The organism is Thioalkalivibrio sp. ALJ2, assembly GCF_000378325.1.
GTDB lineage: Bacteria > Pseudomonadota > Gammaproteobacteria > Ectothiorhodospirales > Ectothiorhodospiraceae > Thioalkalivibrio.
Genome location: NZ_KB899557.1, coordinates 1 through 112,396, shown reverse-complemented (window position 1 = coordinate 112,396; position 112,396 = coordinate 1). Strand labels below are relative to the sequence as shown.

The 112,396-nt window shown below is 65.7% G+C and carries 115 protein-coding genes, 2 tRNA genes and 1 riboswitch (1 of these 118 cut by a window edge); of the genes, 58 read left to right on the top strand and 59 right to left on the bottom strand.

What is annotated here, in order from left to right; all coding sequences use genetic code 11:
- From F468_RS0109615 to F468_RS0109580, 8 genes are all read right to left on the bottom strand, one after another.
- On the bottom strand, positions 1-63 hold the 5' portion of the coding sequence (locus tag F468_RS0109615) for a phosphoglycolate phosphatase (RefSeq protein WP_018137888.1). Its footprint begins 621 nt before the window's first position; only the first 63 of its 684 coding nucleotides appear in the window; it begins with the start codon at positions 61-63; its stop codon lies beyond the left edge, outside the window.
- Between the two features lie 17 nt (positions 64-80).
- Positions 81-770 (bottom strand): ribulose-phosphate 3-epimerase, encoded by a 690-nt coding sequence (gene rpe / locus F468_RS0109610; protein WP_018137887.1) that lies wholly within the window; start codon positions 768-770, stop codon positions 81-83.
- Positions 771-950: 180 nt separating this feature from the next.
- Positions 951-1,274 (bottom strand): c-type cytochrome, encoded by a 324-nt coding sequence (locus tag F468_RS0109605; protein WP_018137886.1) that lies wholly within the window; start codon positions 1,272-1,274, stop codon positions 951-953.
- Positions 1,275-1,410: 136 nt separating this feature from the next.
- Positions 1,411-2,076, bottom strand: a complete 666-nt coding sequence (locus tag F468_RS0109600) for an energy-coupling factor ABC transporter permease (protein ID WP_018137885.1) — start codon at positions 2,074-2,076, stop codon at positions 1,411-1,413.
- Positions 2,077-2,078: 2 nt separating this feature from the next.
- Positions 2,079-2,696, bottom strand: a complete 618-nt coding sequence (locus tag F468_RS0109595) for a class I SAM-dependent methyltransferase (protein WP_018995043.1) — start codon at positions 2,694-2,696, stop codon at positions 2,079-2,081.
- Positions 2,693-3,856: a 5-(carboxyamino)imidazole ribonucleotide synthase gene (locus F468_RS0109590; RefSeq protein ID WP_018995042.1), complete on the bottom strand. Its 1,164-nt coding sequence runs from the start codon at positions 3,854-3,856 to the stop codon at positions 2,693-2,695. The genes F468_RS0109595 and F468_RS0109590 overlap by 4 nt, the downstream gene beginning before the upstream one ends.
- On the bottom strand, positions 3,853-4,368 hold the full coding sequence (gene purE, locus F468_RS0109585) for a 5-(carboxyamino)imidazole ribonucleotide mutase (protein WP_018137882.1): 516 nt from the start codon (positions 4,366-4,368) through the stop codon (positions 3,853-3,855). The genes F468_RS0109590 and purE overlap by 4 nt, the downstream gene beginning before the upstream one ends.
- 103 nt (positions 4,369-4,471) lie before the next feature.
- A complete protein-coding gene (locus tag F468_RS0109580; RefSeq protein WP_018995041.1) occupies positions 4,472-5,383 on the bottom strand; it encodes a fructosamine kinase family protein in 912 nt (303 codons plus the stop codon).
- Between the two features lie 70 nt (positions 5,384-5,453).
- Between F468_RS0109580 and F468_RS0109575 the strand changes: the two genes are divergently transcribed.
- Positions 5,454-5,834, top strand: a complete 381-nt coding sequence (locus F468_RS0109575; RefSeq protein WP_018137880.1) for a group III truncated hemoglobin — start codon at positions 5,454-5,456, stop codon at positions 5,832-5,834.
- A gap of 842 nt (positions 5,835-6,676) precedes the next feature.
- Here F468_RS0109575 and F468_RS0109570 read toward each other — a convergent pair.
- From F468_RS0109570 to rpmE, 9 genes are all read right to left on the bottom strand, one after another.
- Positions 6,677-8,737: a transglycosylase SLT domain-containing protein gene (locus F468_RS0109570; protein ID WP_018995040.1), complete on the bottom strand. Its 2,061-nt coding sequence runs from the start codon at positions 8,735-8,737 to the stop codon at positions 6,677-6,679.
- Between the two features lie 142 nt (positions 8,738-8,879).
- Complete coding sequence (locus tag F468_RS0109565; protein ID WP_038038511.1) at positions 8,880-9,422, bottom strand: pseudouridine synthase; 543 nt, start codon at positions 9,420-9,422, stop codon at positions 8,880-8,882.
- Positions 9,422-10,087 carry a DUF1007 family protein gene (locus F468_RS0109560; protein WP_018138112.1) on the bottom strand — a complete coding sequence of 222 codons (666 nt, stop codon included), beginning with the start codon at positions 10,085-10,087 and terminating at the stop codon, positions 9,422-9,424. The genes F468_RS0109565 and F468_RS0109560 overlap by 1 nt, the downstream gene beginning before the upstream one ends.
- Entirely contained in the window at positions 10,084-11,031 is a 948-nt protein-coding gene (locus tag F468_RS0109555) for a 5'-3' exonuclease H3TH domain-containing protein (protein ID WP_018995039.1), read from the bottom strand. Before F468_RS0109555 ends, F468_RS0109560 begins: the two co-directional genes overlap by 4 nt.
- Positions 11,015-11,938 (bottom strand): malate dehydrogenase, encoded by a 924-nt coding sequence (gene mdh / locus F468_RS0109550; protein WP_018138114.1) that lies wholly within the window; start codon positions 11,936-11,938, stop codon positions 11,015-11,017. The genes F468_RS0109555 and mdh overlap by 17 nt, the downstream gene beginning before the upstream one ends.
- A 57-nt stretch (positions 11,939-11,995) precedes the next feature.
- Positions 11,996-13,216 carry a malic enzyme-like NAD(P)-binding protein gene (locus F468_RS0109545; protein WP_018138115.1) on the bottom strand — a complete coding sequence of 407 codons (1,221 nt, stop codon included), beginning with the start codon at positions 13,214-13,216 and terminating at the stop codon, positions 11,996-11,998.
- A 75-nt stretch (positions 13,217-13,291) separates the two neighbouring features.
- Positions 13,292-14,149, bottom strand: coding sequence for a M48 family metallopeptidase (locus tag F468_RS0109540; RefSeq protein WP_018993239.1), 858 nt, complete (start codon positions 14,147-14,149; stop codon positions 13,292-13,294).
- Positions 14,146-14,922: a thermonuclease family protein gene (locus F468_RS0109535; protein ID WP_018995038.1), complete on the bottom strand. Its 777-nt coding sequence runs from the start codon at positions 14,920-14,922 to the stop codon at positions 14,146-14,148. The genes F468_RS0109540 and F468_RS0109535 overlap by 4 nt, the downstream gene beginning before the upstream one ends.
- A gap of 370 nt (positions 14,923-15,292) precedes the next feature.
- Complete coding sequence (gene rpmE, locus F468_RS0109530) at positions 15,293-15,496, bottom strand: 50S ribosomal protein L31 (RefSeq protein WP_018174932.1); 204 nt, start codon at positions 15,494-15,496, stop codon at positions 15,293-15,295.
- Between the two features lie 337 nt (positions 15,497-15,833).
- On the opposite strand from rpmE, the gene rimO reads away from it, so the two are divergent.
- Genes rimO through bioD form a run of 3 tightly spaced genes read left to right on the top strand, consistent with a single transcriptional unit; the run spans position 15,834 to position 18,835 of the window.
- Positions 15,834-17,195 carry a 30S ribosomal protein S12 methylthiotransferase RimO gene (rimO, locus tag F468_RS0109525; protein WP_026296524.1) on the top strand — a complete coding sequence of 454 codons (1,362 nt, stop codon included), beginning with the start codon at positions 15,834-15,836 and terminating at the stop codon, positions 17,193-17,195.
- 27 nt (positions 17,196-17,222) lie between these two features.
- Complete coding sequence (locus tag F468_RS0109520) at positions 17,223-18,119, top strand: phosphoribosylaminoimidazolesuccinocarboxamide synthase (protein WP_018995036.1); 897 nt, start codon at positions 17,223-17,225, stop codon at positions 18,117-18,119.
- The gene (gene bioD, locus F468_RS0109515; RefSeq protein WP_018138121.1) at positions 18,116-18,835 is read left to right on the top strand and encodes a dethiobiotin synthase; all 720 of its coding nucleotides are present in this window, start codon (positions 18,116-18,118) and stop codon (positions 18,833-18,835) included. Before F468_RS0109520 ends, bioD begins: the two co-directional genes overlap by 4 nt.
- On the opposite strand, the gene F468_RS0109510 is transcribed toward bioD, so the two are convergent.
- The 6 genes from F468_RS0109510 to tkt all read right to left on the bottom strand — a co-directional run bounded on the left by F468_RS0109510 (position 18,763) and on the right by tkt (position 26,626).
- A complete protein-coding gene (locus F468_RS0109510) occupies positions 18,763-19,566 on the bottom strand; it encodes a lipid-binding SYLF domain-containing protein (RefSeq protein WP_018138122.1) in 804 nt (267 codons plus the stop codon). The two genes, bioD and F468_RS0109510, sit on opposite strands and share 73 nt — an antisense overlap.
- Before the next feature lie 91 nt (positions 19,567-19,657).
- Positions 19,658-20,722, bottom strand: a complete 1,065-nt coding sequence (fba, locus tag F468_RS0109505; RefSeq protein WP_018138123.1) for a class II fructose-bisphosphate aldolase — start codon at positions 20,720-20,722, stop codon at positions 19,658-19,660.
- Between the two features lie 69 nt (positions 20,723-20,791).
- Complete coding sequence (gene pyk, locus F468_RS0109500; protein ID WP_018138124.1) at positions 20,792-22,222, bottom strand: pyruvate kinase; 1,431 nt, start codon at positions 22,220-22,222, stop codon at positions 20,792-20,794.
- Between the two features lie 37 nt (positions 22,223-22,259).
- The gene (locus F468_RS0109495) at positions 22,260-23,438 is read right to left on the bottom strand and encodes a phosphoglycerate kinase (RefSeq protein ID WP_018174936.1); all 1,179 of its coding nucleotides are present in this window, start codon (positions 23,436-23,438) and stop codon (positions 22,260-22,262) included.
- Positions 23,439-23,576: 138 nt separating this feature from the next.
- A complete protein-coding gene (gene gap / locus F468_RS0109490) occupies positions 23,577-24,575 on the bottom strand; it encodes a type I glyceraldehyde-3-phosphate dehydrogenase (protein WP_018138126.1) in 999 nt (332 codons plus the stop codon).
- 50 nt (positions 24,576-24,625) lie between these two features.
- On the bottom strand, positions 24,626-26,626 hold the full coding sequence (gene tkt, locus F468_RS0109485; protein WP_018138127.1) for a transketolase: 2,001 nt from the start codon (positions 26,624-26,626) through the stop codon (positions 24,626-24,628).
- A 359-nt stretch (positions 26,627-26,985) separates the two neighbouring features.
- Between tkt and metK the strand changes: the two genes are divergently transcribed.
- From metK to F468_RS0109465, 4 genes are all read left to right on the top strand, one after another.
- Positions 26,986-28,158, top strand: coding sequence for a methionine adenosyltransferase (gene metK / locus F468_RS0109480; protein ID WP_018138128.1), 1,173 nt, complete (start codon positions 26,986-26,988; stop codon positions 28,156-28,158).
- Positions 28,159-28,191: 33 nt separating this feature from the next.
- A riboswitch (S-adenosyl-L-homocysteine riboswitch) is annotated at positions 28,192-28,274 on the top strand.
- 19 nt (positions 28,275-28,293) lie between these two features.
- A complete protein-coding gene (gene ahcY / locus F468_RS0109475) occupies positions 28,294-29,706 on the top strand; it encodes an adenosylhomocysteinase (RefSeq protein ID WP_018138129.1) in 1,413 nt (470 codons plus the stop codon).
- Positions 29,707-29,801: 95 nt separating this feature from the next.
- Complete coding sequence (gene metF / locus F468_RS0109470; protein ID WP_018138130.1) at positions 29,802-30,656, top strand: methylenetetrahydrofolate reductase [NAD(P)H]; 855 nt, start codon at positions 29,802-29,804, stop codon at positions 30,654-30,656.
- 6 nt (positions 30,657-30,662) lie between these two features.
- A complete protein-coding gene (locus F468_RS0109465) occupies positions 30,663-31,430 on the top strand; it encodes a 16S rRNA (uracil(1498)-N(3))-methyltransferase (protein ID WP_018138131.1) in 768 nt (255 codons plus the stop codon).
- Positions 31,431-31,447: 17 nt separating this feature from the next.
- Here the strand turns inward: F468_RS0109465 and F468_RS0109460 are convergent, their stop codons facing one another.
- Genes F468_RS0109460 through F468_RS0109435 form a run of 6 tightly spaced genes read right to left on the bottom strand, consistent with a single transcriptional unit; the run spans position 31,448 to position 40,977 of the window.
- Positions 31,448-31,939, bottom strand: coding sequence for a hypothetical protein (locus F468_RS0109460; protein WP_018138132.1), 492 nt, complete (start codon positions 31,937-31,939; stop codon positions 31,448-31,450).
- Entirely contained in the window at positions 31,936-37,449 is a 5,514-nt protein-coding gene (locus F468_RS0109455; protein WP_018995035.1) for an Hpt domain-containing protein, read from the bottom strand. The genes F468_RS0109460 and F468_RS0109455 overlap by 4 nt, the downstream gene beginning before the upstream one ends.
- Before the next feature lie 15 nt (positions 37,450-37,464).
- Positions 37,465-39,543, bottom strand: a complete 2,079-nt coding sequence (locus F468_RS0109450; RefSeq protein WP_038038509.1) for a methyl-accepting chemotaxis protein — start codon at positions 39,541-39,543, stop codon at positions 37,465-37,467.
- A 35-nt stretch (positions 39,544-39,578) separates the two neighbouring features.
- Entirely contained in the window at positions 39,579-40,157 is a 579-nt protein-coding gene (locus F468_RS0109445) for a chemotaxis protein CheW (protein ID WP_018138135.1), read from the bottom strand.
- Entirely contained in the window at positions 40,154-40,519 is a 366-nt protein-coding gene (locus tag F468_RS0109440) for a PleD family two-component system response regulator (RefSeq protein WP_018138136.1), read from the bottom strand. Before F468_RS0109440 ends, F468_RS0109445 begins: the two co-directional genes overlap by 4 nt.
- A 38-nt stretch (positions 40,520-40,557) precedes the next feature.
- A complete protein-coding gene (locus F468_RS0109435; protein ID WP_018138137.1) occupies positions 40,558-40,977 on the bottom strand; it encodes a PleD family two-component system response regulator in 420 nt (139 codons plus the stop codon).
- A 206-nt stretch (positions 40,978-41,183) separates the two neighbouring features.
- Between F468_RS0109435 and gshB the strand changes: the two genes are divergently transcribed.
- The 11 genes from gshB (at position 41,184) to F468_RS0109380 (ending at position 50,099) form a co-directional block, all read left to right on the top strand.
- Positions 41,184-42,125 carry a glutathione synthase gene (gshB, locus tag F468_RS0109430; protein ID WP_018995034.1) on the top strand — a complete coding sequence of 314 codons (942 nt, stop codon included), beginning with the start codon at positions 41,184-41,186 and terminating at the stop codon, positions 42,123-42,125.
- 18 nt (positions 42,126-42,143) lie between these two features.
- The gene (locus F468_RS0109425; protein ID WP_018138139.1) at positions 42,144-43,196 is read left to right on the top strand and encodes an FAD:protein FMN transferase; all 1,053 of its coding nucleotides are present in this window, start codon (positions 42,144-42,146) and stop codon (positions 43,194-43,196) included.
- Positions 43,193-43,567, top strand: coding sequence for a NusG domain II-containing protein (locus F468_RS0109420; RefSeq protein ID WP_018138140.1), 375 nt, complete (start codon positions 43,193-43,195; stop codon positions 43,565-43,567). Before F468_RS0109425 ends, F468_RS0109420 begins: the two co-directional genes overlap by 4 nt.
- 7 nt (positions 43,568-43,574) lie before the next feature.
- Complete coding sequence (locus F468_RS0109415) at positions 43,575-44,120, top strand: Gx transporter family protein (RefSeq protein ID WP_018993247.1); 546 nt, start codon at positions 43,575-43,577, stop codon at positions 44,118-44,120.
- Positions 44,095-45,027, top strand: a complete 933-nt coding sequence (locus tag F468_RS0109410; RefSeq protein ID WP_018993248.1) for an energy transducer TonB — start codon at positions 44,095-44,097, stop codon at positions 45,025-45,027. Before F468_RS0109415 ends, F468_RS0109410 begins: the two co-directional genes overlap by 26 nt.
- A 67-nt stretch (positions 45,028-45,094) precedes the next feature.
- A complete protein-coding gene (locus F468_RS0109405; protein WP_018138143.1) occupies positions 45,095-45,673 on the top strand; it encodes a YqgE/AlgH family protein in 579 nt (192 codons plus the stop codon).
- Positions 45,674-45,691: 18 nt separating this feature from the next.
- Complete coding sequence (gene ruvX, locus F468_RS0109400) at positions 45,692-46,084, top strand: Holliday junction resolvase RuvX (protein WP_018993249.1); 393 nt, start codon at positions 45,692-45,694, stop codon at positions 46,082-46,084.
- On the top strand, positions 46,081-46,605 hold the full coding sequence (gene pyrR, locus F468_RS0109395; protein ID WP_018138145.1) for a bifunctional pyr operon transcriptional regulator/uracil phosphoribosyltransferase PyrR: 525 nt from the start codon (positions 46,081-46,083) through the stop codon (positions 46,603-46,605). The genes ruvX and pyrR overlap by 4 nt, the downstream gene beginning before the upstream one ends.
- Entirely contained in the window at positions 46,602-47,624 is a 1,023-nt protein-coding gene (locus F468_RS0109390; protein ID WP_018138146.1) for an aspartate carbamoyltransferase catalytic subunit, read from the top strand. The genes pyrR and F468_RS0109390 overlap by 4 nt, the downstream gene beginning before the upstream one ends.
- Positions 47,621-48,916, top strand: coding sequence for a dihydroorotase (locus tag F468_RS0109385; protein WP_018995033.1), 1,296 nt, complete (start codon positions 47,621-47,623; stop codon positions 48,914-48,916). Before F468_RS0109390 ends, F468_RS0109385 begins: the two co-directional genes overlap by 4 nt.
- 277 nt (positions 48,917-49,193) lie before the next feature.
- Entirely contained in the window at positions 49,194-50,099 is a 906-nt protein-coding gene (locus F468_RS0109380) for a dihydroorotate dehydrogenase electron transfer subunit (RefSeq protein WP_018174944.1), read from the top strand.
- Positions 50,100-50,210: 111 nt separating this feature from the next.
- On the opposite strand, the gene F468_RS0109375 is transcribed toward F468_RS0109380, so the two are convergent.
- The 3 genes from F468_RS0109375 to F468_RS0109365 are packed head-to-tail and all read right to left on the bottom strand — an operon-like array spanning position 50,211 to position 53,607.
- Complete coding sequence (locus F468_RS0109375) at positions 50,211-51,329, bottom strand: PilT/PilU family type 4a pilus ATPase (protein ID WP_012983774.1); 1,119 nt, start codon at positions 51,327-51,329, stop codon at positions 50,211-50,213.
- Positions 51,330-51,356: 27 nt separating this feature from the next.
- On the bottom strand, positions 51,357-52,529 hold the full coding sequence (locus F468_RS0109370) for a PilT/PilU family type 4a pilus ATPase (RefSeq protein WP_018174945.1): 1,173 nt from the start codon (positions 52,527-52,529) through the stop codon (positions 51,357-51,359).
- A gap of 43 nt (positions 52,530-52,572) precedes the next feature.
- A complete protein-coding gene (locus F468_RS0109365; RefSeq protein ID WP_012983776.1) occupies positions 52,573-53,607 on the bottom strand; it encodes a type IV pilus twitching motility protein PilT in 1,035 nt (344 codons plus the stop codon).
- A 143-nt stretch (positions 53,608-53,750) separates the two neighbouring features.
- On the opposite strand from F468_RS0109365, the gene F468_RS0109360 reads away from it, so the two are divergent.
- Entirely contained in the window at positions 53,751-54,464 is a 714-nt protein-coding gene (locus tag F468_RS0109360) for a YggS family pyridoxal phosphate-dependent enzyme (RefSeq protein WP_018995032.1), read from the top strand.
- Positions 54,465-54,477: 13 nt separating this feature from the next.
- Positions 54,478-55,296 carry a pyrroline-5-carboxylate reductase gene (proC, locus tag F468_RS0109355; RefSeq protein WP_018995031.1) on the top strand — a complete coding sequence of 273 codons (819 nt, stop codon included), beginning with the start codon at positions 54,478-54,480 and terminating at the stop codon, positions 55,294-55,296.
- An 899-nt stretch (positions 55,297-56,195) separates the two neighbouring features.
- On the opposite strand, the gene cysQ is transcribed toward proC, so the two are convergent.
- From cysQ to F468_RS0109340, 3 genes are read right to left on the bottom strand one after another with little or no spacing between them, the layout of a single operon-like run.
- Positions 56,196-57,029 (bottom strand): 3'(2'),5'-bisphosphate nucleotidase CysQ, encoded by an 834-nt coding sequence (gene cysQ / locus F468_RS0109350; protein ID WP_018139432.1) that lies wholly within the window; start codon positions 57,027-57,029, stop codon positions 56,196-56,198.
- 58 nt (positions 57,030-57,087) lie between these two features.
- Positions 57,088-57,633, bottom strand: coding sequence for an ADP compounds hydrolase NudE (gene nudE / locus F468_RS0109345; RefSeq protein WP_012983780.1), 546 nt, complete (start codon positions 57,631-57,633; stop codon positions 57,088-57,090).
- Between the two features lie 7 nt (positions 57,634-57,640).
- A complete protein-coding gene (locus F468_RS0109340; protein ID WP_018139433.1) occupies positions 57,641-58,354 on the bottom strand; it encodes a hypothetical protein in 714 nt (237 codons plus the stop codon).
- On the opposite strand from F468_RS0109340, the gene F468_RS0109335 reads away from it, so the two are divergent.
- The gene (locus F468_RS0109335) at positions 58,353-59,126 is read left to right on the top strand and encodes an HAD family hydrolase (RefSeq protein WP_018139434.1); all 774 of its coding nucleotides are present in this window, start codon (positions 58,353-58,355) and stop codon (positions 59,124-59,126) included. The two genes, F468_RS0109340 and F468_RS0109335, sit on opposite strands and share 2 nt — an antisense overlap.
- Here F468_RS0109335 and F468_RS0109330 read toward each other — a convergent pair.
- Together F468_RS0109330 and F468_RS0109325 are read right to left on the bottom strand one after the other, a co-directional pair.
- On the bottom strand, positions 59,119-59,358 hold the full coding sequence (locus F468_RS0109330) for a hypothetical protein (RefSeq protein ID WP_012983783.1): 240 nt from the start codon (positions 59,356-59,358) through the stop codon (positions 59,119-59,121). The two genes, F468_RS0109335 and F468_RS0109330, sit on opposite strands and share 8 nt — an antisense overlap.
- Complete coding sequence (locus F468_RS0109325; protein WP_012983784.1) at positions 59,355-60,008, bottom strand: 7-cyano-7-deazaguanine synthase; 654 nt, start codon at positions 60,006-60,008, stop codon at positions 59,355-59,357. The genes F468_RS0109330 and F468_RS0109325 overlap by 4 nt, the downstream gene beginning before the upstream one ends.
- 44 nt (positions 60,009-60,052) lie before the next feature.
- On the opposite strand from F468_RS0109325, the gene F468_RS0109320 reads away from it, so the two are divergent.
- Both F468_RS0109320 and F468_RS0109315 read left to right on the top strand, forming a co-directional pair.
- Positions 60,053-60,526, top strand: coding sequence for a TerB family tellurite resistance protein (locus F468_RS0109320; RefSeq protein WP_018993257.1), 474 nt, complete (start codon positions 60,053-60,055; stop codon positions 60,524-60,526).
- Positions 60,527-60,541: 15 nt separating this feature from the next.
- Positions 60,542-61,204 (top strand): sulfite exporter TauE/SafE family protein, encoded by a 663-nt coding sequence (locus F468_RS0109315; protein WP_012983786.1) that lies wholly within the window; start codon positions 60,542-60,544, stop codon positions 61,202-61,204.
- A 30-nt stretch (positions 61,205-61,234) separates the two neighbouring features.
- On the opposite strand, the gene F468_RS0109310 is transcribed toward F468_RS0109315, so the two are convergent.
- The 4 genes from F468_RS0109310 to ppsA form a co-directional block, all read right to left on the bottom strand.
- On the bottom strand, positions 61,235-61,687 hold the full coding sequence (locus tag F468_RS0109310) for a DUF4426 domain-containing protein (RefSeq protein WP_018139438.1): 453 nt from the start codon (positions 61,685-61,687) through the stop codon (positions 61,235-61,237).
- A 141-nt stretch (positions 61,688-61,828) separates the two neighbouring features.
- The gene (locus F468_RS0109305; RefSeq protein WP_018139439.1) at positions 61,829-62,392 is read right to left on the bottom strand and encodes a YggT family protein; all 564 of its coding nucleotides are present in this window, start codon (positions 62,390-62,392) and stop codon (positions 61,829-61,831) included.
- Between the two features lie 102 nt (positions 62,393-62,494).
- Positions 62,495-63,310 carry a pyruvate, water dikinase regulatory protein gene (locus F468_RS0109300; protein WP_018139440.1) on the bottom strand — a complete coding sequence of 272 codons (816 nt, stop codon included), beginning with the start codon at positions 63,308-63,310 and terminating at the stop codon, positions 62,495-62,497.
- Positions 63,311-63,313: 3 nt separating this feature from the next.
- Complete coding sequence (ppsA, locus tag F468_RS0109295) at positions 63,314-65,674, bottom strand: phosphoenolpyruvate synthase (protein WP_018993259.1); 2,361 nt, start codon at positions 65,672-65,674, stop codon at positions 63,314-63,316.
- 152 nt (positions 65,675-65,826) lie between these two features.
- Between ppsA and F468_RS0109290 the strand changes: the two genes are divergently transcribed.
- The 10 genes from F468_RS0109290 to F468_RS0109245 all read left to right on the top strand — a co-directional run bounded on the left by F468_RS0109290 (position 65,827) and on the right by F468_RS0109245 (position 74,795).
- Complete coding sequence (locus F468_RS0109290; protein WP_018139442.1) at positions 65,827-66,321, top strand: ATP-dependent zinc protease; 495 nt, start codon at positions 65,827-65,829, stop codon at positions 66,319-66,321.
- Positions 66,318-67,868, top strand: coding sequence for an inactive transglutaminase family protein (locus F468_RS0109285; RefSeq protein WP_018995030.1), 1,551 nt, complete (start codon positions 66,318-66,320; stop codon positions 67,866-67,868). The genes F468_RS0109290 and F468_RS0109285 overlap by 4 nt, the downstream gene beginning before the upstream one ends.
- A 1-nt stretch (position 67,869) precedes the next feature.
- The gene (locus tag F468_RS0109280) at positions 67,870-68,925 is read left to right on the top strand and encodes an alpha-L-glutamate ligase-like protein (protein ID WP_018139443.1); all 1,056 of its coding nucleotides are present in this window, start codon (positions 67,870-67,872) and stop codon (positions 68,923-68,925) included.
- 62 nt (positions 68,926-68,987) lie between these two features.
- Positions 68,988-69,458 (top strand): transcriptional repressor, encoded by a 471-nt coding sequence (locus F468_RS0109275; protein WP_012983794.1) that lies wholly within the window; start codon positions 68,988-68,990, stop codon positions 69,456-69,458.
- Between the two features lie 5 nt (positions 69,459-69,463).
- Positions 69,464-69,970 carry a DNA-deoxyinosine glycosylase gene (locus tag F468_RS0109270; protein ID WP_012983795.1) on the top strand — a complete coding sequence of 169 codons (507 nt, stop codon included), beginning with the start codon at positions 69,464-69,466 and terminating at the stop codon, positions 69,968-69,970.
- 127 nt (positions 69,971-70,097) lie between these two features.
- Complete coding sequence (locus F468_RS0109265; protein WP_012983796.1) at positions 70,098-71,426, top strand: hypothetical protein; 1,329 nt, start codon at positions 70,098-70,100, stop codon at positions 71,424-71,426.
- An 83-nt stretch (positions 71,427-71,509) separates the two neighbouring features.
- Entirely contained in the window at positions 71,510-72,436 is a 927-nt protein-coding gene (locus F468_RS0109260) for a metal ABC transporter substrate-binding protein (RefSeq protein WP_018995029.1), read from the top strand.
- An 89-nt stretch (positions 72,437-72,525) separates the two neighbouring features.
- Positions 72,526-73,134: an ATP-binding cassette domain-containing protein gene (locus tag F468_RS0109255; RefSeq protein WP_012983798.1), complete on the top strand. Its 609-nt coding sequence runs from the start codon at positions 72,526-72,528 to the stop codon at positions 73,132-73,134.
- The gene (locus tag F468_RS0109250) at positions 73,124-73,894 is read left to right on the top strand and encodes a metal ABC transporter permease (RefSeq protein ID WP_018139448.1); all 771 of its coding nucleotides are present in this window, start codon (positions 73,124-73,126) and stop codon (positions 73,892-73,894) included. The genes F468_RS0109255 and F468_RS0109250 overlap by 11 nt, the downstream gene beginning before the upstream one ends.
- Positions 73,895-73,934: 40 nt before the next feature.
- Positions 73,935-74,795 carry a class I SAM-dependent methyltransferase gene (locus F468_RS0109245; protein ID WP_018139449.1) on the top strand — a complete coding sequence of 287 codons (861 nt, stop codon included), beginning with the start codon at positions 73,935-73,937 and terminating at the stop codon, positions 74,793-74,795.
- 253 nt (positions 74,796-75,048) lie between these two features.
- On the opposite strand, the gene folE2 is transcribed toward F468_RS0109245, so the two are convergent.
- Positions 75,049-75,993 carry a GTP cyclohydrolase FolE2 gene (gene folE2, locus F468_RS0109240; protein WP_081601221.1) on the bottom strand — a complete coding sequence of 315 codons (945 nt, stop codon included), beginning with the start codon at positions 75,991-75,993 and terminating at the stop codon, positions 75,049-75,051.
- Positions 75,994-76,108: 115 nt separating this feature from the next.
- Between folE2 and dksA the strand changes: the two genes are divergently transcribed.
- The 7 genes from dksA to F468_RS0109210 all read left to right on the top strand — a co-directional run bounded on the left by dksA (position 76,109) and on the right by F468_RS0109210 (position 81,104).
- Positions 76,109-76,510 (top strand): RNA polymerase-binding protein DksA, encoded by a 402-nt coding sequence (dksA, locus tag F468_RS0109235; protein WP_018139451.1) that lies wholly within the window; start codon positions 76,109-76,111, stop codon positions 76,508-76,510.
- A gap of 63 nt (positions 76,511-76,573) precedes the next feature.
- Entirely contained in the window at positions 76,574-77,824 is a 1,251-nt protein-coding gene (zigA, locus tag F468_RS0109230) for a zinc metallochaperone GTPase ZigA (RefSeq protein ID WP_018995028.1), read from the top strand.
- Positions 77,821-78,468 (top strand): DUF1826 domain-containing protein, encoded by a 648-nt coding sequence (locus tag F468_RS0109225; RefSeq protein ID WP_026296523.1) that lies wholly within the window; start codon positions 77,821-77,823, stop codon positions 78,466-78,468. The genes zigA and F468_RS0109225 overlap by 4 nt, the downstream gene beginning before the upstream one ends.
- Before the next feature lie 204 nt (positions 78,469-78,672).
- Entirely contained in the window at positions 78,673-79,098 is a 426-nt protein-coding gene (locus tag F468_RS14515; RefSeq protein ID WP_155987372.1) for a hypothetical protein, read from the top strand.
- Between the two features lie 19 nt (positions 79,099-79,117).
- Positions 79,118-80,086, top strand: coding sequence for a YafY family protein (locus tag F468_RS0109220; protein ID WP_018993270.1), 969 nt, complete (start codon positions 79,118-79,120; stop codon positions 80,084-80,086).
- Positions 80,086-80,616, top strand: coding sequence for an MOSC domain-containing protein (locus F468_RS0109215; RefSeq protein ID WP_018993271.1), 531 nt, complete (start codon positions 80,086-80,088; stop codon positions 80,614-80,616). Before F468_RS0109220 ends, F468_RS0109215 begins: the two co-directional genes overlap by 1 nt.
- Before the next feature lie 74 nt (positions 80,617-80,690).
- A complete protein-coding gene (locus F468_RS0109210) occupies positions 80,691-81,104 on the top strand; it encodes an HIRAN domain-containing protein (RefSeq protein WP_018139456.1) in 414 nt (137 codons plus the stop codon).
- A gap of 24 nt (positions 81,105-81,128) precedes the next feature.
- Here the strand turns inward: F468_RS0109210 and F468_RS0109205 are convergent, their stop codons facing one another.
- The gene (locus tag F468_RS0109205; protein ID WP_018995025.1) at positions 81,129-82,496 is read right to left on the bottom strand and encodes an NAD-dependent succinate-semialdehyde dehydrogenase; all 1,368 of its coding nucleotides are present in this window, start codon (positions 82,494-82,496) and stop codon (positions 81,129-81,131) included.
- Positions 82,497-82,895: 399 nt separating this feature from the next.
- Between F468_RS0109205 and F468_RS0109200 the strand changes: the two genes are divergently transcribed.
- From F468_RS0109200 to F468_RS0109160, 9 genes are all read left to right on the top strand, one after another.
- Positions 82,896-83,858, top strand: a complete 963-nt coding sequence (locus F468_RS0109200; protein ID WP_018995024.1) for a complex I NDUFA9 subunit family protein — start codon at positions 82,896-82,898, stop codon at positions 83,856-83,858.
- A 16-nt stretch (positions 83,859-83,874) separates the two neighbouring features.
- Positions 83,875-85,107, top strand: a complete 1,233-nt coding sequence (locus tag F468_RS0109195; RefSeq protein ID WP_018995023.1) for a multifunctional CCA addition/repair protein — start codon at positions 83,875-83,877, stop codon at positions 85,105-85,107.
- Between the two features lie 133 nt (positions 85,108-85,240).
- Positions 85,241-85,897, top strand: a complete 657-nt coding sequence (locus tag F468_RS0109190) for a protein-L-isoaspartate O-methyltransferase (protein ID WP_018139460.1) — start codon at positions 85,241-85,243, stop codon at positions 85,895-85,897.
- A gap of 120 nt (positions 85,898-86,017) precedes the next feature.
- Positions 86,018-87,370, top strand: coding sequence for a TolC family outer membrane protein (locus tag F468_RS0109185; RefSeq protein WP_018995022.1), 1,353 nt, complete (start codon positions 86,018-86,020; stop codon positions 87,368-87,370).
- Complete coding sequence (locus F468_RS0109180; protein WP_018993274.1) at positions 87,367-87,930, top strand: isochorismatase family protein; 564 nt, start codon at positions 87,367-87,369, stop codon at positions 87,928-87,930. Before F468_RS0109185 ends, F468_RS0109180 begins: the two co-directional genes overlap by 4 nt.
- A 30-nt stretch (positions 87,931-87,960) precedes the next feature.
- Positions 87,961-88,101: a hypothetical protein gene (locus tag F468_RS14595; RefSeq protein WP_196799362.1), complete on the top strand. Its 141-nt coding sequence runs from the start codon at positions 87,961-87,963 to the stop codon at positions 88,099-88,101.
- A 13-nt stretch (positions 88,102-88,114) separates the two neighbouring features.
- Positions 88,115-88,966, top strand: a complete 852-nt coding sequence (locus tag F468_RS0109170) for a hypothetical protein (RefSeq protein WP_018139464.1) — start codon at positions 88,115-88,117, stop codon at positions 88,964-88,966.
- On the top strand, positions 88,966-90,036 hold the full coding sequence (locus F468_RS0109165) for a homoserine O-succinyltransferase (RefSeq protein WP_018174970.1): 1,071 nt from the start codon (positions 88,966-88,968) through the stop codon (positions 90,034-90,036). The genes F468_RS0109170 and F468_RS0109165 overlap by 1 nt, the downstream gene beginning before the upstream one ends.
- Positions 90,037-90,189: 153 nt before the next feature.
- Positions 90,190-91,530 carry an MFS transporter gene (locus F468_RS0109160; protein ID WP_018139466.1) on the top strand — a complete coding sequence of 447 codons (1,341 nt, stop codon included), beginning with the start codon at positions 90,190-90,192 and terminating at the stop codon, positions 91,528-91,530.
- A 6-nt stretch (positions 91,531-91,536) separates the two neighbouring features.
- On the opposite strand, the gene trmB is transcribed toward F468_RS0109160, so the two are convergent.
- The 3 genes from trmB to thiS are packed head-to-tail and all read right to left on the bottom strand — an operon-like array spanning position 91,537 to position 93,324.
- Positions 91,537-92,265, bottom strand: a complete 729-nt coding sequence (trmB, locus tag F468_RS0109155) for a tRNA (guanosine(46)-N7)-methyltransferase TrmB (protein ID WP_018995021.1) — start codon at positions 92,263-92,265, stop codon at positions 91,537-91,539.
- A 2-nt stretch (positions 92,266-92,267) separates the two neighbouring features.
- Positions 92,268-93,074 carry a thiazole synthase gene (locus F468_RS0109150; RefSeq protein ID WP_018995020.1) on the bottom strand — a complete coding sequence of 269 codons (807 nt, stop codon included), beginning with the start codon at positions 93,072-93,074 and terminating at the stop codon, positions 92,268-92,270.
- Between the two features lie 43 nt (positions 93,075-93,117).
- Positions 93,118-93,324, bottom strand: a complete 207-nt coding sequence (gene thiS / locus F468_RS0109145) for a sulfur carrier protein ThiS (RefSeq protein WP_012983827.1) — start codon at positions 93,322-93,324, stop codon at positions 93,118-93,120.
- Positions 93,325-93,389: 65 nt separating this feature from the next.
- Here thiS and F468_RS0109140 point away from each other — a divergent pair.
- From F468_RS0109140 to F468_RS0109130, 3 genes are all read left to right on the top strand, one after another.
- A tRNA-Gly gene (locus F468_RS0109140) sits at positions 93,390-93,463 on the top strand.
- Positions 93,464-93,548: 85 nt separating this feature from the next.
- Complete coding sequence (locus F468_RS0109135) at positions 93,549-93,986, top strand: Fur family transcriptional regulator (RefSeq protein ID WP_012983828.1); 438 nt, start codon at positions 93,549-93,551, stop codon at positions 93,984-93,986.
- Positions 93,987-94,055: 69 nt separating this feature from the next.
- Positions 94,056-94,131: transfer RNA gene (locus tag F468_RS0109130), tRNA-Thr, on the top strand.
- A 260-nt stretch (positions 94,132-94,391) separates the two neighbouring features.
- Here the strand turns inward: F468_RS0109130 and F468_RS0109125 are convergent.
- The 3 genes from F468_RS0109125 to mobH form a co-directional block, all read right to left on the bottom strand.
- A complete protein-coding gene (locus F468_RS0109125) occupies positions 94,392-95,330 on the bottom strand; it encodes a site-specific integrase (protein WP_018995019.1) in 939 nt (312 codons plus the stop codon).
- A gap of 104 nt (positions 95,331-95,434) precedes the next feature.
- Positions 95,435-95,746 (bottom strand): carbon storage regulator, encoded by a 312-nt coding sequence (locus F468_RS0109120; RefSeq protein ID WP_018995018.1) that lies wholly within the window; start codon positions 95,744-95,746, stop codon positions 95,435-95,437.
- Between the two features lie 155 nt (positions 95,747-95,901).
- On the bottom strand, positions 95,902-97,734 hold the full coding sequence (gene mobH / locus F468_RS0109115; protein WP_018995017.1) for a MobH family relaxase: 1,833 nt from the start codon (positions 97,732-97,734) through the stop codon (positions 95,902-95,904).
- Between the two features lie 958 nt (positions 97,735-98,692).
- On the opposite strand from mobH, the gene F468_RS0109105 reads away from it, so the two are divergent.
- The 3 genes from F468_RS0109105 to F468_RS14230 are packed head-to-tail and all read left to right on the top strand — an operon-like array spanning position 98,693 to position 102,616.
- The gene (locus tag F468_RS0109105; RefSeq protein WP_018995015.1) at positions 98,693-99,526 is read left to right on the top strand and encodes a BglII/BstYI family type II restriction endonuclease; all 834 of its coding nucleotides are present in this window, start codon (positions 98,693-98,695) and stop codon (positions 99,524-99,526) included.
- Positions 99,513-100,205, top strand: a complete 693-nt coding sequence (locus F468_RS14235) for an MT-A70 family methyltransferase (RefSeq protein WP_081616974.1) — start codon at positions 99,513-99,515, stop codon at positions 100,203-100,205. The genes F468_RS0109105 and F468_RS14235 overlap by 14 nt, the downstream gene beginning before the upstream one ends.
- Before the next feature lie 44 nt (positions 100,206-100,249).
- Positions 100,250-102,616 carry an AAA family ATPase gene (locus F468_RS14230; RefSeq protein WP_081616973.1) on the top strand — a complete coding sequence of 789 codons (2,367 nt, stop codon included), beginning with the start codon at positions 100,250-100,252 and terminating at the stop codon, positions 102,614-102,616.
- Positions 102,617-102,782: 166 nt separating this feature from the next.
- Here F468_RS14230 and F468_RS0109090 read toward each other — a convergent pair whose 3' ends face one another.
- Both F468_RS0109090 and F468_RS0109085 read right to left on the bottom strand, forming a co-directional pair.
- Positions 102,783-103,025 (bottom strand): WGR domain-containing protein, encoded by a 243-nt coding sequence (locus F468_RS0109090; RefSeq protein ID WP_018995012.1) that lies wholly within the window; start codon positions 103,023-103,025, stop codon positions 102,783-102,785.
- Complete coding sequence (locus tag F468_RS0109085; RefSeq protein ID WP_018995011.1) at positions 103,018-103,599, bottom strand: recombinase family protein; 582 nt, start codon at positions 103,597-103,599, stop codon at positions 103,018-103,020. Before F468_RS0109085 ends, F468_RS0109090 begins: the two co-directional genes overlap by 8 nt.
- Positions 103,600-103,812: 213 nt before the next feature.
- On the opposite strand from F468_RS0109085, the gene F468_RS0109080 reads away from it, so the two are divergent.
- Both F468_RS0109080 and F468_RS0109075 read left to right on the top strand, forming a co-directional pair.
- Complete coding sequence (locus tag F468_RS0109080) at positions 103,813-104,481, top strand: DUF433 domain-containing protein (protein WP_018995010.1); 669 nt, start codon at positions 103,813-103,815, stop codon at positions 104,479-104,481.
- On the top strand, positions 104,478-104,894 hold the full coding sequence (locus F468_RS0109075; protein ID WP_018995009.1) for a hypothetical protein: 417 nt from the start codon (positions 104,478-104,480) through the stop codon (positions 104,892-104,894). Before F468_RS0109080 ends, F468_RS0109075 begins: the two co-directional genes overlap by 4 nt.
- 661 nt (positions 104,895-105,555) lie before the next feature.
- Here F468_RS0109075 and F468_RS13755 read toward each other — a convergent pair.
- The 8 genes from F468_RS13755 to F468_RS0109030 all read right to left on the bottom strand — a co-directional run.
- Positions 105,556-106,071, bottom strand: coding sequence for a zinc ribbon domain-containing protein (locus F468_RS13755; RefSeq protein WP_018995007.1), 516 nt, complete (start codon positions 106,069-106,071; stop codon positions 105,556-105,558).
- A 226-nt stretch (positions 106,072-106,297) separates the two neighbouring features.
- Positions 106,298-107,827: a conjugal transfer protein TraG N-terminal domain-containing protein gene (locus F468_RS0109060; protein ID WP_018995006.1), complete on the bottom strand. Its 1,530-nt coding sequence runs from the start codon at positions 107,825-107,827 to the stop codon at positions 106,298-106,300.
- A complete protein-coding gene (locus F468_RS0109055) occupies positions 107,824-108,162 on the bottom strand; it encodes a hypothetical protein (protein WP_018995005.1) in 339 nt (112 codons plus the stop codon). Before F468_RS0109055 ends, F468_RS0109060 begins: the two co-directional genes overlap by 4 nt.
- Positions 108,159-109,427, bottom strand: a complete 1,269-nt coding sequence (locus tag F468_RS0109050) for an integrating conjugative element protein (RefSeq protein WP_026296522.1) — start codon at positions 109,425-109,427, stop codon at positions 108,159-108,161. The genes F468_RS0109055 and F468_RS0109050 overlap by 4 nt, the downstream gene beginning before the upstream one ends.
- 85 nt (positions 109,428-109,512) lie before the next feature.
- Complete coding sequence (locus tag F468_RS0109045; RefSeq protein WP_018995003.1) at positions 109,513-110,550, bottom strand: TIGR03756 family integrating conjugative element protein; 1,038 nt, start codon at positions 110,548-110,550, stop codon at positions 109,513-109,515.
- On the bottom strand, positions 110,547-110,942 hold the full coding sequence (locus tag F468_RS0109040) for a TIGR03757 family integrating conjugative element protein (protein WP_026296520.1): 396 nt from the start codon (positions 110,940-110,942) through the stop codon (positions 110,547-110,549). The genes F468_RS0109045 and F468_RS0109040 overlap by 4 nt, the downstream gene beginning before the upstream one ends.
- Entirely contained in the window at positions 110,939-111,364 is a 426-nt protein-coding gene (locus F468_RS0109035; protein ID WP_018995001.1) for a hypothetical protein, read from the bottom strand. Before F468_RS0109035 ends, F468_RS0109040 begins: the two co-directional genes overlap by 4 nt.
- Positions 111,364-112,396: conjugative transfer ATPase (locus F468_RS0109030; RefSeq protein WP_018995000.1), on the bottom strand; the 1,033-nt coding region annotated here is incomplete at its 5' end. The genes F468_RS0109035 and F468_RS0109030, both read right to left, overlap by 1 nt.

Genomic DNA, 112,396 nt, shown 5'->3' with positions numbered 1-112,396 from the left:
CACGCTGTCGATCAGCGTGCCGTCCAGGTCGATCAGGATCATGCGGGGGCGCTTCAGGGACATCCTGGTCTCCGGGCGAATCAGGCCTTGGCCATCTCGTCGCGCATCTGCTGGATGATGCTGTTGTAGCGGTTCGCGTCGGAGTCGCTGGACGCGCCGAAGATCGCGGAGCCGGCGACGAAGGTATCCGCACCCGCAGCCTTGATCTCGCGAATGTTGTCGGCCTTCACACCACCGTCGATCTCGAGGCGGATATCACGCCCGGATTCGTCGATCATCTTGCGCGCGGCGCGCAGCTTGTCGAGGGTGGCCGGGATGAACTTCTGGCCGCCAAAGCCCGGGTTCACCGACATCAGCAGGATCATGTCGACCTTGTCCATCACGTATTCCAGGTAGGACAGCGGGGTCGCCGGGTTGAACACCAGACCCGCCTTGCAGCCCTCGGCGTGGATCAACTGCAGGGTGCGGTCGATGTGGTCGGAGGCCTCCGGGTGGAAGGTGATGTAGCTGGCGCCGGCCTGGGCGAAGTCCGGGATGATGCGGTCCACCGGCTTGACCATCAGGTGCACGTCGATCGGCGCAGTCACGCCGTGCTTGCGCAGGGCATCGCAGACCAGCGGGCCGATGGTCAGGTTCGGCACGTAGTGGTTGTCCATCACGTCGAAGTGGACGATGTCCGCGCCGGAGGCCAGGACGTTGTCGACTTCCTCGCCCAGACGGGCAAAGTCGGCGGAGAGGATGGACGGGGCAATGAAATCGGGTTGTGCCATGGGAAGCCTCGCAGAAATCTCTGGGATAGCGGGACCGACCATCGGCCACGCTCTCGGAACCGCGGAACTTTACCGGATGCCGCCATGGCAGGCAAAAGGCGGCGCATGCGACAGGCCCTCCAACGCAAACGGGCCGGGGAAACCCCGGCCCGTCGGCTTGCCACTTCGCGGTTGTCTGAATCAGTTGAATTCGGACTCGATGAAGGCGGCCACGTTGGCGATGTCGTCATCGCTCAGCGCCTGGGCATGCGGGCGCATCAGACCGGTATGGGAACCGACCTCTTCACCGGCGCGGTAGCGCTCGAGCTTGTCGGTCACGTATTCGGCGTCACGACCGGCCAGCGCGGGGAAGATCGCCTGCCCCTTGCCCTGTGCACCATGGCAGCTCAGGCAGGTGGACTGGTACTTGGACTGGCCAGCCTGGATGTCGGCCGCCTGCGCGGCGGAGGACAGCATCAGCACACTCCCTGCGATCCCGGCCAGAACGAACAGCTTGGTTTTCATTGTTGTGGTCTCCTCGTTTGCAGCTCACCAACGGGGTTGCGCCCCATCGTGAAGTGAACGTTAGCAGGGCTTCCCTGAACGGTTCATTAACATAAAAACCGGTAGGGAAATGCGGCCACAAGAAGGTTTGAACGGATCAGCGCCCGTGCACATAGCGTTCGTCAGACCAGGTCGCCAGCCACTCCGGGCGCACCATCACCAGACCGGTGACGACCATGCCGTTGAGGACAGCCTCGGGCAGCACGAGCAGGGCCAGATAGCGCACGTAATCGCGGTAGATATCGCCCCAGGCCAGGTCGGTGAACAGCCCGTAGATCACCGCCGAGGTCAGCACCGTGGCCGCCACCGTCAGGGCCCCGCCGAGGAACGCGACCCCGTACAGGTAGATGAACATGTGGCGGGGCAGCCAGGCCTCAGTCGCCCGCAGCAGCCCCCAGGTCACAGCTACCGGAAGCACGCCCGCCAGCAGGACTGTCAGCGGAAAGGCCGCAAGCGGCAGCGCCCCCAGCAGGGCCAGTCCCGCGACCACCAGAAATACCATCAAGATCGCCAGCTGCCAGCCGAACATCAGCGTAATCGTGGCCATGCCAAGAAAGTGCAGCGCCAGGCCCTCCAAGGTCTGTGCACGCAGACCCCAGATCAGAAACAGACACAGCGTGGCGATCACAAAGAGCTGCGTGCGCCCGGGGACAAAGAAGGCCTCCCAGGGCATGCGTCGCAGCATGATCAGCAGCCCCGCCCCCAGCAGGAGGGCGGACAGCACGCGGAGCGCAACCGGGAGTTCGCCCGCCCCCTCGACCATGGTCAGTCGGGCTCGCGTTCGGCGGCCGCGACGGTGTACTCGCGGCCCTGCTTGACCTTGTCGTAGTTGCCGAACACTTCCTTGAACCCCTTCTCGATAAACCGCCGCAACCCGGTAATGGTTACGACATAGATGCGACCACCGGGGTTCATCTGCTCGTGGGCATCCAGCAGATAGGTGTAGAGCATCTCCCGGCCCACCTTGGCCGGCAGGTTCGAGGCCACGAGATCGAAACGGCGGTCACAGATCTGGGCAAAACCGTTGCTGTTTACGCACTCGACGTTGGTAATGCCGTTGAGCTCGGCGTTGCGCCGGCTGTACTCGACCGCCAGGAAATTGGTGTCCACCAGCGTCGTCATGCCCTGCGGGGCCTTGCGCGCCAGGGTCAGGCCGATCGGGCCATAGCCGCAGCCCAGGTCCAGGCAGTCATCACTCGGACGCACATCGATGCGATCCAGCAGCATGCGCGTGCCATCATCGATCCGGCGCGGCGAAAAAAGCCCCCAGGTCGTGCGAAAGCGCAGGGACTCGCCCGCCAGGGTATCGGCGAATTCGAGGTCGCGCTTGAGCTCCGCCTGACGCGCCCGGCGCGAACGGGAATCCGGGAACGCCTCGGTCACTCGGACACCCCCGCCGCCCGCGCCAGGTCCTGCCACAGCCCCTCGGCGGTGGACGCCGGGGCCATCGCATCGTCCTCGCCAGGCAGGCCCAGCACGCTCAGGTGCCCCATCTTGCGCCCCGCCCGCGCCTCGCTCTTGCCATACAGATGCAGGCGCGCACGCCCGGCCTCCAGCACGTCGGACCAGTCCGGACTTCCGTCCGCGGGCCACAGCCCCCCCAGCAGATTGACCATCGCCACCGGGGTGGTCAGGCGCGCCGGGGCGAGCCCCAGACCGCAGATCGCGCGCACCTGCTGCTCGAACTGGGAGACGGTGCAGGCGTCCAGCGTGTAATGACCGGTGTTGTGCGGGCGCGGGGCGATCTCGTTGACCAGCAGGTCTCCACTCATCGTCAGAAAGAACTCGACCGCCAGCACCCCGCAATAGTCCAGGCGGTCGGCGATCAACTGCGCGATCGCCACCGCGCGCCCGGACAGTTCCTCGTCGACACGCGCCGGCACCCGGCTCAGGTGCAGGATGCCGCCTCGATGCATATTTTCGGATACCGGGAAGGCCTCGCTGCGACCGTCCGCCGTGCGCGCCACCACGACCGACAGTTCGCGCTCCAGCTGCACCCGCTCCTCGAGCACGCAGTCCACGCCACCGAGCTCCGCGTGCGCGGCCGCGAGATCGCCCATGTGCTCCATCGGGCGCTGCCCCTTGCCGTCGTACCCCAGGCGGGCCGTCTTCAGGATCGCCGGGAAGGATGGCGCGCCGGTGGTGTCCTCGCCACCATCGCCACCGGCCGTGACCGGGCGCCAAGGCGCGACCGCCACCCCGATCTCGGCGAGAAAGCGCTTCTCCTCCAGCCGGTCCTGGGCCACGCCCAGCGCGCAAAGGCCGGGCCGCAGACAGGCATTGGCCTCCAGCCACTCCAGTGCCGGGCGCGGGATATTCTCGAATTCGCAGGTAATCACCGCGCACTGGTCGGCCAGTGCCGATAGCGTCTCCGCATCCTCGTAGGGCTGGCAAAGGTGTCGCGTGGCGACCTGTCCGGCGGGGCTGTGCGGGTCGGGATCCAGCACCCACACGGCATAACCCATCTCGCGCGCGGCCCGCACAAAGTAGCGGCCGAGCTGCCCGCCGCCGAGCAGCCCCAGTGTGGCGGGAGGCAGGATCATGATGCGGCCGGCGGCAGGATCTGGTTCAGCACCGTATCGCGCTGCGCACGCCGGAAAGCGTCCAGACGTTCGCACAGGGCGGGGTCGGAGTTGGCGAGCATCGCGGTGGCAAACAAGGCGGCATTGGCCGCACCGGCCTCGCCAATGGCGAAGGTCGCGACCGGGATCCCCTTCGGCATCTGCACGATCGACAGTAGCGAGTCCTGCCCCTTCAGATGGCGCGAAGCCACCGGTACGCCAAGTACCGGCACCGAGGTCTTGGCGGCCAGCATCCCGGGCAGGTGCGCAGCCCCCCCGGCCCCGGCAATGATCGCGGCCAGGCCTCGTTCGCGGGCCTGCTCGGCATATTCGAACAGGAGATCCGGGGTACGGTGGGCGGAGACCACACGCGCCTCGTAGGGCACGCCCAGTTCCTCCAGCACATCTACCGCGCGTTCCATCGTCGCCCAGTCGGAGGTACTGCCCATCACCACGCCCACGCGCGCAGCGGTTGTGTCGTTGTTGGCCGTCATGGACGGAACCTTAGCCGCCCCGCCTCGGGGCGACAAGCCCGCAACGGGGCCGAATCCTTACGGCGCCGGGCGGACACCGCTCGATCGACCTCTCGCGCGCTGCTCATCTCAGTTCCGCCAGCAGCTGACGGATCATGCGCTCGGCCTGGGAACCATAGCCCCCGCCAAACAGGTGGTCGTGGTTCAGGATGTGGTAGAGGTTGTAGAGCGTCTTGCGCACCGGGTAGCCGGCATCGACCGGACGGATCTCCTCGTAGGCGTTGAAGAAGTCCTGCCCGGGATGACCGAACAGCTCCATCATGGCCAGGTCCGCCTCCGGATCCCCGTAGTAAACGGCCGGATCGAACAGCACGGCCGTACCATCGGACTGGAAGCCCCAGTTGCCGCTCCACAGGTCCCCGTGCAACAGCGACGGCTCGGGGCGGTAGTCGCTGAAGAACCCGCCCAGACTCGCTTCCAGAGACTCCAGCGCCTGGATCAGCGAATGCGCGGCCCCGCGCTCGCGCGCCAGGCCGCGCTGAAAACCCAGGCGCTCGTCGCGATAGAACGACACCCAGTCATCGTGCTGGCGGTTCGACTGCGACGTCGAGCCAATGTAATTGTCGTGATCCAGCCCGAAGCGCGCCGCCATCTTCATGTGCATGTCGGCCACCCCGTGCCCCAGCGCGACCCCGTCGCGCCGGCCACCCAGGTCCAGCTCCTCCAGCACGATGAAGCAGGCACCCCCCGCCTTGCCCGTACCGATCACCGCGGGGATCTTCACCCGCTCGCAGCGGGCCAGCTCCTCCAGTCCGCGCGCCTCGGCGGCAAACATCGCCTCGGCCATCGCGCCCCGGTTGAGCTTCACGAAAAACCTCCGGCCATCGGTCCCGGTCACGCGCTGGGCCTGGTTGATCGAGCCCCCGGAACAGGCCTGGCTTCCTGTCGGCTCGAACGCGCTTGCGGTATGGTCCGTGATGCACTGGGCCACCGCCGCCGTGATGGCGTCAGGGCCCGCAGAATCCAATTGGTTCATCCTCGGTATCCAGCTTGCTGATCAACATGCAGGTTAACGGTTGCCGCGGGATTCGTCAGGAGACTCACCCATGGCCTTTCGCAAACTCGAGCCACTGTGCGACAAGATCGGCGCCGACCGCATCCGCGCGGTCATCGACGACTTCTATCGCCGCCTGTCCAGCGACCCGGAGATCGGGCACCACTTCGAACGCATTCAGGACTTCGAGTCCCATGTCCGGCGCATCTCGGATTTCTGGTACATGAACCTGGGCGGACGTCTGGAACAGCCGCCCACGATCGACATGGTCGGCAAGCATGCGCCGATGAACCTGACCGAGGCCGATCTGGCGATCTGGATGCGGCACTTCAAGGCGACCACCGAGGAGCATCTGGAGGCGCCACTAGCGGCCGAGTGGCAGCAGCTGGCCGAGGGCATCGCCAGCCGAATGCGCGAGGACATCATTCGCTAGCGTCGCCCTACCCTCCTGCCCTGTTGAGGCTGGCCCTGGTTCGGCATCCGGTGTTTACGGTGCCTTCGGCCGGCCGCCTGCCATGCGCTCACTCGCGAGCGCGCCCCGAGTTACTTCTTTGCTCGTGCAAAGAAGCAACCAAGGAACACGCCCGGGATTCGCCCAGGAACCTTGCTCCGGACGCGCCAGGCCGGCGGCGCTGAAACTCGCTGCGCTCAGACAGTCAGCGCCTTTTCCCGGCCTGTCACGCCCTCCACAAGGGGCTCATATCGGGAGGGTAGGTCAAAACCAGTCGTGTTCCAGCGCTTCTGGCTATCCCTTACGCCGTAGGGTGCGTTGAGCGCAGCGAAACGCACCATCCCAGCGTCGGCGCAACCCTGATGCGATTCGCTGCGCTCATCCGCATCCTACATGGGGGTTGGCGCCCGCTCGCGGGCGCGGCACGCCAGGGCCACAGGCCGCGCGTGCCTAGATGTGGGAACACCTAGCCTTCAACCATTGCCACGAACGTCTGGATCGCCGTTGTCTTGACCTTCTCCCCCCGTATGAAGCCCCTTGCGGAAGGGTCCTCGGGACGGACGATTCAAAATAGAAACGGGGGCGCTGACTGTCTGAGCGAAGCCAAAGGCGCAGCGAGTTTCAGCGCCGCCGGCCCGAGGGCCCTGGAGCAAGGTCCCCGGGCGGAATCCGGGTGCCCTTCTTTGGGTACTTTCTTGGGCAAGCAAGAAAGTACCTCGCGGCGCGCTCGCGAGTGAGCGCACGGCAGGCGGCCGGACGAAGGCACCGTAAACACCAGAGGCCCAAACAGGCCCAGCCTCAGCGCGTGAAGCAGCCCCGGCCCGTCAGCAGGCGTTTTCGGTGTAGCCCGGCGCGTCGCAGAAGGCGCGACCGAGCGCGAGGTCCTCGCGCATGTTGCGCAGCGCCTGGAGGTGATCCTCGCGGCTCGCCGCGAGTTTGGACTCCGGCGCCACCGGGAACAGCAGCTGCGACAGCGACGGCGGGTCCTGCCCCAGACGCACCGCATAGACGATCTGGTAGGCATACACCCGGCGCACGTAATCGCGCGTCTCCGAGAACGGGATCAGCTCGGCCCAGATATCGGCGTCCATCTCGCCATCGTCCGGCAGCCAGGAGCGCACGCGATGCGCCCCGGCGTTGTAGGCCGCCGTGGACAGCAGGCTGTGCCCGCCAAAGCGGTCCAGGTTGCGCCGCAGGTAGTAGGTGCCCAGCGTCGCATTGGTCGCCGGGTCGAGGATGTCCCAATCGGAGTTGACCCGGACCCCGGCACTGGAGGCAATCGAGCGCCCGGTCGCCGGCATGATTTGCATCACCCCCAACGCACCGGCCCCGGAGCGCACGTCATGCAGAAAGGCGCTCTCCTGGCGGGCAATCGCCATCGCCCAGGCCGGGTCGATGCCCTGCTTCTCCGCGCCCGGGACGATCACGGAATCGAAGGCCAGCGGGAAGCGCAGCTCGATATCGTCCCAATTGCGGGCCCGCGCAATGGTGAAGATCGCGCGGTCGTACCAGTTCCAGTCGGCGAACTCGGCGGCCGCGGCCTCGAGCTCGGGCGGCTCCATGTTGGCCACGGTACGGGTCCACTCGCGGCGTGCCTCGGCGTAGCGGTCCAGCGCCACCAGCTCGCGCATGCGCTGCATGGACGGGCGGTCCATGATCGATTCGCGCGCACCATTGGCCAGCTGCAGAGGCTGGTGCCCGATGCGGTAGGGCTGGCCCAGACGATCGGCGGCCAGGAACCCGTGGAAGTTGCGCTCCCGCGCCGCCCGTTCGTAGAAGAAACGTGCCTCGTCGGCATCGTCCAGTTGCTCCAGCGCCCGTGCATACCAGTACTGCCAGGCGGTCTCGTCGCGGGCATCGCGGCTCATGGAGCGGATCGCGCTTTTGACCGTCTCCCAGTCGCCATCATGGAGCGCGGCACGTACCTGCCACTGGCGCAGCTGGTCGTCGAAGACCTCCGCGTCCAGCCCCTCCATGAACTCCAGCGTCTCGGAGCGGAAACGCAGGGCAAGGCGCAGCGCGAGCGCATGCTCAATCTCGCGGGCGGTCTCGGCCGGGAAGCCCAGACGCTCGCCGCGCTCCTCCCAGCCCTTCAGTGCCGCATCCAGGTCCTGCGGAATCCAGCGCTTGAACGCCTGTTCCAGCATCGCCTCGGCAGAACGATGATCGTCCGCGCGGACGTCGACCTCGACCACCCGTGCCGGACGCGACTCGAGCTCCAGCCAGCGCTCCGCCCAGTCGCGATCGGCGCTGGCCAGGTAGCGGCGCAGGTAGCGCGCGAGCCCGGTCTGGCGCGCCTGCATCGCCAGGGCGAAACGCTCCCAGGCCAGCTCATCGGTCAGCCCGCCGGCATCGCGCCAGGCCTTGAGCGCCGGATCACAGGCACTGGGACGGGACTGGCCGTGCAGCCAGATGGAGTCCATATCCTCGATCGCCGCGGAGGTGTTGCCGGTCTCGATCAGTGCCTTGCGCCGCTGGCAGTCCTGCGTGACGGAGAGATCGCGCCCGTCGTCGGCGAAGTCGAGATACCGCGACCAGGCCTCTTCGCGGGCCAGATAGGAAAGGTAGTTGCTGCGCAACTGGCCGGCCAGCGGGGTGTCGTCGTGCTCTTCGATAAAGGCGCGCACGGCATCGGGGTCCGCACGCCCCAGGTCGCGAGCCAGCTCGCGATGATCCAGATAGGGCGTCAGCGGATAGCCCTCGAGCGTGCTGCGGGCATTGCGATAGGCCGTCATGTCGCCACGACTCAGGGCGCGTTCGGCATGCAGGAACAGGCTGCGTTCGAAGACCATCCCGGTCGGGCCCGGGTTAGCCGCCGGAGCCCCGGCGGCGAAGGCCATGACCAGACCGGTCAGACCCGTGGTGAATATCCTGGGCAGGCGCATTGGATTGCGTTCTCGCTTGGCTGATCCGTTCATATTCCGCACGACCTGTGGCGGGCGCAATGGTCTTGTGGTGATTTCGCACCGGCCGGGCCGCATTCCGCGACAATCCCGCGATGCCCCGGCGCGGCGCTTGTGACCGGTTTCACTCGCGTTCGATCACCGAAAACGCCCCGCGTTCCAGGCCATCCAGGGTCCAGGAGGCCACCCGGTAGCGCACCAGTCGCAGGGTCGGATGCCCCACCGCGGCAGTCATGCGCCGCACCTGGCGGTTGCGGCCCTCGTGCAGCGTCAGCGCGAGCCAGGTCGTCGGGACGGACTTGCGAAAGCGTACGGGCGGGTCGCGCTCCGGCAGATCGGGCGGCGCCATGCGCTCGACCTTCGCCGGCTGCGTGCGCCCATCCTTCAGGTCCACCCCGGTGCGCAGGGCCTCCAGGGCGGCGTCATCGGGCTCTCCCTCCACCTGTACCCAGTAGGTCTTGCTGGTCTTGTGGCGCGGCTGGGTCAGCCGCGCATTCAGGCGCCCGTCGTCGGTCAGCACCATCAGCCCCTCGCTGTCGCGGTCCAGGCGCCCGGCCGGGTAGACCCCGGGGATGTCGATGTAATCCGCCAGCGTGGGGCGCCCTTCCGGGTCGGTGAACTGCGGCAGCACGCCCCAGGGCTTGTGGAACAAAACGATTCGGTGCATCAATCGCAGCGCACGGTCACGCGCTCGGCGAAATGGCGCCCCAGGTCATAGTCCACCGTGGCCCCGTAATCGAGCATCATGGCCTTGGCGACGAGTTGGGGATCCGGGCGGGGGCGCTCCAGCTCTGCACTGCAGCCCGCAGCCGCGAGCCCGTCGGCCTCGACGATGCGCGTACCGGCCGGCTCCTCGTGCAGGAGCTCGATGAAATAGGTCGGGTCGTAGACCTTGTACGCCAGGGTCTCGGAACCCACATCGACTGGCTCGTCCAGCGCCAGGCGGAAACGGAAGAACAGCAGCCCGTCTTCCATGCGCATGGACGGATCGGGCTCGGCAGCGACGTCCACCGCGCGCCCGCCGGCCTCGACATGGCTGTACCACTCGTATTCCTCGAGGTTGCCGAGGATCTCGCGGGCGAGCGCCTGCAGCTTCTCCTCTTCGGTCGCGCCCTCCTGATGCGCCAGGGCATCCTCGTAGAGGTACTGCCCGTAGGTCGGGTCGAAGCGCCAGCGATGCAGCATATGGGTGATGCGCCCCTCGCCATCGCGCTCCAGCGTGATCTCCAGATCAATCCAGGCATGCGGATGCGCCTGTACCGGCGCACTGACCAGCAGCAACCACACCAGGCCCGCGGCAAGGATGGCGTAGAGAAGAGAACGTGGCCTCATGCAATCTCCGGGGTCGTGGACCGCCAGGCACCGGCGGCCGCCAGCAGGCGACCATGATAATCGCGCGCGACCCCGAGTTCCGCGAGCCAGCGCGCGGCATCGGGTTTCGGCCCGGTGGGTTGCAGGGCGTCGAGCCCCGGCAGGTCGGGGATGCGGTCCGCCAGCCCGGTCAGGCGGCGCGACAGGCGCAGCCGGTCCGACTGCTCGGCAATGCGCGCGGCCACGACATCAGCGCGGCGGATATTGCAACGCGCCACGGCCTGCGGTTCGGCCAGCACTGTGTCCAGATCGCCCAGGCGGCGCAGGATCCGCGCCGCGGTCCTGGGGCCCACGCCCTCGATACCCGGGACGTTGTCACTGGCATCGCCCGCCAGGGCGAGCATGTCCGCAACCTGTTCCGGACGGATGCGAAAGCGCTTCTCGATCGCACGGCGATCCAGCGCGGTCCCGCGCTCCGGATCATGCATCCGGTCCTGGTCACCGAGGATGACCTGGGTCAGGTCCTTGTCCGCGCTCTTGACCTCGATGCGACAGCCCGCGGCCCGGCCGACACGCGCCAGGCTGGCGATCAGGTCGTCGGCCTCGTACTCGGGATGGGCCAGGGTCCGGAAGCCGAGTTGACCAAGCAGCTCCCGGATACGCGCGAACTGCTCGCGCAGCTCCGGTGGCGCCGGCGGGCGGTGGGCCTTGTAGGTGGGGTCGAGCCGGTGGCGAAAGCCCCGGCGCAGGCTCTCGTCGAAACAAAAGGCGATCGGACCGGGGGCGCAGGCAGGCAGCCACTGGCAGAGCGAATGCACCAGCCCGTGCACGGCCCCGCCCGGCCGCCCGAGCGGATCCAGGTCCAGCCCGCGCGCGAACCAGGCACGAAAGACAAAGATGCTGGAGTCGACCAGCGTCAGGGTCGGGCACGGCAGCCCCGGGCGCGACTCAGTGCAGGCGCTCAAGGTCCTTGCGCACCCCGGCGATGGACTGGTCGAAGGCCGCGCGTTCATCCGCGTCCAGTTCCAGCTCGATCACCCGTTCCATGCCGCCCTGGCCAAGGATGCAGGGCACGCCCATGGCCACATCGCGTTCCCCGTACTCACCCTCCAGCAGGGCCACGGTCGGCAGCACGCGCCGGCGATCCACGGCGATCGCCTCGACCATCTCGGCGATGGCCGCTGCGGGCGCGCCATAGGCGCTGGAGGTCTGTTTCAGGGCAAGGATCTCGGCACCCCCGTGGCGGGTACGCTCGACGATGTTGTCGAGCGTCGCCTGGTCCATGAAGTGGTGCAGCGGCACGCCGTTGACACTGGAATAGCGCAACAGCGGCACCATCGCATCGCCATGACCACCCAGGACCAGGGCCTGGATGTCGTGGGTGGACAGCCCCGTCTCCAGGGCGATGAAGGCCTCCATGCGCGAGGTATCCAGCACCCCGGCCTGCCCGAAGATCCGGTCGCGACTCCAGCCGGTCTTCTGCCAGGCGCGGTAGGTCAGCACGTCCACCGGGTTGGACACGACCAGGATGCGGCTCTGCGGCGCATGGACGAGGATGTCCTGCAGGATCTGGTCGAGGATCTCGACGTTCTTGTCCAGGACATCGGAGCGCGACATGCCCGGCTTGCGCGGCAGCCCGGCCGTGACGATCACCAGTTCCGCGCCAGCGATCACCGAGGGTTCGTGACTACCGACCAGGCGCGTATCGAAGCGCAGCAGGGGCGCGGTCTCCTGGATGTCCAGCGCCGCCCCGGCCGCCGCACCCTCGCGCACGTCCAGCAACGCGATCTCGCGGGCGACATCGCGCCGAGCCAGGAACTGGGCGGTGGATTCGCCGACGCGTCCGGCTCCGATAATGGCGATTTTCTGCATGCTTCACTCGTATGACGGAGGTGGAGTTTGGAGAAGCGCTGATCAATCAGCGTCTCCTTAGCGGCGGGCAACCCCGCTGTCGCGCGCGGCCTGTGCGACCGCCTGCGGCACAGTATCGATCAGGCGCGGATCGAACGGGGTCGGCAGAATGTAGTGCGGACCAAACTCGAGCGCCTCCAGGCCATAGGCGTCCAGCACGGCCTGCGGGATCGGCTCGCGAGCCAGTTCGGCCAGCGCATGCACGGCCGCGACCAGCATCTCGTCATTGATCCGGCGCGCGCGCACATCCAGCGCACCGCGGAAGATGAACGGGAAGCCCAGCACGTTGTTGACCTGGTTGGGGTAGTCCGAACGGCCTGTCGCCATGATCAGGTCGTCGCGCGTCTCGAGCGCCAGTTCCGGCCGGATCTCCGGATCCGGGTTGGACAGCGCGAAGATCACCGGCTTTGGTGCCATGGACTTCAGCATCTCGGGCGTCAGCAGATCGGGGCCCGACAGCCCGATGAAGACATCCGCCCCCTCGCAGGCGTCCTCCAGCGTGCGCGCCTCGGTATCGACCGCGAAGATCTGCTTGTACTCGTTCAGGTCGTTGCGCTGGCTGTGGATCACGCCCTTGCGGTCCACCATAAACAGGTTCTTCTTGCTCGCCCCCAGGCGCAGCAGCAGTTGCATGGAGGCGATGCCGGCCGCGCCGGCGCCAACGCAGACGATCTTCGCGTCACTGAGCTTCTTGCCCTGGATCTCCAGGGCATTGACCAGACCGGCCGCGGTGATGACCGCCGTGCCATGCTGGTCATCGTGGAAGACGGGGATATCCAGACGCTCGGACAGGCGGCGCTCGATCTCGAAGCAGTGCGGCGCGGCGATGTCCTCGAGGTTGATCCCGCCGAAGCCGCCGGCAATGCGGGCCACGGTGTTGATGAAGTCCTCCGGCTGCGGCGCATCCACCTCGATGTCGTAGACGTCGATGTTGGCGAAGGCCTTGAACAGGACGCCCTTGCCCTCCATCACCGGCTTGGCCGCCAGCGCGCCGACATTGCCCAGTCCCAGCACGGCCGTGCCATCGGTGATCACCGCGACCAGGTTGCCCTTGCCGGTATAGCGGTAGGCCAGCTCCGGATCGGAGGCAATCGCGCGCACCGGCGCGGCCACGCCGGGCGAATAGGCCAGGGAGAGGTCATCCTGGGTCGCCGTGGGCTTGGTGATGTGGATGGCCAGTTTCCCGGCCGGCTGCTGTTCGTGGTAGTCCAGCGCGCGCTGGGTGAAATCGTTGGACATGGCGTTGCGGGGCCTTTCAAGCAGTGGCTGTCAGAGTGCAGCGGGGTTCCGGGGCCGGTCCGGCCCCGCGACCGGTCAGTTGACCGGGTGGGTCGGCACCGAGGAGCGCCGGGCCTGTTCGTACAGCGGCCGGAACTCGTCGGCCATGCGGGTCAGGTCGCGCTGGCGCGACTCGGGCGCCGGGTGCGTGCTCAGGAACACCGGATGACTTCCGTTGGCCTGTTCCGCCATCTTGCGCCACAGGCTCGCGGCCGCGTCCGGATCATAACCGGCCCGCGCGGCCAGTTCGATCCCGATGCGGTCGGCCTCCGCCTCCATCCGGCGGCTGTGCGGCAGCTGCACCGCGAGCGCGGCCCCCAGGGCGGCGCCGGTCAGTGCGACGGGCGAGCGGTCGCCGGTCATCGCATAGCCCGCTACCGCGAGATTGCTGGCCAGGGCCACCGACATCTTCTCGGCCGTGTGCGCGGACAGCGCATGGGCGATCTCGTGGCCGATGATCTGCGCCAGCTCGTCGTCGGTCAGTTCCAGTTGCTCGATGATGCCGGAGTAGATCGCCATCTTGCCACCGGCCATGGCGAAGGCGTTGACCGTGTCCGGTGCCTCGATCACGCGAATCTCCCAATCCCAGTCGGCGGTCTCGGGGCGGTACTTGACCGCCTGCGCCACCACACGCTCGGTGATCTGCTGTACGCGCGCGGTCATCTCCGGGTCAGCGTCCACCCTCCCCTCCTCGCGCGCCGGGGCCAGCATCTCCACATAGGCCGTGCGCGAGGCGTCGATCGCCTGGTTCTCGGAAACGAGCATCAGCTGCGAGCGCCCGGTGACCGGGTTGGTAGTACAGCCCGGCAGCGCAACGGCCAGGCCCGCGCCGATCAGCAGCGTCAGGGCCAGCGCCGCCCAGCGACGGGGAAACAGGCGGGACAGGGCGTTCATGGATCAAGCACCTCGAGATCAAAGGGGTGGCGGATACGCATCCGCCCTCGCTCCCTCCAAGGATACACCGCGCCGCGCGCAACAACGGTGTTACCCAGCAGTGAGCGTGGTTCCAGATCCTCGAAAAAATCGCGGTCATCGCCGGAGATCAGCAGGTCCAGCGGGCCGTCCAGTACGAGCACCCAGTGCGGGTCGCGCACGCGCACGTCGATCACCTCGCCCTGGACCCGCAGCCGCCCCTGCGAGCGCTCGCGCGGCGGCTCCAGCCAGCCGACCGGGAAGGCCTCGAGCCGCTCCAGCCAGAGCCCTCGTGACGCTTCCCGTGCCACGGTCTCGGCCCCGTAGTAACACTCATCCAGGGGCCCCGGTTCCGGGCCGGGGCGCGGCATCGCCAGGCCATCACCAATCAGACTGGCCGCCAGCAGCGGCCCATCGTCGATCCAGGCATGCATGCGCAAGCGGCCATGGGCGTCGCGGGCCGGACGTCCCGGCAACAGCACCAGGCGCTGATCGACGCCGCGCAGGCGTTCCTCCAGGGATTCGCGCGAGTCCAGCCCGAAGCCCACCGGTAACAGCTGTGGCGCGACCGACGGGAGTGCGGCCGCCGATGCCAGACCCAGCAGACGGATATGTCGCCCGTCTTCCAGCTCCAGGGCATCCGGCGCCCAGACACGCTCGACCGTTACGCGCTGCAGATCGCGTGGGTCGTGGTCCTCCAGTGCACACTGCGCCGCGGCCCCCGGGGCGAGCAGCCACGCCGAAAGCGCGACCAAACAAACGAGGGCGCCCCGCGGGACGCCCTCGTTACATGGCGCGAGCATCCACTGGACGCCCCGCCAGAAACCACCTCGCGCCATCGGGCGCGAACGCACTCTAGGGAGACGCTGGTCTAATCGCACGTCCGCGTTGACACCCCAGGTTTTCCGAGACAAGGCGCGGTGCGCAGCCGGTAGTGGTTCTACCGGCAAGGGCCGCAACGCCGGATCGGGGAACCTGGGGTGCCAACCCCGAAGGGGCTCGGCCGCTTTTGCGCGAGAACGGCGTTGCGGTTCCTTTGTGCAGAATGACTGCACGGCAGTCACCGCGCCTTGTTCGCACGCAAAAGCGACTCGAGCGCGGACGCGCGTTTAGACCAGCGTCTCCCTAGAATGCGAAGCGGCGGTTGAACTTGTCGACCTGACCGGCGGTGTCAACGATCTTCTGCTTGCCGGTGTAGAACGGGTGGCACTGCGAGCACACGTCCAAATGCATCTCGTCTTTCGAGAGAGTGGAGCGGGTCTCGAACTGCGAGCCGCAGCTGCAGATGACCTTGACGTTGTGGTAGTTCGGATGAATGTCGGCTTTCATGGTCGGCTCACGCGTGTTCTGGCGAAAAGTGCGATAGCATAGCCGCCTTTCCGGGGCTGTTGCAAGGTCCTTCGTGAAGGCCGGCAAGCGGGCCCTGTGTACGCAAGCCCCTGAAGATAGCGTCCCTTCGAGGCATTTGGGGCGGCCTGTGGATAACCTTGTGGACGGATTGTCAACGCCGGCCGCCAACGGGGCCAAAAGGGGCGGCGCAACCCGTCCCCGAACGACACCCTGTCCACGCAACCCGTTAAATCAAAAGAACAATCGGGGAGTACACCGGCTGACGCACCACGATCGGGGCGCGCCCGGAGCAGCTCCCAGAAGGCGATAACGTACTGTGAATAAAAGCAACACCCCGTCTCCCGACAACGCGCAGCGCGTGGGCTTTGTCAGCCTCGGTTGCCCGAAGGCCCTGGTCGACTCCGAACAGATCCTGACGCGCCTGCGCGCCGAAGGCTACGAGATCGCCGCCGACTACGACGGCGCGGACCTCGTCGTGGTCAATACCTGCGGCTTCATCGACGATGCGGTGGCCGAATCCCTGGACGCGATCGGCGAGGCCCTGGATGCCAATGGCCGGGTGATCGTCACGGGCTGCCTGGGCAAGGATGCCGAGCGCATCCACGAGACCCACCCGGGCGTGCTCGCGGTCACCGGCCCGCATGCCTACGAGGAAGTGGTGGGCGTGGTGCACGAACACCTGCCGCCGCCGGCGGCCCCGTTCGAGTCACTGGTGCCGCCGCAGGGCATCCGCCTGACCCCGCGCCACTACGCCTACCTGAAGATCTCCGAGGGCTGCAATCACCGCTGCAGCTTCTGCATCATCCCCAGCCTGCGCGGCGACCTGGTCAGCCGCCCGATCGGCGAGGTGCTGGCCGAGGCGGAGCGCCTGGCCGCGGCCGGCGTGCGCGAGATCCTGGTGATCTCGCAGGACACCTCGGCCTATGGCGTGGACGTGAAGTACCGCACTGGCTTCCATGGCGGGCGCCCGATCCGTTCCGACATCGCCCACCTGGCCGAGGCACTGGGCCAGCTCGGCATCTGGGTGCGTCTGCACTATGTCTACCCCTACCCGCACGTGGATCGGCTGATCCCGCTGATGGGCTCGGGCGAGGACGGTGGGATCCTGCCGTATCTGGACATGCCGCTGCAGCACGGCCACCCCCGGGTACTCAAGGCGATGCGCCGCCCGGCCGCCGCCGAGCGCGTACTGGAACGCATCGCGAGCTGGCGCGAGCAGGTCCCCGACCTGACCCTGCGCTCGACCTTTATCGTGGGCTTTCCGGGCGAAACCGAGGCCGAGTTCGAGACCCTGCTGGAGTTCCTGCACGAGGCGCAGCTGGACCGCGTCGGGGCCTTTGCCTACTCGCCCGTGGAGGGCGCGGCAGCCAATGACCTGCCGGACCCGGTGCCGGAGGCCGTGCGCGAGGAGCGACTGGCGCGCTTCATGGACGTGCAGGCCCGGATCAGCGCCGAGCGGTTGCGCCGCCGGATCGGCAGCCAGCCGGTAGTGCTGGTCGACGAGGTGCACACGGACGGGACCGTGATTGCCCGCTCTGCCGCGGAGGCCCCGGAGATCGACGGCGTGATCCGCGTGGCCGGGGTCGACCCGGAATCGGTGGATGCCGGGGACTTCATCGAGGTCGCGATCACCGACACCGACGAGCACGACCTGATCGCCGAACTGCCAGACGACTGACCACAAGCCGACCGAACGGAAGCACTGATGAGCGACGCCCTGCTGGAAAGCCACATCCCCGATCTCGAACTGGTCCATCGCGGCAAGGTGCGCGACCTGTACGCGGTCGACGCCGACCACTTGCTGATGGTCACCACCGACCGCCTGTCGGCCTTTGACGTGATCCTGCCCACCCCGATCCCGGGCAAGGGGCGGATGCTGACCGCAATTACCGAGTTCTGGATGCACAAGGTCGAACGCGAGCTGGGCATCCCCAACCAGCTGACCGACATCGCGCTGGAACAGGTGGTCCCCGACCCGGCGATCCGGGCGCCACTGGAGGGCCGCAGTCTGGTGATTCGCCGGCTCGAGGCGCTGCCGGTGGAGGCCGTGGTGCGCGGCTACCTGATCGGGTCCGGCTGGAAAGACTACCAGGTCAGCGGCGCGGTCTGCGGCATCCCGCTGCCGGCCGGCCTGGAACTGGCCTCGAAGCTGCCGGAGGCCATCTTCACCCCCAGCACCAAGGCAGCGGTCGGTGATCACGACGCGAACATCGACTTCGCCACCGTAGTGGACACGATCGGCGAGGAACGGGCGCAACAGGTGCGCAAGGCCGCACTGGCAATCTACGCGATGGCGCGCGACTACGCGGCCGAGCGCGGGATCATCATCGCCGATACCAAATTCGAGTTCGGGGTGGACGCGAACGGGACCCTGCACCTGATCGACGAGGTCCTCACGCCGGACTCCTCGCGCTTCTGGCCGGCGGACCAGTATGCGCCAGGCCGGAGCCCCGAGTCCTTCGACAAACAGTACGTGCGCGACTATCTCGAGACCCTGGACTGGGACAAGACCGCTCCCGGACCCGAGCTGCCGCCCGAGGTCGCGGAGCAAACGGCTGCGCGCTACCGCGAGGCCCTGGAACGCCTGACCCGCGACGCATGATCGAAATGCCGCCACAGGGCTTGTTCGTCACGGGCAGCGACACCGGCGTCGGCAAGACCTTCGTTGGCTGCGCCCTGCTGGCAGCGTGGCGCGCCGAGGGCCTGGACCCGCAGCCACGCAAGCCGGTGGAATCTGGCTGCCCCGAGCGCGACGGCACGCTGTTCCCCGAGGATGGCGCCGCCCTGACCGCGGCGGCCGGCCTTCCCGCAACGGCCGTGGCGCAGGTGACGCCGTGGCGGTTTCCCGATGCGCTGGCACCCGATCAGGCCGCTGCGCGCCAGGGTGTGCAGCTGACGGTCGCGGAACTGGTTCAGGCCTGCGAGGTGCCGGGTGGTGGCCCCCGACTGGTGGAGGGTGCGGGCGGGTTCTATTCGCCGCTGTGCGGCGATGGCCTGAACGCCGACCTGGCGCAGACCCTGGGCCTCCCGGTCCTGCTGGTCGCCGAGGACCGGCTAGGGGTGTTGAACACCTGCCTGCTGACGCTGGAGGCCCTGGAACGTCGTGGCCTGCAACTGGCCGGGATCGTGCTCAACCGTCGCCACGCCGATACCGATCCCCTGCTGGACAATGCCGGGGCGCTGGCCCGGTACACGGCCGCACCCATCCTGTCGCTGCCGGAGGGGATAGCCCCGGAGGAGGCGACTCAGAAGCTCTCCACCTGGAAGTCGTCCTGGCGGATGCCGCCTTCGCCCGGGGTGACCTCGTCCAGGGTTTGATCCGGGCGCATGTCGCCGCTCCCGGTCGTCGGCTCGGCGGCCTCTTCGGGCTGGCGGAAGGAGGCCAGCAGGTCGCGCAGCTCGCGCGTCCCGGCGTGATCCACGCGTCGGCTCTCGATGATGTGCACCGGTCGCTGCGCCTCGCCGTAGTACGCCTCGTTGAAGTCGTCACGCACGGTCAGGCGCGAGCCGGACAGGCTCATCCCCAGATAGGCCCCACGCGAGCGGGAATAGGTCAGGAAGTCGGCCGTCGGGGTGGAGCCACGCCCGGCCCCGACCGGACCGGCGGCAACGGAGGCATCGGCGCCGAGACGGATCGCCGAACCGAACATCGAGTCCACCGCATCCTGGGTGCGCGCGACCATCACCACCTCGGCGGCATCACCCCCGAACTGCATACCAAAACTGATCGACCCGGCCGAATAGAAGGCAACCGGCGAGTAGTCGCCCTTGTCCTCGTCCCAGGCGAGGAACACACCCATGCCCCCGGAGCCCCCGATCAGGAACGCGCCGCGTCCAATACGCGGGAAGATGACGACACCTCGGGCGGTGCGCAGATCTTCCTGGAGGTGTTCGTATTCGGGGTGCGTGGCCATACGCTCCAGCGTGACCTTCGCCCGGTCGACAATGTCCTGCGGGTCAACCTCGCGGCTGAACGGGTTGGCGTGGGCAGTGGCGGACAGCGCAGCCACCACCAGCGCGGTCAGGCAAAGATGGATCAGTCGCTGCATTGGGTAAACGCTCCGGATTGCTCGGAATTGGCGACATGATCGCATAAAAAAAGGGGGCCGAAGCCCCCTTTTCCGTGCTGCGATCCGCAGATCAGTTGACCTTGGGATCCAGCTCGCCAGACAGGTAACGCTTGACCATGTCGTCCAGGGAGATCGGCTTGATCTTGGACGCCATGCCGGCGCAACCGAAGGCCTCGTAACGGGCCTGGCAGATGTCCTTCATGGCCGCGGTGGAGGCCTTAAGGAATTTGCGCGGGTCGAATTCCTTCGGGTTCTCGGCCAGGAACTTGCGCACCGCACCGGTGGAGGCCATGCGCAGGTCGGTGTCGATATTGACCTTGCGCACGCCGTGCTTGATGCCTTCCTGGATCTCTTCAACCGGCACGCCATAGGTCTCGCCCATGTCGCCGCCGTACTTGTTGATGATTTCCAGCCACTCCTGCGGAACGGAGGAGGAGCCGTGCATGACCAGATGGGTATCCGGGATGCGGTTGTGGATCTCCTTGATGCGCTGGATGGCCAGGATGTCACCGGTCGGCGGACGGGTGAACTTGTAGGCGCCGTGGGAGGTACCAATGGCGATCGCCAGGGCGTCGCACTTGGTGTTCTTCACGAAGTCGGCAGCCTCGTCCGGGTCGGTCAGCAGCTGGTCGTGGGACAGCTTGCCTTCGGCACCGGAGCCGTCTTCCTCGCCGGCCATGCCGGTTTCCAGGGAACCCAGGCAGCCCAGCTCGCCTTCCACGGACACACCACAGGCGTGGGCGATCTCGGAGACCTTGGCGGTCACGTCACGGTTGTAGTCGTAGCTGGCCGGGGTCTTCATGTCGGGCATCAAGGAGCCGTCCATCATCACCGAGCTGAAGCCGGACTGGATGGAGCGCAGGCAGACCGCCGGCTCGGAGCCGTGGTCCTGGTGCAGCACGACCGGGATGTCCGGATACTGCTCGATGGCGGCAATGATGTTGTGACGCAGGAAGGGCTCGCCGGCGTACTTGCGGGCACCGGCGGAGGCCTGAATGATCACCGGGGAGTCGACCGCGGCGGCCGCTTCCATGATCGAGTGGACCTGTTCCATGTTGTTGGCGTTGTACGCCGGCATGCCATAGCCGTGCTCGGCGGCATGGTCCAGCAGTTGACGAAGGGAGATCAGTGCCATGGGTTCCTCCTTAACGGGATCGGACTGACGTAGTAAAAGCTCTTGGGTCTTCCAGGGGGCCGCGTCGGCTCACAACTCGTCGCCAACGCGCACGATCTTCATGGCATTGGTACCGCCATGTTCGCCCTGCAAATCACCCTTGGTAATGATAACCAGCCCGCCATCCTGCACGACGCCCTCGGCCCGGAGCAAGTTGACCGCCTCACGGTTCAGACTCTCGTGGCTTTCGGGGATCGGCTCCAGGATCCGGGGGTATACCCCGCGATAGAGCGTCATACGGCGGCTGGTGGACTCGTGCTGGGTGAGCGCGTAGATCGGAATACCGGAGCTGATACGCGACATCCACAGGGCCGTGGAACCGGATTCGGTCAGTGCGGCAATGGCCGCCACGTCCAGGTGGTTCGCCGTGTACATCGTGGCCATCGCGATGGCCTCGTCGACGCGGCCAAAGGTCGAATCCATGCGGTGGTCCGACTGGCGCGCGGCGCGTTGGCGCTCGGCGGCCTCGCAGATCCGGTCCATGCTCTCGACCACGCGCGCCGGATAGCGCCCCGTCGCGGTCTCGCCGGAGAGCATCACGGCGTCCGTGCCGTCGAGCACCGCGTTGGCCACATCGAAGACCTCGGCACGCGTCGGGATCGGGTTCTGGATCATGGTCTCCATCATCTGAGTCGCCGTGATGACCAGACGATTGAGCGTACGCGCCCGCGAGATCAGGGTCTTCTGCACGCCGGGGAGCTCGGCGTCACCAATCTCCACGCCGAGGTCCCCGCGCGCGATCATGATCACCTCGGAGGCCGCGATGATCTCGTCGATCACCTCCAGGGCCTCGGAGCGCTCGATCTTCGCGCAGATCCCGGCCTCCCAGCCGGCGTCATTCAACAGGCTGCGCGCCAGGTGCAAGTCCTGCGCGGAACGCGGGAAGGAGACGGCCAGGTAGTCCACCTGAAGCTCGGCCGCCAGACGGATATCCTCGCGGTCCTTTTCGGTGATCGCGGGGGCGGACAAGCCACCGCCCTGGCGGTTGATGCCCTTGTTGTTGGACAACTCGCCCCCGACCACGACGGTCGTCTCGATGCGCGCCCCGTTGACGGCGGTCACCTTGAGCACGATACGCCCGTCATCCAGCAACAGGATGTCGTCGGGGCGCACGTCCTGCGGCAGTTCCTTGTAGGTCAGCCCGACCTGGGTCCCATCCCCGGCGTCGCGATCCAGGTCCCCGTCCAGCGCGAAGGACGCGCCTTCCTGGAGTTGGACCCGACCTTCGCGAAAGCGGTCGATGCGGATCTTGGGGCCCTGCAGATCGCCAAGGACGCCGACGCAGCGACCCGCGCGATCCGCCGCGGCGCGCAGGCGGGCGAGCCGGGTACGATGGTCATCCGGGTCGCCATGCGAGAAGTTCAATCGAACGACATCCACGCCGGCCAGGATGATGGCCTCCATGGCCTCGTCGGTATCCGTGGCCGGCCCGAGGGTGGCCACGATCTTGGTACGTCTCATCCGCGTCGTTCTCCGTCAGCGGAGAGCGCGCCGGGCATCAGCCGCGGGCGCGCTCTTCCAGGATGGCGACGGCCGGCAGGGTCTTGCCTTCGAGAAACTCGAGGAAGGCGCCACCACCGGTGGAGATGTAGCTGATGCGATCGGCCAGGTTGTACTTGTCGATCGCGGCCAGGGTGTCGCCCCCGCCGGCGATGGAGAACGCATTGCTCTCGGCGATGGCCTCGCCCAGGGCCTTGGTACCGGCGGCGAACTGGTCGAACTCGAACACGCCGACCGGGCCATTCCAGACGATGGTGCCAGCGTTGCGCAGGGCCTCGGCGTAGGTCGCCGCGGTATCGGGGCCGACGTCGAAGATCATGTCGTCATCGGCTACGGCATCGACAGACTTGGTCTCGGCCGGGGTGGACTCAGAGAATTCCTTGCCCACGGTCACGTCGGTCGGCACCGGGATCTCGCCGCCCTTGGCGCGAGCCGCCTCCATCAGGCGCTTGGACTCATCGACCAGATCGGCCTCGTACAACGACTTGCCGACACCGTGGCCCTGGGCCGCGATGAAGGTATTGGCGATGCCGCCACCGACGATCAGCTGATCCACCACGCTGGACAGCGATTCCAGCACGGTGAGCTTGGTCGAGACCTTGGAGCCGCCCACGATGGCCACCAGCGGGCGCTTCGGGGTCTCGAGGGCCTTGCCCAGGGCCTCGAGTTCCTTGGCCAGCAGCGGACCGGCGCAGGCCTGCGGGGCAAACTTCGCCACACCATGGGTCGAGGCCTGGGCGCGGTGAGCGGTACCAAAGGCATCCATCACGAACACGTCGCACAGGGCCGCGTACTTTTTGGCGAGCGCCTCGTCGTCTTTCTTCTCGCCCGCATTGAAGCGGACGTTTTCGAGCAGGATGACCTCACCCGGCTGGGCGTCCACACCGTCGAGGTAATCCCGCACCAAGCGCACTTCGCGGCCCAGCAGACCGGCCATGTGCTCGGCGACCGGGGCCAGGGAATCCTCCTCGGAGAACTCGCCCTCGGTCGGGCGGCCCAGGTGCGACATCAGCATCACCGCGGCGCCGGCGTCCAGCGCCTTCTGCACGGTCTCCAGGCTCGCACGGATACGCGCGTCGGAGGTGACCTTGCCGCCTTTCACCGGCACGTTCAGGTCCTGGCGCACCAGCACGCGGCGGCCATTCAGGTCGAGATCGGTCATCTTGATGACAGACATGGGAGTACCTCTCGGAAATACGTTGAACAGATAAAGGCTTCGGGCCAGCCCCGTTCGGGACTCGCCCCAGGCCTCTGGATCCCGGCCAACCCGGGACAAGGAAAACGGCCGGGCCCGCGAGGACCCGGCCGTCAGGCCTTACTTGGCGACGTGCTCCACCATGCGCAGCATGTTGCAGGTGTAGCCGTACTCGTTGTCGTACCAGGCGACGACCTTCACGAAGGTCGGGTCCAGCTGGATGCCGGCGCCGGCGTCAAACACGGACGGGGCGGTGTAGCCACGGAAGTCCGTGGAGACCACCAGCTCGTCGGTGTAACCCAGCACGCCCTTCAGCTCGCCCTCAGAGGCCTTCTTCATGGCCGCGCAGACGTCGTCGTACTTGGCGTCGCCGTTCAGTTCCACGGTCAGGTCGACTACGGAGACGTCGGAGGTCGGCACACGGAAGGCCATACCGGTCAGCTTGCCGTTCAGTTCCGGCAGCACCTTGCCCACGGCCTTGGCCGCACCGGTGGACGACGGGATGATGTTCTCCAGGATGCCGCGGCCGCCGCGCCAGTCCTTCATGGACGGGCCGTCAACGGTCTTCTGGGTCGCGGTGGCGGCGTGCACGGTGGTCATCAGGCCACGCTTGATGCCCCAGGTGTCATTCAGCACCTTGGCCACCGGAGCCAGGGCGTTGGTGGTGCAGGAGGCGGCGGAGACCATGTTCTGGCCCGCGTAGTCACCGTGGTTAACGCCATAGACGAACATCGGGGTGTCGTCCTTGGACGGCGCGGACATCACGACCTTCTTGGCGCCGGCGTCCAGGTGCTTCTGGGCGGTCTCGGCGGTCAGGAACAGGCCGGTGGACTCGATCACGATGTCGGCGTTGATGTCGCCCCACTTCAGCGCGGACGGGTCCTTCTCGGCGGTCAGGCGGATGCGGTTGCCGTTCACCACCAGGTGGTCGCCGTCGACGCTGATGTCGCCTTCGAAGCGGCCGTGCACGGAGTCGTAGCGCAGCATGTAGGCCAGGTACTCCGGATCCAGCAGGTCGTTGATACCGACCACCTGGAGGTTCGGGAAGTCCTTGGCGATGGCGCGGAAGGCCATGCGGCCGATACGACCGAAGCCGTTAATACCAACCTTGATCGACATAGGATGTCTCCTCTCTTTCTTGCTTATGCGAAATCGATGCGGACGTAAGCTTAGCCGTTCAGCACGTCACGGGCGATCTGGGCGACGTTCTCCGGCTTGAAGCCAAAGTAGTCGAACAGGGCGCCACCCGGGGCCGACTCGCCGAAGCGATCCATGCCGAACACGGCGCCGTCCAGTCCGGTGAACTTGTACCAGCCCGCGGTGGCGCCGGCCTCGACGGCCACGCGCTTGCGCACAGCGGCCGGCAGCACGGCCTCGCGGTAGGCGGGGTCCTGCTGCTCGAACAGTTCGACGCAGGGCATGGAGACGACGCGCGCCTTCTTGCCCTCGCCGGCGAGCTCCTCGGCCGCCTTCACTGCCAGCTCGACCTCGGAGCCGGTCGCGATGAAGATCAGGTCCGGGGTGCCGTCGCAGTCTTTCAGCACATAGCCGCCTCGGGCGATATTGGCGAGCTGCTCGCCATCACGCTCCATGTGCGGCAGGCCCTGACGCGACAGGATGAACGCGGACGGGCCATCGGTGCGTTCGATGCCGGCCTTCCAGGCGACGGCGGTCTCGACCGCGTCGCAGGGGCGCCAGACGTTCAGGTTGGGGATCAGGCGCAGGCTCGGGGTCTGCTCGATCGGCTGGTGGGTCGGGCCGTCTTCGCCCAGACCGATAGAGTCATGGGTCAGGACATACATCACGCGCTGCTTCATCAGCGCGGACATGCGGATACCGTTACGGGCATAGTCGGAGAAGATCAGGAAGGTACCGCCGTACGGGATAAAGCCGCCGTGCAGGGCGATGCCGTTCATGATCGCGGCCATGCCGAACTCGCGCACGCCGTAGTAGACGTAGTTGCCCGCGGCATCGTCCTTGCTGACGCCCTTGGAGCCGGAATACATGGTCAGGTTGGAGCCGGCCAGGTCGGCGGAGCCGCCCAGCAGCTCCGGGACGGCCGGGGCCATGCCGGCGATCGCGTTCTGCGAGGCCTTGCGCGAGGCGACCTTCTCGGCCTTCTCGACAGTTTCCTTGATGTAGGCGTTGGCCTTTTCGCTCCAGTCGGACGGCAGGTCACCGGCCATACGGCGTTCGAACTCGGCGGCCAGTTCCGGATGCGCCTGCTTGTACGCGGCAAAGCGCTCCTTCCACTCGGCCTCGGCCTTGGCACCCTTGTCCTTCGCGCTCCAGCCTTCGTAGATGTCGTTCGGGATCTCGAACGGGGCGTGGTTCCAGCCCAGTTCCTTGCGGGTCAGCGCGATTTCGTCGTCACCCAGGGCGGCGCCGTGGCACTCTTCCTTGCCGGACTTGTTCGGCGAACCAAAGCCGATCACGGTGCGGCAGCAGATCAGGCTCGGTTTGCCGGTTTCCTTGCGCGCCTCTTCGATCGCGGCCTTGACCGCATCGGCGTCGTGACCATCGACGCCACGCACGACGTGCCAGCCATAGGCCTCGAAGCGGCCCGGGGTGTCGTCGGTGAACCAGCCTTCCACTTCGCCGTCGATGGAGATGCCGTTGTCATCCCAGAAGGCGACCAGCTTGCCCAGGCCCAGGGTGCCAGCCAGCGCGCAGGTCTCGTGGGAGATCCCTTCCATCATGCAGCCGTCGCCGAGGAAGGCGTAGGTGTTGTGGTCGACGATGTCGTGCCCGGGCTGATTGAAGTGCGCAGCCATCATCTTCTCGGCCAGCGCCATGCCCACCGCGTTGGAGATCCCCTGGCCCAGCGGACCGGTGGTGGTCTCCACACCCGCGGTGTAGCCGTACTCCGGGTGGCCCGGGGTCTTGGAGTGCAGCTGACGGAACTGCTTGAGCTCGTCCATCGGCAGGTCGTAGCCGGTCAGGTGCAGCAGCGAGTAGACCAGCATGGAGCCGTGGCCGTTGGACATCACGAAGCGGTCGCGGTCGGGCCAGTGCGGGTTGCCCGGGTTGTGCTGCATGTAGTCGTTCCACAGCACTTCGGCGATGTCCGCCATCCCCATCGGCGCGCCCGGGTGGCCGGAATTGGCCTTCTGGACGGCATCCATCGACAGGGCGCGAATGGCATTGGCAAGCTCTCTACGGGTCGGCATGCTGAACTCCTGCTCTTTCGAAATAGTGTTTGGGTTCGGCTGGCGGCGATCAGCGGCGCGGGGCACCAGCGGCGGCCAGACCCGGACAGGTCGACCGATCGAGGGCACACAGATCCTGCCGGCGCTCAAAGACACGGAATGGCCCGAGCAGCCCCAGCAAAGGCGATGCATTTTGGCCACTTTCCGCGATCGGGGCAAGTCGGCGCCAGGGCGCACCAGAACGCGGTCTCAACGGGATTCGTGCGGCCCGGGGCCCCACAAACACCGGGAGGGGGGCTTAGAAAATCTCGTCGAGTTGCGTTACAGTACTGGTCGTTTTGCGCAAAACTAAATCGAAACGACCCACAAAGGAACGCCTAATGTCCAACGATTACATCTTCACCTCGGAATCGGTTTCCGCGGGCCATCCCGACAAGATGGCCGACCTGGTCTCCGACACCATCGTCGACGCCATCATCGAGCAGGACCCGCATGCGCGTATCGCCTGCGAGACCGCCACCAAGACCGGCATGGTCATGCTGCTGGGCGAGATCACCACCGGCGCGCAGATCGATTACGAGCGCCTGGTGCGCGAGACCGTCTGCGAGATCGGCTACAACGATTCCGACGTCGGCTTCGACGGCAAGACCTGCGCCGTGCTGAACGTGCTGGGTGAACAGTCCCAGGACATCGCCATGGGCGTGGACCGCGACGTCTCCGACCGCGCCACCCAGGGTGCCGGTGACCAGGGCCTGATGTTCGGCTACGCCGCGCGCGAAACCGATACGCTGATGCCCGCCCCGATCTTCTACGCCCACAAGATGGTGCGTATCCAGTCCGAACTGATGAAGAGCGGCAAGCTGCCGTGGCTGCGCCCGGACGCCAAGTCCCAGGTCTCGCTGCGCTACGAAGACGGCAAGCCGGCCGGCCTGGACGCGGTGGTCCTGTCCACCCAGCACAGCCCGGACATCTCGCAGAAGGATCTGCAGGAAGCGATCTACGAAGAGATCTTCAAGAAGGTGCTGCCGAACGAATGGCTGAGCCAGGTCTCCGACGACAAGATCCACATCAACCCGACCGGCAAGTTCGAGATCGGGGGCCCGGTGGGTGACGCCGGTCTGACCGGCCGCAAGATCATTGTTGACACCTACGGCGGCATGGCCCGTCACGGTGGTGGCGCGTTCTCCGGCAAGGACCCGTCCAAGGTGGACCGTTCCGCTGCCTACGCCGGCCGCTACGTGGCCAAGAACATCGTCGCCGCCGGCCTGGCCGACAAGTGCGAGATCCAGGTCTCCTACGCCATCGGCGTGGCCGAGCCGACCTCGATCACCGTCGACACCTTCGGCACCGGCAAGGTCGACGATCGCAAGATCGAAGGCTTCGTGCGCGAAGTGTTTGATCTGCGCCCGTGGGGCCTGATCCAGATGATGGATCTGCTGCGCCCGATCTACAAGGCGACCGCCGCCTATGGTCACTTCGGCCGCGAAGACGTCGACCTCCCCTGGGAGCGTACCGACAAGGCCGAGGAACTTAAGAAGATGGCGGGCCTCTAAAAGCACCCGACATTTTGTAAGCGAAATACCCATCCGGCTGAGGAGCGCTGCAGCGGTTTAACCGTCAGGCTCAGCCGGATGCCCCCCCTGAAACGTGAACACGGCGCTCATCCAGATAACCGGAGAAGTTGATCCATGAATGCTGTGATGAACGACAAGAAAACCACCGATTACGTCGTCAAGGACATCAACCTTGCCGAGTTCGGCCGCAAGGAAATTGCGATCGCCGAGACCGAAATGCCCGGTCTGATCCAGACCCGCGAAGAATTCGCGGCCTCCAAGCCGCTGAAGGGCGCCAAGATTGCAGGCTCCCTGCACATGACGATCCAGACCGCGGTTCTGATCCAGACCCTGGAAGCCCTGGGTGCGGACGTACGCTGGGCCTCCTGCAACATCTACTCCACCCAGGACCACGCCGCGGCCGCGATCGCCGACAACGGCACCCCGGTCTTCGCCGTGAAGGGCGAGACCCTGGAAGAGTACTGGGACTACTGCCACCGCATCTTCGAATTCGACGGCGGCGCCAACATGATCCTGGACGACGGCGGTGACGCCACGCTGCTCCTGCACATCGGCGCCAAGGCCGAGAAGGACCAGTCCGTCATCTCCAACCCGGAGAACGAAGAAGAAGTCGCCCTGTTTGCCTCGATCAAGGATCGCCTGGCCAAGCAGCCGACCTGGTACTCCGAGCAGCTCGCCAAGATCAAGGGCGTGACCGAAGAGACCACCACCGGTGTCCATCGCCTGTACCAGATGGCGAAGGACGGCGAGCTGGCCTTCCCGGCGATCAACGTCAACGACTCGGTCACCAAGTCCAAGTTCGACAACCTGTACGGCTGCCGCGAGTCCACCGTGGACTCCATCAAGCGCGCCACCGACGTGATGATCGCGGGCAAGATCGCCGTGGTCTGTGGCTACGGTGACGTCGGCAAGGGTGCGGCTCAGTCGCTGGCCGGCCTGGGTGCCACCGTGTGGGTCACCGAGATCGACCCGATCTGCGCCCTGCAGGCCGCCATGGAAGGTTTCCGCGTGGTCACGATGGAAGACGCGGCCGACAAGGCCGAGATCTTCGTTACCGCCACCGGTAACAAGGACGTGATCACCGAAGATCACATGACCCGCATGAAGAACCAGGCCATCGTCTGCAACATCGGCCACTTCGACTCCGAGATCGCCGTGGCCGCGATGCGCAAGTACGAGTGGGAGAACATCAAGCCGCAGGTTGACCACATCATCCTGCCGAACGGCAACCGGATCATCATGCTGGCCGAAGGTCGCCTGGTGAACCTGGGCTGCGGCACCGGTCATCCGAGCTTCGTGATGTCCAACTCCTTCACCAACCAGACCCTGGCCCAGATCGAGCTGTGGACGAAGGGTGACCAGTACGACAAGAACGTCTTCGTGCTGCCGAAGCACCTGGACGAGAAGGTCGCACAGCTGCACCTGTTCAAGCTGGGCGCCAACCTGACCCGTCTTACCGACGATCAGGCGGCGTACCTGGGTATGTCGGTGGATGGCCCGTTCAAGCCGGAACACTACCGCTACTGATCGGCCAGCCTCACATTTCAATTCGTTGCTAATGTGAACGCCGAGGCGGGCCGCATGTTCGTGCGGTCCGCCTTCTTTTTGTCTGGAGGACAAACATGTCTACCCAAAAACGCGTCTTCAGCGTTGAGTTTTTCCCGCCCAAGGACGAGGCCGGGGCCGAACGACTGGCCAAGGCCCGCAAGCGTCTGGGCGCACTGAATCCCGAGTTCTATTCCGTCACCTTCGGCGCCGGCGGCTCGACCCGCGACCGCACCCTGGAGACGGTCCGGGACATCATCGACAACGACGGCATCCCGGCCGCCCCTCACGTCTCCTGCATCTCCTCGACCAAGGGCGAGCTGCACGAGCTGCTGTCGACCTACCGCGACATCGGCGTTAACCGCATTGTCGCGCTGCGCGGCGACCTGCCGTCCGGCACCAAGAACTCCGGCGGCGACTTCCGCTATGCCTCCGAGCTCGTGGAGTTCGTGCGCGCCGAATTCGGCGACCAGTTCAAGATCGAGGTCGCGGCCTATCCGGAGTTCCATCCGCAGGCCCCGAACGCCGAGAAAGACCTGGAGAACTTCAAGACCAAGGTCGACGCCGGAGCGGACGCCGCGATCACCCAGTATTTCTACAACGTGGACGCCTACGAGGCCTTCATGGAACGGGTGGAGAAGATGGGCATCACCATCCCGATCATTGTCGGGATCATGCCGATCACCAACTACACCCAGATCGTGCGCTTCTCCGAGATGTGCGGCGCCGAGATCCCCCGTTACATCCGCAAGCGGATGGAGGCCTACGGTGACGACAAGGAGTCGATCCGCAAGTTTGGCATCGAGGTCGCCACGCGCCTGACCGACGACGTCCTCGACAAGGGCGCCCCGGGGATCCACTTCTACTCCATGAACCAGGCCGGTCCGACCGAGACCATCTGGAAGAACCTGGACCTGGACAACCGTCGGTAACACCCGATGCGCTGCCCCCGGCTGCTGATCAACGACACGGATCTGGCCGCGGGGCAGTCTATTCCCGCGTCGCAGGACCGGCTGCACTACGCCACCAATGTCCTGCGTCTCAAGAACCATGCTGCCTGCCGGGTGTTCGACGGTCAGGGCAACGAATTCCACGCCCGTCTGGATATCACCGGACGGCGCACCGGCACCTTCCACCTGGGCGAGCGCGCCGCCGCCGCCACCACACCCGCACGCCCCATTGAGCTGCTCCAGGGCATTGCCCGGGGAGACCATATGGATCTGGCGGTCCAGAAGGCGGTGGAGCTGGGTGTCAGCATGATCCGGCCCGTGCTCTGCGAACGCAGCCGTTCGGCCGCAGCCCATCGGGGACTGGACAAGCGCCATGCCCACTGGGCCGGGATCATCCAGGCCGCCGCCGAACAATGCGGCCGTAACGAGCTACCGCTTCTGGCACCACCAGCCACACTGGACGACGCGCTGGGCGCCAGCTCACCCGGCCTCGACCTGGTCGCGGACGAACAGGGCCCGCCCCTGTCCGGGGCACTCGACGCGTTCGGGAAGGGGGGCACGTCCGGACGGGTACGGATACTGATCGGACCCGAGGGGGGGCTAACTGACGAGGAACGCCTCCAGACGCGCAAGGCGGGGTTTCAATCCGTCTCCATGGGCCCCCGCACCCTGCGCACGGAGACGGCCGCGATCAGCCTTTTGACCCTGGTGCAATGGAAGCTCGGGGATCTCGACGGTGGGGCGGCCCTCACCTGACGTTCGAGGCCGTCGGCCTATGCCGTTTCCGGCTGCGAGAGCTCGAGCAAGCGATCCTCGATCGCATCAAGTCGCAGCAGGTGACTGGTCACTCCCGACGCCTTTACCCGCCACGCCCACGGAGAGGCATCCGCCTCATCGACGGCATAGATGTTTTGCGGCGTGATGCGCACCGGATGTGGCGTGCCGCGCACCTCCAGCGCATAAAACGGCAGCCGCTCCGGCTGGGTAATGGCCTGCATGACCAGCAGACGGGTGAACCGACGCTGCGCATCCTCGGTTGGGTGTTCGGGATACAACAGTCGGTGAACATTGACCACGGGCACCTGGACGTCCTGCCAGATCAGCGTGGGCTCCAGCCAGGGGATGTCCGCGTGCTCGTGATCAGTCTGCACGGCACCTGCCCGGGTGGTGACCTCGAGAAAGGCACTACGCGGCAACAGGATGGACCCGGTGTCCAGCTGCACAATCACCGACTCGACCGACGGCGCGCGGGTCTCTTCACTCATGCGACGACCTCCTCAAGATGACGCCGGATTTCGTCCAGCAGGTCATTCTCCAGGTACGGCTTGCCCAGATAGCCATTGACGCCCAGCCGCGAGGCCCGCTCGCGATGCTTCGTGCCACTGCGCGATGTGATCATGATAATCGGCACCTGGCTCAGCTCCGGATGGTCGCGGACATGGGCGGCGAACTCGAAGCCGTCCATACGCGGCATCTCCACATCCAGCAGGATCAGCTGCGGTCGCCGCTCCTCCAGCATCGTCACGGCATCGAGACCGTCGCGGGCCGTGACCACATCGTACCCATGGCGGGCGAGCAGACGCGCGGTGACCTTGCGGATGGTGATCGAGTCATCCACGACCATGACGCGTGGGGCGCCGGCAATCTCCGCCGGCATACCCGTGTCGACGGTGCCCGCCGTAGCCGCCGCGAAACGCACCAGCATGCTCAAGTCGAGGATCAGCATGACCGAGCCATCGCCCTGCAGGGTGGCACCAGCGACCCCCGGGATGCGGCTCAAGACCGGGCCTACCGATTTCACGACCACTTCCTGGCTTCCGAGCAACCCGTCGATCCGCAGCGCCACGCGCTGATCGTCAGCGCGCACCAGCAACAGCGGGAACGCGTGGTCCGGCAGATGGCTGGCGCTGGCCTGCGTCTCGATCCCCATCAGGTCACCCAGGGCCCGCACGGCATAGTCCTGACCCGCGTAAGGATAGCTCACATGCCCGTCGCCGCTGGCCACGACCTCGTCCGCATGCGCCCGCACGACGCCCTCCACGGACGCCATGGGCACGGCGAAGGTCTCCTCGCCCACCTGAACCAGCAATGCCTGCGAGATCGCCAGCGTAAACGGCAACCGCATGGTAAAGCGCGAGCCTCGTCCGGGCGTGGATTCGATCTCCAGCGTGCCGCCCAGCTGCTTGACGTCGCTGTTCACCACGTCCAGCCCCACCCCGCGACCGGCCACCTGCGACACCTCCGCGGCGGTGGAGAACCCGGACTGCAGGATCAATTGCAGGGCCTGGGCATCGGTAATCTCGGCATCGGAGGCCAGCAGCCCGCGCTCCACGGCTCGCGTGCGGATGGCATGGGCATCAATCCCGGCGCCATCGTCCGTCACTTGCAGGCGGATCTCGCTGCCTGACTGTTCGAGCGACACCCCGATCTGGCCCGTTTCCGACTTGCCGGCCGCGCGCCGCGCGTCGCTGTCCTCGATCCCGTGCGCAATCGCATTGCGCAGCAGGTGCTCAAGCGGGGCGACCAGCCGTTCCAGCAATGCGCGGTCGAGCTCGGCCCCCTGCCCGGAAAACTCCACACGGACCGACTTGCCCATGTCGTCGCCGGCCTGGCGTACCACGCGCCGCAGGCGCGGGGCCATACGTGCGAACCGCACCATGCGCTGGCGCATCAGCTGGTCCTGGAGATCGGTCCCCACGCGACGCTGCTGCAGCAGGATGCCGCCGGCATTCTGTAGCTCGTCACCCACGTCCTGCTTCAGGGCCTCAAGGTCACTGACACTCTCGGCCAGCGCACGCGAGAGCTGCTGGATCCCGGAATAGCGGTCCATCTCCAGCGGATCGAAATCCACCGCCTCGTCACCGCTCTCCTTCTCGACCCGGAACAGAATCTGCGCCTCGGTCTCGATCTCGAGCTTGCGCAGCTGCTCGCGCAAGCGAGCGATCGTCCGCTCCAGTTCATCGACCTGACCTTCGACGCGACCCACGGTTTGCTCGAAGCGACGATGAAAGGTCGCAAGCTCGCCGGCATGATTGACCAGCGCATCCAGCACCTCGGCATCCATGCGCACCTGGTCCTGGATACGGCGCGCCTCCATCGGCACGGGGTGCGCGACCGTCTCCGACTCGTCGTCGTCCGTCAGGAGGGCCGCGGGTTCGATCTCCTCGGCCTCACTGCGGGCGGCCGGCTGGCTCTCGAACTCTTCGCCGCCACCGGATGCCCACTCGCGCAACGCCGGCAGGGTCTCGCTGGCCTCTTCGTTCGTCTGCCAGCTACCGACCCCGCGCTCGACCAGGTGCTGGACATCGGTCAATGCGCGCTCGACCAGCCGGAAGAATCCTTCTCGGGGCTCCAGTCCGGTCTCGGTCTCCACGCCCAAGGCACTTTCCAGGGCATGGGCAATCGCCCCTACCACCTCGAAACCAGCCATCCGGGCACTGCCCTTCAGCGTATGCACCTCGCGCTGGAAGGCATTCTGATCCGGCCCCGGACGGCCGCCGGCCTCGCGCCACGATGCCAGGGCCGCGAACGCGGCCTCCAGGATATCGCGGGCCTCTTCGATGAATACCTCGGCGAACTCCGGATCGATCTCTTCCTCCGGCTCCACCTCCAGCCCGGCATCCGGCTCGCCCGCCAGCCCGGCGTCGTCGGGCTCGGCGCCCACCGCTTCGGCCTCCGCTGGCTCGGGCGTCAAAGGCGTCGCGGACTCGACATCCGGTTGCGGTGGCTCGAGCGCCGATCCGAGCCCATCCGACTGTGGCGGCTCGGAGACCTGCTCGGCGGCATCCTCGTCGGCAGCACGCAGCAACTGCTCGGCGGTCGCATGGTCGAGGAGCTCGTAGACCTCGGGCGACCACTCGGGTGGTGCCTCCGTCTTGACCGGGTCAGGGTGCTCGTCGGCCACTGCATCTGCCACGTAGCGCTCGAGTTCGGCGAGCAGAGTCTGAGCTCGCGCCGCCAGCGGCCACTCCATCTCGCGATGGATGCGCACGATGCGCTCGAACGGCCCGCAAACGGCGTAGATGCCGCGGATATCGGCCGTTCGGGCACTACCGTTCAGGGTATGCAGTGCACGTTCGAGCTCGTGATTCGGCACCCTGTCGGGCCGGTTCCCGGACGCGTCGATCCATTCGCGAAGGGTAGCCAGATGGGTACGGGCCTCGGCCGAGAACACCTGCCAGAGTTGCGGGTCAGTACCCGCGTCCTCGGGCAACTCGAGCGTTTCGTCGTTCGTTTCCAGCGCGGGCTCCACGGGGACACCCGACTCGAGCTCGGCCTCGGGCCCGTCCAGCGACACCCCCAGCTCCTGTGAATCCAGGTCGAGCGGCTCCGCCGACTCCAGTTCTTCTTCCGGGGCCTCCAGAATGGGGGCCGCCGGCCATTCGGGCTCGGCCCCGCCTGCGGCAGGCTCGAGGGCATCCATACTGCGCGCGAGCTCGGCAAAATCGTCCTCGGCACCGGCCGGCACCTCGGCGGCTTCTTCCGCCGGCTCCATCTCGCCGGACAGCAGTGCCTGCAGACGCAAGGCGATATCCAGCACCGGGGTGTCCGGGCCGGCATCATCCCGGACTTCTGCTACCAGGCCCGGCAGGACTGCAATCGCATCCTCAAGTGCCTGGATGGTCGCGAAGTCCGCCTCTTGGCCGCCTTCCAGCAGGCGATTCAGGAATGACTCCACAACCCAGGCGAATTCGCCCAGACGCAAGGCACCCGCCAGGCGGCCGGAACCCTTGAGCGTATGGAAGGAACGACGGATCACCGTCAGGGCATCCATGTCGGAGGGCGCGGCCTGCCAGCGCGGGAACTGCTCACCGAGGCTTTCGATCTCCTCGTCGGCTTCCTCGAGGAAGATATCGAGAATCTCGGGATCGATATCCGGCCCCCGGACCTGCGAGGACAACACAGACTCGTCGTAATGCAGATGTTCTGCACTCGAGACTTGCACCGGGGCCGGATTGGTTTCGGATACTGTCTCCTGCTCCGGGATATTCTCCTTGGCCTCACCAAACACGGCCAGCGGCTCCTCCTGTCCCGCGACCTCTTCAACGTCGTCACCCGGCGAGGCCCCTTCCCCGCTCGCACCCACGGACACATCGGTCAGTGAAACGGGGCGTTCGGCCCCATCGCCACCGGAGATGGCACCCAGACGCTGCAGTGCGGCCACGCCCCGCTCGTGGACACTATCCAGTTCGCGCCAGGGCTGCCCGGAGGACTCCAGCGCCAGCTCGATCGAGCTCAACACCTCCGCCAGCGCCCCGACCTCGTCCTCGCCCAGGTCCTGTGCCGCCAGCCCGGCGTCAGCGCGGGCCTCCAGGTAGCGGATCAACGGCTGCAACAGGGCCTGCAGGGCCTCGAAACCACCGATCGACATCGCACCGTCGACCCGCTCCAGCGCACCGCGGGCCTCGCGCAACCCGTTATCCGCGCCTTCCCCGGAGAGGTACCCGAGCAAGGTATCGCGCACACGCCGCACGTCCACCAGAGCCTCCTGGTAGACCGCCGCGGCCAGATGGCGATCGAAGTCGGCACGCGGGCCGCTGGCCGCGCGCCGACGCAGGCCCGATTCGAGCAGCGACTCCAGCGCCAGGAGATGCTCGGCCAACTCCATGTCGACCTGTTCATCGGAGTGCCCGGCCCGCTCCGGCGTCAGGGTCTCTGTCAGGGCATCGGTGTGGCGCTGCCCCGCCTCCAGGCCGAGCAGGCTCAGGGTCGAGCCGATACGCTCGACCTGTTCGCTCAGACTGGCCAGCTCCTCGTGGCCGCGCTGTTCCGAGCGCATCAGCACATCCAGGCGCTCTCGCACCTCGGCCAGGTCATCTTCCAGGGCGGCGCGCAGATTCTGATAAACCGCCTGGCCGACCCCTCCGCCGTCGTCGCCTTGCAGCGCGTGCAGACCGAACACCTCGCGCACCGCGCGCGCCTGCTCGCCATCGGAGCTTGACCCCGCAATGTGGAACAGCAAGGTCTTGATCAGGTCATCCGGAATGGCGTGATCGGGCTCCGAGCCATCGTCGTGCGACTCGCAGTGCTCGCTGAGGATGCCCAGGTAGCGCCCGAGCTCGCGGTCCACGCGCCCGATCAGGCGGCGAATGTCGGTACCGGCCTCGAGGCCCTCGTCGGCGAGCGACTCCAGGATGCCACCGGTAATCCAGAACAGGCGCCGGAGATCCCCGGGCGGGACCATTTCCTCGATCTGCTGTGCAACGGGCTTCAGGCGGCGGGCCGCCGCGGTCACATCACCGCGGACCAGCTCGAGAAGCTCGCGCTGAAATCCCCGACGGGCCTCCTGCAGGCGCCGTGCGCGCTCCTGAGGCTGTGGCGCCTCGCCACCGGCCCCAACGCGACCGTCGTCCACCGCCTGCAGATCCGGCATCAGGGCCGCGACGTCCATCAGCAAGGTGGCGCCCCGCGCTGCCCGCAGCTCGTTGAGCAGCGGGACCAGGATCATCGGCGAAGGCAGTTCCGAGTCGCCCTCCTGCTCAAGGTAGTCGGGCAACTGCAGCGCGGCACGCAAGAGCGCCTCGGTTGCCTCCGGGCTGGGCGGCTCGGCCCCCTGCTGCAGATCCATCACCTGCAACATCTCGTCGCAGATCAGGACCACGCTCTCGACCTGCACCATGGTCAGGGTGCCGCGAATCTGCTCCAGTCCCGCGCGGGCCTCCTCCAGACACTCGCCACAGGCGGGGTCCTCGGCATAACGACGCAGGGCGTCCTGGAGCTCGACAAAGAGCTTGTCGAGTTCGTCGCGGACCCAATTCAGTGCGCTGGGTGCCATATCTGGGGCCCGGCGTCAGGCGCGCTGCTCGTTCGGGACGGTTTCCTCGGACGACGCATCGGGCGCGGCGGCAGCCTCGCCAGGCTCGGGTAGCGTCGGGTCGGGGAGCTTGAAGTCCGACACCGAGGACTGGAGCTGCGCGGACAGTTGCGCCAGGTCGCCGATGGCGGCCGCGGTGGACTGGGTGCCCTGGGTGGTCTCCGAGGTGATCTCGCGGATCTGGCCCATGATCGAGGTCACGTTGCGCGCCATCTCGGACTGCTGGCGCGCCGAGTTCGCGATCCCGTCGATCAGGTCCGCCAGATCGGCAGAGACCTGCTCGATCTCGGCCAGCGCCTCGCCCGCTGCCTGGGCCATCTCGGCCCCGGACACCACGTTGGCGGTACTTTGTTCCATCGACGAGACCGCCTCGCTGGTATCCGCCTGGATCGCTTTGACCAGACCCTCGACCTGACGGGTCGCCCCGGAGGAGCGTTCCGCGAGGCGCTGGACCTCGTCCGCCACCACCGCGAACCCGCGACCCGCCTCGCCTGCGGCGGATGCCTGGATCGCCGCGTTCAACGCAAGCACGTTGGTCTGTTCAGCGATGTCATTGATCAGCCCGATGATGTCGCCGATCTCCTGCGAGGATTCGCCCAGGCGCTTGATCCGTTTCGCGGTCTCCTGGATCTGCTCGCGGATAGTGTCCATCCCCTCGATCGAGCGGCGCACCGTGGCCGCCCCCTTGGACGCGATTTCCACGGAGTTTCGTGCCACCTGGGCCGACTGCCCGGCATCCTGCGCGACTTTGTCGACCGAATGGCTCACCTCGTCGATCGCGTCGTTCGCCTGCTGGATCTCGCGGGCCTGTTCCTCGGACTTCTCGGCCAGCCCGAGCACCTGCGAGCGGGTGGCGGCCGAGGATTCGCTGATATCCGCCGCCACCGTGTTGATGGTCGCGACCAGCGTTCGCAGGTTCTCGATCGCGTAGTTCATCGAGTCCGCGATCGCGCCAGTGAAGTCCTCGGTCACGGTCGCGTTGACGGTGAGATCCCCGTCTGCGAGGTTCATCATCTCGTCGAGCAGGCGCAGGATCGCCTGCTGGTTACGTTCATTCTGCGCCTCGGTCTCGGCCAGTTCGCGCTTGGTGTCGCGATAGAGGAACAGGCCCATCGCGATCAGCAGCAACAGCGCCAGGCCACCCAGGGCGAAGCCGACCAGGGCGATCACACCCGCCTGTTCGGCCTCCCGGTTCAGGGCGACTTCCAGGCCACCGGTCACGTCCAGCATTGCCCCCGAGCGGGCCTCGACGGCCGAGGCCGCAGCGTTGATCTCGAAAATCTGCGACGAGGTATCCAGCACCCCTTCGACCGCCTCGCTGAAGGCGATGAACAGGGTCGCGATCTCCTGCAGAGTGCGCTGGGTCTCGGCATCGTTAACACGCTCGATGCCCAGGGGCTCGAAGCCCTCGATCAGGCCGTCGAGCACACGCCCGTACAGCGTGGCATCACGCTCGAAGCGCTCGATCGCGGTGGCCGCGGCCGCACCACCCTGCAACACCTGGTTGAGGTTGTTGGCGATACGCTGAATCAGCATCGTCTGGCGCGAGGCCACATAGATCTGCTCCGGCGATTCCCCAATCTGGACCATACGCCGCACGACGTCATCGGACAGGCGTGCCAACTCCGGCGAGAAGGCCTCCACCGCCTCGGAGAATTCCGTCACCTGCTCGATATCATCCGAGCCCACGATGACGGTGGTGACGTCGTCGCGATAAAGCGACCACTCGCGATTGACGGCCGCGAGCTCACTGGAGACCGCCTCCGGCAGCGGCAGCAGGCCGTCGCCACCATCGCGCAGGCGCTCGAGCTGGTCGTCGAAGCGATTACGCAACTCCGTGATATCGGTAATCGCCTGTTCGGAGCCCCCGGCCGCTTCCAGAGTACCCGTCGCCAATCGCTGCGAAAGCAGCTGCATCTCGCTGGCCAGGGCAACACGGTCGCGATACTGACTTTGCTCGAATTCGTGGTAGGTAAAGGCCACGCCCGTCGCGATCAGGGCCAGCACCAGCAGCCCCCCGAGGACGATATTGCGCAAGCGTCGACTCGATCCCATACGTCAAACCCCCTGTTGCAGCCCGTCGGCTCCGCTTATACAGCTGCCGCGGTCTGTTCGGTATTCGATGCCCCAGCCAGCTCCATGCCGGCAAAGCGATTGGTGTCATTCAAAAGCAGATCCAGATCCAGCACCGGGTGCAGTCGGTGCCCGAGATCGAATCCGCCGGTAATAAAGGGGCGCACGCCATCAGGCACCGACACCTCCAGTCGCCGTTGCGAAGGAATGCAGCGACGCATGCCCTCGACCTGGCTCACCAGCAACCCGGCCATCCCGTGCCCCTGAGGGGCCACCACCACACGCTGCCCGCTCGCGTCGTGCGGCAGCGGGGTGTCCAGCAGCAGCTTGCCCATATCGAAAACCGGCAGGACCAGCCCGCGCAGATTCCCCACACCCAGCACGGCCGGATCCGCCAGCGGCACGCGCGTCAGCGACAGCGGATCGGCCACCTCGGCGATCGAGTCCATGTCGACCAGAAAACGGAAATCGGCGACACGGAGCAACACCCCGCGCCAGCCCGTGCCGATATCCCGTCGCAGTTCACGGTTCACGCGACGCCCTTCGCGATCAAGACTCGCGAGCAGGGCGTAGGGCGTGGACCTCTCGACCTTCATGCGTTGAGGTACTTCCCGATGGTCTGCAGCAGCTCCTTCTCCGCCACCGGCTTGGTGATGTAGTCCCGGGCCCCCTGGCGCATGGCCCAGACCCGGTCCGTGGCCTGGTCCTTGGTGGACACCACGACCACGGGTACATGCGAGGTCTCGTCGGATTTCGACAAGTCGCGGGTGGCCTGGAAGCCATTGAGCCCCGGCATCACCACATCCATCAGCACCAGATCCGGGACCTGTGCTTTGGCCGCGGCCACGCCCTCCTCGCCGCTTTCAGCCGTGGTCACGGCATGGCCATGCTTTTCCAGCATGGTGCGCAGGACATGGATCTCGGTCGGGGAGTCATCAACGATCAGGATGCGGGCCATGGGTCGTTCCTTGTCGGCATCTTGTGGTGCGGCGGGTTTCAGCTTCCTGCCGGGCGAGTGTACTGGCGCATCGCACCCAGGAGGTCATCCCGGGTGAAGGGCTTGGTCAGGTAATCCTCGGAGCCAACCACGCGGCCCTTGGCCTTGTCGAACACGCTGTCCTTGCTCGACAGCATGATGATCGGCGTAGCCCGGAACCGTTTGTTGTTCTTGATCAGGGCACAGGTCTGGTAGCCATCCAGACGCGGCATCATGACATCGATGAAAATGATATCCGGGTTGGAGTTGGCCACCTTGGACAGGGCCTCGAAGCCATCCACGGCCGTAATCACGTCCGCACCGTGCTTCTGCAGCAAGGATTCGGCGGTGCGCCGAATGGTCTTGCTGTCATCAATCACCATGACTTTCAGCCCCTGAAACTCGGCAGCCGATTCCGCTTCTGCCAGTGCGTTCGCCACCCTGCTCCCCCTGAAGGCTCTCTGCGCCCCCGAATCTATCGGAAGCTCGAGTCCGTGACAAACAGCACCCAATGATATTGCCTGCCCCCGCGAGCAGCGCAAGGAGTGCGAGCGAGCGCACACAGTTGCCCTGCCTCGACGGAGATCCATGAGGGCCGCGATGACATGGCATACTCGGGCCACACTTCGACACCGCGGAACCGCTCGTGGCGCATGACATCGCTGTCCTGATGGACCCAATCACCAGCATCAAGCCCTGGAAGGACACCACCTTCGCCATGCTGCTCGCCGCCCAGGCACGCGGGCACCGCCTGCACTACCTGGAACCCGGCGACCTGTGGATCGAAGAGGGGCGCGCGCAGGTCCGCAGCCGCCCGGTGGCAGTGCGCGACCAGCGCGAGGACTACTACACCCTGGGGCCCGAGCAAGAAGGCGACGCCAGCCGCTTCGATCTCCTGCTGATGCGCAAAGATCCGCCGTTCGACCTCGAGTACATCTACGCCACCTACGCCCTGGACCTGGCCGAGCGGGACGGCGTGCGCGTGGTCAACCGACCCGGGGCCCTGCGCGACGTGAACGAGAAGGCCTTCGCCACGCATTTCGTCGACTGCGGGCCACCGACCCTGATCACCCGCGACCGCGCGCGCATCCGCGCCTTCCTCGAGCACCACGGCGACATCGTCGTCAAGCCGCTGGACGGCATGGGCGGGGCCTCGGTGTTCCGCATCCGCGAGGGCGACCCCAACCTCTCGGTCATCCTCGAGACCATGACCGAATTCGACCGGCGCACCATCGTCGCCCAGCGCTTCCTGCCGGAATACACCGCCGGCGACAAGCGCATCATCCTGATCGGGGGTGAACCCTACGATCATGCACTGGCACGGATCCCGGCCGAGGGCGAGACCCGGGCCAATCTGGCCGCCGGCGGGCGTGGCGAAGCCGTTCCCCTGACCGATCGCGACCGCTGGATCTGCGCGCAGATCGCCCCCGAGCTCAAGCGCCGAGGCCTGGACTTCGTCGGCATCGACGTGATCGGCGACTACCTGACCGAGATCAACGTCACCAGCCCCACCGGCGTGCGTGAGCTCGATGCCGCCCGCGGCGACGATCTCGCCGGCCATTTCATCGACTACCTGACCCATCCCTGACCCCGCGAGGTGATGCCCATGCCGATCCCGTTTCCGCGCACCCGCCAGGCCTTCCTTGGACCGATCCTGCTCGCCGCGCTGGCCCTGGCCGGCTGCGACCGCGACACACCGGACACCGAGACCCTGAATTTCTTCGCCTTCGGCACGATCGTGGATGTCACGCTCTACCCCGCCGGGGCCTACGACCTGGAGGCGCTGGAATCCGAGTTGCAGGCCGAACTGGAGATCCTGCATACCTCCTGGCATGCCTGGGAGCCGGGATCGCTCGGACGTACCAATGAACTGCTGGCGCTTCGGGCCGAGTTCAGCGCCCCGCCCTCTGTCCTGCCACTGATCGAACGTGGCAAGGAAATGGAAGAGCTGAGCGACGGCCTGTTCAACCCGGCGCTGGGCAAGCTGATCGCCGCCTGGGGCTTTCATCAGGACGAGCCCGAGGGCCCGCCACCGGACGACGACACCCTGGAGGCGCTGCTAGAGGATACGCCCAGCATGCGCGACGTCGAACGCAACGGGGTACGTCTGCGCGGCCAGCACGCGGACCTGCAACTGGACTTCGGGGGGCTCGCCAAGGGTCTCGCCGTCGAACGCATGCTCGACCTGTTGCAGGGCCAGGGCGTGGAGGCCGCGATCTTCAACGCCGGTGGCGACCTCATGACCCTCGGTCGCCCCACGGACCGGGCATGGCAGGTCGCGATCCGCCACCCGCAGGGCGGCATTCTCGGGAGCATCGAGCTTGATGCAGGCGAGGCGTTGTTCAGCTCCGGCGACTACGAGCGCGGCTACGAATGGGAAGGCGAACACATCCACCATGTGATCGACCCGCGCAGCGGGCGCCCCAGCGAAGGCATCCACGGCGCTACCGTGCTGCACAGCGACCCCGCCCTGGCCGACGCCGCCGCGACCACGCTGATGATTGCCGGCCCCGAGGAATGGCCGCGCTACGCCCGCAAGATGGGTATCGAGGCCGCCCTGGTGGTACTCGATGACCGCATCGAGGCGACCCCGGCGATGGCCGAACGCGTGCGCCTGGAAGAAGGCCAGCCCTCGCTCGAGGAGCGCCAACTGCCGTGACGTTTTCTGGCCTGCGCTGGGGTGACGGGGTGATCGCCACCCTGGCCAGTGGCGTTGTGGTCGCGGCCTTTGCCCTCGCCTACCTGCCGGATAGCGAGGCCTCCATGCTGGTCATCACCCAGACTGGCGAGCCGCCGCGGCAGGAACCCCTGGACCGCACCCGCGAGATCGAGATTCAGGGCCCAGCCGGCATCACCCGCGTGCAGATCGAGCCGGGCAGGGCCCGCTGCGCCGACTCCCCCGGTACACGCAATATCTGCGAGAACAGCGGCTGGCTGCAGCGACACGGCGAGATCGCGGTCAGCCTGCCCAACCGGCTGACCCTGCAGGTGCAGGGCCGCGGCCCCGGCTACGACAGCCTTCATTACTGAGCCCGGCGTGACCGCCTCCACCCCCGACACGCTGACACAGCGCGACCGTGCGATCGCCGCGCTGGCCGCCATCGCCATCGGTGTCCAGGTCCTGGAGGCGGCGATCCCGAGCCCGGTTCCGGGCATCAAGCCGGGGCTCGCGAACATCGTGACCCTGATCGCCCTGCTGACCCTCGGCTGGCGCGCGGCGGTGGCGGTGACCCTGATCCGGGTCGTCGGCGCCGCCCTGCTACTCGGCACGCTGATGAGCCCCACCTTCTGGCTGTCGCTGGCCGGGGCCCTGGCCGCCCTGGCCGCGCTCGGCCTGCTGCGCCCACTGGCGCCTCGGCATATCGGCGCGCTGGGCCTCGCCATCGCCGCGGCGATGGCGCACATCACCGGCCAGTTCCTGCTGGCCTGGGGCGTGATCATCCCCCACCCGAACCTGCCACTGGTGCTACCCCCACTATTGCTGGCCGCTCTGATTACCGGCAGCGTGACCGGTATACTGGCAGCACACGTGCTCGCAGACCCCCGGATCCAGCGCCATGTCCGTCTCGCACGGCACCCTTGAACCCGAATCTCCGCAGCGTCGCGGCCAACTGGGCCCGATGCTGTTTCTGGCCGTGGTCGCGCATGCCCTGATCATCCTCGGCATCGGCTTCGCCGTGGACCCACTGGACACGCCTTCCCGCGAGCCCCTGGACGTGACCTGGGTGACCGACCCGGACGCGCAGGCGCCAGAGCCGGAAGAGGTCGAACGCATCGCCACCGAAGACCAGGCCGCCAGCGGCGAAGGCGAGGAAGTGCAGGAGGCGTTATCCCCGGAGGCCGAGACCGAGGGTGTCGGCGAACCGGAACCCGAGGGCGTCGAAGCCCCGCTGCCAGACCCGGGGCCACTGGTGATGGAGCCCGCCCAGCCGGAACCGGAGCCCGAACCCGAGGCCGTGGAGGCCGAGACGGACGAAGCGGAACCGACTGCCCCCGAGGTCGCCGAACCGGACCCGATCGAATCGCCCGAGGCGGAGGAACGCCCATCGGCCGCCGCGCTGATGAACCGGGGCCTGGACACCGCGCGCGCGGCCCCGGCCGAGGAGCGCCGCGAATTCTCCACCCGCGCCACCCGCACCCGCTACCTCGACAGCCTTGCTGCACGCAGCGCGCCGGAGGCCGCCTATCTGCAGTCCTGGATCAACAAGGTCGAGCGCGTCGGCAACCTGAACTACCCCGACGAGGCCCGCCGCCGGGGCCTGTCCGGCACACTGGTGCTGTCGGTCCGCCTGAACCCGGATGGCGAGCTGATGAACATCGAGATCGCCCGCAGCTCCGGCGAACCGGTGCTCGACCAGGCCGCGATGCGCATCGTGGAACTGGCCGCCCCTTATGCCCCCTTCACCGAGCAGATGCGCGAGGAATACGACGAACTCGTGATCACCCGGACCTGGGCCTTCCGCCGCGACCAGATGGAGCAGATTCGCTAGCAAGACACGAGGAACATCCGGGCTCGAGTTCCTTGCGGCATCACGGAGCAGCGCCGATACTGAACACATGACGCAAGCCCCTTCCAGCTCGAGCGCGGCCAGCCTGCGCGATCACTTCCTGATCGCGATGCCGAGCCTGAACGATGGCTACTTCAGCCATGCGGTCACCTATATCTGCGATCACGACGCCGAAGGGGCCCTGGGGCTGGTAATCAACCAGCCCACCGAGCTTTCGCTACGCGACCTGCTACAACACGTCGATCTCGAGCCTCGCGACGAGCTGCCGGAGATCCCGGTCTACCGGGGCGGCCCGGTCCAGCCCGAGCACGGCTTCGTGCTGCACACTGGAAAGCCCGAGTGGCGGGGCAGCCAGCCCATCACCGACTCCATCGTGCTGACCACCTCGCGCGACATCCTGGAGGCTATCAACGAGGGCCGCGGCCCGAGCCGTGTCCTCATTGCCCTGGGACACGCCGGCTGGGGACCGGGGCAGCTCGAGAGCGAACTGGCCGAAAACGCCTGGCTAACCACCCGCGCCGATGCCGACATCCTGTTCGACCACCCCAGCGCCGAGCGCTGGGCCGCGGCGGCCAAGCTGATCGGCATCGACGTCAACCTGATCAGTTCCGCGCCCGGCCACGCCTGAGGCGGGCCCGGCAACGTCATGGGGCTTCTGGCCTTCGACTACGGCCGCCGGCGGATCGGGATCGCGGTGGGCGAGGAACTGACCGGTGCAGCGCGCGGACTGCGCACGCTCAACACCGATTCACCGGAACTCTGGTCCGTGATCGACACTCTGGTGAGCGAGTGGGCACCCGAGGGCTTTGTCGTCGGCTGGCCCACCCAGGCGGACGGGAAGCCCACGCCGCTGGCGAAACGCATCCGCGCGTTCGGGGCCGCCCTCGAAGCGCGCTACGGCCAGCCGGTATACTGGTACGACGAGCATCTGACATCGCACCTGGCCCGCGAGCGCAGCGGGCGGGGACGCCACGACCCGGGGCTGGACGCCCACGCTGCCGCGGTCATCCTCGAAGGCTGGTTTCAGGAGAACGCATGAAGACGCCGGACGTCCCAACCCTGCTCGACAGCATGGCCGAAAAGGCACGCCAGTATCTGGACAAGCGCGGGATCGACAACCCGATGGTGGTCGGCATCCACTCCGGCGGTGTCTGGATCGCGGAGCACCTGCGCGAACGCCTCGGGGTGGAAAGGCCACTGGGCAAGCTGGATATCAGCTTCTACCGCGACGACTTCTCCCGCATCGGCATGCATCCGCAGGTCCGCCCGTCCGAGCTGCCGGAGGACCTGGACGGCGTGCATGTCCTGCTGGTGGATGACGTGCTCTACACCGGGCGCACGATCCGCGCCGCCCTGAACGAGCTGTTCGACTACGGGCGCCCCGCCTCGGTCACGCTCGCCGTGCTGGTCGAGCGCGACGGGCGCGAGCTGCCGATCGCCGCCGCGATCGTCGGGGAACACATGGAACTCGGCACCCGGGAGCAGATCAAGCTGCGCGGCCCCGAACCCCTGCGCCTGGAGCGCGTCACCCTGGAGACCGATGGGGACGCCGACGCATGAGCGATACCGTGGTTACCCCGGTCCTGGCCGGGGCTGCCCGCCTGCCGGAGCCGGGCCCGTTGCCCAATCGCCTGCAGCTGACCGATGACGGCCAGCTGCGCCACCTGCTGACCATCGAGGGCCTCAACCGCGATCTCCTGAACGAGATCCTGGATACCGCCGAGTCGTTCGCGAACATGAACGAGAAGGCGGTCAAAAAGGTCCCACTGCTGCGCGGCAAGACCATCGTCAATCTGTTCTTCGAGGCCAGCACCCGTACCCGCACCACCTTCGAACTGGCCGCCAAGCGCCTGTCCGCGGACGTGCTCAACATCAACATCAGTACCTCCTCGGCGGTCAAGGGCGAGAGCCTGCTGGATACTCTGCGCAACCTCGAGGCGATGAACGTGGACATGTTCGTCGTACGCCACGAAGAGAGCGGGACCGCGCATTTCATCGCCCGCCATGTCGCCCCCGGCATCAGCGTGCTGAACGCCGGAGACGGCCGCCACGCGCACCCCACCCAGGCCCTGCTGGACATGTTCACCATCCGCCGGCACAAGGGCGACTTCACCAAGCTGAAGGTCGCGATCGTCGGCGACATCCTGCACTCGCGCGTGGCGCGCTCGCAGATCCACGCGCTCAACATCCTGCAGACCGGCGAAGTGCGCGTGGTCGCGCCCTGTTCGCTGCTGCCGGCGGATGTCGACCAACTCGGCGTGCACGTCTACAACAACCTCGACGCGGGACTGAAGGACGTCGACGTGATCATCATGCTGCGCCTGCAGCGCGAGCGCATGGAGCACGCCCACCTGCCCTCCGAGCATGAGTACTACCAGTTGTTCGGACTGACCTCGCGCCGCCTGCAGCTGGCGCACCCCACCTGCCTGGTGATGCACCCGGGCCCGGCCAACCGCGGGGTGGAGATCGAGTCCGCGGTGGCGGACGGGCCGCACTCGGTGATCCTGCAGCAGGTGACCTACGGCATCTCGGTCCGCCAGGCCGTGATGTCCATGGTGATGGGGGCGCATCAGTCATGAGTGTGCTGATCGAGAACGTACGAATCATCGACCCGGCGGACGACTACGACGAGGTCGGGGCGCTCTGCGTGCAGGGCGCCGAGATCCTTGCGCGAGGCCAGATACCGGACGGCTTCGAGCCGCGCCGGCGCATTGATGGCAGCGGGCTGTGGCTGTTCCCCGGCCTGATCGACCTTTCCGCGCGCATGCGCGAGCCCGGCGAGGAGCACAAGGCCACCATCGCCAGCGAGACGCTGGCCGCCGCGCGCGGGGGCATCACCAGCGCCGTGATTCCCCCGGATACCGATCCGCCCATCGACTCCCCGGCCGAAATCGAGCTGATTGCGCGCCGCGCCCGGCAGGCCTGCGGCGTGCGGGTCTACACCCTGGGCGCCCTGACACAACGCCTGGAGGGGCAGCAGCTGGCCGAGATGGCGGCGCTGCAGCAGGCGGGGGCCCGCGGTGTGAGCAACGCCCACAAGCCGCTGGCCAGCCTGCTGGTGCTGCGCCGAGCCCTGGAATATGCGACCACCTTCGGCCTGACCATCGTGCTGCCCGCCCAGGACCTGTCGCTGACCGGCTCGGGCTGCATGCACGAAGGCGCGGTCTCCACGCGCCTGGGCCTGTCGGGCATCCCCGAGGCAGCCGAGACCGCCGCGCTGGGCGCCATCCTGGCCCTGGTCGAACAGACCGGGGCGCGCGTACACGTCGCAAGGCTGTCGACGCGCCGCGGGGCCGAGATGATCGCCAAGGCGCGCGCCGAAGGCCTGCCGATCACCGCCGACGTCGCCGCCCACCAGCTATTTCTGACCGAAGTCGACGTGGCCGAATACGACCCGAACGGCCATGTCATCCCTCCGCTGCGGGCCCAACGCGACCGTGACGGTCTGCGAGCAGCCGTCGCGCGCGGCGATATCAGCGCCATTTGCTCGGACCACCAGCCGCACGAGGCGGACGCCAAGCTCGGCCCGTTCGCCGGTACCGAGCCGGGCATCTCGGCCCTGGAGACTTTGCTGCCTCTGACCCTGCGCCTGGTCGAGGATGGCCTTCTCAGCCTGGGCGAAGCACTGGCGCGCGTGACGTCCGGGCCCGCGGAAATTCTTGGTTTCGAACAGGGCCGGCTGGGCGCCGGCGCGCGCGCCGATTTCGTTTTGTATGACCCCACCGCGCTTCAGGAGGTCCGACAGCAGGACTGGCTGAGCGCCGGGCGCAATTCGCCGTTTTTCGGCTGGACCTTCTCCGGCCAGGTTCGCGAGACCTGGGTAGCGGGCCGTCCGGCCTGGACCCAGCCCACTGAGGGAAACACTGAATAATGTACACGCTCGCGTTGGTACCCCAGGTTTTCCGAGACAAGGCGCGTCGTGCAGCGGGTAGTGGTTCTACCCGCAAGCGGCGCAACGCCGGATCGGGGAACCTGGGGTACCAACCCCACAAGCCATTAAAGCAGGGGCTCGGCCGCTTTTGCGCGCGCACGGCGTTGCGGCTCCCTTGTGCAGAGTCACTGCACGGCAGTCACCGCGCCTTGTTCGCACGCAAAAGCGACTCGAGCGCGAGCGTGTACATTATCCAGTGTTTCCCTAAGGACAACGCATGACCCCCACCGGCGCCGAACGCCCCCACCGCGGCACGATCTTTCAGGAGACCGCTCGCATCCTCGATCACCAGGATGCCGGGGCCGGTCAGTGGATCCTGCGCGTCCAGGCACCGGAATGCGCGCAGCGCGCCGCGCCCGGGCAGTTCGCCCACATCCAGTGTTCGCCGAACCTGCCGATGCGGCGCCCCCTGTCGATCCAGCGGGTCGACCGCGAGGCCGGGTGGGTCGAGTTCCTCTACAAGGTCGTGGGCGACGGCACGCAGGCACTGTCGCAGCAGCCGGTGGGCGATTCCCTGAGCGTACTGGGGCCGATCGGGGTCCCGTTCCGGCTGAACCCGGATCGTCCGCTGCGGCTGCTGCTCGGGGGTGGCGTCGGGATCCCGCCGATGGTCTTTCTGGCCGATCACCTGCGCCGCCAGGGCGAGGCGGGCCAGACCCGCGCGATCCTCGGCTCCGAGGTGCCGTTCCCGTTTCGGGCCAAGCCCTCGGAAATCCTCTGGCCAGGGCTGCCGGACGGGGCGATCGCGACCCTGCCGCTGTTGGAGGACTGGGGCGTGGCCTGCCGCCTGACCTCGAAGGCAGGCATCCCCGGTGCCCATGACGGCTTCGTGACCGATCTCGCCCGCGCCTGGCTCAAGACGCTCTCGCCTGTGGAACGTGATCAGGTCGAGCTCTATGCCTGCGGCCCGCACCCGATGCTCGAGGCCTGCGCGGAACTGGCGGCGGAGTTCGGCCTGCCCTGTCAGGTCTCGCTGGAGGAATTCATGGCCTGTGCAGTGGGTGGCTGCGCGGGCTGCACGGTACCGGTGCGCACCCCCGACGGCGTGGCGATGAAGCGTGTCTGCGTGGATGGGCCGGTGTTTGCGGCCGCCGATGTGTTCCCGGAGCCTGCGCGGGCCTGAGGGACAGGACGCACGGAGGGGTTCTTGGTAAGCGCCGGACACTGGGGAGCGCCCCTCCGAGATCCACATTGAGGAGCCGAGGGTGATGCGGTTCGCTTCGCTCAGCGCATCCTACCGGTCGGGGAGTTGAAGGTCTTCCTCGGCCTCGTCGGCCGCGGAGACGCCGCCGCCGAAGTTGAGGCGCCATTCGAGGTCGGCACGCGAGTCTGCCTTGTTCAGGGCCTCGTCCAGCATCACTCGGCCACCCTTGAACAGCTTGACGATGGCCTGATCGAAGGTCTGCATGCCCACCGAGCTGCCCTTGGCCATAATCTCCTTGATCTCGCTGATCTTCTCGTCGCGGATCAGTTCGGAGATATACGGCGTGTTCACCATGATCTCCAGCGCAGCCACACGCTGTCCGTCCTTGGTCTGCAACAGGCGCTGGGCGATGATCGCGCGCAGGTTCAGCGACAGATCCGAGAGGATCTGCGAGCGGTTGTCCTCGGGGAATAGATTGATCACGCGATCGAGCGCCTGGGTGGCATTGGTCGCGTGCAGGGTGGTCAGCACCAGGTGGCCGGTATCGGCGTAGGTCAAGGCCGCACGCATGGTCTCGCGGGAACGCACCTCCCCGATCATGATCACGTCCGGGGCCTCGCGCATCCCCTCCTGCAGGGCGTGATCATAGCTCGGGGTGTCGATCCCGACCTCGCGCTGGCCGACGATCGAGCGCTTGTGCGTAAAGAGAAACTCGATCGGGTCCTCGACCGTAAGAATATGACCGCTGGAATGCGTATTACGGTGATCAATCATCGAGGCGAGCGTGGTGGACTTCCCGGTCCCGGTCGCGCCGACGATCAGCACCAGCCCGTCATGGTGCGAGACGAATTCCTCCAGCACCGGGGGCAGCCCAAGCTGCTCGATGGTCGGGATGGACATGCGGATGAAGCGAATGACCATCGCGACCTCGCCGCGCTGGCGATAGACATTCACGCGGAAGCGTCCCAGACCCTCGCGCGAGACGCCAAAGTTGACCGCGGTCTCGCGCTCGAAGATCTCGGCCTGATGCTCGTTCATCATCTCGCGCGCGATGGCCTCCGCCTGACCGGGTGCGAGTGCCTTGCGCGAGATCGGCTGCAGGACCCCGTCGACCTTGATGCTCGCGGGCGCGCCGGTCAGGAAGAACAGGTCCGAGGCGGCCTTCTGCGCCATCAGGCTCAGGTACGGTTCGATCTGCATCTGGCTCATCGCTGATCTCCCGAAGGGTGCGGACCGTTAGCGGACACTGTAGTCCTCGGGACGGTCGTCCACGGACAGGCCCTCGCCCGTGTCCGCCACGGCCGGGGCACCGTCATCCTGTGCCCGCTGCGAGTCGAGCTTGATGCGCAGCCGCAGGTCGTTCACCGAATCGGCATTGCGCAGGGCCTCCTCGTAACTGATCTTGCGGGTCTCGTAGAGGTCGAACAGGGCCTGGTCGAAGGTCTGCATGCCCTGCTCGCGGGAACGCGAAATCAGCTCCTTCATCTCGTGCACCGCACCCTTCAGCATCAGGTCGGCCATCAACGGGGTGTTGATCAGGATCTCTACCGCCGGCACGCGGCCCTCGCCGTTCTCGTGCCGCACCAGGCGTTGCGAGATCACCGCTTTCAGGTTCAGCGACAGGTCCATCAGGAGCTGCTCGCGCCGATCCTCGGGGAAGAAGTTGATGATGCGGTCCAGCGCCTGGTTGGTGCTGTTGGCGTGCAGGGTGGACAGGCACAGGTGACCGGTCTCGGCAAAGGCGATCGCGTAGTCCATCGTCTCCCGATCCCGGATCTCGCCGATCAGGATCACGTCCGGCGCCTGACGCAGGGTGTTCTTCAGCGCGATCTCGTAGCCCTCGGTGTCCACGCCCACCTCGCGCTGGGTGATGATGCTCTTTTCGTGTTCGTGGACGAACTCGATCGGGTCCTCGATGGTGACGATGTGATCGGGGGCATTGCGGTTGCGATGGCCGATCATCGCGGCGAGCGAGGTCGACTTGCCCGAGCCGGTCCCCCCGACGAAGATCACCAGCCCGCGGCGCTCCATGGTGATCTTCTCCAGCTGCGGCGGCATCTGGATGTCCTCGAACTTCGGGATCACCGAGTTGATCGTGCGCAGCACCATTCCGGGGCTGCCGCGCTGAGTAAACACGTTCACGCGAAAGCGCGACACGCCCTGCAGGCCGATCGCGAAATTGCACTCCTGATGGCGCTCGTACTCCGCGGACTGCTTGTCGTTCATCAGTGCGCGCACCAGCGCCTGGGTATGCGAAGGCGTGAGCTTCTGCTCGGTCATCGGCACCACGCGGCCGTCAATCTTGGCCGCTGGCGGCATGCCGACCGTGATGAACAGGTCCGAGCCACCCCGGTCCACCAGGGCGCGGAGCAGGTCGTGCATGTACTTGATCGCCTTGTCACGATCCATGGTGCTTCTCCCCTTGCCGAATCCCCCGGGCGGGGGCGCGGGCTCAGAACGAATCCGGGTTGGCGGCCTTGCGCTTGGCGTCCTCGCGGCTGATCACGCCCTGCGCCAGCATGTCTTTCAGGCACTGGTCCAGCGTCTGCATGCCGGTGCCGGCACTGGTCTGGATGGTCGAGTACATCTGCGCGATCTTGTTTTCGCGGATCAGGTTGCGGATGGCCGGCGTGCCCAGCATGATCTCGTGCGCGGCGATACGCCCGCCGCCGATCTTCTTCATCAGGGTCTGCGCGATAACCGCCCGCAGCGACTCGGACAACATCGCCCGCACCATGTCCTTCTCGGCCGCCGGAAACACATCGACGATACGGTCGATCGTCTTGGCCGCGGAACTGGTATGCAGGGTGCCGAAGACGAGGTGCCCCGTCTCCGCCGCGGTCAGCGCCAGGCGGATCGTCTCGAGATCGCGCAGCTCGCCGACCAGAATGGTGTCCGGATCCTCGCGCAGCGCGGAACGCAGCGCCTCGGAAAAGCCGTGGGTATCGCGGTGCACCTCGCGCTGGTTGACCAGCGACTTCTTCGACTCGTGCACGAACTCGATCGGGTCTTCGATCGTCAGGATGTGGCCGTAGTCGTTCTCGTTGCGGTGGTTGACCATGCCCGCCAGCGTGGTCGACTTGCCCGAGCCGGTCGGGCCCGTGACCAGCACGATCCCGCGCGGATAGTTGGAGATATCCTCGAAGATGCGCGGTGCCGCCAGCTCTTCCAGCGTGAGCACCTTGGAGGGGATGGTACGGAAAACCGCCGCCGCGCCCCGGTCCTGATTGAACGCATTGACACGAAAACGCGCCAGCCCGGTGACCTCGAACGAGAAGTCCGTCTCCAGGAACTCCTCGTAGTCCTTGCGCTGGCGGTCGTTCATGATGTCGTAGATCAGGCCCTGGACCTCCTTGTGGTCCATGACCGGCACATTCACGCGGCGCATATCGCCGTCGATGCGCACCATCGGCGGCATGCCCGCCGAGATGTGCAGATCCGAGGCCCCGTTCTTGACCGCAAAGGCCAGCAGCTGCGTGATATCCATGCATCCCCCTGTACAACCGGAAACGAGCCGCCAGCCCCAGCGCCCCGCCCCGGGCGACGCCCTGCCGGGCCCCGCAGCGTGTGACGGACACCGCCCGCCTGGCGGCGGTGCCCTTACGTTTCACCGGACTATATCATAGGGCCATGAGCGCACCAGACCACGCATTCAGGGCCGTTCGCGAACGTATCGTTCACGCCTGCGAACAGGCCGGGCGCGACCCCGGCAGCGTGCACCTTCTGGCCGTATCCAAGACGCGTACGGCCGACGACATCCGCGCGTTGCATGCGCTCGGGCAGACGGCGTTCGGCGAGAACTACGTGCAGGAATTCATCGACAAGTTCGACGCCCTCGAGACCGGCCCGAAACCCCTGGGCCTCGAGTGGCACTATATCGGCGCACTGCAGAGCAACAAGACGCGCCCCGTGGCCGAACGCGCTCACTGGGTACACACCATCGACCGCGAGCGCATTGCCCGCCGCCTTTCGGAACAGCGCCCGGAACACCTGCCGCCCTTGCAGGTCTGCCTGCAGATCAATGTCTCGGGCGAGAGCCAGAAGGCAGGCGTCCCGCCGGAGGCTGCCGCCGCGCTGGCCGACACCGTCGCGAACCTGCCCGGGCTGACGTTACGGGGCCTGATGACCCTGCCGGCCGCCGAGAGCAATCGCGAGCGCCAGCGCCGGCCATTTGCCCGGCTGCGGCAGTTGAAGGACGAACTCAATGCGCGGGGACATGGCCTGGATACCCTGTCCATGGGCATGTCCGCCGATCTCGAGGCCGCGATCCTCGAGGGTGCCAGCCTGGTACGCATCGGCACCGCGCTGTTCGGGCCCCGCATCACACCCGAGAGAAACCAGTAAAAGAGGAGTCCGCATGACGGAACACCGCTTCGAAGTCGGCTTTATCGGCGCCGGCAACATGGGCGAAGCCCTGTTGCAGGGCCTGATCCAGTCCGGCCATGACGCCGAGCGCATCGCGATCGCCGACAAGAGCGCCGAACGCGTGCGCGATCTCCAGGCCCGCTACCCCGGACTGCAGGCCGCAAGTGCCGAGGCGCTCGCCGAGGACAGCGCCGCGCTGGTGCTCGCGGTCAAGCCGCAGACCCTGCCGGACCTGGCCCCCACGCTGCGCGAGGGCGTCACCCGCGGGCAGCCCCTGGTCATTTCGGTGGCCGCGGGCATCACCACGGCCCAGCTGGCCAGTTGGCTGGGTGACGGCACCCGCCTCGTCCGCGCAATGCCCAACACGCCGGCCCTGGTCGGCGCCGGCGTGACCGGCCTGTTCGCCGCCCCCACTGCGACCGCCGAAGACCGCGACACCGCCACCCGCCTGCTGGAGTCGGTGGGGCGGGCGATCCCGGTGGCGGACGAGGAGCTGATGCACGCGGTCACGGCGACCTCGGGCAGTGGCCCGGCCTATGTCTTTCTGATGATCGAGGCGATGCAGGACGCCGCGCAGTCGCTCGGGCTGCCGCCCGACACCGCGCTGGAGCTGACCCTTGGCACGCTGGCGGGTGCGACCCGACTGGCCGCCGAGAGCGACGAGCCGCCCGCCGAACTGCGCCACCGCGTGACGTCGCCGGGCGGCACCACCGAGCGGGCCTTGCAGGTGCTGGAGGATGGCGACCTGCGCGGACTCATGCGCCGCGCGATGGCGGCAGCGGCCGAGCGCTCGCGCGAACTCGGAAAGTAGGGGCTTCGTCCGCCGCGTTTCGGGCTGGGCCTGGTTCGTCATCCGGAGTTTACGGTGGCTTCGGCTAGCCGCCTGCCATGCGCTGTCTCGCCAGCGCGCCGCGAGGTACTTTCTTGCTTGCCCAAGAAAGTACCCAAAGAAGGGCACCCGGATTCCGCCCGGGGACCTTGCTCCAGGGCCCTCGGGCCGGCGGCGCTGAAACTCGCTACGCCTTTGGCTTCGCTCAGACAGTCAGCGCCCCCGTTTCTATTTTGAATCGTCCGTCCCGAGGACCCTTCCGCAAGGGGCTTCATACGGGGGGATAAGGTCAAGACAACGGCTGGCCTGACGTTCCTGCCAGTGGATAGAGGCTAGGCATTCGGACATCTTGGCACGCTCGGCCTTCGGCCTTGGCGTGCCGCGCCCGCCAGCGGGCGCCAGCCCCCCTCGTAGGATGCGGATGAGCGCAGCGAATCGCATCAGGGTTGCCCCAACGCCGGACCGGTGCGTTTCGCTGCGCTCAACCGCACCCTACAGCTCGGGGCTACCGCCTGTTTTGACCTTCCCTCCCGATATGAGCCCCTTGTGGAGGGCGTGACAGGCCGGACGATTCACAATAGACACGGGGCGCTGACTGTCTGAGCGAAGCCAAAGGCGCAGCGAGTTTCAGCGCCGCCGGCCCGAGGGCCCTGAAGCAAGGTCCCCGGGCGAATCCCGGGCGTGTTTCTTGGTTACTTCTTTGCACGAGCAAAGAAGTCCGTTTTTGATCAACAACTGGCGGGGTGCGCTGCCGAAACAGCGCATGGCAGGCAGCGGACCGAAAGCAAGTAAACACCAGATGCCGAACCCGGCCCAGCCTCAACGACGCTGAGGGCCAACCAGGGCACGCCAAGGCCCGCTAGCTGGTGGGCGGGAGAAGGCTACGCGTCGGGGAGGCCGAGGCGGCGCAGCCAGCGCGCCGGATCGCCGGCGCAGACCAGAAACTCGGGATTGAGCATGCTCTCCTTGGTGTTGTAGCGAAGCTCCTGCCCGTGGAGGTCCGTCACATGCCCCCCCGCGGCCCGCACGACCGCATGCGCCGCCGCGGTATCCCACTCGCTGGTCGGCCCCAGGCGCGGATAAATATCCGCGGCTCCCTCGGCCACCATGCAGAGCTTCATCGAGCTGCCCAGGCTCACCAACTCGTGCGTCCCAAGGCGTTCCAGAACCGCTTTGAGCCGCTCGGCCCCGTGCGAACGACTGCCCGCCACCAGCGGGTGCTCGGTATCAATACGGTCGCGTGCCACCTCGATGGCGCGCGGGGCCTCGGAACCATCGCGGCGGATGGCGCCGCCTCCAGCGTGGCCCGCATACAGACGCTGAAGCACCGGACTCCAGACCACGCCCATCAGCGGCTCGTGGTCATGGATCAGGGCAATGTTGACCGTGAATTCACCCGTACGCTTGACGAACTCGCGGGTCCCGTCCAGGGGATCGATCAGCCAGTAGGTCCGCCACTGCTTGCGGCGCTCGAATGGTACGTCCTGCCCCTCCTCGGAGAGGACGGGCCACTCCGGCGCGATCTCGCGCAACCCCTGTGCGATCACGCGATGCGCGGCCAGGTCGGCCTCGGTCAGTGGGGAGCGATCGTCCTTTTCGGTAACCGCGAAGCGGGTCTCGTAGACCTCGAGAATGGCATGGCCGGCATCCTCGGCCAGACCACCCACTTCCTGCATCAGGGCGGTCAGGGCCGCGTCCTTGGGCGGTTCGTTCATCGGGGCATCCTTTCTGATTCGAACGGTACGGAATGCGCGTACCTTGGCAGAACCCGGGTCAGGCGTCGAGAAAATCGCGCACCATATAAAGTGCCGCGATGGAACGGGCCTCGGTGCAATCCTCGCGGGTGACCAGTTCGCCCAGCCGGTCCAGCGACCAGGGTACGACCTCGATGGCCTCCGGCTCGTCACCCTCCTCGCGCTGGGGGTAGAGATCCTCCGCCACGATCAGATGGGTCTCGTGCGACATGTAGCCGGGCGCGACCGTCAGCGCGCCCAGGTGGGTCAGGCGGTGACCGCCATACCCGACCTCCTCCATGATCTCGCGGTTTGCCGCCACCAGGATGTCCTCGCGCGCCTCGATGCGGCCCTTGGGCAGGCCAAGCTCGTAGCGGTGGGTGCCGGCCGCGTATTCGCGGATCAGCAGCACGGTGCGATCCGGCTGCACCGGGGCGACGATGACTGCGCCGTTGCCCCGGCTGATCAGGCGCTCGTAACAGGTGCGCGCCCCATTGCTGAACTCGAGATCCAGCTCCTCGACCTCGAACAGCCGACTTCGGGCTACGGTCCGGCGGCCCTGGACATCCGGTTTGTCTCGACTCATAGACGTTTTATTCGGCGTTGCGCAGCCGTACCTGGGTTCTCAGTTCGCCCTCGAACAGGGTGTCGAGGATGATGCCATGGTCGGACTCGACGACGTCGAAGCCTTCCTGTGCCTCGGGGTGGGTCTCCTCCAGACGCAGGTCCAGATCCCCCCAGTTTACGGCCATGGTGACCCGCATGGGGAAGTAGCCATCCAGGAAACGCCGCACGAAGGGCCCGTTCTCCATCGTGTAGACGCCATCACCTTCGTGTTCGATCACACGCATGCGTGCGGTGACACAGACCTCGGAATCCTTGTGGACACCGCGCAGGTCGACCCGGTCGCCCCGTGCCTCGGCCAGGTCGATGTTGGTAGTGGATTCGACCTGAAGGTCCTCGATTCGCTCTTCGTTGTAGGCAATGACCATGCGCCGGATCGGCGCAATATCGCTGTGGCACTGGCGCAGATCCACCCAGCCGTCCTCCAGCGAAGACGAGCTCAGCGTGATCTGGTTCTGGTGGTGATGAGGGACCTGCTCCGGCTCCTCGGTCAGAAACTTGATCTCCGGGCTGGTGGTCTGGGTCTGGTCCGGCGATACAGTCTCGCCCCACAGGCTGTCGTCCTCGAGCGGGTCGTAATCGGGGTCGCTCGGGTCCATCGCCTGCGCGGAAAATGGCAGCAGCGCCAGGGAAACCAGCGCCAGAAAGAGCGGGCCAGGGGCCAGACGGGATTCAGGTACCATGGGAGCCATCGCAATCACCCTCTTTGAGGTTCCGTTCGCTGTGGACCCCAAAAACCCCGAAAAAAATCCGAATCCGCAGGAATCATCGGTGCATGTCGACTGGTCGAGCATCGACACCGTGCTGTTCGACATGGACGGTACACTGCTGGATCTGCACTTTGACAACCGCTTCTGGCGCGAGCTGATCCCCGCCGAGTACATCCGCTGCCAGCCGGACGACCCGGAATGCGCCCGCCGGCGCCTGGAAGACGAGATGCAACGCGTGCGCGGCAAGCTCGAATGGTACTGCGTGGATCACTGGACCCGGTTCACCGGTCTCGACGTGCTCGGGCTGAAGCGCGAACTGGCCCACCACGTCGCAATCAAGCCGCACGCCGAGGCCCTGCTGGGCGCCCTGCATCGCTCCGGCCGCCGACGCGTGCTGGTAACCAACGCCCATCCGAAGGTCTACAACTTCAAGCACCAGATCACGCGGATCGGGGATCACCTGGACACGATCGTCTCCGCCCACGACCTGGAGTGCGCCAAGGAAGACACCGACTTCTGGGAACGGCTGCAACGCATCACCCCCTACGATCCGGCACGTACGCTGCTGGTCGACGACAACCTGCTGGCCCTGGCCAGCGCAGCCCGGCAGGGCCTGACCGAGCTGCGCGGCATGCGCTACCCGGACGAGCGCGGGGAGCCGATGGACTCGCGGGAGTTTCTGCTGCTGGAATCGCTGGCCGACCTGCTGCCCGGACTTCCGGGCCGGGAACGGCCCGTTACTTGACCGGAGTCGGCAGGTTGCGGATCAGGTCCAGCCGGATCTGAACGTCACGCCCCTCGCACTCGCCGTCCAGCCAGTGATATCCGTCCGCCTCGCGGACCTCGCGCGGGGTCACCTTGCCCCACCAGGCCTGGCTGGAGTCGGGCTCGGCCCAGTTCAGCTGCAGGGTCTCACCTGTGAGAATGGCGATCTCCAGGCGTTCGATCACATGTTTGGGAAGGACGGATTCGGTCATCGGGGTGGTTCGCGGTAGTCGGTGGGATCCGGCACGCCCGCCGAGGCGAAAGCCGCGCGGCGCGCCTGGCACTGCGGGCAGCGCCCGCAGTGGAGCGATTGTGCCAGAAGGCAGCTCCAGGTGCGGGACCAGTCGATCCCCAGCGGATCGGTGGTGTAGATGATATCGGCCTTGGACTGCGCGATCAGCGGGGCCTCGATCGCCAGCCCCGGTACCAGCTCGTCCGCCAGCGCCGCGAGGCGCCCGATAAAGGACGGGCGCGAACCCGGGCCATGCCCTTGGTCCTCGCGATTGAGCGCCAGCAGGATACGCCCCGCCCCCTGGTGCTCGGCGAGATTGATCGCCAGCGCCAGCACCAGCAAGTTGCGCTGTGGCAACGGCACATGCGCGACCCACTCCGAACGTTTGGCAAACGCCTGGCGCAGCGCGCGCAGGTCCATCTCGACGGGGTCGACCCCATAGTCGGCGCCCAGGGCACGGATCGCAGCCCGCTCACGCTCGGCATTGCGCTGGCCATAGTCCACCCACAGGGCGCGCAGCGGGCGGCCCTGCGCATGCCGCTGCGCCAGCAGGGCACTGCTCTCGATACCCCCGGACAGCAGGAGCAGATCGGGGGGCGATTCACCCGTGTACTTGTCCGTGGCGTGCATTCGGGCACCATACGCAAAGCACACGCCCGCAGAAAGGAACCCTTATGATCGACGAGCTGCGCCGCCACTGGCAGCGCCTGATGCGCACGGATCTGAGCGATACCGAATCCGGCGACGACGAACACCGACTGCAGCGTGCGGCCGCCGCGCTGATCATGGAGGTCTGCCGCGCCGATTTCGAACTGCACGAGGCCGAACTCGACTCCGTGCGCGCCAGCCTGATCGAGTTGTTCGAACTGGATGCGGACACCGCCGACGGCCTGCTCGAAATCGCCCGGGAAAAGAGCGACGAACTCGTATCCGTCCACCCGTTGGTGCGCGAGGTCAACGCGGCCTTCGATGCCGACCAGAAGGCCGACATCATGCGCGCACTGTGGCGCGCCGCCTGGGCCAACCAGGACCTGCACAAGCGCCAGGAAGCCGTGATCCGGCACCTGGCCGATCTGTTGTATGTCCCGCACTCGACATTCATCCGCACCAAGCACGAGGTCCTGGGCGATGCCGCCGATCCGAACTGACAGGGAGTGGCGCTGATGGGCGACCCGGGCACGCTGCTTGCCGCCCTTGCAGTGGGCATCCTCGGGGGCGTTCACTGCCTCGGGATGTGCGGCGGCATCGTGGGCGCGATCTCGCTCGGACATGGCCGCCGGGGCCCGGGGTTCGACCTGCTCCTGGCCTACAACCTCGGACGCATGGGCAGCTATGTGATCGCCGGGGCCCTTGCGGGCTGGCTGGGCGCCACCCTGCTGGGCGGGCTGCCGGCCGGGCAGGTGATCCTGCAGGGGATTGCCGCGGTATTCCTGGTCCTGCTGGGGCTGTACATCGGCGGCTGGTGGCCGGTACTCGCGCGTCTGGAGCAGGCCGGTGGCGTGGTGTGGCGTCGTATCGAGCCTCTGGGTCGGCGGTTTCTGCCAGTGCGCAATGCCGGCCAGGCCCTGCTGGTGGGCGGGCTTTGGGGCTGGCTGCCCTGCGGGCTGGTCTACAGCGTGCTGGCCTGGTCGCTCAGCGCCGGCGGGGCCACCGAGGGCGCGCTGCTGATGGCGGCCTTTGCCCTGGGCACGCTGCCGAATCTGCTACTGATGGGGGTCTTCGCGGCGCGTATGGCTGCGTTTGTGCAACAACGCTGGGTTCGCGCCCTGGCGGGAGCCGCGATCCTGCTCTACGGCGGCTGGATGCTACTGCGGCTGACAATGTAACCCCCGCCTCCCGGCGGGGGTACCAATGGTTCAGTCAGCGAAGAACTCGCGGCTGAAGCTGATGGGCAGGGCCCGCTCGCTGCCTTCCGGCGTTACCTCGAGTGCGAACTCGAGGGTCTCGCCGCGGCGAACAGTCACCTCGGAAAGCTGATAGATGGCGTCGCCATCCTGGATCTCCCGAAAGCGCAGGTTGCGCATCTGATCGTTCATGTTGGTCGCGGTGCCGCTGAGATCCGCGGAGACGGCCTTGAGCCCATCGTCAGTCCGTTCCATCACGGTGACGTTGACCATTGCGCGGTTGGAACTGCGGCGCACGTCGTAGGCCTGGGCGACCTCGGGGGAGAGGAAGGTGGTGTTGATGACGTTGTAGTACACCACGTAGTTATCGAATTCCGCCTCGTTGGCGGACGCGATCGAGCTGCCGAGGACAACCGCCGCCAGGGCGACGATGAAGCCGGTGATGACCCGATGCACTCTTACCATGGCTGACTCCTCTGCCGTTGCGGGAATGCAGAGGCGGTGCCGCCGGCATGGCTGACACCATCCCCTGTCTTCGAGTCTAGCGCCTTTTCGCGCGGATGAAACCGCCAAAAAAGGAGGGTTTCGGGGCGCGGATGGTCTCGATCAAAAAGAGCGCACCAGAATCAGCAAGATGTACAGACCGACCAGTGCGACCATCGGCGAAAAATCGATCGCACCGGCCCGCGGCAGCGTCCGGCGCAGCGGACCGAGGATAGGCCGATTGACGTCGCCGACCAGGCGCAGGATGGGGTTGTGCCCCCCGCCACCGCCTCCGGCCTGGATCCAGCTCATCACGACCTCGACAATCAGGGCGATGATGAACACCCAGATCACGGTGGTCAGGACCTCGCGGATGGCAACGTAGAAGATCACGCCAAACCCTACGTCCGCGCCGAGGATCGCGGCGCGCAGCCAGAGTTCAACGCACTTCAGCACGATAATCAGCACGATCGCGGCCAGGTCGACCCGCCCGACCGAGGGGATCACCCGCCGCAGGATGCGCAGCGGCGGGTCGGTCAGCATGACGATCGTCTGCGAGATCGGGTTGTGGTACTCCGCCCGCACCAGCCCGAAGATCGTGCGCAGGATCAGCAGGATGATGTAGATCCCGAAGACGACGCTGATCAGGAAGATGGCAATCTCTTGTCCGGGTCCGGCGGCGTTCATGCGGGCTCCTTGCGGCAATTCAACGGAAAGTGCGCAGCATTGTCCGGCATGCCCGGCGGGATGCCAAGAAGACGCTGAACGGACCGAGGGCGCCCAGCCGCCTCAGGTCCGGTCCAGGGTGTCGCGCACCTGGGTCGCGATCTCCTCGATCGACAGCTCGGTGACATCCAGGTGGGGGATGGCCCAGGTCTCGAGGAACTCCTGGATCGCGGCACATTCCGCGCGGCACTGGGCAAGGCTTGCGTACTGACTGCCGGGGCGGCGGCCCTCGCGGATCTGTGACAGACGCTGGGGGGTGATGGTCAGCCCGACCATACGCCCGCCGAGACCGCGCAGGCTGCGCGGCATGTGCGGGGTATCATCCCGGCCCAGGTCTTCCGGCACCAGCGGGTAGTTGGCCGCGAACAGCCCGTAATTCATCGCCAGGTAGAGACTCGTGGGTGTCTTGCCCGAACGCGAGGCGCCCAGCAACACCACATCGGCGACGGAAAGATCCTGGGTGGCCAGACCGTCGTCGTGCGACAGCGTGTAGTTCAGGGCCTCGATGCGACGGTCGTAGCGCGTCACATCGCCCATGCCGTGGGCCCGCCCGGATACCGACTGGGCCGTGACCCCGAGCACCTCCTCCAGCCGCCCGACCTGCTCCCCGAATACGTCGATCACCGGGACGGGGCTGTGGCGCAGTTCCTGGCGCAGGTCGGCATTGGCCAGGGTGGCCACGACGAGCGCCGGCTGCGGCCCGGCCTCGATCCGAGCGAACACGCTGGACAGCCGACCCGGGGTCTGCACGAAAGGCAACCGATGCCAGGCCGGATCCAGGTCCGGGAACTGGGTGAACAGCGAACGCGCCAGCGTCTCCGCGGTAATCCCGGTCCCGTCAGACACCAGATACACCTGCGGGCACCGCGGATCGGCCATGTCCTATCCCCTTACCTTTGCCAGTTGCTCCCAGGTGGAGAGTAGTGCATCCGGGTTCAACGACAAGGAATCAATGCCCTCGTCCATCAGCCACGCGGCCATCTCGGGGTAGTCGGACGGGGCCTGCCCGCAGATCCCGACGTACTTGTCGGCATCCTTCGCGGCCCGGATCGCCATGGTCAGCAACGCCTTCACCGCATCGTCGCGCTCGTCGAAGGAATCCGCCACCAGGCCGGAGTCACGATCGACCCCGAGCGTGAGCTGGGTCAGGTCGTTGGAGCCGATCGAGAAGCCATCGAAGTGCTCCAGGAAGCGCGCCGCCAGCAGGGCGTTCGAGGGGATCTCGCACATCATCACGACCTTCAGGCCGTTCTCGCCGCGGCGCAGCCCCTCCTCGCCGAGTACGCGGATCACGTCCTCGGCCTCGGTCAGCGTGCGCACGAACGGGACCATGATCTGCACGTTCTCGAGCCCCATCTCCTCGCGCACACGACGCAGGGCCTCGCACTCCATCGCAAAGGCCGGGCGGAAGGTGTCGGAGCGATAGCGCGAGGCGCCGCGGAACCCGAGCATCGGGTTCTCCTCCTCCGGCTCGTAGCCCGAACCCCCGATCAAATGGGCATATTCGTTGGACTTGAAGTCCGACAGGCGCACGATCACCGGCTCCGGTGCGAAGGCCGCAGCCAGCGTGGCAATGCCCTCGGACAGCTTGCGCACGAAGTACTCGCGCGGGCCGTCGTCAAACCCGCGCAGGCGCTCGGCGATGCGCTCCTGCACATCGGCATCCAGCCGCCCCGGGTCCTCGGCATAGTCCAGCAGCGCCAGGGGATGCACGCCGATGGTGCCGTTGATGATGAACTCCAGCCGTGCGAGCCCGATCCCGGCATGCGGCAGCTGGGAGAAGGCGTAGGCACGCCCCGGGTTGGCCACGTTCAGCATCAGCTTGACGGGCAGCTCCGGCAGCTCGCCGACATCGGCCTTCTTGACCGAATAGTCGAGCCGCCCGGCGTAGACATGACCATCGTCACCCTCGGCACAGGAGACGGTGGCCTCCATGCCATCGGACAGGGCCTCGGTCGCATCGGCGCAGCCGACCACCGCCGGGATGCCCATCTCGCGGGCAATGATCGCCGCGTGGCAGGTGCGCCCGCCGCGATTGGTCACGATCGCGGCGGCGCGCTTCATCACCGGTTCCCAGTCCGGGTCGGTCATGTCCGCCACCAGGATGTCGCCCTCCTCCATGGTGTGCATGGAATCCGGGGAGTCCAGCACACGGACGACCCCGGCACCGACCTTCGAGCCGATCGCCCTGCCGGTGACCAGCGGCGTCTCGCTGTGCGGGGCCAGCTCGTAGCGCTCGCCCGCACCGAGCTCGACGCGGCTCTCCACCGTCTCCGGGCGCGCCTGCACGATAAACAGCTCGCCAGTCTCGCCGTCCTGGGCCCATTCGATATCCATGGGCCGGCCATAGTGCTGCTCGATCGCGACCGCAAAGCGACCCAGCTGCTCGGCATCGGCGTCGCTGAGGCAGAAGCGCTCGCGCAGGTCCCGCGGCGTGTCTTCGGTGCGCGTGCCACCCTCGTCCAGGACCATGCGGACAGCCTTGGTGCCTAGGGTGCGACCGATGATCGCGCGCTTGCCCGCCGCCAGTGCCGGCTTGTAGACCTGATACTCGTCCGGGTTCACCGCGCCCTGCACGACGGTCTCGCCAAGACCCCAGGCGCCAGTGATGAACACCGCGTCGCGAAACCCGCTCTCGGTGTCGAGGGTAAAGATCACCCCGCTCGCCCCGACATCGGAACGCACCATGCGCTGCACGCCGGCGCTGAGGGCCACCTCGTCGTGGGCAAAGTTGTTGTGCACCCGGTAGGCAATCGCGCGGTCGTTGTAGAGGCTGGCGAAGCACTCGCGCAAGCGTGCAAGCAGCGCATCGATACCGCGCACATTCAGAAACGTCTCCTGCTGTCCGGCAAACGAGGCCTCGGGGAGATCCTCGGCGGTGGCCGATGAGCGCACGGCGACGGGCACGTCATCGCCCAGTTTGCCGTAGTGCTCGCGCACCGCCTGTTCCAGTTCGTCCGGCAGTGGCGCCGCCTCGATCCAGCCGCGCACCTCGCGCCCCGCCTCGCGCAGGGCCTCGATGTCGTTGATGTCGAGATCGGCCAGGCGCGCCTTGATCCGGGCAGCGAGGTTCTCGTGCTCCAGATGCGCACGGAAGGCGTCGGCCGTGGTCGCGAACCCGCCGGGCACGCGCACACCCGCCCGCCCCAGCTCGCGCAGAAGCTCGCCCAGGGAGGCGTTCTTGCCGCCCACCCTGGCCACATCGTCCATATTCAGATCGTCGAGATCGACTACCCAGCGCATCGCGCCTCCCAAGAAGGTTTGTGAACTGTCTAACATGGGCCGTGACGCCTCTGGGATACACTAGGATCCATTTTGTCCCCCATACCCGAGGAGGCCCCGTGTCCATACGCCCAACCCTTCCGTCCAGCTTAACGAAAACCGCTTTCGGGGGAATGCTGCTGGGCCTGGCCCTTGCCCTGGCCCCAGTACACGCGAAGGAAGATCCGTCATCCCTGGCCATTCTGGGCACCGTCGAAGATGTCGAGATCGTGGGCGAGGGGATTGTGCTGGAGGCGCGCCTGGACACGGGGGCGACATCATCGTCCCTGAACGCACTCAACAAGGAAAAGTTCGAGCGCGACGGCGAGGACTGGATCCGCTTCGATGTCATCGACCCCGATGACGACGACGCCTATATCACCCTGGAACGCCCGGTCGAGCGCATCGTCCGTATCCGCCGTCACAGCGGCGAGAGCCAGGAGCGCCCGGTAATCGCGATGGAGTTCTGCATCGGCGACCAGCGCATCAAGGGCGACACGACCCTCATCGACCGCACTAACCTCACCTATCAGGCCCTCATTGGCCGCACGCACCTGGCCGGGCATATTCTGGTCGACTCCGGGGCCGAACATACCTACGCGCCCGACTGCGGAGACGACGATTCGTGAGACGTTTTCATCTCCCGATCCTGATCGTGCTGTTGAGCACGATCGGGCTCGGGATCTTTGCGTACAAGGTCATCGCCCTGGACATGCCCGTCATGCCCGGGGCATCGGCCGAGACCTGGCAGGTTGAAGCACGCGTTCGCTATCAGCCCACCGGGGGTGCGGCCAACGTGCAACTGCGCATCCCGGATCGCCTGCCCAATTTCGCCATCCTGGATGAAGGCTTCGTCTCGCGCGGCTATGGCCTGAATACGCTGCGCGGCCAGGACGACCGCATTGCCCAATGGACCACACGGCAGCCGCGCGGAGAACAGGTGCTGTACTACCGGGCGACCCTCTACCGCGACAGCGATGACCGCTCGGACGCTGACTACCCAGGCCCCGTCGGGGCCCCTGAATGGACCGAGCCCTACCGCTCCGCGGCGGATGCGCTGATCGAGGACGTCCGCAGCCGGTCTTCGGATATCCAGACCTTCGCCTCGGTGCTGGTCAATGACCTCGCACACGCCGCACCCGCATCGAATGCCGCGGTATTCGCCGATGACGGCGGCGACCGCGTACAACGCAGTCAGACGCTGATCGAACTCCTGGCTACGGCCCGGATCCCCGCGCGCATGGTCACCACGTTGCACCTGCGCGACGGGCGCCGCGACATACGGCCAGAAACCTGGATCGAGGTCCACAACACGCGGCGCTGGGTGCCCATTCACCCGCTGTCGGGCGAGATCGAATACCCGGACGATGTGGTCGTCTGGGCCCATGGGTCCGCGCCCCTGCTGGAGGTCTCCAACGGACGCGACGCCGAGGTCCGCTTTGCCGTCTCGCGGGGCGTACAGGACGCCCTGACCACCGCCCAGCGATTCGGCGAGACCGTCAACGCCCAGTTGATGGAGTTCTCCACCCTGAATCTCCCGCTGGGGACCCAGAACACCTACCGCGTGCTGCTCATGGTCCCCCTGGGGGCCATGATCATCGTGTTCCTGCGCAACGTGATCGGCGTCCAGACATTCGGCACGTTCATGCCGGTGCTGATCGCGCTGTCCTTTCGCGAGACGCAGCTGCTGGCCGGGATCATCCTGTTCACCCTGATCGTGTCGCTCGGGCTGGCCGTGCGCTTCTATCTCGAACACCTGCGATTACTGCTCGTGCCACGACTGGCGGCAGTGGTCAGCGTGGTCATCATGCTGATGCTCGGGATCAGCATCCTTTCGCACCAGCTGGGGTTCGAGCGGGCGCTCGCGCTGTCGCTGTTCCCGATGGTCATCCTGGCCATGACGATCGAGCGCATGTCCGTGGTCTGGGAAGAACACGGTCCATCGGACGCGATCACCCAGGGCATCGGCAGCCTGGCCGTGGCCGCCGCCGCCTATGGGCTGATGGCCAATCGCCACCTGGAACACCTGTTGTTCGTATTCCCCGAACTGCTGCTGGTACTGCTGGCGATGACCCTGCTGCTCGGGCGCTACACGGGCTATCGCCTGAGCGAGCTGTTCCGTTTCGGCCGCATGCAGGAGGCCATGCAGCCCTCCAGACGCTCGGAGGATCGCTAACATGGGCTGGCTGCCACGCTTCGTGCTCCCACGGACCCTGCGCGAGCAGGGCATTGTGGGGATGAACGCGCGCAACGCCCGCTTCATCGCCCAGTACAACCACCGACGGTTCTACCCGCGGGTGGACGACAAGCTGGAGACCAAGCGCCTCGCCCTGGATGCCGGCCTTTCGGTACCCGAACTCTACGGGGTCGTCCGTTCGCATCACGAGATTCGCAAACTCGAGCGTCTGTTGCGCGCCTATCCCGACGGCTTCGTGATCAAACCGGCGCATGGGGCTGCCGGCGACGGCATCCTGGTCATTACCGGCTGGCGCGGGGATCGGCTGCGGCGTGCCAGCGGCCGCACAATGGAGATGAGCGAGCTGCACGACCACTGCTCCAACATCCTCTCCGGGATGTACAGCCTGGGCGGACGTCCAGACGTCGCGATGGTCGAGCAGCGGGTCCGGTTCTCCTCGGCCTTCGACCAGATCACCTATCGTGGCGTGCCCGACATCCGGACCGTTGTCTACCGGGGGTACCCGGTCATGGCCATGATGCGCCTGCCCACCCAGGACTCCGACGGCAAGGCCAACCTGCACCAGGGTGCGGTCGGCACCGGGATCGACCTGGCCTCCGGCAGGACCATCGGCGGCGTGCAGCACAACCGGCCCATCTGGGAACACCCCGACACCGAACACTCGATTGTCGGGCTGGAAATCCCCGGCTGGAATGAACTGATGCAGCTGGCGTCAGGCTGTTACGAACTGAGCAAACTGGGCTATCTGGGCGTGGACGTCGTGATCGATCAGGACCGCGGCCCCCTGATTCTCGAACTCAATGCCCGCCCCGGGCTTGCGATCCAGATCGCCAATGGCGAGGGACTGGAGAGCCGGCTGCTCGCGGTGGACGCGCACCTGGTCGGGCGCGACGGCACCGAACCGCCCGAGCAGCGCGCGCGCTGGGCAGCCGGGGTCTTTGCGCGTCACGAAGCGACGCAAGCGGCGCCTGCGGATGCCGCCTCGGCCACCCCCGCGGCGCAAGACGCAGATTCAACAGAGATCGAGCGGCGCTAGCGAGGCAGGGGCCCTCGACCAACGCCGAGAGGCCCGAGCCACTTTCCGCTATCCTAGGCCCCATGACCTCGACAGCGCATTCCCACAGTCCGGCAGATATCGACCAGGCACTGGCGGACGCCGAGCGTGTCTGCACCCGACGCGGTGCGCGGCTGACCGAGCAGCGCCGCCGCATCCTCGAACAGATCCTGCGCACCGACGGCGTGATCAAGGCCTACGACCTGATCCATGCGCTGTCCTCGGATGACCACAGCATCAAGCCACCAACGGTCTACCGGACCCTGGCCTTCCTGCTGGAGCAGGGCCTGATCCACCGCATCGAGAGCCTGAACGGCTTCGTCGCCTGTTCTCACCCGGGTGAGCGCCATGAATCCGCGCTGATGATCTGTGACGGCTGCGGCCAGATCACCGAGTTCCATACCCCGGAGCCAGCCACCCAGGCACTCGAAGCCCAGGCCACCGCCCAGGGCTTTGCGATCGACTCGCGCATGGTCGAGCTGCACGGGCACTGCGCGGACTGCCGTAACGCCTGACTGCCGTGCCCGCCACCCTCCAGGCATTTCCCCCGGTCCTGGACACCCGCACCCGCGCCGTCGTGCTGGGCAGCTTCCCCGGCGTAGCTTCCCTCCAGGCACAGGCGTACTACGCGAATCCGCGCAACCAGTTCTGGCCGATTATGGCCGCCATCCTCGGCGAGCCCTTCCCCGATCTTGAATACCCCGAACGCATCCAGCGCCTGCTCACGCACCGCATCGGCCTCTGGGATGTCTACGGCACCTGTCGGCGCGAGGGCAGCCTGGACAGCGCCATCCGTGCCGCCGTACCCAACGACCTCACGCGGCTGACACGGGAAGCGCCGGAACTGCGCCTCGCCCTGCACAACGGCGCGGAAAGCGCACGCCGTCTGCACGAAACCCGGGCACTCGGCGTCGAGGCCCTGCGCCTGCCATCGACCAGTCCGGCCAACGCCCGCTGGAGCTTCGAGGCCAAGCTCGAGGTCTGGGCCAAAGCCCTGACAAGCGTCGGGATTCCCAGGCACCTGTAGTCCCTCCGGCCGCCGTCGGGGTTGCGCCCCAAAACGTTATCTTATAACGTGACATCGTCGTGTAACGATATAACAATTTATTCACGCTGAGGCCTTCGGCGTGTCTGTACATGTTTGGGAGTCCGTCATGCCGCACAACACACACCTGCTCCGCCCCGCCCTGGGCGGACTGACCGCCCTGGCGCTCGCCGTGCCGACCGCCGCCACCGCCCAGCAGTGGGAGACGCGCGCGGGAGACCGCAACTGGGGGCTGGATATCTCACTGATCCTGGAAGGGGTCTACTACAACGAGATGTCCCGCGGTATCAGCGACCCAGCCGGCTTCGATGACGGCCATGACCATGGGCACGACCACGGAAACGGGCATGACCACGGGTTCGACGACGGCTTCAACCTCGGGCACAGCGAGCTGGTGTTCGAGGCCAACCTCGGCGATCTGTTCGATGGCGTGCTGATGATCGGTTTCGACGAGGACCATGTTGAAGTCGAAGAGGCCTACCTGACCACCCGAGCCCTGCCCGGCGGCTTCCAGGTCAAGGCAGGTAAATTCCTGTCGGACATCGGCTACATCAACAGCCGCCACGTCCATGACTGGGACTTCGTCGACCGCCCGCTGGTCAACGAATATCTGTTCGGCGACCACGGACTGCAGGAAACCGGCGTTCAGGCCACCTGGCTCGCTCCGACCGAGACCTACATCCAGCTCGGGGTGGAACTGCTTCAGGGCGACAACAGCTTTATCCCCTATCAGGGCGGCGGCGGCACGCATACCACCAACGCCGGGGACGACATTCGATCCTCGTTCTCGGATGTCTCGGGACCCCGGCTCGTTACCGCATTCGCCAAGTTCGGCCCGGATCTGGGACCGGATCACGCCATGCAGTTTGGCGTCTCCGGCGGCTACGCAAACACCTGGCAGGAAGAGACCGAGCATGGCTCCGGCCTGGAGGAATGGGATGGCGATGCCTGGTTCGCCGGGCTGGACGCCGTCTACAAGTACAGCTCGGGCCGCGCCTACGGGCACGGCGACTGGCGGCTGCAGGGCGAGTACTTCTATCGCGAGATCGACGTCGACTACCAGCGTCGCGAAGACCAGACCACCATCGCCGGCAACGCCCAGGGTAGCGGCAAGGCGCGCCAGGATGGTCTCTATATCCAGGGGGTGTACGGCTTCGCCCCACGCTGGGAGGCCGGCCTGCGTTCCGAGGCCCTGGGCCTGACCAATCGCGGGCTGCCCACCAACGAAGGCAGCGAGCGCAACTTTGCGGAGCCCTCTTTTGGCACGAGCTACCGCCACTCCGCCCAGGTCACCTTCCGCCCCGTGGAGCCGGTATTCCTGCGCGCGCAGCTGTCGCAGAACGACTTCGTCGACGAGGACGGTGATCGCGACCGCGGGCTGGAATTCATGCTGCAGCTGAACGTGGCCCTCGGCGCGCACGGCGCCCACCGCTTCTGATCAGTATCGCGTCGTTCAGGGTCGGCAGGACCGTTGATGCCCTGTCGGCCCCATCCGTATCCCGAAATCACCAGGAGTCCCGCATGTCCTTTAGCAAGACTCGCACCCGTATCACCCGGACCCTCGCCGCCGTGGCCTCGGTGGCGGCACTCACCTTCATCCTGCTACCCGCGCAGGCAGCCGCCGGACTGAACATCGTGGCCACTACATCCAGCCTCGGTGCCCTGGCCCGCGAGATCGGAGGCGACGAGGCCGAGGTCCGCGTGCTCGCGCCGCCGGACCGCGACGCACATTACCTGGATGCCCGCCCCAGCTTCATGGCCGCCCTGCGCCGGGCCGACATGCTGCTGGAATTGGGCGCCGGTCTGGAAGAAGGCTGGCTGCCCGCCGCCCAGCGCGGCGCCAACAACCGTGCAATCAACTCGGGGCAGCCGGGCCACTTCCGCGCGGCCGACAAGGTCGAACTGCGCCGTTCCATCACCATGGACGGGCCGAACATGGGCCACGTGCACGAGGAGGGCAATCCGCATTTCAATGCCGACCCGTTGCGTATGGCCGAACTCGCCCTGGCACTGGGACAGCGCATGGGAGAACTGCGGCCGGATGACGCCGAGGCCTTCGTGCAGCGTGCAGAGGCAGCCGCCGAAAGCCTGCGCGAACACGCCGAGAAGCTGGCCGAGCGCGTGGAGCCTGACCAGCGCATCGTGGTCTACCACGAGGACCTCGACTATCTGGAAGAGTGGCTGCCAGTCGAGATCGTCGGCTATCTGGAACCGGCGCCGGGGATCCCGCCCACCGCGCGCCATCTGCGCAGCCTCGTGGACGATCTCGAAGGCACCGAGGGCACTGTCCTGTACGCCGAGTTCCAGCCGCCTCGCGGCGCCGAATTCCTGGAACGGAACCTGGGCTGGCCGACGCATGCCGTACCACTGGATCCGCCGGCGGACTCCGGCCTCGATGGCTACCTCGAACTGATGAGCACCTGGGCGCAGGCCCTGCCCCAGCGCTGAAGAAAGGAGAAGCCGCTGTCACGACGGACCCGGAAAGCCACTTTCCGGGTCCGTTATCATTGGCCACCGCCCCATTCTTACGAACCTGCATGCCACCCGAGCCTGTCCCGCCCATCCTGCACTCCCAGTCGGCCCTCCTCGGGTTCGACCGTCCGGTGATCGGGCCTTTGTCCCTGGAGATCCCGGCAGGTGCCCGCTGGGCCCTGACCGGACCCAATGGGGTGGGCAAATCGCTACTGCTGAAAGCCATTACCGGACAGGCCCGCGTTCACGGCGGGCGTTTTGAACTCGCCCCCCGTACGCGACCCAGCCTGTTGGCTCAGGACCACGCCCGCCCGCAGCCCTGGCCCCTGTCTGGAGACGACTGGCTTCGCGCGATGGGGGCCAGCGTGCCCGAACATGAAGGAGTTCGGGCCCTGCTGAATCGGCGGCTGGACTGCTTGAGCGGCGGTCAGTGGCAACTTCTGCGTCTGGCCGCCGTGCTGACCAGCCGAGGTGAAGACTCGTCGGCGCAGCGGTTGATCCTGCTGGATGAACCCGCCAACCATCTGGATGCCGAGGTCCGTGCCGACGCGGTGGAACTGATCAGGGCGGTCCCGGCCGAGACGAGCATGCTGATCACCAGCCACGACGATGAATTCCTGCAGGCGCTCGGCCTGGAGAACCATCCACTTGCGGAGTACCTGGATGCCGGGTGACCTGCTGCTGACACCCTTCATTGCCGGCGTGCTCGTCACCATGGTGCTGGCGCTCGCCGGGGCCGGTCTGTTCCTGCGCGGATCGGTCTGGCAGGCGCTGGCCCTGGGGCAATGGGCAGCCGTGGGCGGGGTTCTCGCCTCGGTCCTGCACTGGCCGGTGCTGCCCGTGGCGCTGCTGCTGGGTGGCGGGATCATGGTGCTGCTGCAGCGCAGCCGGGATCGGGAGCGCCTGCCCCTGGCCGTTTTCCTCGCCGGCCTGGCAGCGGTCACGCTACTGGCCGCCAACTTTGCTCAGGCCAGCCTGGCGGCCGCTGCCTGGGCCGAAGGCCAGCTCTACTTTGCCGGCCCCAATGAGCTCTGGGCGGCGATCGGTCTGAGCCTGCTGACCCTCCTGATGGTCCCGGTGCTCCTCCGCGTATGGCTGCATGCGCAGATCGCACCGGATGTGTCGGCGGCAAGCAGGCCGGCTGTCTGGCAGCATCTCGGCGAAATCGTCTGGCTGGTCGCCGCTATCGTTCTGGGGAGCATGGTCCTGGGACTTCCGGCTGCACTGGCCACCCTGCTACTGCCGGCCTGGGGTGCAGCCTGGCTCGCACGCAACCTCACCGGGCTGGTGCTCTGGACGCAGGGCATCGCCCTGTTCGGGTTCCTTGTCGCCTGGACCATCAGCCTGCCGCTGGATCAGCCCTTCGCACCGGTGCTGGTCCTGGTCAACGTCATGCTCGCGCTCGGCGCCCGCCTCGCCGCCATGCTGCGCTGACCCGACGCGTTCATCCCCACCGCAAGCAACGACTGACGCCATGACATCCAACACCGCCCACTCGTCATCCACCAGTGCGAATGGCACTTCGCCGATTTTCCAGGCCATCGAGAAGGCGCAGGGCGACCAGCCCTGGGGCAGCTTTCTTGATGCCGGGACGGGTCGCAAGTCCATCGAGTGGATCAGCCACTTGGACACCGAGCGCTGGACGGCGGTAACGGCCTCCCAGGAGATGGCGCGCACGACCCGCAAGGCGGCGGGCACGGCGCGGCGCCGGCAGGACCGCATCCTGGTCGGCAACTGGATGTCGGATCAGCTTCTGTTCGGTGAACGCTTTGACACGGTGCTGCTGGACTACTTTATCGGGGCCATCGAAGGTTTCGCGCCCTACTGGCAGGACCGCGCCCTGCACCGGTTGCGGCCGCACGTGGGCGACCGGCTGTATCTGGTGGGCGTCGAACCTTACGTGCTGGTGGAACCGAAAGATGAAGCCGGCGCGCTCGTGAGGGAGATCGGACGCCTGCGTGACGCCTGCCTGCTGATTGCGGGCAACCGGCCCTATCGCGAATACCCATCATCCTGGGTCATGCGCCAGCTTGGAATCGCGGGATTCCGGGTTCTGGATGTCCGCTATTTTCCCATCCACTATCGCGAACGGTTCGTCAACGGCCAGCTCGACCTGTGCCTGCGGCAGCTGCCGCATTTCAGCGACGAGGGTCTGGCCAAGGCCATGCACCACCAGATCGAGGTCCTGCGTGAACGCGCCCTGCCTTTGGCCCGCAGCCAGGAGGGGCTGAAACACGGCGCAGACTACCTGATCGTGGCCGAACCGATGGCCGACCGGCATCGCGGCCTGCACGACCCGCTGCAGCCTCATCAGACCCTCCCGAACCCGGAGTAGCCTCAAGCCGATACCGGCTCACCAAACGGCACACAGCATTACTGACCGAGCATGTTGACACCAATACACAGTTGCGTATGATTCTCATTTAGATGCGCAGCCCGGACAGCTGTGTGTCGCCAGGACGAAAGGCGGCTTTCTGCCTTTGGTCTCTCCAACCTCCGTAAGCGTTGCCGCCGGATATGCAATCCGGCGGCTTTTTTATGCATCGTCGTCACCGCCAGGCATGCCGGTACGCAACGGGCCGACGGCTTCAGCGATGGTCGGTCACCCTTCGTTCAACACGGGCGACCGCGTCATGCGCATGCAGACTCTCGCGATGGCGAACGTGGATGCGATAGCCGCGGGCGGAGTACTCCGGGCGCAGGGTGCTGTCCAGGCGCCGTACGGCGTCTTCGCAGAACATCAGGTTACGGCCGTTGGCGAGCGCGAAGGCCTTCTCGTCGACACGCTTCACCGCCGTTTGCAGGGCTGTGCCCAGCGTCTGTTCCACACCATCGATCAGATCGGGCAGGGGCAGCGTCGATATCAGCGGATCCAGACCGACCGTAACGGTTGCCTCGCTGCGCTGGCTATGGGGCGTCGCGACAATCCCCTCGGCCCGGCCCAGCCATTCGCGCACGGTTGCCGCATCCACGGCCGAGCGTGTGAAGTCGCGGTCGAACTGCTCCTGGATCGCCTGCCGCGCCAGGGCGGCGGAGCAGGGACAGGTGGAGGAATAGCCCACCTGAACCTCCAGTTCCAGGGACACAGCCCCGGACTCGCTGCGTGCAGCGATCCGGAACGGGTAGCGCTTCCAGCCCGCGGCCGCACTGACCAGGGCCGGCCGTTCCAGCGGCAGCTCCCCGGCAAGACGGACCTCCGCCACGCTGGACAGGCCACCGTGCGAAGCCAGAAACGCCTCGAGCACATCACACAGCCGCGCAACGTCCAGCTCGCGGGACTCCAGCTGCCGCAGGGCCCTGTAGAGCCGTGACATATGGATACCGCGCGCGCCCGCGTCATCGAGGCTCACCCCCGCGCTGGCCCGGGCGACCACTGGCTGGCCGGTCAGATACAGCGGAAGGGTGATGTCTTCCATACCCACCCAGTCGAGTGCGGAGGCGTGCGTAGCAGCCGACGCGGCAATATCCGGTAGCGGATCGGTCGCGGAGGTTTCCGTATCCGGTGAGACCGGAGACACACAGGTAGAGGACATAAGACACCTTGTTGCAGGCGGGTCGACCCCATCACGGGACGGTGGCCGATCCGTGTTGTCGGGGCTCAATCGAGACGTTATGGTATAACATCCTTAGCGCAACCGACGGAACCCCATGACCCGCGACGAACTGCTGGCCATGCCTGCCGAGGCCTACATGAGCGAGCCCCAGCTCGCGTACTTCCGCGAGCGCCTGCTCGAAATGCGCGACGAGATCCTGGCCGACATCGAGGGTGCCCGAGATGGGCTGCTCGACAACGAGCGCACCCCGGACGAACTGGACCGCGCGGCAATGGAGGAGTCCCGGCTCCTCTCCATGCGTGTACAGGAACGCGAGGGACGCCTGCTGCGAAAGATCGACCAGGCCCTGGATCGTATTCAGACCGGCGAATACGGCTACTGCGAAGTGAGCGGTGAACCCATCGGCCTGCCACGCCTGCTGGCGCGTCCCACGGCGACCCTCTGCATCGAAGTCAAGGAACGCCAGGAAAAGACCGAGCACGTAATCGTTCGCTGAGGCCGCATCCCCATTCGACTCGGGCGCGCTCCAGCGGCCCGAGCATTTCCCCTGGAGGTAGCAATGAAACGTCTTCCCGTCACCGTCCTCTCCGGCTTTCTCGGCGCCGGCAAGACCACGCTGCTGAACAACATCCTGCACAACCAGTCGGGGCTGCGCGTCGCGGTCATCGTCAACGACATGAGCGAGGTCAACATCGACAGCGCCCTGGTGCGCGGCGGCCAGGATGCCGTCACCCGTACCGATGCCCGCATGGTCGAGATGACCAACGGCTGCATCTGCTGCACGCTGCGGGACGACCTGCTGGTGGAGGTGCGCCGCCTCGCCGAATCCGGGCAATACGACTACCTGGTCATCGAATCCACCGGCATTTCCGAGCCCATGCCCGTGGCCGCCACCTTCGCCTTCCGCGACGAGAACGGTCAGTCCCTGGATGATGTCGCCCGCCTCGACACCATGGTGACCGTCGTCGACGCCGGCGCCCTGCTGAAGGACTATGCCTCCACCGATTATCTAGGGGATCGGGGTGAATCACTGGGCGAGGAGGACGAGCGCACCGTCGTCGACCTTCTGGTGGATCAAATGGAGTTTGCAGATGTCATCATCATCAACAAGGTGGACCGCGCGACGCCCGATGAACTCGCGACCGTTCGCGGCGTGGTCCGCGGCCTGAACCGCGAAGCGCATGTGATCGAGGCCACCCATGGCAACGTTCCCCTCGAACTGCTTCTGGGCACCGGCCGCTTCGACTTCGACCGCGCATCGCAGGCCGCTGGCTGGGCGCAGGAGATGATGGGCGGACACACGCCGGACACCGAGGAATACGGGATCTCGAGCATCGTGTATCGGGTGAATCGCCCGTTCCACCCGGCCCGCTTCTTTGACCTGCTGCACCAGGAGTGGCCCGGCGTGATCCGCAGCAAGGGCTGGTTCTGGCTGGCCTCGCGCCCGGACTGGGCCGGCACACTGTCGCAGGCCGGCGGCGCGTTGACGCATCACGCCGCCGGCTTCTGGTGGGCCGCCGTACCGCCGGAGAAACGTCCCACTAACGAGGACTGGTGGGACACGGCCATAGCGCCAGTATGGGACGAACGTTTCGGCGATCGCCGCCAGGAGATCGTACTGATCGGTATAAAAATGGACGCAGACGCCATGCGCCAGCGTCTCGATGCCTGCCTGCTCACCGACGACGAAATGGCGGCGGGCCCGCAGCAATGGCAGTACTTCGAGGACCCGTTTCCGGTCTGGCGCCTTTCGGACGAGCCCGAGGGATCGCCGGAAGAATCCCGGACCCGAGAGGTTTCATCCGCATGAGTCCGGAGAATCAACCCGCGAATCGCCCAGGGCCTTCCAGCCGTCACCGCTTCGTCGACCAGGCCCGGGAGCTCCTGGGCATCCACCGTGAAGAGGTCAATTCCCTGATCTGGAGGCGATCTCTGGGCCCAGCCCTGTCAACTCAGTCGGAAGCCCTGGCCAGTACCGAGCCGGGTATGCTGCTGGATACCCGCTGCCGTCCCGACCAGGTACGGCTCCGGCTCCTGGAAGCCACCGGACAGCCCCCATTCCAGGTCCATCTGCTGGGCCGGGACATTGAACATCTCGCCCATGCATTCGCCATCGTTGCGAGCGCGGTCAGCGTCAGGATTCAGCTCGAAGTCCTCGATCACCAGCCCTGCCCTTTGTTCCATGTGGACAACAATGTCCTTCGGATGTTGTGCACCTACGTCGGGCCCAGCACCGAGTACGCGGACGAGCGACACCTGAACCGCGAACGACTGCAACAGAACGACAACGAGGGCGTGCTAGGCGGGCGCTCTCCGTTAATCACCGAAGCTGGACAGGCCATCCTGATGAAGGGCAAACGCTACTCGTCGGAAAATGGGCGCGGTGCGGTGCATCGATCGCCCCCTATTCCCCCCGGCCAACGCCGCCTCGCGCTCCGTCTGGACTATCCATGACGCTTGTCTCCGGTATCGCGCGGGGCCTGCCCCGCTGAAACAACCTCCTGGGCGCGAGGGGCAGAAGCCGCAGCATCTCTCCCTTGGCAACCCAAGAGGCGGATCTGAATTTTTCACAAAAACGCGGAAAGCCACTTGACCCGTGCGCTATCCTTCTTCAATCTTCAACTGCGAACGATTCTCATTTACTTTAGGAGGTCTCGGATGTTCACACTGGATGCCTGGCTGGAACGCACCCACCCTTCGCTGCGGATCATCGACAGCGCCTCACGCCGCGTCATCGCCGAGTGGCAGGGAGAGGATCTGCACCACCTGTTCGAGTCCGGCACAGTCGCACCAGATGACTGCTGCGGGCCACGCTCCCGGGAGTCCGAACATGAAACGATTCGGGAGCTCATGCTGGAAGCATGCCTGGAAGGGCTGACCGTCTGTCGGCGCAATTCGCAACGCGAAGCTTCATCGACGTCGCCGTGCCCCCTTGCACAACTAACGGCCTGCGAAGACACACATCGCTCCGAACGCCGTGCACGAAACCTCCAGGTCATCGGCTCGACCGGGAGCGCTCCGACCCACCATCAAGCCCACAGCATTGCGAAAAGACCGCATTTACGCTTAGCGTTCCGAACATGACCGTCTCCCTGCTGACCCGGTGAACCGCGCCGAACGCATCTTTCATCTGCACCGCCTGCTGCAGGCGCGGCGCCCGCCGTCACTGGCGGACCTGATGGAACGGCTCGAGGTCTCGCGCGCCACCATCAAGCGCGACCTCGAGTACATGCGCGACTTCATGCAGGCGCCGATTGAGTACGACCCGCAGGCCAACGGCTACCGATATGGGCAGGACGCCCCGGCCTTCGAACTGCCGGGGCTGTGGTTCAACGAATCCGAATTGCTGGCGCTTCTGACCATGGAGCAGCTGCTGGAAGACGTGCAGCCGGGTCTGCTGGCGCCCACGCTGGGCCCACTGAAGGGTCGCATCCGCGAGCTGCTCGCCAGCGGCGGACACCAGCCGGACGCCGTGCGTCGTCGCATCCGCATCCAGCCGCTGGCGCAGCGGGGCGGGCGAAGCGAGGGTTTTCAGGCCGTGGCCGCCGCCACGCTGGACGAACAGCCAATCGCAATCGAGTACCACGGTCGCGCCCGCGACACGGCGACCCGTCGCGTCGTGCACCCGCAACGCCTGCTCTACTACCGCGACAACTGGTATCTGATCGCCTGGTGCGAGCAGGCACAGGACCTGCGCACCTTTGCCCTGGAACGCATCCGTTCGTCAGCCCCGGCCGAGGGCACCTACCGCGATATTGACGAGTCCACGCTGGATGCCCACACCGGCGCGGCCTTCGGCATCTTCACCGGTCCCGCGCAGGAATGGGCGGTGCTGCGCTTCACCCCGGAACACGCGCGTTGGGTCGCGGACGAGACCTGGCACCCGGACCAGACCGGCCACTTCGAAGGCGAGCACTACCATCTGCGAGTCCCCTTCGGGGATCCCACCGAGCTGATCCAGGAGATCCTGCGCCACGGCGCCGGGGTCGAGGTCCTGGCCCCCGAAACCCTGCGCGCCCGCGTCGCCGCCACGCTGCACGAGGCCGCTGCGCAATACCCGGCTTCGTCCTGATGCTGCGCCGCTGGCTGGCCCACCGCAAATCCACCACCGCCTCCGGCCGACTGGAGGCGATCTGGATCGCCGACCAGGCCGGCGCACCCATGTGCGAGCGCGCCGCCGTGGATGTCACCGAAGCGGGCCTGACCGGAGATCGCTACGCCACCGGACATGGCCACTGGCACACGGTGGAAGCCTGCCCCGTCACCCTCATCTGCAGCGCCGAGATGGAGCGCGCCACGCGGCGGGCGCGCCGCCTGCGCCAGCCCGCAACCCCGGTGCCCGGCGACCACCGCCGCAACCTCGTGGTCAGCGGCCTCCGACGCAGCCCGCGCGCGGGGATCCTGCGCATCGGTGCCGTGCGTTTCGCCATCACCCGGCCGCGCCCGCCCTGCGGCTGGCTCAACCAGGTGGTCGGCTACAACCTCGCGGGGGCCCTGCGCCAGGACAGCGGTATCTGCCTGCGGCCCTTGGGGCCGGGCACCATTCGGCGTGGCGACACCGTGCACTGGGAAGCCGTCCAGGGGCATTCAAGAGGTGATTAACAGGGGTGGCTCATTCTGTGAGCCACCCCCAGTGCTACAACGGACCCCAAGATCCAGACCACAGGGAGTCCGAAATGCCGAACAAGACCCAGCAGGCCCGCCCGATCCCCACCCTGCGCGGCTACTACGCCAAGCGCGGGCGCTACAGCGCCACCGCCACCACCGAGGAACTGCTGCAGACCATCCCGCTGGCCGGCTTTCGCCACCACGATGCGCCGAAGCTGTGGAACGCCCTGAAGCGCGGCCAGGCCCTGACCCTGCGCCGGGAGCGGCTGAACCCCCACGACGACAAGGCCGTCGCCATCGACTGGGTCGACCACCAACTCGGCTACCTGCCACGGGACCGCAACGGCCTGGCCGCCGAGCTGCTGGACCGCGACGAGCCCCTGGTGGCCCGCATCCTGGAAAAGCGTGATCACGCCGACCGCCACAGCCGCCTGGAACTCGGCCTGTACCGCGCCCGCCCCCGGAGCGCTCCCGCGCACTAGAGGACGCTCCTGGCCAGGGTGGTGCTATCCCACCCAGATCGTCTTGGCGTTCTGGAACTCGCGGATGCCGAGTTCGGAGAGCTCGCGGCCGTAGCCCGAGTCCTTGACCCCACCGAAGGGCAGGCGCGGGTCGCTCTTGACGATGCCGTTGACGAAGGCGCAGCCGCATTCCAGGCGCCGGGCCAGGACCTCGCCACGTACCGGGTCGGCGGTCCAGACACTGCCGCCCAGACCGAAACGCGAACGATTGGCGAGCGTGATCGCGTGATCCGCGTTGCGTGCGCGGGTCACCGCGGCGACCGGGCCAAAGGTCTCCTCGTCGAAGGCGGGCATACCCGGTTCGACCGCGTCCAGCAGCGTGGGCGGGTAGAAGTAGCCCGCCCGCTCGAGCGGCTCGCCGCCGGTAACGAGCCGCGCGCCGGCGGCGACACTGCGCCGGACCTGGTCGTGCAACTCGTCACGCAGGTCGTCGCGCGCCAGCGGCCCGATATTCGTGTCATCGCTCATCGGGTCGCCGATTACCAGCGCCTCGATGGCCGTCCGAAATCGCTCCACAAAGGCGTCCGCGATCGATTCTTCAACGATGAATCGCTTGGCGGCGATGCAGGTCTCGCCGTTATTCTGGAAGCGCCCGCGCACCGCCTGCTCGACGGTATGGTCGAGGTCGGCGTCCGCCAGCACGATAAAGGCATCGGAGCCGCCCAGTTCCAGCACCGAGGTCTTGAGCGCCTTGCCCGCAGCCGCGCCCACCGCGCGCCCGGCCCTTTCCGATCCCGTCAGGCTCACGCCCTGCACGCGGGTATCGGCAATGATGCCCTCTACCGCGTCCGACCCGACCGGCAGGTTCTGGAACACGCCTTCGGGCAGACCGGCTTCAGTGAACACACGCTCCAGGTGCTCGGCGCAGCCTGGGACATTGGAGGCATGCTTGAGTAGCACGGTGTTGCCGGCAAGGGTCGCCGGGAGCGCCTGGCGAAAGGCCTGCCAGTAGGGGAAGTTCCAGGGCATGACCAACAGGACGGTGCCCAGTGGCTGCCAGGCGATGAACGAGCGGCTCGCGTCCGAGGCGATCATCGTGTCCTGGAGAAAGTCCGGACCGCGGTCGGCATAGTACTCGCAGCCATTCGCACACTTGTCGACCTCGGCACGCGCCTCGACCAGGCGCTTGCCCATCTCCTGAGTGGCAGTGCGCGCCAGCGCCTCGCGCTGATCCCGCAGCACGGCAGCCAGATCGCGCAGGCACTGGGCCCGTACCGAAGCCGGATGGGCCGCCCAGTCCTGCTGGGCGCTGGCCGCCCGCGCCAGCGCGGCCTCCAGGGCCTCGGGACCCATCCGCGGGTACCGGGCCAGTGTTTCGCCAGTGGCGGGATTGATGGCAGTCAGGTCGGTCATGTCGAGGCCTCGGAGTGAACAAGGGAAACACTGATCAATGTACACGCTCGCGTTCGAGTCCCTTTTGCGTGCGAACAAGGCGCGGTGACCGCCGTGCAGTCATTCTGCACAGGGGAACCGCAACGCAGTTCCCACGCCCGTTTTTGATAACAACGGGCGGCCGAGCCCCTTCGGGGTTGGCTCCCCAGGTTCTCCGATCCTGCGTTGCGGCCCGAATCCGTCAATAACGGGCCGGTAGAACCACTACCGGCTGCGCACCGCGCCTTGTCTCGGAAAACCTGGGGTACCAACGCGCGTGTGTACATTGATCAGTGTTTCCCTGACGGAACCCGGTTTGAAGATTGACAGTCACCCGAGTATAAGACCAGCCCCACTGGCTTTCGGAAGGACCTTGGGACCATGTCGATTGATTCGATTCGCTCTGTCTGCCTCCTCGGCGGCACCGGCTTTGTCGGCCACCAGATCATCCGCCGCCTGATCGATCGCGGTATCCGCGTGCGCGTGCTGTCGCGGCGCCCGCACCGCCACCGTGACCTGCTGGTGAACCCCGAGGTCGATCTGGTCGAGGGCAGCGCCCACGACCCGGCCACGCTGGAGCGCGTCTTTGCGGGGCAGGACGCGGTGATCAACCTGGTCGGCATCCTGAACGAGCGCGGCCGCAACGGCTCGGGCTTTCGCGCCGCGCATGTGGAACTGACGCAGAAGGCCCTGGCGGCCGCCGAAAGCTGCGGGGTGCGCCGCTTCCTGCAGATGAGCGCGCTGAAGGCCGACATGGAGAACCCGCCCAGCCACTACCTGCGCACCAAGGGCGAGGCTGAACAGCTGGTATTCGCCTGCGATGCGTTCCCGGTCACGGTGTTTCGTCCGTCGGTGATCTTCGGGCGCGACGACTCCTTCCTGAACCGCTTCGCCACCCTGCTGAAGATCTCGCCGTTCATGCCGCTGGCAAGGGCGGACGCGAAGTTCGCGCCCGTCTACGTGGGCGATGTCGCCGAGCATTTCGTGGATGCCCTGGAGAATCCGGAGACCTTCGGCGAGGGCTTTGAGCTGTGCGGTCCGCAGACCTACAGCCTGGAAGAGCTGGTGCGCTATGTCGGCCGCCTGATCGGCCACCGCCGCCCGGTCATCGCGCTCCCCGACTGGGCCGGAAAGCTGCAGGCCAGCGTGTTCGAGTTCGTGCCCGGCAAGCCGCTGTCGCGCGACAACTTCGCCTCGCTGACCATCGACAGCGTCTGCGAGGGTGAGTCGCGTCTGCCCTGCCCGACGCGCCTCGAGGCGATCGCCCCGGAGTACCTCGGTGGCGGCATCGAGGCACGCAAGCAGGCCCTGCGCACCCATACCCGCGAGGTCGACCGCGGCTAGCGGCCGCGCGGGCGTCATGCAGACCTATCTCGTCGGGGGCGCGGTGCGCGACCGGCTGCTGGGGCGCCCGGTGCATGAACGCGACTACGTGGTGGTGGGCTCCACGCCCGAGGCCATGGAGGCTGCCGGCTTCCGCCCGGTGGGGCGGGATTTCCCGGTCTTTCTGCACCCCGAGACGCACGAGGAATATGCGCTGGCGCGCACCGAGCGCAAGACCGCGCGCGGCTACCACGGCTTCCAGTTCAATGCCTCGCCCGAGGTCACGCTGGAGGCCGACCTCGAACGGCGTGACCTGACCATCAACGCGATGGCGGAGGACGCCGACGGCCATCTGATCGACTGCTACAACGGCCAGGCCGACCTCGAGGCGCGCCTGCTGCGTCACGTCTCGCCCGCCTTCGCCGAGGACCCGGTGCGACTGCTGCGCGTGGCCCGCTTTGCCGCACAACTGAAGCCATGGGGCTTTCGGGTCGCCGATGACACGCGGGAACTGATGCGCGAGCTGGTCACCTCCGGCGAGGTCGGTGCGCTGGTACCGGAACGCGTCTGGGCCGAGTGCGAAAAGGCCCTGAAGAGCCCGGCCCCGCGCCGCTTCATCGAGGTGCTGCGCGAGGCCGGGGCGCTGGCCCGCCTGTTCCCCGAGATCGAATGCCTGTTCGGCGTCCCGCAGCCGGCGCGCTACCACCCGGAGATCGATACCGGCGTGCATACCCTGATGGTGCTGGACCAGGCCACCCGCCTGTCCGAGTCCCCGGAGGTCCGCTTCGCTGCGCTGGTCCACGACCTCGGCAAGGGCAACACCGACCCCGAGATCCTGCCCAGCCACCACGGCCACGAGGAGCGCGGGGTCGTACTGATCCGCGCACTGGCCGAGCGCCTGCGCATCCCCAACCGCTACCGCGAACTGGCCGTGCGGGTCGCGCGCTATCACGGACTGGTGCACCGGGTCTTCGAGCTGCGCCCGAAGACGGTGATGAAACTCGTAGACGGGCTCGATGCCCTGCGCCGGCCGGACAACGTCGAGCCCTTCCTGCTCGCGGTGGAGGCAGATTTTCGCGGGCGCACCGGCTGGCAGGACAAGCCCTATCCCCAGGCCGATGCGGTGCGCCGCGCCGTGGCGGCCGCGCAGGGGGTCGACGTCCAGACCCTGATGGCCGAGGGGCACAAGGGCAAGGCCCTCGGCGAGGCCCTGGAGCGTGCGCGTATCCGGGCGATCGAGGATGCCCTTCACACCGCCCCGAACCCGTAGGAGGCCAGCCCTCTGGCCGATCGGCTGTCGGTCCGGGCCCATCGGCCAGAGGGCTGGCCTCCTACAGCAACTTGCCTGGACGAGCGTGCGAACGTACTCTTTCGCCGCTATTGACGTACTCGAGGACTCCGCGATGGATTTCGCCCTGGCCCGGATGAACATGGTTGAACAGCAGGTCCGTCCCTGGGACGTGCTGGACATGCGTGTACTGGACGTGATGGAAACGCTTCCACGCGAACGCTTCATGCCGGACGCCTACAAGGCCCTGGCGTACGCCGACTCCGAGATCCCGCTCGGCCATGGCGCGCACACCCTGCCACCGGTGGTGATCGGCCGCCTGCTGCAGGCCGCCGCCGCGCAGCCGACCGAGACGGTGCTGGAGATCGGTACCGGCTCCGGCTATGTCACCGCCTGCCTGGCACGCCTGGCCGCGCACGTCGACTCCATCGAGCGCATTGACGAACTGCGTCTGAATGCGCGCAATACGCTGGTCGACTTGGGGCTGGAGAACGCCAGCCTGCGCACCGCCACCGTGACCCCCGAGTGGGCTCCGCCGCGCGAGCGCTATGACGTGATCGTGCTGACCGGCGCGATGACCGAATACAACGACTTCCTCGAACGCTACCTGACCCTGGGTGGCCGGCTGTTCGTGATCACCGGTGACGGCCCGATCATGCAGGCCAACCTGATTACCCGCACCACCGAGGACAGCGTCCGCCACGACGTGCTGTTCGAGACGCGTGTGGAGCCGCTGGTCGGTTTCGAACCGAAACCCGCGTTCGAATTCTGACTTCCCACCCCCGGCCGTCCGCCCGCCGGGGTCTCCATCGCAGAAACACGGGTCCGCGTGCACATTGCCCGGTGTTTCCCTACGATGGAGCTTTCCCTGTCTATTCAGGAAGCCGCGCCCATGAACCGGTCCGTCAAACGTATTTTTTCCACGCTGGCGACTGCCGGCATCGCCCTGCTGGTGGCCAGTCCCGCCCCGGCCGCCAGCCTGCTTGAGGTCTACGAGCGCGCCGCGACGGAAGACGCCGAGCTGCGCGCGGCCAAGGCCGAGTACCGCAGCGTGCTCGAGAACCGCCCGATCGCGCGCTCCGCGTTCCTGCCGCAGATCACCGGTGACGCCGAGGCCGGCGCCTTCTACAACAACTATCGCAACCAGGACAGCTTCGACGGACGCCAGACCAGCTTTGGCGTATCGCTGATGCAGAGCCTCTACGACCGCCGCAATTTCATTGAACTGACCCAAGCCGATCTCGAGATTGCGCGCGCGGAGGCCGAACTGGACGCCGCCCGCCAGGACCTGATCCTGCGGGTATCCGAGGCCTACTTCGATGTACTGGTTGCACAAGAGACACTGGCCTTTCGCGAGGCGGAGCTCGAGGCCATCGGCCGCCAGCTGGAACAGACCGAGCGCCGCTTCGAGGTGGGCCTGATCGCCAGCACCGACGTGAAAGAGGCCCAGGCCCAGCGCGACATCGCCGAGGCCGAACGCATCGCCGCGGAGAACCAGCTGGACGTGGCGCGCGAACAACTCGCGGTAATCACCAATACGTACTGGGACGAACTCGACGTGCTGCGCGAGGATGCCGAACTAACCCCGCCAGAACCGGCCGATGCCCAGGCATGGGTCGATATCGCGCTGGAAAATAACCTGGAGCTGGCTGCCCAGCGTCTGACCACCGAGACCGCCCGCGAGCAGATCCAGCGTCAGCGCGCCGAGGGCCAGCCAAGGCTGAACCTGAACGCCTCGGTCAGCGAAAACCGTTTCCACGGTATCGATGACGGCGGCGCTGGCGCGCAGGGCGTGGGGCCCCTGTTCAACGAAGGCACCGAGGCCCAGGTGGGCGTGCGCCTGGAGGTGCCGTTCTATACCGGCGGGCGCGTGAGCGCGCTGACCCGCCAGGCCCGCGAGGACTTCCAGGCCGCACAGGAAGGCCAGTCGCTCGTTGAACGCCGCACCACCCAGGACACGCGCAATGCCTATCTGTCGGTGATCGCGAACAGCTCGCGCGTGCGCGCCCTGGAGCAGGCACTGATCTCCACCCAGGCCGCCTTCGAGTCGGCCGAAGCCGGGTTCGAGGTCGGCACGCGTACCCAGGTCGACGTGCTGCTGGCCCTGCGCGAGGTGTTCCGCGCCGAGCGTGACTACGCCGAGGCCCGCTACGGCTTCCTGACCGACTCGTTGCGCCTGCAGCGCGCCGCCGGCCGCCTGAGCGTCGCGGACCTGGAGTCGATCAACCAGCTGCTGGAGCGATGACCGTCGATCCACGCGCCCGCTGCGACCGTGCCCGTTCCCGCCTGGTCCTGATTGACCTGCAGGAGCGGCTGCTGGCCGCAATGCCGGACAGCGAACGCGATGCGGTGGAACGCCACACCGCACGGCTCGTCGAGGCCGCGCGCAAGCTGGACATCCCGATCGAGGTCTCGCGCCAGTATCCGAAGGGGCTGGGCGAGGTGACCGCGAGCCTGCAGCAGGCACTGGACGGACATGGCACGCTGACCGACAAGACGGCCTTCTCCTGCTGCGCGGAAGACGACCTCCACGCGCGCCTGACCGGCGGCGACCAGATCATCCTGACCGGCGCCGAGACACATATCTGCGTCACACAGACGGCCCTGGAACTGCTGGACGCAGGTGTTACCGTGTTCGTGGTCGAGGATGCGGTCTGCTCGCGCGACGCCACGCGCAAGCGCAACGGACTGGAGCGACTGCGCGCGGCGGGCGCGATCATCACGAACCACGAATCGGTACTGTTCGAGTGGCTGCGCGACGCGGCCGACCCGCAGTTCCGCGAGCTCAGTCAACTGATCCGCTAACGATAGACGGGGAGAAACGCAGGGATGCGCATGCTAGGAAACATTCTGCTGGGCGCGTGGCTGATCCTGTTCGGCCTGCGCGGCCTGCTGGGGCTGCAGTTTCAGTACGACCACTATGTGATCAGCGGTCTGGCCGTGATCGCGGGTATCCTGTTCATCCTGCGACGTTAAACGAAACCCGGACATGCGCCTTTCGCCCGAAGAATACCGCCAACTGGACCATCGCCGGATCACCCTGCTGGGGATGTCCGGTGTCGGCAAGACGCGCCTGTCCAACATGCTCCGACGCGAGGAGTGGTTCCACTACTCGGGTGACTACCGCATCGGCACGCGCTACCTGAGCGAACCGATCCTGGACAACATCAAGGCCCAGGCGATGGCCGTGCCGTTTCTGCGCGACCTGCTGCGCTCGGACTCGATCCAGATCATCAACAACATCACGGTGGACAACCTGCACCCGGTCGCGAGCTTCCTCGGCAAGCTCGGCAACCCGGAACAGGGCGGCCTGCCGCTGACCGAGTTCAAGCGCCGCCAGAACCTGCACCACGAGTCCGAGGTGCAGGCGATGCTCGACGTGCCGGACTTCATCCACAAGTCGCAGACGCTGTTCGGCTATCCGCATTTCGTCAACGACGCCGGCGGCTCGGTCTGCGAACTGGACAGCCCCGGCGTCCTGGAGACCCTCGCCGAGCACACGCTGATCCTCTACATCAAGGCGACTGACGAAGACGAGCGCCAGCTGATCGAGCGCGCGGAACGCGACCCGAAGCCGCTGTACTACCGCGAGGCCTTCCTCGACCAGCAGCTTGCCGAGTACATGCGCGACGAGGGGCTGGACTATGTCGCCCAGATCGACCCGGACGCCTTTGTGCGCTGGGTGTTCTCGCGCCTGTTCCGCGCGCGCCTGCCACGCTACGAGGCAATCGCGGAGGCACACGGCTACACCATCAGCACCACCGAGCTCGCGCAGGTCCGCAACGCCGCGGACTTTGACGACCTGGTGTGCATGGCCCTGGAGCGGGAGGCGCGACTGTAATGCCACTCGTTGCCCACTCGGACCTGCCCACCTTCGCCCGCCTGAAGAGCGAAGGCGAGACCGTACTGCCCAGCGACTTCGCCCAGCAGCAGGAGATCCGCGCGCTGCATATCGGGCTGCTGAACATGATGCCGGACGCCGCCCTGGCGGCCACCGAGCGCCAGTTCTTCCGCCTGATTGGCGAGAGCAACCAGATCGCGCAGTTCTACATCCATCCCTTTACCCTGCCGCAACTCAAGCGCGGGCCGAAGGGGCGCGATCACATCAAGCACTACTACGAGGACTTCGAGGATCTGAAGAAGGATGGCCTCGACGCGCTGATCATCACCGGGGCCAACGTGACCCAGCCCGATCTGGCGCTGGAGCCGTTCTGGGAGCCCCTGGCGGAGGTCGTCGACTGGGCCTGGGACAACGTGACCTCCACGCTGTGCTCCTGCCTTGCCACCCACGCCGTACTGCAGGCCCGCTACGGCGAGCATCGCGTGCACATGGGCGAGAAGCTGTGGGGCGTGTTCCCGCATCGCGTGGTGGACCGCGGCCACCCGCTGGTCACCGGCGTGAACACGCGTTTCGACGTGCCACACTCGCGCTACAACGACGTCTCGCGCGAGCAGTTCGAGCGCCACGGCCTGCGTGTACTGGTGGAGAGCGAGCAGTCCGGCATCCATCTGGGTGCATCACCGGATGGTTTCCGCATGGTCTTCTTCCAGGGGCATCCGGAGTACGACTCGATCAGCCTGCTCAAGGAGTACAAGCGCGAGGTCGTGCGCTACATCCAGGGCGAACGCGAGAGCTATCCGCCCCTGCCGGAGAACTACCTGCTGCCGCAGGCGGCGGCGATCCTCGACGAGCACCGCGAACACGTGCAGGTCGCGGTCGAGCACTGCACCGAGATCCCGGCACTGCCGGAGGCACTGCTGCTCGACCGCCTGGACAACACCTGGCACGACACCGCACTGGCGGTGATGAACAACTGGCTGGGCAACGTCTACCAGCTGACGAACCTCGACCGGCGCAAGCCGTTTCGCGACAGCGTCGACCCGAACGACCCGCTCGCCGGGCGGCGCTAATCCGGCCCTGCCCCTCATGGCGAGGAGGTGACGAGGCAGCCTCCTGACGATGGCAGGGCCGCGGGGCCGGTTGTTTCGAGAATCGATGGATTCGTCGCTTCGCTCCTCGCAATGACAGCGCGGGGGGGGATCTCCTCGTAACCAGGGATACCGATGGCCGAGACTGATTCGGAAAAGCTGCCGCGTCCGATCCTGCACCTGTACGAGACCATCGCCGGGGAAGAGGACGCGCGCGTCTGCAAGGACATCCCGGAGGATGCCTGCCGCGCGCAGCCGGTCAATTTCTTCGTCCACCTGGTCTCCAACACGCTGAGCAAGATTGGCGACGAGCTGGCCTCGGCGCGGCTGGTGCTGGCCTGGCTGCTGGGGGCGCTGGGCGCCCCGGCCGCGTTTGCCGGCTTCCTCGTCCCGATCCGCGAATCGGGCTCGCTGCTCCCGCAGCTGTTCGTCGCCGCCTCCATTCGCCGCCGCGCCATCCGCAAGGGGTTCTGGATCCTGGGCTCGGTCCTCTCCGGGCTGGCGGTCGCCGGGATGGCGATCGTCGCCCTGACCCTGGAGGGCGCGGCGGCGGGCTGGGCGATCCTCGGGCTGCTGACCGTGTTCGCGCTGGCGCGCGGGATCAATTCGGTGGCCGCGAAGGACGTGCTCGGCAAGACGATTGCCAAGCAGCGCCGCGGCACCGTGATGGGCTATGCCGCCTCGCTGGCCGGCTTCTTCACGCTGGGGCTGGGGGTCTATCTGACCCTGGCGAACCTCGAGGATGCCGGTATTGGCATATTCGTCGCCCTGTTGGCCGCCTCCGCCGGCGCCTGGTGGGTGGCGGCCGCGACCTTTACGCGCCTGCACGAGGCCCCGGGCTCCACCGAGGGCGGCGGCAACGCGATCACCCAGGCGCTGTCCTCGGTACGCCTGCTGTGGACCGACCGCGCGTTCGGGCACTTCGTGTTCACCCGCGCGCTGCTGATGAGCACGGCCCTGGCGCTGCCGTTCTATGTGCTGCTGGCGGAGGATGCGACCTCGGGGGATCTGGGCACGCTTGGGCTGCTGATCCTGGCCAGCGGGCTGGCCTCGGCGGTCAGCGCCCCGGTCTGGGGACGCCTGTCCGATCGTTCCTCCCGCTGGGTACTGATTCTCTCGGGCCTGCTGGCCGCAGGGCTCGGCATCCTGGTCGCCCTGGGTGTCTGGTTCGCGCCGGTGGATACCGACTCGGCGCTGGTGCCGGGCGGGGTCGTCTACGCGCTGCTGTTCTTCCTGCTGGGGGTCAGCCATGCCGGCGTGCGGCTGGGGCGCAAGACCTATCTGGTGGACATGGCCACCGAGAAGACCCGCGCCGCGTTCACCGCCGTCAGCAATACCGTGATCGGCGCGCTGCTGCTCGTGGGCGGGCTGTTCGGGCTGCTGGCCCAGCTCGCGGGCACCGAGGTCGCGATTTTCGTGCTCGCCCTGATGAGCCTGGCCGGCGCGGTCAGCGCCTGGTGGATGGGCGAGGCCTGAGGCCCGTCAGGCCTCGGCGTCGGTGCGCCTGTAGAGGAGATCGGCCACCGCGTGGCCGCGCCGCTCGCCGCGCCGCTCGAACTTGGTCACCGGGCGTTCCGGCGGCCGCCCCGGGGCCGGCACCGGGCCATCCGGTTCAAACCACGGCGCGCACTCTTCCAGTACCGCCATCATGTGCTCGGCGTATTCGGCCCAGTCGGTCGCCAGGTGCAGCCGCCCGCCCGGGCGCATACGCGAGGCCAGCAGGCGCACGAACGGTGGCTGGATCAGGCGGCGCTTGTGGTGGCGCTTCTTGTGCCAGGGGTCGGGGAAATACACCTGAACCCCGTCCAGGGCCGCCGGCGCGATGTAGTGCTCCAGCAGTTCCACGGCGTCGTGGTCGGAGACGCGCACGTTGGTCAGACCGCGCTGCTCCACCTCGCGCAGCAGGTGACCCACGCCCGGGCGATGGACCTCGGTGCCGATGTAATCGCGCCCCGGGTTCTGCGCCGCCTGCTCGGCCAGGCTCTCGCCGTCGCCAAAGCCGATCTCCAGCGTGACCGGCGCCTCGCGGCCGAAGACGGCCGCCAGGTCGAGCGGTGCCGCGGGCTCCGGCAGCGCGAGCCCGAAGCGCGGCAACAGCTCGTCCAGCGCACGCTGCTGGCCCGGCGTCAGCCGCCCCTCGCGGCGCACGAAACTGCGGATACGCCGGTAAAAGGGCTTGTCGTCGGAGGCAGAATCAGCAGACTCACTCATGCTCAGCTGAAGAACAGGCCGGTCTGCGGCGAGGAGGCCGAGGCGTAGCGGCGCGGCGCCATGCGCCCGGCACGGTAGGCCTGACGCCCGGCGATGATCGCGTGACGCATGGCCGAGGCCATCATCACCGGGTCCTCGGCAGCCGCGATGGCGGTATTCATGAGCACCCCGTCGCAGCCCAGCTCCATCGCGATTGCGGCATCCGAGGCCGTGCCGACGCCGGCATCGACCAGCACCGGAACGTTGGCGTTTTCGACGATCTCGCGGATGTTGTAGCGGTTCTGGATACCCAGCCCGGAGCCGATCGGGGCGGCCAGCGGCATGATCGCCAGACAGCCGATCTCTTCCAGGCGCTTCGCCAGCAGCGGATCGTCGGTGGTGTAGACCATCACGTCGAAGCCCTCGGCGACCAGGGTCTCGGCGGCCTTCACGGTCTCGAAGACATCCGGGTACAAGGTCTTCTCGTCGCCCAGGACCTCCAGCTTCACCAGGTTGTGCCCGTCCAGCAGCTCGCGCGCCAGGCGGCAGCTACGGATCGCGTCATCGGCGGTAAAGCAGCCGGCCGTGTTCGGCAGCAGCGTGTAGCGCTCCGGCGAGATCACGTCCAGCAGGTTGGGCTCGTCCGGGTTCTGGCCGATGTTGGTGCGGCGGATCGCGACCGTGACGATCTCCGCCCCGCTGGCCTCAATGGCATCACGGGTCTGATCGAGATCGCGGTACTTGCCTGTGCCCACCAGCAGACGGGAGGTGAACTCGCGTGAACCCACGCGGAAGAGGTCGTCGGCAGACGCGGCGGCCGATTCGGTCATGGTGATTCCTTCGTTGAAAGTAGTTACGGACGGCGACTCGGACTCAACCGCCCCCAATCGCCTGCACGATCTCCACGCGATCGCCGGGATGCAACGGGTGCGCGGCGTGCTCGCTGCGCGGTACCAGCTCCTCGTTGACCTCCACTGCCAGGCGGCGACCGCCCAGGCCACGCGCCTCGATCAGCGCAGCCAGGGTGGCCTCGCCATCTTCGGGGAGTTCGAAGGGTTCGCCGTTCAGCTGAATCTGCATAGTTCTTCGACTGGTCAATTTGCCGTTGAGCCGGAGGCCAACAAGACCTACAATCGCCGACTCAAGCGGGTGTAGTTCAATGGTAGAACGGGAGCTTCCCAAGCTCTTAATGTGGGTTCGATTCCCATCACCCGCTCCATTCTATCAGAGGCTTGCGCCTCCGGACCCCCCATCGGACTGACGTGATCTGGACGCGATCCAGCAGCTGTTATATTGTCCGGAATATGTCTGCTACATCTGACAATCCGAATCTGCTGGACGTCGACGACGCCCGCGCGTTGCTGCGCGAACACACGATCTCTCCGACGGAGCAGCGCGTGGAGATCGCACGCGTAATGTTCGCGCGTCATCAGCACCTGAGCGCCGAACAAATCCTCGGCCGCCTGGTGCAGCATTCGTCGCGCGTCTCCAAGGCCACGGTCTACAACACGCTCAAGCTGTTCGCAGAGAAGGGCCTGGTGCGCGAGGTCGTGATCGACCCGACCAAGCTTTTCTACGACTCCAACCTGAATCCGCACCACCACCTGTTCCACACCGACACCGGCGAGCTGGAAGACGTCGATCCCGCACGGGTCGATATCTCGCACCTGCCCCCGCTGCCGGAAGGCAAAGAGCTGCTGGGTGTGGACGTGATTATTCGGGTCAGCGAGCGCACGGCCTGATCCGGAACCCGCGCCGCCGGTCGCGCGGGATTGTTGTCGAGCCCCACCCCCGCTATTATGGCGCGCTTCGCCGACGTAGCTCAGTTGGTAGAGCAATCGATTCGTAATCGATAGGTCGCAGGTTCGACTCCTGCCGTCGGCACCAAACTTGCTGTCATCGTCGGATTAAGGGGACGATGGCAAACCAGAGCCAGGGACAGGTCCGCCCTATTCGGACCATCGGAAGGGCGGTGTTGATGGCACCGCCCTTCTTTTTTGCGTCCCCCGCTCAATGTCGAGGCGTGCCGTCAGGTGGCACGTGCTGACTGGCTGCAGGCGGCACAAGGCCGCCTAGCCCGTTACTATCCCATACCTGAACCCATAGTCAAGGCAGGGTTTGCTTGTTTGCCGCAACCCGAACTAGGGCTACGACCGCCCTGGCTGCGGCAGGTGGTCAACCAGCTGCCGCAGCTGCCCCATGTCGGGCTCTACGTACTGCATGGTAGTCGATAGGTTGGTGTGTCCCAGCAAGTGTTGTAGCGCACGAAGCGGCGGATTTTCCCGCCGCCCCACCTCGGTCCCCAGCGTATGCCGGAGACGGTGCGGTGATATGGGCTGCCCCAGTACCTCGCCTAGCTTCCGGAAAAAGCCGCTGACCTGTTCTACTCGGATGCCGTCTCCCTGGTAGCGCGTTTCGCCTCGATGCAGGCCCAGGTTGAATACTGGAGCTTTCTCAAGGCCCCGGGGGCTGCGTAGCGCGATGGTGCGCCCATGGAGTTCCCGTAAAGGGTCCATCAAGGGCGCGGGGATCGGAATATCCCACTCTCGGTGGGTTTTGGATCCCGCTGCTGACAGCCGCAGCTCGCCTTCATTCCAGCACACATCGCCCCAGGTCAGTGCCACCAGTTGCCGCCGTCGCATACCGGTGTAGTAGAAGGTGAGCAGCACCACGTGCCAGAACCAGCGGGGCTCAAGGCATCGGTTCTCGGGATCGTCCAGCGCGGTGATCGCCTGATCCAGCAAGTCTCGGGAAACGGTCTTGATCCGGCGATCTTCAGGAGCCGCATCCACCCGTTCCAGCGGGTCATGGCTGATCCATTCCGCTTCCATGGCGAAGCGCCACATCGCACGAAAATGGCGCCGGTAGTAGTTCCAGGTCGTCGCTCGGGCGCGCTGCAGGACCTGGCTTCGCCATTCCAGCAGAGTTTCCCGCTGGATCGTCTCCAGCGTTCTGGGGCCCAAATCATTCTGAAATTGGCGAGCGACCTGTTGATAGCGGATTGCGGTCTCAGGCCGCAGGATCCGCTCGCGCAGATAAGTCTGCACCAGGTCGTCTAGGGTGCGGTGGGTTTCCATCGCGGGCATGCCCTCCCCTGTAACGGGTACAAGTCACGCCCCTGGCATCACTGAAATTAGCACACGGGCTCCCTGCCAGGCGCGCGTCCTCACGGATTCAGCAGTGAAACCGCCTACTCCGTTTGCGATGGAGCCGAAATTTCCTGGGAGGATTGACGTCGTTCCCGCAACGTCTCGCGCACGATCTCTACGCTCTCGGGGGCCTCGATGCCAAGGCGCGCCTTGCGATGGTCGACGTACTCCATACGGACAGGGCCGTCCGGGTGGTGAAGCGTGATTCGGCTACCTGCGGTGTCCCAATCGACATTGAGACCGGGCGCGCACGCCGACAGTCGAAGGGGTGTTTCCTGGATCTGCACCGCAACCACGAGGGCGCTATCCCCCACGTACAGTGCTTCCCCGTCCTTGAGGGTCAAAACCAACATTCCTTTTCCTCCTCCTTGCTTCCTTGCCTGTTTGCCAGCTCCCTCTGCATTTCTTCCGAATATTCGATTTTTATGATGCCGGAAGAAACCATGGAGAATATTCCGTTATTGCTCCCGTGTCACATGCCCGTAACTATCCGGGCAAGACGGCTGGCTTACGCTTCGGCGGCGGGTGTCAGGTGGTCGTTGGGTGAGGGTGTCCAGTCCGGACCGAAGACAACGGAGACGTCGCGGATCAGGAGACCGTTGATCCGGCTGGTCTGGCGTTCACCCCTCACCACATAGCGATGGATGTTGGTGCCCTCTGAGGACTTCTCGTGCAGCTGCAACCGCTGAAAACGCTTCTGGGCCGCGTTCCACGCGTGGCCCGTCGCACTCGCAAAGTCGCGGAAGATCCCGGGGCTAACGAGTAGCACGCCCTCGGGGACGACGTGGATCCGGGCCTCTCGCGTGTTCACCAGGAGCGATCCGTCCGCGACACCTCGTCGGATCCATTCGAGACAGGCTTCGCCCGGGTCTTCAGGCAAGGGAGTGTCCGCACCCGTATCGCAGGAGGGCATCGGTTGCGGTGGGGGCTCGGCCACCGTTTCGTCCGTGGTTTTGTCCAGGGCGCCGTCGAGACCCGGCGGTAGTGGCAGATCGTCAACGTCGGCGGATTGGGGCGGGCCGGAGGGCGAGTGTTCTTCCACCACTTCGCCAGACTGACCCGGCTGGATCGCGACGCTCCTCGCCGTGGATGGGCCTGCTGCGGGGGTGGCCACTTCTTCCGGTGCAGGGCGGCTGACCGCTCCGTCGCCAGACTCCGTTGTCTCCCCGGTCGATTCCTCGCCAAGCGGAGTCACGGAACCCTCGAACTCCGTCGGCATCGTCTCGGGGTCGGACCATATACGGGCCACCGGCAGGCGGATCAGGGTCAGCTCGTGCGACCAGCCGTCACCGGCAACCCGTGCCCTCCAGATGGCCCGATCCCCATTGGCGACCAACAGTCCGTACTCCTGCAGCGTGTCGAAGATCCGGTCGTTGCTCGACGGAATACCGGAATGCCCCTCCTCACGGAGCTGTGCCCGCAGCGCGTCGGCCGCACGCTTCGACACGAGCCACAGATCCGACTCCATGCGCCAGCCTGCCGCCCCGTTGCGATTCAGCGGCAGATCCTCGCTGCTCAGCAGGTGCCGAAGCGATGTCATCAATTTCTCGTGAAGCGGCTTCGTGGGCGTCGGAAGTCGGTCCGGTGATTCGCCGCCCAGGTTCCGCGCCACGGACTCCCGGTCGGCCTGCAGGATGATCTGTCCCAGCGCTCCCGCATCTTCCATCTGGCCGTGGATCGCATGGATCCATGCCTGCAGCAGCTCCTGGTGTTGCCCGATCCACGATAGACCTTCCGGTGGTAGGACCCAATGGGCGACGAGGCTCGAAACCGGTTCGTGGAGCTTGTGGACGCGGCCATGGCGATACCGCACGGAATACCAGCGCGCACCTGGTCGATCCGGCATTGGCCCACGCCATGACTCCCAACGCCCCAAGCGGTGCCCCGAGGCGTCGTACAGCACGATCTCCTGGTCAACCACAGGCTTGCCCACGTCGTGGAGCAAAGCGGCTGTGAACACGCCGTAGGACCATGCGTCCGCCTCATGTGACAAGCGCTCGGGCTCCGCGCCGGGCGGCAGGACGTACCCCCTGCGGATCTGCAGCGCCTTGAGGACAACCTCAAGGCCGTGGTCCAGCATGCCGCCGCGACCCGAATGGTGGTGAACCTCCGACGCTGGCACTTCCTGGACGAATGTCGCGTACTGGCGCAGGCTCGCGGCGACGTACTGCTCGGCGCACTCCGACGGGAGCGCGAGCAGGCCGGTGATCTGGCGCAGTAGTGCCTGACGGTGGGGTGGCTGCAGCAGATCGTCGGGCGTGAGGACGGGAAGCAGGCCGTCAATCGGCGGCTTGGGCTTCGGGCCATCTGGAGGGGTCGATCGACGAAACAGGCGCAGCATGGTTCAGCCAGAAATGGGGACCGTGTGATGATGCCGGCTTCGCGGTGTTTGTATGGGGGAAATCCCTGTCAGCATGGCGCCTGTTTTTCAGGCAAGGGTCGGATACCCTGACGCCCACACAAGGCGGGGCAAAGGAATGAGTGGGCGCGCCTCGCTACAGGGAACATGACCCGAAACAAGCGAGTTGGGCTATCAGGCAGTAGCTGGGTCCCGGTTCGGGGACCCGCAGTGCACGTGATCGACGCGGTGTAGCGAGACCAGTGGGTTGGCTGCGCGGTCTCTACATGGCGGGGTTACTCTAAGAAAGTCGTCCGCACTTCTTCGACTCGAAGAAGCCTGACGAACCCTTGCCTTGAATGGGCTCCGTCCGCCGTCAGGTGGCCAGCACCCCGGCTGCACTCCCTGCTTGTCCCCCCCCCATGTCTCGCCGTTTTGTCATCGACTTGGGCCACGAGGCTTGCTTCACTCGATGCGTTAGTGCATTGTCAGTGCCATGTACCCACCGGGGTTGGCAATGCACCAAACCAATTTCACTTGCCGCGTTGATGCCGACCTGAAGGAAGCATTTCTTCGGGCGGCCAAGGCCTCGGATCGTCCAGCCTCTGTTTTGATCCGAGATTTCATGCGGGATTACGTGCAACGGACCATGGCTGTCCAGCAAGCGACGCTCCCGTTCGACGATTGGCCGGTTAGCTCGAAACATGACGGTGATCGCGGTCTCTGAGGGGGGCGCCACGCCATTCAAGCTTAAGGCGGCGTGCGCGCCGTTTGCAGCGCCCGACCATCGACCGGTCGCAGGGCCACCGTGAAGTTTGTCGCGTCTTCTGGAGGCAGATCACTCGGCACGAAGTGACGAACCAAAGCTAAGTTAGTGGCGGAGTTCCCGGTTGGGGCCAGGAACCCCGCCTTACCATCACCCGCCTGTTCAGGAGGCAGCCAATGGCGGCGACCACTCTACATGGGACACGAGCAAGATCCACAGCAACAGGCTCTAGATACCAGCGTGCTGAGCGAGGCGGAGGCGAATGCCGATGATGTCGCTCTCTCTCCAGGTGTTACCGCAGATGACCCCGGTGGCATTGAGCCCTACATCAGCGAAGAAATTCGCCAACTGTATGACGTCTACAGCTACCGACATGCAGCCGCCCTCCTGGCCACCGAGTTCCCTGACGAGCTCAAAGACATCGAAAGGGCCCTACTGCGCTTCCGAATTACCAAAACGGATATCGGCATGCCCGGCGGAAACGAGTCCGAAATCCCCAAGAAGATCTCCACGACCTTGCGGCCCGCAGGTTGGGTCGAAGCGCGGATCCGTGGAGACCTTGTCGTGCGGATGCAGGAGCACAGCGAGTCATTCACCGCTGACGGGAAGGCGCAGAAAACTAAGCGGCCAGAAGTCGAGCCAAAGACGATCGAAAATTTCATTGACGGGCACAAGATCGACTACGTCAAAGGGCGGGTCGCCTTCGACTTGGAGTGGAACAGCAAAGACCAGACGTTTGACCGCGATCTTTACGCGATGCGCGCCTTTCACGAGTGTGGTTTGGTGAGCGCTGGAATCATGCTGACACGAAGCGAGAAATTAGACCCGGTATTTCGCGAGGTTCCGCAGCTCGATAGAGCTGGAAACACTGTAAAATCGAGCGTCAAATCAAAATACGGGGCAAGCACCACCTGGATGGGCAAGCTCTTATACAGGTTAAACGCGGGGCGAAACGGCGGGTGTCCTGTGTTGGTTTTTGGCATAACGCCAAGACTAATCCACGATTGGAATGAACATGAGCAAGATTGAACTCACTGATGTGGTTGACCCAAGCGCCGAACTCTTAGAAGCTCATGGAGGGCGACGGTTTAGCACTATTCTTGCAGACCCCCCGTGGGAGTTCCAAAATCGGACAGGAAAGGTTGCACCTGGCCACAAGCGACTCAACCGCTACGGCACTATGCGTCTAAATGACATCATGGAGCTCCCCGTTTCTGCGGTTGCGAATGACCCTGCGCACCTTTACTTATGGGTTCCCAATGCCTTGCTCCCTGAAGGCTTGAAAGTCATGGAAGCTTGGGGCTTTACTTATAAAAGCAACATCGTCTGGCATAAAATCCGTAAAGATGGCGGGTCAGATGGGCGAGGCGTGGGATTCTATTTCCGCAATGTGACGGAGCTCGTTCTGTTTGGGGTCAAGGGCAAGAATGCACGCACGTTGCAGCCAGGGCGTACCCAGGTCAACTATCTGGCGACACGCAAGCGCGAGCATTCTCGAAAACCTGACGAGTTCTATGACATCGTAGAGTCGTGTAGTCCCGGCCCGTACCTCGAACTTTTTGCCCGCGGGCCCCGGGATGGGTGGGCTGTTTGGGGTGATCAGTCAGCCGAGTACTTCCCGAGTTGGAGCACTTACCCCAATCACTCCCAATCCACGCGTAACAAGAATGGGCTTGGTTGTCCAGTAGGAGCGGTTCCAGACGAATGAGGTGATCTTTTCGAGCTGTACTCGCATACCTCAAGGGGCGCCACGTGCTAAAGCGAATCAAGGAAATAAGAAACGTAGGACGCTTTCAGAACTGCCTGGCGGGTTCGACAGAGCTGGACGAGCTCACTTTGGTCTACGGGCGGAACACATATGGCAAATCGACGTTTGCGGATGTGTTCGCTAGTCTCGAAGAGAACCATGCTGACCGTCTTTCCTCCAGATACAGTATCCCATCAGAGGGCGGTCCTCAGCGTGTTGAGCTCAGCTTCGCTCCTCCAGGGGCTTCTAAAGAGCAGTCTGCCGTTTATAGCCAAGGCGCGTGGACTCACGGTCTCCCTGCTGACCTCATCCTCAGAACCTTCGACGACGGGTTCATACACCGAAATGTTTTTGTCGCGCGTCAATTTAATCGCGAGACAAAAGAGAATTTCTCCTCCTTTGTGTTGGGCGCCCGAGGCGTAGAGCAAGCCAAGGCGATTGCAGAGAAAAAACGGGAACGCGACAATGCCGCTCGCGAACGTTCACAACTTGAACGCGATGCGTTTAAGGGTGTGGATGATATTCAGGCGTTCGTAAATCTTTCCCCGGCTGCCGCTCTCCCAGATACACCCGCCAGACTCCAGCGCCTAAGGGACGAGCATACATCCCTCCGTAAGCAGCAAGATCAGGTGGGCGCGATTCATCAGCGACAAGAGGGGGCGGTACTTCAATGGCGCCACAATGTCTCTGGTGCCTTGGGACGCATAAACGAGACCCTGGGTCTCGACCTGCAAAGTGCTCACGAAACCGCAAAGCTTAAAGTAGACCGCCACATAGAGAACACGTTTGCAAACCCCGTCGGTGCGGAGCAATGGATTCGGGAGGGGCTGCAGAACGTAAAATCCGACGAGTGTCAGTTTTGTGGGCAGCCTTTGGGCTCCGGCGCGCAAGAGCTGTTAGAGCTGTATCGCGAGGCATTCGACAGCGCATTCGACGATCACGACCGCGAGGTCAAAAGCAAGCTCGATGGCTTGTTTGAGGAGCTAAGGAGGAGCTCCTCGTCAGACCTGCGGTTAGAGTTGGCATCGAATCGCGCCCTCACGTCGGCTTATCCTGAGATTCGAGAGAGCGACGCAGATTATCGGGCTGCGTTAGCGGAAAAAGAAGAGGTAGAGGCGGACCTAAGTGCGGCGCTGGATCGTTTCGATGAGGAGATTCGGCATGTGATACGTCGTGTTCAAGAGTCCATCGGGTTAAAAAAAGGCATGCCGCACAAGGCCCTGGAGGTGGTTTCCGAGGAGTCGATCATCGCTCTAGAGGACAGCATTCGGACATTGGTGGAGCGCTACAATGGGGTTGTCAATGCCTTAAATACCCATATTCGCGCGTTCAAAGCGTCGGTATCCTCTGACTCGCTTGAAGCGCGCCTCAAGAAGCTTGATCATTTGATTGCTGAGGCGGAGAGTGTTAGCCGGAGGATCGAGCTTCAAGAACAATGCGATCATTGGAGCGCGCTTCAAGGCAGGATTGTTGAGCTCGAAAAGGAAGTGGCGGAACTCGAAAAACAATTAGATGAGGGCCAGAGTGAGTATCTTGATGCGTTCTTTGGCTCCCTGGACGGTTGGTTTCGATCTTTTGGGTCGCAAGATTTCGTTTTGGAGCGTGGAGAGACCAAGAGAGGGCATACGCCAATATATTTTGTAAAAGTGCGCTACAAAGGGAAACCAATACGGGAGTCCGAGATAAGCTGCGTCTTCAGTGAGTCGGATCGGCGTGCTCTTGCCTTGGCCGTGTTTTGGGCACAGTTGAAGTCCTTGCACGAGGATGAGCTTGCACGCTGCATCGTTGTACTCGATGATCCAGTCACGTCTTTCGATGATAATCGGGTGTCGGCGGTTCATCGCGAATTAGCAGACCTGCAGCAGCATGTTCGTCAGGTTGTTGTGCTTAGCCATTACCGATACGACATAGAAATGCAGTTGAAGGGGTTTGGTCGGTCGGGTGCGGCGAAATTGCTTTGCCTGACCAATAGCAGTACAGCAGGGACGACCATCGAGCCAGGCGATCCACGGGAGTTCTGCTTGTCAGCGCACGAGCGTGTGAGCGAAAAACTCCGTTCCTTCGCGTGCGGCCAAATAGACGATCATTCAATACAGGATTTGCGCATATTCCTTGAGTCGGAGCTGGATAGCCGGTTTGCGGCGCAAATGGCCGATTTAGGGTTGAGCGAGCTCTGCCTGAGCGACAGGATCGAAGGGTTGTTTGAAGGGGATGTGATATCAGAGGCGGTGCGGGCCGAGTGTCATCGCTGGAGGTTGGCGCTGAATCCCGCCCATCACGACTGGATGAACGTCGATCTGGAAGACGCGCGTCAGACCGTGCGGGATTTTCTCAGCTTTGTATACGACCGACTGGTTCGGGCGCAGATATGAGCGGCAAAAGGCCACTGAGGGGGATAATTTTAGGCTGGAAGCCGCCCTTTGTGGGGCTGTCATCAAAGCGGCTGAGCGCTAGGTGCCACCGTGCGCAACGATGCCCTTTCGGATAAGCCCCTTGCCGTTCTCTCTACCATTCCCTTCCCGGGCCTTTCCTTTTGTCCTACGCGTCGTGCGACCAGCCGGTGTAGCCGCGGCGGACTTTGGCTGCGTCCCTTTGCCCCAGGGTCGCCTTTGCCTCCTCGATGGTGCTGCACCAGTCCTCGCGAGTGGTTCCTGGGCGTCCGATGCGGCCCCATTCGCGGCGGACGGCATACCCACCGAAAAGCCCTCTCTGGATGAACATCCGGTAGAACCGGAGTTGGTTGCGGTCAGGGGTGACCTTGCGCGGCCGCACCTCATTCATCGCTATTGTCGCGGAGCGCGGCCCGACCGCCGGGAAAGTGGCGATAGAGCGTGGCGGGCGAAACATTCAGTTGGTTGGCGAGTTCCCGCACGGGAGCATCGGAGTGGGAAAGGACTGTCCACGCAAAGGCCAACTGTTCGTCTGTAAGCGCTGGGGGCCGTCCGCCGGTGCGACCACGCTGGCGCGCGGCGTCCAGGCCCGCACGGGTCCGCTCCTGCATGATGGAGCGCTCGAACTCGGCCACTGCGCCAAATACGTGAAAGACCAGCTTCCCGCCTGGCGTCGTCGTGTCGATGGACTCGGTGAGGGACTGGAACTCGATCCCGCGCTCCTCCAGATCCCCAACAGTGGTAATGAGCTGCCGCATGGATCGGGCAAGCCTGTCCAGTCTCCAGACCACCAGGACGTCGCCCTGCCGCATGTAGTCCAGGGCCTCCCGAAGCTGTGGGCGATCACGCTGGGCTCCGGATGCGCGGTCCTCGTAGATCCGGTCGCACCCGGCCTGCCGCAAGGCATCGGTCTGGAGCGATGGGTCTTGGTCACGGGTTGAAACGCGCGCGTACCCGACTTTCATGGGTCTTCTCTCTCGAAACTCATCTCTATGCTAGGTTTTGCGACACAAGGTTTCAAGAGACAGTTTTGAGACACTTAGGCGGGGGTGATCGGGCGGCGTCGCGGTGTCCGCCTCAATTCTCTCGAAAACGATCGTTTTCGAGAGGGTCGTTTGCTGATTCACCCTGTAGGCATCGATAATGCGAGGCCATCGAATCGGATTGCCGTGTGACGCATGAAGCTGACTGGTATTGGACTCTACACGTTTCCGGAAGCGGCTCGGCTGACGAGGATCCCTTCGGCACAGCTCCGCAGATGGCTCCTCGGCTACAAGCGTGGCGAGGGTACCTCGTACCCCCCTCTTTGGAATCCCGACCTTGCTGAAGCCGACTTGGAGGGGCTTAGTTTCCACGACTTGCTTGAAGCCCGGCTTGTGGCTCACTTCCGGCACTTGGGGATCAGCCTCCAAACCATCCGTCTTGCCTCGCAGCACGCTCGAGATTTGTTCGACAGTGCCCACCCATTCATATGCAAGCAGTTTCTGACGGACGGGAAGTCGATTTTTGCTGAGGCATTGGAGCACAGCGACGATAAGAAGCTCATTGACCTCAAATCGCGGCAATACGTCATTGAAAAGGTTGTGCGCCAATCTCTGTTCGCGGGGATGGAGTTCGAGGACGGGCAGCCGCGCCGGTGGTTCCCAACGCAGAGTAAGCGAGTAGTGCTCGATCCAGATGTTGCGTTTGGGAAGCCGACGATTTCTGACGTTGGGGTACGCACGGACGTTCTGTTCGATGCCTGGCGAGCTGAAGGGAAAGACTACCGCCTAGTCGCAGGCCTGTACGATGTGTCTCGGGATGCAGTAAAAGCCGCTGTTCGCTACGAAGAATCGCTTACTGCGTGAAGTTTCTCTTCGACAACAACCTACCTCCTGCGCTGGCCGAAGCACTTGGAACGCTCACGGCAGCGCACTGGCAAGGGGTTCACAGCGTCGTTCACCTGAGGGACCGATTCGACAAATCGGTCTCGGATACCTTCTACATTGAAAAGCTTGGTAGTGAAGGCGATTGGTCGATCGTGACCCATGATCGCTTCGCGAAAGGTCTGGAGCGCCAAGCGCTGGCTCGCGCAAATATTGTGGTGTTCTTGTTGGACAAAAGCTGGGCTCAGCACGCTTTCTGGGATAAATCGACCAATCTCTGTCGTTGGTGGCCGGTGATCGTTCATCAAGCGGAACGCCTTTCGGGAGGGGCTATTCTGCAGGTGCCCTGGAAGTTAAGCGGCCAAGGGCGCTTCAAGCAGGTGCCGATCAAATAGCGGACCCATTGGCAGTGGGCGTAACACTCAAGAGCCAATCGTACCCCGACCGTCGCCAACTGATCTTGTCGTGTTGACGGACCATCGCCCTTAGCGCTTGCGTCTGCGCCCCGGCTGCGCTAAACGTGTAGTAATAGCCACAAAGAAACCATGAGTCGCGTATGGGCCTCCTTCTAACTCTGATCCTTCTGTTCCTGGTCGCAGGTGTAGGGACCGCCGTGCGCCAACATGGCTGGGCTCAAGGTGTACGCCGCTATGGCGCAGGCCTGGCCGGCTTAGGTGCGGGTGCCGCGCAGGCTGTTGGTTTCACCGGTGATTCCCATAGCGATACGTCGGGCGACGACGCACCCAATGGGCCGATTAGCCAGGATGAATCTGCGACAGCGTCAGGGATGCCCGGCGATGCAAAGGTCCCGGGATTCTACACCTACGAGGAAGCTAGGGATCTGTGGGGACATCCGACCAACCTCTGGCACGACTCGCATTTCGAGGAAGACGATTAGCCGGCTATGATCAATGAGGACGTGGCGTCGGGTGCTCTTGTCCTAACCCCTGACTTGCATCGGCGCTAACCGCGAGGATTTTTGGTCAGCTTCTACCGCGACTCAAGGGGTGCGGTCTACGCGCAAGCACGGTCGCCGATGCTACTAATGTGATGTCGTTACTGCTGCGTCGAACTAAACGATTGAACCCTCCCGTCCGGTCCTACCGTACAGCGCGCCCTCGAGCGAATCCGCACTCCCAGCATGTTCTCAGCAGAAAACACATGGTTGGTCACCACCGATCCTGAGTCTTGTACCTGGGCCTGCAGGCCCGAGACATGAAATCTCACCGTACTCGGACGCTGGGCCACGGTCCGGATATGATTTTCACAGGCCCGTTCCGCCTCCCCGGTCATCGCTCGCTGGTCAGCCACATATGATCCTGATTCATAAGAAAACATAGCCACACCCCCAGCAAGTATTGCCAACACCATCGAAATACCGATCACTGGGTGGCGCACCAGGAACGCCCATAACTCCCTGACCTCCTCAATCTCTTCTTCGCGCTGCGCATCTTGTCGCAACTGCTGTTTCTGAGCCTGCCGCGCCTTGGCATATAGCACGCCGCAATGAGGACAGATTTCGTCCTTTGCATCGTCGTTGAGCTTCCCGCACTTCGGACAGATGGTTCCCATACCACCTCCTTGGCCTGGGCCTATTGGGGCACGCAAGTAGCATAGGCTAGGGTCAGTTCGAATTCACGTCATCAAGGCTTGGCCACAATACAAAGGTGGGGCGTTTTAGATGCAGGGATACCTAGTTCGTCTGGATCCGTGCCTCGCCAGCCGCAGGGCCAGTCGCCCTGCGCTTACTGCCGGGTCATGTCTGACTTCGGCGCTTTCCTGCCAGCGGCCGTCGCCACTAACGACGACCGCTACTTTCGGTGAGCTTGCGGCCTGCGCCTGACCCCGCAGCGGATCCCGTATTGGGCATCGATCCGGTGGTCTGGCTGTTAGCGTTCAGGCTGTCTTTCAGCTTAAATCCCGCCCATCCCACGATCATGCTGAATACCAAGGGAAGGCCGATGTGCAGGAGCCCGGTCGCCATGGTGATCATGCTGTCCTTCATGCCCAGGTCTGGTGACAGAAGCGAGCCGAACGCCGGCCCCAGGAACCCCCCTGCGCCGTCCGGATACATCGCGGCCGTCATGTTGTCTTCCAACCAACGGCTGACAGCCCACAGGTAGCTCCAGAAGGTGATCGTCAGGATCGCCATGGTCGCCATGAATACGGGACCCCAGGAGTACAGCGACACCACGAGCAGGATCGGGAGCAGCATGTAGATCCCCATCAGGAGGAAGCTCTGTACGATCGGGGCTGCTTCGCGGATCGTAAGCATCATAGGTCCGTGCGAGAACATTTCCTGCTGAGCGATTCCGAACGATGCCGTCAGGCGGGAGAACAGGCCCGCGTTGGTGTCGGCGTTGACTAGGCCGCTCGTGATGTGAGGCGCCCGGACGGCCGACTCCTCGACCAGTCGCCGGATCATCCGATCCTCAAGCTCCTCGTTCGACGCGCCAAACCATCCGGACATGCTATCCCGGGCGTTCTCCCAAAACGTCGCGTCCATTTGCTCCAAGATCTGACCCCGCAGGCTCGGGCCCGTATCCCCGTTCCACCAGTCGTCGCACATCGGACGCCCGTAGTCCGGTTCGGCCCCCTCGTTATAGTCGGGGTCGTCGCGTGCGGCGATGTAATCAAACCCCGGGACGGGGCTTGCCGCTCGATAGCGGTCGTAGAATCCTTCGGTCTGCAGATACACGCGGGAACCGACGAACTCCGGGTCATCGATGCCGTGCTGCTCCAGAAGGGCCGAGACGTCCGGGCGCTCATTCTGGTAGCGGGATCGGGCCCGGACAAAGCATTCGTTCGTAAAGCGCTGGACGTTCTGCGCCACTTCCGGGTCCGAGATCCGCTGGAGATCCAGCTCGATTCGTGTCCGGACCATATCCTCGGGGCAACCGATCCCCGCGATCGCGGCGCCCGTAATCCCCTTCGAGATCGCCATGGTCGCGTACCACCAGACCGGCACGGTGGCATTCGATACATCGAAGGAGTCTTGGTAGGTGGTGTCCTGGATGTCGGAAATGTCCGGGATCTGATCGCAGCTGTTATCGAACTCCAGTTCATTGAGGGCAAGGGGCCAGATCGGCTGCGCAGCCAGCACGACGACCGAGAGCGCCTTGACGATCTCGACCTCCATCATGTGAACGGACTTCCGCGTTCCGGCCTTGGCCTCCTGCCCGGTGTAATTGTCCACGAACGCTCGGATCACGATGACAAGAAAGGGGATGAACGCAATCCCGGAGAACACCAGGATGTCCCACAGGTTCTGGAACTGCATCCAGCCGAAGATGGTCGTGAAGGCCTCAAGGGGATGACCGACATTCATGCCATTAGCTCCACTGCGCGACCCAGCAGGTTCTGTCCCAGCACGATTTCCAGGATCACGAGCCAGCCCGCAACTCTCCAGCGCGCATCCACCAGGCGCCGTTGCGACTCGTGGGGCAGGTGCCCGCCGAGCCAGCTGACCCAGTAGCGCCAACCCAGCACCACTGTCGCGATCAGCAGCCAGCGCCAACCGGCCAGCAGCCATTCAGTCCGGTCGAGACGAGCCCGCACTGCCTCCGCCCCTTCGATCATGTTCCACGCGAGTCCCGCCACGATGACGACCGCAAACGCGGCGGTGACCCCGATCAGGAGGTGGAGTGGGATACGGGCTCTCATGGCCGTGGCACCACACCGCCACGGATCGGGGCCGTCTCAAGCGGGTGAGGCGATGGCGTTTCCTGGGATGCGCGGGTGCGGCGCTGCGCTTCACGCAGGATCGAGCTGGCCGTGTTCGACACCACGGCCTGACGCGCCTCGATTTCCATCATCAGCGTTTCGATTTCGGAGGTGATCTCCTCGATGCCGTCCCGGATGTCTTCCCGGGCGACTCCGGCCGCATCGATCTCCGGTGCCTTTCGGCCACTCAGCAGCATGCGGCGGGTCAGAAGGGCTTGCTCCATCGTGCGCGCCGTTGCGACCTCCTGTGCGAGCCGTCCGGCCGCCACCATGCGGTCGGACTCCGGAAGTTCGCGCAGTGACTCGATCAGGCCACGCGATACCGCCACACCGGGTGCCGAGACGTCGCGCAGGTTGCTTCGCGTGGGATTGGTCGCCCCCGAGACGAGCTGCATCAGATCCTCGCGGACCTGCTGGTTGGTTTCTTCGAGAATGGGCAGGAGGCCCACGCCGGGGGTGGTCTCACTTTCGCATCCCTGGCAGGTGCGGATGTGTTTGTCTCCGAGCACCCGGGTTGCCCACTCCTGCGCCTCCTGAGGGGAGCCCCAGGTCCGCGCCAGGAGGGGCGCATCACCGCCGCCCGCATAGGGTGTACCGGCGTTCGGGGGGCGATCCAGGGTGATGTTGTAGCCCGCCCGGACGGTATCGCTGATCACGTCAATCGGTTCCTGACCCTGTCCGCCGCGTCGGCCTCCGATCCATTCGGCCCCGCTATTCCCGGCGTCCTGGTCGATCTGCTCCTGGACCTGCACGATGTCGCCCCCGGAACCCATGGCCGCACGCCAGTCGTCGCCCTTCGAGAGCGTGACCCATTCCTGATAGGGGTTGCGACCGTCGGCGATCGCGGCCTCCATTTCCTCGCAGCTCTGCGTGGCGAGCGACAGCTGCTCCTCGGCCCGCAGCAGGTTGTTCTGGAACAGGTCGTACAGCCCTGGATTGGATCGCTGGAGCACCATGGCCGGCAGGGAAGCGATCGCATCCGTGGCGGCCTGAACCATCTGATCGACCATGTCCTCCATCCCCTGGGCGACCTCGTTCAGGGTGTTTTCGATGCTCAGAAGGGGATCGAAGCTGCCGCAGCTGTATCCCGCGCTCGCATCCGCTCCGAAGGCCAGGCGGGTCGTAGTGACATTGGGGTTTGGGGCATTGGAAATGGGCTCGGCCCCGCCCACTTCGTAGTACCAGAACCCGTCTTCGGACGGCACAAGGGCATGGCCGGCGGTCGGTACCCAAAGCGCCGCGCAGGCTGTAGCAGCGATCAGTGTTTTCCGCATCCGCATGATCCGTCTCCTAGAACGTGACGGAGCCGAGGTAGACCTGGCCCCCGATTTCGCAGCAGTTGTACGGGCGCCAGAGCGTCCAGACGTAATTGCCCTTGAGGTTGGTCTTGTCGCTGGACCAGCCATCCTTGTCTTCGGTGTCGTCTTCCCCAAACACTTCGCAGGTGTTGGTGCTTGTGGGCATGTGCATCTGGAAGGTCCCGGTTTCTTCGTCCCGCTCCACCAGCTCGGGGGGGAGCCAGACGCGGTATCCGGATTCATGCACCACGTCGTCGCCCGGGAGCTGCTCGTAGACATGCCCCGACTGGCTTTCGCGCGTGGTGATGTCACCCGCCCGCTGGGCGACGATCGCCGCCGCCTTGGCATCCTCGGGCTGGGAGACATAGCCGGAGCGGGGATAAAGCGCGCCCCAGGTGTAGTCGTCCCATTCCCCAATTTCCCGCTCACCCTCCACGAGCGATTCGGTGTAGAACATTTCGGGCACCGCGTAGCGCCAGGCGAGTACGCTGCTCGCGGACTGGTAGTAGGGATAGAAGGCTTCGGCCGTCGCGGCTCCCGGGCAGATATAGGGGACGTCGATGTACTCCAGGATCTCCATGAAGGGGTGACCGACCACATCCGCTTCCTTGAAGCGCAGTTGGCGCGCATCGCGGGAATAACGCCCCTCTAGCGTGTTTCCGCCGCCCACGAAAGCGTCGAAGGACAGGATCGATTCGGCGGCGGACTCCTGCGCGGATCCGAGCGCTCCCCGAATCTCCGCCCACGGGTTTTCGCCCGTGTTCTGATAGGCCGAAATGACGGCGTCCGGGACGTAATGCCGGATCCGCTCGGTCGTGACCACGCTGCAGCCGGTAATGGTGCAGCGCAGCCACAGACAGACTCCGATGATCTCCCAATTCAGGCAGGACGAGAGGGCGCTGCTCGTCTGCGAAGTGATCTCGGCGGTACTGATCGTGTCCGGGTCCTCGGCCTTCGCGGGGCTTCCAACCAGCAGGCAGAGCGCGGCCACGATCCCGACGCCGGTGCTACGCACGGAACCCCGGATCATTGCCGCCACCGTTCATACTCGCGCAGGCCGCGCGCGAGGTCCGTCGTGCCATACACCACGGCCTGGCCGTCGAAGACGATGGCCGGTACTTGTTCAATGTTCAGGCGATAGGCGCGCAGCAGCGGCTCGTAGGCAGCTTCAAGATCACGATGGGCCTGGACATCGAGGCGTTCGCGGGCGATCTCGGCCGCCGCCTCGGGGTCGGCAGGTAGCCCCTGACTCAGATCCTCCGTTGCTCGGTCCACCGCATCCACATAATGAATCTCGACGGGGATCCCCCGGCGATCAGCCGCCGTGGTGGACACCGTCGTTCCGGTCGTCACGAAGACCTCGATCTGCCCCGGGTCGGCGCTGACGGGGCTGATCCCCACCAGGAGTAGAACGGCCATCATTCGTCGCATGAGCGGCCTCCTGCGCTGGGTTTCGGGGGAAGTTGCAGCTGCGCCCGGAAGCGCTGTTGGGGCTCATTCAGCATGCGCTCGCATACGTGGCCTTCTGCATCCGCCAGACGCATCGCCAGATCCCGCAGCGTCCCCGTCAGGACGTCGCCACGCTCGAACTCGCGTGCCAGTGTCTCGGGCGTGCGCCCGTGAACGGTCAGCTCCATCAGCACGACGTCGCGGTGGGCGTCGGTGAGCCACCCGCCCTTGTGGATCAGCTGCCCCTCTCCCTGCAGAGGCAGGGTATGGATCTCCAGGCGCTCCGGGCCGCCGTCGTGGCCGGGCATCAGGAACAGGCCCTTGCGACCGCCGGCGACCAGCAGCCATTCGGTCCAGGCGAAGTCCCTGGCCCAAAGGTGGAGTCGGTTGACCATCACGCACCTCCCCCGATCCGGCGCGCGACTTCTTCGGCTGCTTCGACTTCCGAGCAATCCAACTCGTCCATGACCTTGCGGCGCTCCGACTTCTCGTGCTTCTCGGTCATCGCCAGGGCCAGGGCGATCGGGGGCGGGACGTTGCGGAACAGCGTTTCGACCTGATCGGCCAGAACCACGCCCTCGACGTACTTGCCGGGTTCCTTGCGGGCTCCGAGCAGCAGGCTTTTCTGCTCGTTGGTGAGGTCCTTGAAGCGGGCGATCTGCTCGATCTCCTCCTTGGGCATCACCAGGCACATCCACCACTCCATCATGTTGAGCATCTTCCGGGACGCATCCGGGAAGTCCTCCAGGTTCTGCGTGGCGATCCAGAACCAGGCCCCGAGCTTTCGCCACATCTTCGTGATCTTGACGACGTAGGGCGCGAGCATCGGATTGGTCGTGATCATGTGCCCCTCGTCGGTGAGCACGAGGGTCGGGCGTTCGGCGTGCTGGTGTTGCTCGACCAGGTCGTTGATATGATTCATCAGGCCGACATAGGCGACCGTGAGCTGATCGGCGTAGCCTTCGCGCGCCATGAGCCCCATATCGACGATCGTTACGTCGGCCTCCGGCCAGCGATCGCCGGGCCGGTTGAAGACCTGCCCCGCGAACCCCTGGCAGAAGGTTTCCATGCCATCTGCCATTTCTCTGATACGCAGGCGGCGTTCGGGCGCATCTTCCTCCCCCGCGACTTCACGTAACCCCGCGACCACGTCCCCAGTCAGGACCTGCTCGCGTCCTGCTGCACGGACGTTCTTGGCGGCACGGAGGATGCCGTTAGCGATGGCGGTGTTGTCCGCGCGGCGCATGCGCGCCTCCTCGCGAGGGTCGCCGCCGGTGATCATAATTTTGGCCGCGATCTGCATTTCTCCGAGCAGGTCGCGGCCCTCCTCGATGTCGTCTTCCTCGTCCTCGTCGGGGTCGTCTTCCTCGATCTTCCTGTCCACCTTGGGGTCGTCCAGGAGCTGGGTCGCCGCCGCGAACGGCGGG

Bases quoted from the DNA above. Each gene is read 5' to 3' on its own strand.
- F468_RS0109195 (WP_018995023.1), top strand. From the start codon at position 83,875: ATGCAGACCTATCTCGTCGGGGGCGCGGTGCGCGACCGGCTGCTGGGG.
- F468_RS0109190 (WP_018139460.1), top strand. From the start codon at position 85,241: ATGGATTTCGCCCTGGCCCGGATGAACATGGTTGAACAGCAGGTCCGT.
- F468_RS0109260 (WP_018995029.1), top strand. From the start codon at position 71,510: ATGTCCTTTAGCAAGACTCGCACCCGTATCACCCGGACCCTCGCCGCC.
- F468_RS0109300 (WP_018139440.1), bottom strand. From the start codon at position 63,310: ATGGCCGATCCGCGGTGCCCGCAGGTGTATCTGGTGTCTGACGGGACC.
- F468_RS0109185 (WP_018995022.1), top strand. From the start codon at position 86,018: ATGAACCGGTCCGTCAAACGTATTTTTTCCACGCTGGCGACTGCCGGC.
- trmB (WP_018995021.1), bottom strand. From the start codon at position 92,265: ATGAGTGAGTCTGCTGATTCTGCCTCCGACGACAAGCCCTTTTACCGG.
- F468_RS0109605 (WP_018137886.1), bottom strand. From the start codon at position 1,274: ATGAAAACCAAGCTGTTCGTTCTGGCCGGGATCGCAGGGAGTGTGCTG.
- F468_RS0109410 (WP_018993248.1), top strand. From the start codon at position 44,095: ATGTCCGTCTCGCACGGCACCCTTGAACCCGAATCTCCGCAGCGTCGC.
- F468_RS0109440 (WP_018138136.1), bottom strand. From the start codon at position 40,519: ATGGCCCGCATCCTGATCGTTGATGACTCCCCGACCGAGATCCATGTC.
- F468_RS14595 (WP_196799362.1), top strand. From the start codon at position 87,961: ATGCTAGGAAACATTCTGCTGGGCGCGTGGCTGATCCTGTTCGGCCTG.
- F468_RS13755 (WP_018995007.1), bottom strand. From the start codon at position 106,071: ATGGGAACCATCTGTCCGAAGTGCGGGAAGCTCAACGACGATGCAAAG.
- F468_RS0109600 (WP_018137885.1), bottom strand. From the start codon at position 2,076: ATGGTCGAGGGGGCGGGCGAACTCCCGGTTGCGCTCCGCGTGCTGTCC.
- F468_RS0109165 (WP_018174970.1), top strand. From the start codon at position 88,966: ATGCCACTCGTTGCCCACTCGGACCTGCCCACCTTCGCCCGCCTGAAG.
- rpe (WP_018137887.1), bottom strand. From the start codon at position 770: ATGGCACAACCCGATTTCATTGCCCCGTCCATCCTCTCCGCCGACTTT.
- F468_RS0109455 (WP_018995035.1), bottom strand. From the start codon at position 37,449: ATGGCACCCAGCGCACTGAATTGGGTCCGCGACGAACTCGACAAGCTC.
- F468_RS0109575 (WP_018137880.1), top strand. From the start codon at position 5,454: ATGGCCTTTCGCAAACTCGAGCCACTGTGCGACAAGATCGGCGCCGAC.
- tkt (WP_018138127.1), bottom strand. From the start codon at position 26,626: ATGCCGACCCGTAGAGAGCTTGCCAATGCCATTCGCGCCCTGTCGATG.
- F468_RS0109225 (WP_026296523.1), top strand. From the start codon at position 77,821: ATGAGTCCGGAGAATCAACCCGCGAATCGCCCAGGGCCTTCCAGCCGT.
- F468_RS0109305 (WP_018139439.1), bottom strand. From the start codon at position 62,392: ATGAACGCCGCCGGACCCGGACAAGAGATTGCCATCTTCCTGATCAGC.
- F468_RS0109465 (WP_018138131.1), top strand. From the start codon at position 30,663: ATGCGCTGCCCCCGGCTGCTGATCAACGACACGGATCTGGCCGCGGGG.
- dksA (WP_018139451.1), top strand. From the start codon at position 76,109: ATGACCCGCGACGAACTGCTGGCCATGCCTGCCGAGGCCTACATGAGC.
- F468_RS0109390 (WP_018138146.1), top strand. From the start codon at position 46,602: ATGAGCGATACCGTGGTTACCCCGGTCCTGGCCGGGGCTGCCCGCCTG.
- F468_RS0109385 (WP_018995033.1), top strand. From the start codon at position 47,621: ATGAGTGTGCTGATCGAGAACGTACGAATCATCGACCCGGCGGACGAC.
- F468_RS0109210 (WP_018139456.1), top strand. From the start codon at position 80,691: ATGCCGAACAAGACCCAGCAGGCCCGCCCGATCCCCACCCTGCGCGGC.
- F468_RS0109425 (WP_018138139.1), top strand. From the start codon at position 42,144: ATGCCGATCCCGTTTCCGCGCACCCGCCAGGCCTTCCTTGGACCGATC.
- thiS (WP_012983827.1), bottom strand. From the start codon at position 93,324: ATGCAGATTCAGCTGAACGGCGAACCCTTCGAACTCCCCGAAGATGGC.
- F468_RS0109060 (WP_018995006.1), bottom strand. From the start codon at position 107,827: ATGAATGTCGGTCATCCCCTTGAGGCCTTCACGACCATCTTCGGCTGG.
- mobH (WP_018995017.1), bottom strand. From the start codon at position 97,734: ATGCTGCGCCTGTTTCGTCGATCGACCCCTCCAGATGGCCCGAAGCCC.
- F468_RS0109055 (WP_018995005.1), bottom strand. From the start codon at position 108,162: ATGAGAGCCCGTATCCCACTCCACCTCCTGATCGGGGTCACCGCCGCG.
- F468_RS0109255 (WP_012983798.1), top strand. From the start codon at position 72,526: ATGCCACCCGAGCCTGTCCCGCCCATCCTGCACTCCCAGTCGGCCCTC.
- F468_RS0109290 (WP_018139442.1), top strand. From the start codon at position 65,827: ATGCTGCTGGGCCTGGCCCTTGCCCTGGCCCCAGTACACGCGAAGGAA.
- metK (WP_018138128.1), top strand. From the start codon at position 26,986: ATGTCCAACGATTACATCTTCACCTCGGAATCGGTTTCCGCGGGCCAT.
- rpmE (WP_018174932.1), bottom strand. From the start codon at position 15,496: ATGAAAGCCGACATTCATCCGAACTACCACAACGTCAAGGTCATCTGC.
- F468_RS0109590 (WP_018995042.1), bottom strand. From the start codon at position 3,856: ATGATCCTGCCTCCCGCCACACTGGGGCTGCTCGGCGGCGGGCAGCTC.
- F468_RS0109375 (WP_012983774.1), bottom strand. From the start codon at position 51,329: ATGAGCCAGATGCAGATCGAACCGTACCTGAGCCTGATGGCGCAGAAG.
- F468_RS0109180 (WP_018993274.1), top strand. From the start codon at position 87,367: ATGACCGTCGATCCACGCGCCCGCTGCGACCGTGCCCGTTCCCGCCTG.
- F468_RS0109150 (WP_018995020.1), bottom strand. From the start codon at position 93,074: ATGACCGAATCGGCCGCCGCGTCTGCCGACGACCTCTTCCGCGTGGGT.
- F468_RS0109120 (WP_018995018.1), bottom strand. From the start codon at position 95,746: ATGTTGGTTTTGACCCTCAAGGACGGGGAAGCACTGTACGTGGGGGAT.
- pyk (WP_018138124.1), bottom strand. From the start codon at position 22,222: ATGAGACGTACCAAGATCGTGGCCACCCTCGGGCCGGCCACGGATACC.
- F468_RS0109160 (WP_018139466.1), top strand. From the start codon at position 90,190: ATGGCCGAGACTGATTCGGAAAAGCTGCCGCGTCCGATCCTGCACCTG.
- ahcY (WP_018138129.1), top strand. From the start codon at position 28,294: ATGAATGCTGTGATGAACGACAAGAAAACCACCGATTACGTCGTCAAG.
- bioD (WP_018138121.1), top strand. From the start codon at position 18,116: ATGATCGAAATGCCGCCACAGGGCTTGTTCGTCACGGGCAGCGACACC.
- F468_RS0109370 (WP_018174945.1), bottom strand. From the start codon at position 52,529: ATGGATCGTGACAAGGCGATCAAGTACATGCACGACCTGCTCCGCGCC.
- mdh (WP_018138114.1), bottom strand. From the start codon at position 11,938: ATGCAGAAAATCGCCATTATCGGAGCCGGACGCGTCGGCGAATCCACC.
- F468_RS0109125 (WP_018995019.1), bottom strand. From the start codon at position 95,330: ATGCCCGCGATGGAAACCCACCGCACCCTAGACGACCTGGTGCAGACT.
- F468_RS0109280 (WP_018139443.1), top strand. From the start codon at position 67,870: ATGGGCTGGCTGCCACGCTTCGTGCTCCCACGGACCCTGCGCGAGCAG.
- F468_RS0109310 (WP_018139438.1), bottom strand. From the start codon at position 61,687: ATGGTAAGAGTGCATCGGGTCATCACCGGCTTCATCGTCGCCCTGGCG.
- F468_RS0109200 (WP_018995024.1), top strand. From the start codon at position 82,896: ATGTCGATTGATTCGATTCGCTCTGTCTGCCTCCTCGGCGGCACCGGC.
- gap (WP_018138126.1), bottom strand. From the start codon at position 24,575: ATGTCGATCAAGGTTGGTATTAACGGCTTCGGTCGTATCGGCCGCATG.
- F468_RS14235 (WP_081616974.1), top strand. From the start codon at position 99,513: ATGAGCAAGATTGAACTCACTGATGTGGTTGACCCAAGCGCCGAACTC.
- proC (WP_018995031.1), top strand. From the start codon at position 54,478: ATGACGGAACACCGCTTCGAAGTCGGCTTTATCGGCGCCGGCAACATG.
- F468_RS0109450 (WP_038038509.1), bottom strand. From the start codon at position 39,543: ATGGGATCGAGTCGACGCTTGCGCAATATCGTCCTCGGGGGGCTGCTG.
- fba (WP_018138123.1), bottom strand. From the start codon at position 20,722: ATGGCACTGATCTCCCTTCGTCAACTGCTGGACCATGCCGCCGAGCAC.
- purE (WP_018137882.1), bottom strand. From the start codon at position 4,368: ATGACGGCCAACAACGACACAACCGCTGCGCGCGTGGGCGTGGTGATG.
- F468_RS0109035 (WP_018995001.1), bottom strand. From the start codon at position 111,364: ATGGTCAACCGACTCCACCTTTGGGCCAGGGACTTCGCCTGGACCGAA.
- F468_RS0109520 (WP_018995036.1), top strand. From the start codon at position 17,223: ATGAGCGACGCCCTGCTGGAAAGCCACATCCCCGATCTCGAACTGGTC.
- F468_RS0109135 (WP_012983828.1), top strand. From the start codon at position 93,549: ATGTCTGCTACATCTGACAATCCGAATCTGCTGGACGTCGACGACGCC.
- F468_RS0109085 (WP_018995011.1), bottom strand. From the start codon at position 103,599: ATGAAAGTCGGGTACGCGCGCGTTTCAACCCGTGACCAAGACCCATCG.
- F468_RS0109460 (WP_018138132.1), bottom strand. From the start codon at position 31,939: ATGAGTGAAGAGACCCGCGCGCCGTCGGTCGAGTCGGTGATTGTGCAG.
- F468_RS0109560 (WP_018138112.1), bottom strand. From the start codon at position 10,087: ATGAGGCCACGTTCTCTTCTCTACGCCATCCTTGCCGCGGGCCTGGTG.
- ppsA (WP_018993259.1), bottom strand. From the start codon at position 65,674: ATGCGCTGGGTAGTCGATCTCGACGATCTGAATATGGACGATGTGGCC.
- F468_RS0109540 (WP_018993239.1), bottom strand. From the start codon at position 14,149: ATGAACGCCCTGTCCCGCCTGTTTCCCCGTCGCTGGGCGGCGCTGGCC.
- F468_RS0109510 (WP_018138122.1), bottom strand. From the start codon at position 19,566: ATGCAGCGACTGATCCATCTTTGCCTGACCGCGCTGGTGGTGGCTGCG.
- F468_RS0109250 (WP_018139448.1), top strand. From the start codon at position 73,124: ATGCCGGGTGACCTGCTGCTGACACCCTTCATTGCCGGCGTGCTCGTC.
- F468_RS0109565 (WP_038038511.1), bottom strand. From the start codon at position 9,422: ATGCACCGAATCGTTTTGTTCCACAAGCCCTGGGGCGTGCTGCCGCAG.
- F468_RS0109545 (WP_018138115.1), bottom strand. From the start codon at position 13,216: ATGTCCAACGATTTCACCCAGCGCGCGCTGGACTACCACGAACAGCAG.
- F468_RS0109330 (WP_012983783.1), bottom strand. From the start codon at position 59,358: ATGACCGAATCCGTCCTTCCCAAACATGTGATCGAACGCCTGGAGATC.
- F468_RS0109580 (WP_018995041.1), bottom strand. From the start codon at position 5,383: ATGAACCAATTGGATTCTGCGGGCCCTGACGCCATCACGGCGGCGGTG.
- F468_RS0109335 (WP_018139434.1), top strand. From the start codon at position 58,353: ATGGGAGCCATCGCAATCACCCTCTTTGAGGTTCCGTTCGCTGTGGAC.
- F468_RS0109265 (WP_012983796.1), top strand. From the start codon at position 70,098: ATGCCGCACAACACACACCTGCTCCGCCCCGCCCTGGGCGGACTGACC.
- F468_RS0109495 (WP_018174936.1), bottom strand. From the start codon at position 23,438: ATGTCTGTCATCAAGATGACCGATCTCGACCTGAATGGCCGCCGCGTG.
- F468_RS0109325 (WP_012983784.1), bottom strand. From the start codon at position 60,008: ATGCACGCCACGGACAAGTACACGGGTGAATCGCCCCCCGATCTGCTC.
- F468_RS0109405 (WP_018138143.1), top strand. From the start codon at position 45,095: ATGACGCAAGCCCCTTCCAGCTCGAGCGCGGCCAGCCTGCGCGATCAC.
- F468_RS0109215 (WP_018993271.1), top strand. From the start codon at position 80,086: ATGCTGCGCCGCTGGCTGGCCCACCGCAAATCCACCACCGCCTCCGGC.
- F468_RS0109340 (WP_018139433.1), bottom strand. From the start codon at position 58,354: ATGGTACCTGAATCCCGTCTGGCCCCTGGCCCGCTCTTTCTGGCGCTG.
- folE2 (WP_081601221.1), bottom strand. From the start codon at position 75,993: ATGTCCTCTACCTGTGTGTCTCCGGTCTCACCGGATACGGAAACCTCC.
- nudE (WP_012983780.1), bottom strand. From the start codon at position 57,633: ATGAGTCGAGACAAACCGGATGTCCAGGGCCGCCGGACCGTAGCCCGA.
- cysQ (WP_018139432.1), bottom strand. From the start codon at position 57,029: ATGAACGAACCGCCCAAGGACGCGGCCCTGACCGCCCTGATGCAGGAA.
- F468_RS0109275 (WP_012983794.1), top strand. From the start codon at position 68,988: ATGACCTCGACAGCGCATTCCCACAGTCCGGCAGATATCGACCAGGCA.
- F468_RS14515 (WP_155987372.1), top strand. From the start codon at position 78,673: ATGTTCACACTGGATGCCTGGCTGGAACGCACCCACCCTTCGCTGCGG.
- F468_RS0109570 (WP_018995040.1), bottom strand. From the start codon at position 8,737: ATGCGCCTGCCCAGGATATTCACCACGGGTCTGACCGGTCTGGTCATG.
- F468_RS0109080 (WP_018995010.1), top strand. From the start codon at position 103,813: ATGAAGCTGACTGGTATTGGACTCTACACGTTTCCGGAAGCGGCTCGG.
- F468_RS0109105 (WP_018995015.1), top strand. From the start codon at position 98,693: ATGGGACACGAGCAAGATCCACAGCAACAGGCTCTAGATACCAGCGTG.
- F468_RS0109170 (WP_018139464.1), top strand. From the start codon at position 88,115: ATGCGCCTTTCGCCCGAAGAATACCGCCAACTGGACCATCGCCGGATC.
- F468_RS0109320 (WP_018993257.1), top strand. From the start codon at position 60,053: ATGATCGACGAGCTGCGCCGCCACTGGCAGCGCCTGATGCGCACGGAT.
- F468_RS0109045 (WP_018995003.1), bottom strand. From the start codon at position 110,550: ATGATCCGGGGTTCCGTGCGTAGCACCGGCGTCGGGATCGTGGCCGCG.
- F468_RS0109090 (WP_018995012.1), bottom strand. From the start codon at position 103,025: ATGAATGAGGTGCGGCCGCGCAAGGTCACCCCTGACCGCAACCAACTC.
- zigA (WP_018995028.1), top strand. From the start codon at position 76,574: ATGAAACGTCTTCCCGTCACCGTCCTCTCCGGCTTTCTCGGCGCCGGC.
- F468_RS0109380 (WP_018174944.1), top strand. From the start codon at position 49,194: ATGACCCCCACCGGCGCCGAACGCCCCCACCGCGGCACGATCTTTCAG.
- metF (WP_018138130.1), top strand. From the start codon at position 29,802: ATGTCTACCCAAAAACGCGTCTTCAGCGTTGAGTTTTTCCCGCCCAAG.
- F468_RS0109245 (WP_018139449.1), top strand. From the start codon at position 73,935: ATGACATCCAACACCGCCCACTCGTCATCCACCAGTGCGAATGGCACT.
- F468_RS0109040 (WP_026296520.1), bottom strand. From the start codon at position 110,942: ATGATGGCCGTTCTACTCCTGGTGGGGATCAGCCCCGTCAGCGCCGAC.
- F468_RS0109315 (WP_012983786.1), top strand. From the start codon at position 60,542: ATGGGCGACCCGGGCACGCTGCTTGCCGCCCTTGCAGTGGGCATCCTC.
- ruvX (WP_018993249.1), top strand. From the start codon at position 45,692: ATGGGGCTTCTGGCCTTCGACTACGGCCGCCGGCGGATCGGGATCGCG.
- F468_RS0109360 (WP_018995032.1), top strand. From the start codon at position 53,751: ATGAGCGCACCAGACCACGCATTCAGGGCCGTTCGCGAACGTATCGTT.
- F468_RS0109205 (WP_018995025.1), bottom strand. From the start codon at position 82,496: ATGACCGACCTGACTGCCATCAATCCCGCCACTGGCGAAACACTGGCC.
- pyrR (WP_018138145.1), top strand. From the start codon at position 46,081: ATGAAGACGCCGGACGTCCCAACCCTGCTCGACAGCATGGCCGAAAAG.
- F468_RS0109365 (WP_012983776.1), bottom strand. From the start codon at position 53,607: ATGGATATCACGCAGCTGCTGGCCTTTGCGGTCAAGAACGGGGCCTCG.
- F468_RS0109445 (WP_018138135.1), bottom strand. From the start codon at position 40,157: ATGAAGGTCGAGAGGTCCACGCCCTACGCCCTGCTCGCGAGTCTTGAT.